97 protein-coding genes, 1 tRNA gene and 1 pseudogene are annotated in these 95,577 nt (G+C 73.4%); 55 read left to right on the forward strand and 44 right to left on the reverse strand.

The features are described 5' to 3' along the window. Positions 1 to 130 precede the first annotated feature (130 nt). From ABT095_RS24795 to ABT095_RS24835, 9 genes are all read right to left on the reverse strand, one after another. On the reverse strand, positions 131 to 859 hold the full coding sequence (locus tag ABT095_RS24795; RefSeq protein ID WP_350531683.1) for a class I SAM-dependent methyltransferase: 729 nt from the start codon (positions 857 to 859) through the stop codon (positions 131 to 133). Positions 860 to 1,005: 146 nt separating this feature from the next. After that, positions 1,006 to 1,467, reverse strand: a complete 462-nt coding sequence (locus ABT095_RS24800; protein WP_350531684.1) for a hypothetical protein — start codon at positions 1,465 to 1,467, stop codon at positions 1,006 to 1,008. A 195-nt stretch (positions 1,468 to 1,662) separates the two neighbouring features. Continuing rightward, positions 1,663 to 2,427: an SAM-dependent methyltransferase gene (locus ABT095_RS24805; protein ID WP_350531685.1), complete on the reverse strand. Its 765-nt coding sequence runs from the start codon at positions 2,425 to 2,427 to the stop codon at positions 1,663 to 1,665. Positions 2,428 to 2,487: 60 nt separating this feature from the next. Then, on the reverse strand, positions 2,488 to 3,006 hold the full coding sequence (locus tag ABT095_RS24810) for an NUDIX hydrolase (RefSeq protein ID WP_350531686.1): 519 nt from the start codon (positions 3,004 to 3,006) through the stop codon (positions 2,488 to 2,490). Between the two features lie 56 nt (positions 3,007 to 3,062). Then, positions 3,063 to 3,788, reverse strand: coding sequence for a WXG100 family type VII secretion target (locus ABT095_RS24815; RefSeq protein ID WP_350531687.1), 726 nt, complete (start codon positions 3,786 to 3,788; stop codon positions 3,063 to 3,065). Between the two features lie 344 nt (positions 3,789 to 4,132). After that, positions 4,133 to 5,428 (reverse strand): MFS transporter, encoded by a 1,296-nt coding sequence (locus ABT095_RS24820; protein WP_350531688.1) that lies wholly within the window; start codon positions 5,426 to 5,428, stop codon positions 4,133 to 4,135. 144 nt (positions 5,429 to 5,572) lie between these two features. Continuing rightward, complete coding sequence (locus ABT095_RS24825) at positions 5,573 to 6,040, reverse strand: cupin domain-containing protein (RefSeq protein ID WP_350531689.1); 468 nt, start codon at positions 6,038 to 6,040, stop codon at positions 5,573 to 5,575. A gap of 44 nt (positions 6,041 to 6,084) precedes the next feature. Then, positions 6,085 to 7,788: an AMP-binding protein gene (locus ABT095_RS24830; protein WP_350531690.1), complete on the reverse strand. Its 1,704-nt coding sequence runs from the start codon at positions 7,786 to 7,788 to the stop codon at positions 6,085 to 6,087. Positions 7,789 to 7,796: 8 nt separating this feature from the next. Beyond that, positions 7,797 to 9,740: an FAD/NAD(P)-binding protein gene (locus ABT095_RS24835; protein ID WP_350531691.1), complete on the reverse strand. Its 1,944-nt coding sequence runs from the start codon at positions 9,738 to 9,740 to the stop codon at positions 7,797 to 7,799. A gap of 335 nt (positions 9,741 to 10,075) precedes the next feature. On the opposite strand from ABT095_RS24835, the gene ABT095_RS24840 reads away from it, so the two are divergent. Beyond that, positions 10,076 to 10,711 (forward strand): TetR/AcrR family transcriptional regulator, encoded by a 636-nt coding sequence (locus ABT095_RS24840; RefSeq protein ID WP_350531692.1) that lies wholly within the window; start codon positions 10,076 to 10,078, stop codon positions 10,709 to 10,711. Between the two features lie 117 nt (positions 10,712 to 10,828). Beyond that, entirely contained in the window at positions 10,829 to 12,163 is a 1,335-nt protein-coding gene (locus ABT095_RS24845; protein WP_350531693.1) for an FAD-dependent oxidoreductase, read from the forward strand. 4 nt (positions 12,164 to 12,167) lie between these two features. On the opposite strand, the gene ABT095_RS24850 is transcribed toward ABT095_RS24845, so the two are convergent. The 3 genes from ABT095_RS24850 to ABT095_RS24860 form a co-directional block, all read right to left on the reverse strand. Beyond that, entirely contained in the window at positions 12,168 to 13,025 is an 858-nt protein-coding gene (locus tag ABT095_RS24850; RefSeq protein ID WP_350531694.1) for an alpha/beta fold hydrolase, read from the reverse strand. An 89-nt stretch (positions 13,026 to 13,114) separates the two neighbouring features. Beyond that, entirely contained in the window at positions 13,115 to 15,670 is a 2,556-nt protein-coding gene (locus tag ABT095_RS24855) for a pectate lyase-like domain-containing protein (RefSeq protein ID WP_350531695.1), read from the reverse strand. Between the two features lie 157 nt (positions 15,671 to 15,827). Then, entirely contained in the window at positions 15,828 to 17,039 is a 1,212-nt protein-coding gene (locus tag ABT095_RS24860) for an ROK family protein (protein WP_350531696.1), read from the reverse strand. Positions 17,040 to 17,164: 125 nt separating this feature from the next. On the opposite strand from ABT095_RS24860, the gene ABT095_RS24865 reads away from it, so the two are divergent. The 4 genes from ABT095_RS24865 to ABT095_RS24880 are packed head-to-tail and all read left to right on the forward strand — an operon-like array spanning position 17,165 to position 21,588. Continuing rightward, the gene (locus ABT095_RS24865; RefSeq protein ID WP_350531697.1) at positions 17,165 to 18,481 is read left to right on the forward strand and encodes an ABC transporter substrate-binding protein; all 1,317 of its coding nucleotides are present in this window, start codon (positions 17,165 to 17,167) and stop codon (positions 18,479 to 18,481) included. After that, entirely contained in the window at positions 18,481 to 19,389 is a 909-nt protein-coding gene (locus ABT095_RS24870; protein ID WP_350531698.1) for a carbohydrate ABC transporter permease, read from the forward strand. Before ABT095_RS24865 ends, ABT095_RS24870 begins: the two co-directional genes overlap by 1 nt. Continuing rightward, entirely contained in the window at positions 19,382 to 20,224 is an 843-nt protein-coding gene (locus tag ABT095_RS24875) for a carbohydrate ABC transporter permease (protein WP_350531699.1), read from the forward strand. Before ABT095_RS24870 ends, ABT095_RS24875 begins: the two co-directional genes overlap by 8 nt. A gap of 20 nt (positions 20,225 to 20,244) precedes the next feature. Continuing rightward, entirely contained in the window at positions 20,245 to 21,588 is a 1,344-nt protein-coding gene (locus tag ABT095_RS24880; RefSeq protein ID WP_350531778.1) for a GH1 family beta-glucosidase, read from the forward strand. On the opposite strand, the gene ABT095_RS24885 is transcribed toward ABT095_RS24880, so the two are convergent. After that, on the reverse strand, positions 21,576 to 22,418 hold the full coding sequence (locus ABT095_RS24885) for a hypothetical protein (RefSeq protein ID WP_350531700.1): 843 nt from the start codon (positions 22,416 to 22,418) through the stop codon (positions 21,576 to 21,578). The two genes, ABT095_RS24880 and ABT095_RS24885, sit on opposite strands and share 13 nt — an antisense overlap. 18 nt (positions 22,419 to 22,436) lie before the next feature. Between ABT095_RS24885 and ABT095_RS24890 the strand changes: the two genes are divergently transcribed. Continuing rightward, positions 22,437 to 22,667, forward strand: a complete 231-nt coding sequence (locus ABT095_RS24890) for a hypothetical protein (protein WP_350531701.1) — start codon at positions 22,437 to 22,439, stop codon at positions 22,665 to 22,667. Here the strand turns inward: ABT095_RS24890 and ABT095_RS24895 are convergent. Together ABT095_RS24895 and ABT095_RS24900 are read right to left on the reverse strand one after the other, a co-directional pair. Next, on the reverse strand, positions 22,664 to 23,185 hold the full coding sequence (locus ABT095_RS24895) for a class III lanthionine synthetase LanKC N-terminal domain-containing protein (protein WP_350531702.1): 522 nt from the start codon (positions 23,183 to 23,185) through the stop codon (positions 22,664 to 22,666). The genes ABT095_RS24890 and ABT095_RS24895 overlap by 4 nt on opposite strands. 499 nt (positions 23,186 to 23,684) lie before the next feature. After that, positions 23,685 to 24,356, reverse strand: coding sequence for a LuxR C-terminal-related transcriptional regulator (locus tag ABT095_RS24900; protein ID WP_350531703.1), 672 nt, complete (start codon positions 24,354 to 24,356; stop codon positions 23,685 to 23,687). Positions 24,357 to 24,488: 132 nt separating this feature from the next. On the opposite strand from ABT095_RS24900, the gene ABT095_RS24905 reads away from it, so the two are divergent. Further along, entirely contained in the window at positions 24,489 to 25,238 is a 750-nt protein-coding gene (locus ABT095_RS24905; RefSeq protein ID WP_350531704.1) for a LuxR C-terminal-related transcriptional regulator, read from the forward strand. Between the two features lie 28 nt (positions 25,239 to 25,266). Here ABT095_RS24905 and ABT095_RS24910 read toward each other — a convergent pair whose 3' ends face one another. From ABT095_RS24910 to ABT095_RS24930, 5 genes are all read right to left on the reverse strand, one after another. Further along, entirely contained in the window at positions 25,267 to 26,511 is a 1,245-nt protein-coding gene (locus ABT095_RS24910) for a DegT/DnrJ/EryC1/StrS family aminotransferase (protein WP_350531705.1), read from the reverse strand. A gap of 368 nt (positions 26,512 to 26,879) precedes the next feature. Continuing rightward, complete coding sequence (locus tag ABT095_RS24915) at positions 26,880 to 27,668, reverse strand: nucleotidyltransferase domain-containing protein (RefSeq protein ID WP_350531706.1); 789 nt, start codon at positions 27,666 to 27,668, stop codon at positions 26,880 to 26,882. 66 nt (positions 27,669 to 27,734) lie between these two features. Next, a complete protein-coding gene (locus ABT095_RS24920) occupies positions 27,735 to 28,352 on the reverse strand; it encodes a fasciclin domain-containing protein (protein ID WP_350531707.1) in 618 nt (205 codons plus the stop codon). A 67-nt stretch (positions 28,353 to 28,419) separates the two neighbouring features. Then, positions 28,420 to 29,985 (reverse strand): molybdopterin-dependent oxidoreductase, encoded by a 1,566-nt coding sequence (locus tag ABT095_RS24925; protein WP_350531708.1) that lies wholly within the window; start codon positions 29,983 to 29,985, stop codon positions 28,420 to 28,422. A gap of 42 nt (positions 29,986 to 30,027) precedes the next feature. Further along, on the reverse strand, positions 30,028 to 31,527 hold the full coding sequence (locus ABT095_RS24930) for an SDR family oxidoreductase (RefSeq protein ID WP_350531709.1): 1,500 nt from the start codon (positions 31,525 to 31,527) through the stop codon (positions 30,028 to 30,030). A gap of 183 nt (positions 31,528 to 31,710) precedes the next feature. Here ABT095_RS24930 and ABT095_RS24935 point away from each other — a divergent pair, with 183 nt between their 5' ends. The 8 genes from ABT095_RS24935 (at position 31,711) to ABT095_RS24970 (ending at position 39,008) form a co-directional block, all read left to right on the forward strand. Beyond that, positions 31,711 to 32,277, forward strand: coding sequence for a sigma-70 family RNA polymerase sigma factor (locus ABT095_RS24935; protein WP_502884996.1), 567 nt, complete (start codon positions 31,711 to 31,713; stop codon positions 32,275 to 32,277). Next, positions 32,274 to 33,038, forward strand: coding sequence for an anti-sigma factor (locus tag ABT095_RS24940; RefSeq protein ID WP_350531711.1), 765 nt, complete (start codon positions 32,274 to 32,276; stop codon positions 33,036 to 33,038). Before ABT095_RS24935 ends, ABT095_RS24940 begins: the two co-directional genes overlap by 4 nt. Positions 33,039 to 33,099: 61 nt before the next feature. After that, complete coding sequence (locus ABT095_RS24945; protein WP_502884994.1) at positions 33,100 to 34,455, forward strand: NAD(P)/FAD-dependent oxidoreductase; 1,356 nt, start codon at positions 33,100 to 33,102, stop codon at positions 34,453 to 34,455. Beyond that, entirely contained in the window at positions 34,452 to 35,198 is a 747-nt protein-coding gene (locus tag ABT095_RS24950) for a DUF1365 domain-containing protein (RefSeq protein WP_350531713.1), read from the forward strand. The genes ABT095_RS24945 and ABT095_RS24950 overlap by 4 nt, the downstream gene beginning before the upstream one ends. Next, positions 35,195 to 36,466 (forward strand): class I SAM-dependent methyltransferase, encoded by a 1,272-nt coding sequence (locus ABT095_RS24955; RefSeq protein WP_350531714.1) that lies wholly within the window; start codon positions 35,195 to 35,197, stop codon positions 36,464 to 36,466. Before ABT095_RS24950 ends, ABT095_RS24955 begins: the two co-directional genes overlap by 4 nt. Before the next feature lie 5 nt (positions 36,467 to 36,471). Then, positions 36,472 to 37,245 (forward strand): DUF1295 domain-containing protein, encoded by a 774-nt coding sequence (locus ABT095_RS24960; RefSeq protein WP_350531715.1) that lies wholly within the window; start codon positions 36,472 to 36,474, stop codon positions 37,243 to 37,245. Continuing rightward, positions 37,242 to 38,471, forward strand: coding sequence for a cryptochrome/photolyase family protein (locus tag ABT095_RS24965; protein ID WP_350531716.1), 1,230 nt, complete (start codon positions 37,242 to 37,244; stop codon positions 38,469 to 38,471). The genes ABT095_RS24960 and ABT095_RS24965 overlap by 4 nt, the downstream gene beginning before the upstream one ends. A 9-nt stretch (positions 38,472 to 38,480) precedes the next feature. Further along, positions 38,481 to 39,008: a GNAT family N-acetyltransferase gene (locus tag ABT095_RS24970; RefSeq protein WP_350531717.1), complete on the forward strand. Its 528-nt coding sequence runs from the start codon at positions 38,481 to 38,483 to the stop codon at positions 39,006 to 39,008. 35 nt (positions 39,009 to 39,043) lie between these two features. On the opposite strand, the gene ABT095_RS24975 is transcribed toward ABT095_RS24970, so the two are convergent. Together ABT095_RS24975 and ABT095_RS24980 are read right to left on the reverse strand one after the other, a co-directional pair. Next, on the reverse strand, positions 39,044 to 40,675 hold the full coding sequence (locus ABT095_RS24975; RefSeq protein WP_350531718.1) for an amidohydrolase: 1,632 nt from the start codon (positions 40,673 to 40,675) through the stop codon (positions 39,044 to 39,046). An 83-nt stretch (positions 40,676 to 40,758) separates the two neighbouring features. After that, positions 40,759 to 42,213 (reverse strand): APC family permease, encoded by a 1,455-nt coding sequence (locus ABT095_RS24980; protein ID WP_350531719.1) that lies wholly within the window; start codon positions 42,211 to 42,213, stop codon positions 40,759 to 40,761. Positions 42,214 to 42,419: 206 nt separating this feature from the next. On the opposite strand from ABT095_RS24980, the gene ABT095_RS24985 reads away from it, so the two are divergent. The 5 genes and pseudogenes from ABT095_RS24985 to ABT095_RS25005 all read left to right on the forward strand — a co-directional run bounded on the left by ABT095_RS24985 (position 42,420) and on the right by ABT095_RS25005 (position 47,943). Beyond that, a complete protein-coding gene (locus tag ABT095_RS24985) occupies positions 42,420 to 43,136 on the forward strand; it encodes a TetR/AcrR family transcriptional regulator (RefSeq protein ID WP_350531720.1) in 717 nt (238 codons plus the stop codon). Between the two features lie 81 nt (positions 43,137 to 43,217). After that, positions 43,218 to 45,239: an FAD-dependent oxidoreductase gene (locus tag ABT095_RS24990; protein WP_350531721.1), complete on the forward strand. Its 2,022-nt coding sequence runs from the start codon at positions 43,218 to 43,220 to the stop codon at positions 45,237 to 45,239. A gap of 43 nt (positions 45,240 to 45,282) precedes the next feature. Beyond that, positions 45,283 to 45,879, forward strand: coding sequence for a PadR family transcriptional regulator (locus ABT095_RS24995; protein ID WP_350531722.1), 597 nt, complete (start codon positions 45,283 to 45,285; stop codon positions 45,877 to 45,879). A gap of 151 nt (positions 45,880 to 46,030) precedes the next feature. Beyond that, the gene (locus tag ABT095_RS25000; protein WP_350531723.1) at positions 46,031 to 47,335 is read left to right on the forward strand and encodes a sensor histidine kinase; all 1,305 of its coding nucleotides are present in this window, start codon (positions 46,031 to 46,033) and stop codon (positions 47,333 to 47,335) included. Continuing rightward, positions 47,299 to 47,943, forward strand: a pseudogene (locus ABT095_RS25005) (LuxR C-terminal-related transcriptional regulator). Before ABT095_RS25000 ends, ABT095_RS25005 begins: the two are co-directional and overlap by 37 nt. Positions 47,944 to 47,947: 4 nt before the next feature. Here the strand turns inward: ABT095_RS25005 and ABT095_RS25010 are convergent. Then, the gene (locus ABT095_RS25010) at positions 47,948 to 48,544 is read right to left on the reverse strand and encodes a GrpB family protein (protein ID WP_350531724.1); all 597 of its coding nucleotides are present in this window, start codon (positions 48,542 to 48,544) and stop codon (positions 47,948 to 47,950) included. Between the two features lie 186 nt (positions 48,545 to 48,730). On the opposite strand from ABT095_RS25010, the gene ABT095_RS25015 reads away from it, so the two are divergent. Further along, positions 48,731 to 49,249 (forward strand): hypothetical protein, encoded by a 519-nt coding sequence (locus ABT095_RS25015; protein WP_350531725.1) that lies wholly within the window; start codon positions 48,731 to 48,733, stop codon positions 49,247 to 49,249. Here the strand turns inward: ABT095_RS25015 and ABT095_RS25020 are convergent. Both ABT095_RS25020 and ABT095_RS25025 read right to left on the reverse strand, forming a co-directional pair. After that, positions 49,219 to 49,908, reverse strand: coding sequence for an SDR family NAD(P)-dependent oxidoreductase (locus tag ABT095_RS25020; protein ID WP_350531726.1), 690 nt, complete (start codon positions 49,906 to 49,908; stop codon positions 49,219 to 49,221). The genes ABT095_RS25015 and ABT095_RS25020 overlap by 31 nt on opposite strands. Further along, the gene (locus tag ABT095_RS25025) at positions 49,862 to 50,920 is read right to left on the reverse strand and encodes a serine/threonine dehydratase (RefSeq protein ID WP_350531727.1); all 1,059 of its coding nucleotides are present in this window, start codon (positions 50,918 to 50,920) and stop codon (positions 49,862 to 49,864) included. The genes ABT095_RS25020 and ABT095_RS25025 overlap by 47 nt, the downstream gene beginning before the upstream one ends. A gap of 140 nt (positions 50,921 to 51,060) precedes the next feature. Between ABT095_RS25025 and ABT095_RS25030 the strand changes: the two genes are divergently transcribed. The 3 genes from ABT095_RS25030 to ABT095_RS25040 all read left to right on the forward strand — a co-directional run bounded on the left by ABT095_RS25030 (position 51,061) and on the right by ABT095_RS25040 (position 53,227). After that, positions 51,061 to 51,426 (forward strand): hypothetical protein, encoded by a 366-nt coding sequence (locus ABT095_RS25030; RefSeq protein ID WP_350531728.1) that lies wholly within the window; start codon positions 51,061 to 51,063, stop codon positions 51,424 to 51,426. Positions 51,427 to 51,603: 177 nt separating this feature from the next. Beyond that, positions 51,604 to 52,323 carry a tRNA-dependent cyclodipeptide synthase gene (locus ABT095_RS25035; RefSeq protein ID WP_350531729.1) on the forward strand — a complete coding sequence of 240 codons (720 nt, stop codon included), beginning with the start codon at positions 51,604 to 51,606 and terminating at the stop codon, positions 52,321 to 52,323. 151 nt (positions 52,324 to 52,474) lie between these two features. Beyond that, positions 52,475 to 53,227, forward strand: a complete 753-nt coding sequence (locus tag ABT095_RS25040) for a class I SAM-dependent methyltransferase (protein WP_350531730.1) — start codon at positions 52,475 to 52,477, stop codon at positions 53,225 to 53,227. A 113-nt stretch (positions 53,228 to 53,340) separates the two neighbouring features. Here the strand turns inward: ABT095_RS25040 and ABT095_RS25045 are convergent, their stop codons facing one another. Further along, complete coding sequence (locus ABT095_RS25045) at positions 53,341 to 55,569, reverse strand: bifunctional polysaccharide deacetylase/glycosyltransferase family 2 protein (RefSeq protein WP_350531731.1); 2,229 nt, start codon at positions 55,567 to 55,569, stop codon at positions 53,341 to 53,343. Positions 55,570 to 55,593: 24 nt separating this feature from the next. Continuing rightward, positions 55,594 to 56,169, reverse strand: a complete 576-nt coding sequence (locus tag ABT095_RS25050) for a hypothetical protein (protein WP_350531732.1) — start codon at positions 56,167 to 56,169, stop codon at positions 55,594 to 55,596. 139 nt (positions 56,170 to 56,308) lie between these two features. Here ABT095_RS25050 and purN point away from each other — a divergent pair, with 139 nt between their 5' ends. The 6 genes from purN to ABT095_RS25080 all read left to right on the forward strand — a co-directional run bounded on the left by purN (position 56,309) and on the right by ABT095_RS25080 (position 61,085). After that, positions 56,309 to 56,905, forward strand: coding sequence for a phosphoribosylglycinamide formyltransferase (gene purN, locus ABT095_RS25055; protein ID WP_350531733.1), 597 nt, complete (start codon positions 56,309 to 56,311; stop codon positions 56,903 to 56,905). Positions 56,906 to 57,093: 188 nt separating this feature from the next. Continuing rightward, positions 57,094 to 57,441, forward strand: a complete 348-nt coding sequence (locus tag ABT095_RS25060) for a hypothetical protein (RefSeq protein WP_350531734.1) — start codon at positions 57,094 to 57,096, stop codon at positions 57,439 to 57,441. Positions 57,442 to 57,513: 72 nt separating this feature from the next. Beyond that, on the forward strand, positions 57,514 to 57,972 hold the full coding sequence (locus tag ABT095_RS25065; protein ID WP_350531735.1) for a hypothetical protein: 459 nt from the start codon (positions 57,514 to 57,516) through the stop codon (positions 57,970 to 57,972). A gap of 76 nt (positions 57,973 to 58,048) precedes the next feature. Next, on the forward strand, positions 58,049 to 58,444 hold the full coding sequence (locus ABT095_RS25070; RefSeq protein WP_350531736.1) for a hypothetical protein: 396 nt from the start codon (positions 58,049 to 58,051) through the stop codon (positions 58,442 to 58,444). After that, positions 58,441 to 60,255 carry a GMC family oxidoreductase gene (locus ABT095_RS25075; RefSeq protein WP_350531737.1) on the forward strand — a complete coding sequence of 605 codons (1,815 nt, stop codon included), beginning with the start codon at positions 58,441 to 58,443 and terminating at the stop codon, positions 60,253 to 60,255. The genes ABT095_RS25070 and ABT095_RS25075 overlap by 4 nt, the downstream gene beginning before the upstream one ends. An 11-nt stretch (positions 60,256 to 60,266) precedes the next feature. After that, the gene (locus ABT095_RS25080) at positions 60,267 to 61,085 is read left to right on the forward strand and encodes a hypothetical protein (protein ID WP_350531738.1); all 819 of its coding nucleotides are present in this window, start codon (positions 60,267 to 60,269) and stop codon (positions 61,083 to 61,085) included. A 21-nt stretch (positions 61,086 to 61,106) separates the two neighbouring features. Here the strand turns inward: ABT095_RS25080 and ABT095_RS25085 are convergent, their stop codons facing one another. The 4 genes from ABT095_RS25085 to ABT095_RS25100 form a co-directional block, all read right to left on the reverse strand. Next, complete coding sequence (locus ABT095_RS25085) at positions 61,107 to 62,273, reverse strand: alpha-hydroxy-acid oxidizing protein (protein WP_350531739.1); 1,167 nt, start codon at positions 62,271 to 62,273, stop codon at positions 61,107 to 61,109. 44 nt (positions 62,274 to 62,317) lie between these two features. Continuing rightward, positions 62,318 to 63,244 (reverse strand): phosphatidylinositol-specific phospholipase C, encoded by a 927-nt coding sequence (locus ABT095_RS25090; RefSeq protein WP_350531740.1) that lies wholly within the window; start codon positions 63,242 to 63,244, stop codon positions 62,318 to 62,320. Between the two features lie 95 nt (positions 63,245 to 63,339). Further along, positions 63,340 to 64,005, reverse strand: coding sequence for a TNT domain-containing protein (locus ABT095_RS25095; RefSeq protein ID WP_350531741.1), 666 nt, complete (start codon positions 64,003 to 64,005; stop codon positions 63,340 to 63,342). A gap of 108 nt (positions 64,006 to 64,113) precedes the next feature. Then, entirely contained in the window at positions 64,114 to 65,007 is an 894-nt protein-coding gene (locus tag ABT095_RS25100; RefSeq protein ID WP_350531742.1) for a LysR family transcriptional regulator, read from the reverse strand. A gap of 136 nt (positions 65,008 to 65,143) precedes the next feature. Between ABT095_RS25100 and ABT095_RS25105 the strand changes: the two genes are divergently transcribed. Together ABT095_RS25105 and ABT095_RS25110 are read left to right on the forward strand one after the other, a co-directional pair. Further along, positions 65,144 to 65,704 carry a dihydrofolate reductase family protein gene (locus ABT095_RS25105; protein ID WP_350531743.1) on the forward strand — a complete coding sequence of 187 codons (561 nt, stop codon included), beginning with the start codon at positions 65,144 to 65,146 and terminating at the stop codon, positions 65,702 to 65,704. 206 nt (positions 65,705 to 65,910) lie between these two features. Further along, the gene (locus tag ABT095_RS25110) at positions 65,911 to 67,365 is read left to right on the forward strand and encodes an MFS transporter (protein WP_350531744.1); all 1,455 of its coding nucleotides are present in this window, start codon (positions 65,911 to 65,913) and stop codon (positions 67,363 to 67,365) included. Here the strand turns inward: ABT095_RS25110 and ABT095_RS25115 are convergent. Genes ABT095_RS25115 through ABT095_RS25125 form a run of 3 tightly spaced genes read right to left on the reverse strand, consistent with a single transcriptional unit; the run spans position 67,325 to position 68,859 of the window. Then, entirely contained in the window at positions 67,325 to 67,963 is a 639-nt protein-coding gene (locus tag ABT095_RS25115; protein ID WP_350531745.1) for a VOC family protein, read from the reverse strand. The two genes, ABT095_RS25110 and ABT095_RS25115, sit on opposite strands and share 41 nt — an antisense overlap. Next, positions 67,960 to 68,433 (reverse strand): helix-turn-helix transcriptional regulator, encoded by a 474-nt coding sequence (locus ABT095_RS25120; protein ID WP_350531746.1) that lies wholly within the window; start codon positions 68,431 to 68,433, stop codon positions 67,960 to 67,962. Before ABT095_RS25120 ends, ABT095_RS25115 begins: the two co-directional genes overlap by 4 nt. A 12-nt stretch (positions 68,434 to 68,445) precedes the next feature. Next, complete coding sequence (locus ABT095_RS25125) at positions 68,446 to 68,859, reverse strand: VOC family protein (protein WP_350531747.1); 414 nt, start codon at positions 68,857 to 68,859, stop codon at positions 68,446 to 68,448. 182 nt (positions 68,860 to 69,041) lie between these two features. Between ABT095_RS25125 and ABT095_RS25130 the strand changes: the two genes are divergently transcribed. From ABT095_RS25130 to ABT095_RS25160, 7 genes are all read left to right on the forward strand, one after another. Next, positions 69,042 to 69,617, forward strand: a complete 576-nt coding sequence (locus ABT095_RS25130) for a TetR/AcrR family transcriptional regulator (protein ID WP_350531748.1) — start codon at positions 69,042 to 69,044, stop codon at positions 69,615 to 69,617. A gap of 102 nt (positions 69,618 to 69,719) precedes the next feature. Continuing rightward, positions 69,720 to 71,528 (forward strand): cholesterol oxidase substrate-binding domain-containing protein, encoded by a 1,809-nt coding sequence (locus tag ABT095_RS25135; protein ID WP_350531749.1) that lies wholly within the window; start codon positions 69,720 to 69,722, stop codon positions 71,526 to 71,528. A gap of 76 nt (positions 71,529 to 71,604) precedes the next feature. Continuing rightward, complete coding sequence (locus ABT095_RS25140) at positions 71,605 to 71,985, forward strand: GntR family transcriptional regulator (protein ID WP_350531750.1); 381 nt, start codon at positions 71,605 to 71,607, stop codon at positions 71,983 to 71,985. Between the two features lie 16 nt (positions 71,986 to 72,001). Further along, complete coding sequence (locus ABT095_RS25145; protein WP_350531751.1) at positions 72,002 to 72,880, forward strand: ABC transporter ATP-binding protein; 879 nt, start codon at positions 72,002 to 72,004, stop codon at positions 72,878 to 72,880. Further along, a complete protein-coding gene (locus ABT095_RS25150) occupies positions 72,877 to 73,488 on the forward strand; it encodes an ABC-2 transporter permease (protein ID WP_350531752.1) in 612 nt (203 codons plus the stop codon). The genes ABT095_RS25145 and ABT095_RS25150 overlap by 4 nt, the downstream gene beginning before the upstream one ends. Before the next feature lie 73 nt (positions 73,489 to 73,561). Beyond that, positions 73,562 to 74,263 carry an RraA family protein gene (locus ABT095_RS25155; RefSeq protein WP_350531753.1) on the forward strand — a complete coding sequence of 234 codons (702 nt, stop codon included), beginning with the start codon at positions 73,562 to 73,564 and terminating at the stop codon, positions 74,261 to 74,263. Between the two features lie 39 nt (positions 74,264 to 74,302). Then, positions 74,303 to 74,572, forward strand: a complete 270-nt coding sequence (locus ABT095_RS25160; RefSeq protein WP_350531754.1) for a hypothetical protein — start codon at positions 74,303 to 74,305, stop codon at positions 74,570 to 74,572. 15 nt (positions 74,573 to 74,587) lie between these two features. Here the strand turns inward: ABT095_RS25160 and ABT095_RS25165 are convergent, their stop codons facing one another. Further along, on the reverse strand, positions 74,588 to 75,463 hold the full coding sequence (locus ABT095_RS25165) for a 4Fe-4S domain-containing protein (RefSeq protein WP_350531755.1): 876 nt from the start codon (positions 75,461 to 75,463) through the stop codon (positions 74,588 to 74,590). A 185-nt stretch (positions 75,464 to 75,648) separates the two neighbouring features. Between ABT095_RS25165 and ABT095_RS25170 the strand changes: the two genes are divergently transcribed. After that, positions 75,649 to 76,380, forward strand: a complete 732-nt coding sequence (locus ABT095_RS25170) for a DUF7873 family protein (protein WP_350531756.1) — start codon at positions 75,649 to 75,651, stop codon at positions 76,378 to 76,380. Between the two features lie 23 nt (positions 76,381 to 76,403). Next, positions 76,404 to 76,490 (forward strand) — tRNA-Phe (locus ABT095_RS25175). Positions 76,491 to 76,813: 323 nt separating this feature from the next. Here the strand turns inward: ABT095_RS25175 and pip are convergent. Next, positions 76,814 to 77,770 (reverse strand): prolyl aminopeptidase, encoded by a 957-nt coding sequence (pip, locus tag ABT095_RS25180; RefSeq protein ID WP_350531757.1) that lies wholly within the window; start codon positions 77,768 to 77,770, stop codon positions 76,814 to 76,816. 33 nt (positions 77,771 to 77,803) lie between these two features. Further along, complete coding sequence (locus ABT095_RS25185) at positions 77,804 to 78,292, reverse strand: hypothetical protein (protein ID WP_350531758.1); 489 nt, start codon at positions 78,290 to 78,292, stop codon at positions 77,804 to 77,806. 113 nt (positions 78,293 to 78,405) lie between these two features. Between ABT095_RS25185 and ABT095_RS25190 the strand changes: the two genes are divergently transcribed. Continuing rightward, complete coding sequence (locus tag ABT095_RS25190) at positions 78,406 to 79,083, forward strand: IMP cyclohydrolase (protein WP_350531759.1); 678 nt, start codon at positions 78,406 to 78,408, stop codon at positions 79,081 to 79,083. Next, complete coding sequence (locus ABT095_RS25195; RefSeq protein WP_350531760.1) at positions 79,076 to 80,047, forward strand: phosphotransferase; 972 nt, start codon at positions 79,076 to 79,078, stop codon at positions 80,045 to 80,047. Before ABT095_RS25190 ends, ABT095_RS25195 begins: the two co-directional genes overlap by 8 nt. Here ABT095_RS25195 and ABT095_RS25200 read toward each other — a convergent pair. The 7 genes from ABT095_RS25200 to ABT095_RS25230 form a co-directional block, all read right to left on the reverse strand. Further along, positions 80,038 to 80,670: a nucleotidyltransferase domain-containing protein gene (locus ABT095_RS25200; protein ID WP_350531761.1), complete on the reverse strand. Its 633-nt coding sequence runs from the start codon at positions 80,668 to 80,670 to the stop codon at positions 80,038 to 80,040. The genes ABT095_RS25195 and ABT095_RS25200 overlap by 10 nt on opposite strands. Before the next feature lie 186 nt (positions 80,671 to 80,856). After that, positions 80,857 to 81,072, reverse strand: coding sequence for a hypothetical protein (locus ABT095_RS25205; RefSeq protein ID WP_350531762.1), 216 nt, complete (start codon positions 81,070 to 81,072; stop codon positions 80,857 to 80,859). A gap of 109 nt (positions 81,073 to 81,181) precedes the next feature. Next, complete coding sequence (locus tag ABT095_RS25210) at positions 81,182 to 81,484, reverse strand: metal-sensitive transcriptional regulator (RefSeq protein WP_350531763.1); 303 nt, start codon at positions 81,482 to 81,484, stop codon at positions 81,182 to 81,184. Between the two features lie 46 nt (positions 81,485 to 81,530). After that, positions 81,531 to 82,748 (reverse strand): YbfB/YjiJ family MFS transporter, encoded by a 1,218-nt coding sequence (locus ABT095_RS25215; RefSeq protein ID WP_350531764.1) that lies wholly within the window; start codon positions 82,746 to 82,748, stop codon positions 81,531 to 81,533. A 102-nt stretch (positions 82,749 to 82,850) separates the two neighbouring features. After that, entirely contained in the window at positions 82,851 to 83,165 is a 315-nt protein-coding gene (locus ABT095_RS25220; protein ID WP_350531765.1) for a heavy-metal-associated domain-containing protein, read from the reverse strand. A 167-nt stretch (positions 83,166 to 83,332) separates the two neighbouring features. After that, the gene (locus tag ABT095_RS25225; protein ID WP_350531766.1) at positions 83,333 to 84,241 is read right to left on the reverse strand and encodes a M56 family metallopeptidase; all 909 of its coding nucleotides are present in this window, start codon (positions 84,239 to 84,241) and stop codon (positions 83,333 to 83,335) included. Beyond that, complete coding sequence (locus tag ABT095_RS25230) at positions 84,238 to 84,621, reverse strand: BlaI/MecI/CopY family transcriptional regulator (protein WP_350531767.1); 384 nt, start codon at positions 84,619 to 84,621, stop codon at positions 84,238 to 84,240. Before ABT095_RS25230 ends, ABT095_RS25225 begins: the two co-directional genes overlap by 4 nt. Before the next feature lie 234 nt (positions 84,622 to 84,855). On the opposite strand from ABT095_RS25230, the gene ABT095_RS25235 reads away from it, so the two are divergent. The 11 genes from ABT095_RS25235 to ABT095_RS25285 form a co-directional block, all read left to right on the forward strand. Then, positions 84,856 to 86,073: a trans-sulfuration enzyme family protein gene (locus ABT095_RS25235; protein ID WP_350531768.1), complete on the forward strand. Its 1,218-nt coding sequence runs from the start codon at positions 84,856 to 84,858 to the stop codon at positions 86,071 to 86,073. Positions 86,074 to 86,211: 138 nt separating this feature from the next. Further along, positions 86,212 to 86,691: a MaoC family dehydratase gene (locus ABT095_RS25240; RefSeq protein WP_350531769.1), complete on the forward strand. Its 480-nt coding sequence runs from the start codon at positions 86,212 to 86,214 to the stop codon at positions 86,689 to 86,691. A gap of 59 nt (positions 86,692 to 86,750) precedes the next feature. After that, on the forward strand, positions 86,751 to 87,575 hold the full coding sequence (locus tag ABT095_RS25245; RefSeq protein WP_350531770.1) for an SAM-dependent methyltransferase: 825 nt from the start codon (positions 86,751 to 86,753) through the stop codon (positions 87,573 to 87,575). 19 nt (positions 87,576 to 87,594) lie between these two features. Then, on the forward strand, positions 87,595 to 88,644 hold the full coding sequence (locus ABT095_RS25250; protein ID WP_350531771.1) for a class I SAM-dependent methyltransferase: 1,050 nt from the start codon (positions 87,595 to 87,597) through the stop codon (positions 88,642 to 88,644). Between the two features lie 40 nt (positions 88,645 to 88,684). After that, positions 88,685 to 89,581, forward strand: a complete 897-nt coding sequence (locus ABT095_RS25255; RefSeq protein ID WP_350531772.1) for a diiron oxygenase — start codon at positions 88,685 to 88,687, stop codon at positions 89,579 to 89,581. 21 nt (positions 89,582 to 89,602) lie between these two features. Continuing rightward, entirely contained in the window at positions 89,603 to 90,475 is an 873-nt protein-coding gene (locus tag ABT095_RS25260) for a class-II aminoacyl-tRNA synthetase family protein (protein WP_350531779.1), read from the forward strand. After that, positions 90,476 to 90,898 carry a holo-ACP synthase gene (gene acpS / locus ABT095_RS25265; RefSeq protein WP_350531773.1) on the forward strand — a complete coding sequence of 141 codons (423 nt, stop codon included), beginning with the start codon at positions 90,476 to 90,478 and terminating at the stop codon, positions 90,896 to 90,898. A 53-nt stretch (positions 90,899 to 90,951) separates the two neighbouring features. Then, a complete protein-coding gene (locus ABT095_RS25270) occupies positions 90,952 to 91,194 on the forward strand; it encodes an acyl carrier protein (protein ID WP_350531774.1) in 243 nt (80 codons plus the stop codon). 80 nt (positions 91,195 to 91,274) lie between these two features. Next, a complete protein-coding gene (gene metK / locus ABT095_RS25275; protein WP_350531775.1) occupies positions 91,275 to 92,471 on the forward strand; it encodes a methionine adenosyltransferase in 1,197 nt (398 codons plus the stop codon). 159 nt (positions 92,472 to 92,630) lie between these two features. Further along, positions 92,631 to 93,614, forward strand: a complete 984-nt coding sequence (locus ABT095_RS25280; RefSeq protein ID WP_350531776.1) for a carbohydrate kinase family protein — start codon at positions 92,631 to 92,633, stop codon at positions 93,612 to 93,614. After that, the coding region (locus ABT095_RS25285; RefSeq protein ID WP_350531777.1) for a homocysteine S-methyltransferase family protein at positions 93,611 to 95,577 on the forward strand (1,967 nt) is incomplete at its 3' end. The genes ABT095_RS25280 and ABT095_RS25285, both read left to right, overlap by 4 nt.

Below are 95,577 nucleotides of genomic sequence, written 5' to 3' on the forward strand. Positions count from 1 at the left end.
GGCTGCCGCTCGCGCTGGAGCAGTACCGCGCGCTGCTCACCGGTGGGAGAGTAGGACGCCGCCGAACAATTTTTCAGAGAAGCCCCGACCGGGATACCGGTCGGGGCTTCTCGCATTTCCGGGGCAGGAATCAGATCCGCCGCATCCGGTAGACACAGGTCCGGTAGGGCATCTCGACGGTGTCGCGGCCGGCCAGGGCCGGGTCGGTGGTGGCCAGTTCGCCGATCTCGCGGTCGAAGCGGGCCTGTTCCGTGGCGTGGGCGGTCAGGTAGGTGGAGCGGGACCGCACCAGGTCGACCAGCCGGCTCGTCGGGACGGTCACGGTGTGCTCGGTCAGGCCGAGTTCGGGCTCGGAGAACCACGGCGCCACCGGGCCGTACTGCCAGGTACTGTCCAGGCCGTACCCCTCCTTGCCGATGATGTCGGAGAGTGCGGCCACCCACGGGGTGCGGTCGTCACGGATGTTCCACATCGGGGCGAAGACGCCGTCCTTGCGCAGCACCCGGTGGATCTGCGGCAGCGCGGCCTCCGGAGTGAACCAGTGGTACGCCTGCCCGACCACGACGGCGTCGACGGACTCGTCCGGCAGCGGGATGTCCTCGGCGCTGCCGCCGAGTATCTGCGTGCCCGGGAGGCGTTCGGCGGCTACGGCGCGCATCTGCTCGTCGGGCTCGACTGCGATGACCTCATGGCCGGCGTCGCGCAGGACATCGGCCAGCAGTCCGGTGCCGGCCCCCAGATCCAGGACACACATCGGCTTGGCGCCGATGGCCCAAGTGACCGCTTGGAGCGGGTAGGTGGGCCGGATCGAGTCGTAGAGGCGGGCCGCGGAACCGAAGGACAGCGCAGAGGTAGACATGCTTGCGAGCATAAGCGGGGTCCGGCCGGCTCACTCCGAATTTCCGAAGCCCTGCCTTGGGCGGCCCTGGGCCCGAACACCCGGACACGTGCCCTGGTCGGGCGACGACATCGCAGGAGCCTGCGGGGGTGAGGCTCGGCCCGCCGTCAGCGGACGAAGATCCGGTGCGGATTGCGGGTGTCGGCGGGCTGGTTCCGGTCCAGAGCGGCCCCCGGGTACGCTCGGCCGGCGCTCCTCACACCGAAGCTGCCGATCACGGCGGCCAAGCCGGTGAGGCCCGCCAGGCCGGGGGCGGCGCCGCCGCCCCCGATGAGGCAGGCGGTCACGATCAGGGCCACCCCGGCCAGGAGCGTGATCCAGCCGAGCGTGCGGCGATTCTGCTTCTTCTGCACCGCGGTCGGCCCCGAGTCCAGCACGACCTTGACCGGCACGTGGCAGTGGCCGCAGACGGTTTCCAGGACGACGGACCCTGATTCCGGTCGACGGGCCGCACCGAGCGGGAACAGCCGCCACTGCGAGTGGTAGGTCGTGCTCCGCAACCCTTCGGTCCGGGTCAGGCTCGCCCGGTGGCCCAGGTACAGCTGTGACACGTTCACCGGCATGCTCATGGCTCTTGTCTCCCTCCCCGCGCCCAGCTCCCCCAGGCGCCCCCACGGATCGGTATGTTAGCGAACGGAGGTGTACACCATCCGCCGCCCGGCGATGACGGCCACCGACGGCTCCGCTGCACGCGGGCCGGGCACCTGCCTGTCCGGGCCGCCGATGAATGACGGCGCGTGAGAAGTGCGTCGCACGCCGGTGCGTCAGCTCACGGGCACCAGCGTCAGGTAGGCCATCCCCATGACGTCCCGGTAGCCCCGGAGCCACGCGCTGCGGTGCCGGTCGACCCGCTCGCGGGTCTGCTCGGCCAGCGGGTGGCCGGGGTGGGCGGCCAGCCACTCCTCGACGTCGGACTGGTAGCCGGACTCGAAGTCCTCCCACTCGGCCGGGCTCGCGGTCTCGATCCAGCTGGGGCGGAAGCCCGCGGCGATGGTGAGGTCGACCAGACCGGCTAGGTCGTGGAACTCGGTGCCGTCGGCGCCGGGCCACATGGCTGACAACTCGCGCGGTGTCGGCGGGCGCTGCCAGAAGGTCTCGCCGAGGAGGACGCGGCCGCCCGGGGGCACCAGCCGACGCAGGGCCCGCAGGGCTGCGGCGGTGTGCTCCGGGGGCTGGGCCTCGGTGAGAGCGTGGCTCGCGCCGAGGCAGAGGACCAGGTCGGCGGGCCCGACGGTGGGGGAGACGGCGGACTCCTGTCGGAAGCGGACGCGGTCGGCCAGCCCCCGGGCCTCGGCGGCGGCGCGGCCGCGGGCCAGGTCGTCGGCGTTGAGATCGATTCCGGTGCCGGTCGCGCCGGGGAGGGCCTCGAGCAGGCGGAGCATCAACTCGCCCCAGCCACAGCCGAGGTCGAGCACCGTGACGGGGGCGGGGGTGGTGAGCCTACGGATCATGCGATCCGACCGGTTCTCGGAGAGGGGGCCGTGGAAGGTGAGGTGGGTGAGCCTCGGTGGGCCGCTGATGTCGGTCATGGTCGGGACGGTACGCAGGCCCGGGCCGACATTGGCAAGCGGATTAAGCGAATTGCGTGGTCAGAGCGGCCGCGAGGCCAGAGCGGCGGCGTAGGCGCGGACCCGGGCGGAGTCCTCCGGGAAGGCGGTGGCCCAGTCCTCGGCGAGGCTGGTCCAGACGGTGGGCTGGCCGGGCTCGGGGTTGAGCGGGGTGGAGCGGGAGGTGACGGCGGTGTAGGCGAGGCCGAGCGTGGGGGCCCAGCCGGACCGGTAGGAGCGGACGGTCGCAGCGGCCACCCCGGGGAGGAGGGTGAGGCGCAGGCCGGTCTCCTCGAACAGCTCGCGGTGCGCTCCCTCGCGCGGGGTCTCCGAGGGCTCGACCGTGCCGCCCGGCGGCACCAGGCCGCGCCAGCGGTGCCGGATGAGCAGGAGGTGGGTCAGCTCCTCGTCGAAGACCCAGACCTCGGCCGCGAGCGGCGGCATCCGCCGGGGGTCGGCCCGGGCCAGCCAGGTCTGGGCGTGGTCGCTCTCGGTGGCGGCCTGCCGGATGTCGGCGGCGGCTGCCGTGAGCGAGCGTTCGGAGATCAACTCGGAGGTCATGGCCGCAGGGTACGGGCCGGGTCTGACAGCGGCAGGGCGTGTCTTCCGGGGCCGGCCTACTCGAAGCTGACGGTGGCCAGCTTGGACTGGAAGTCCTGGGCGTGGCCGGCGATGGTCTCGGCGTGCTGGTGCATGGTGTCGGCGTGGCCCTCCAGAGCGGTCGGGTCGATGTGGAAGCCGGTGCCTCCCGCGCCGCCGCCGGAGACGCCGAGGGCGGATTCGGCGCCCTTGAAGACGAGACCGCTGACGGCCTGGCCGACGGTCTCGACCAGCGGGTTGATGGCGGCCTCGATGACCTGGCCGATGATGTACTGCTCCAGCTGCTGCTCGAGGAAGTTGACCAGTTTCTTCGCGGCCTCCTCGATGGCGATCATGGCCGCCTCGGCCAGGCCGAAGGTGGCCACGGCGGCGGCCTGGTCGGCGACGAAGGAGGCGGCGAGCACGAGGAGTTCGGCGATCGCCTCGCCCTTCATAGCGACGATCACGTCCGCCGCGACGTCGAGGGCGGTGGCCACGGTGTGGCAGCCCTGGACGAGTTCGTTCATGTGGCTGCCGGAGAGCTGGCCCCACTTGGCCAGCAGCGCTTCGTAGGAGGCGCCCTGGTAGGCCTCGCCGAGGGCCTGGACGGTGGCGGTGGAGTCCTGGTGGGTGTTCTGGACGTTCTCCGCGAACTCCCGGACATGGGAGGCGAACTCGCGCACCTTGTCCTCGTTCACCTGGGGCCAGTTGATCCCGATGAAGTTCAGCAGGGTGACCACTTCGCCCGGCAGTTCGATCGCCACAGCTCCCCCTTGGCCTGTTCGACGGCATGCCGAGAGCCAGGCTAGCCGACCTGACCCCGGAGCGGACCGGGTTGGGACGAACGGTCCGCTCCGGGGCGGGGAGCTCAGGTCGCGGTGAAGTCAGGTCGCGGCGAGCTCGGCGGGCGCGGTCCACCAGCCGGTCGGTGTCGATGCCTGGCGGCCGGAGGACGGTGAGGGCGTCCACGGCGGCCCGGCCGGTGACCTCCAGCTGGTGGGCGGCACCGTCCAACTCCTCGGTGGGGGGCAGGTGGACGCGGTCGGGTCGGCGAGCGGTGAGAACGGCGTGGTGGACCTCCTCGGCCTGTTCCGGACGGGGGCGGGGCTCAGGCCTTGACCTCGCGCGGCATCAGCAGCGCGGAGACCACGGAGGGGGCGGCGCCGATCACCAGCATCACCACCGGCCAGGAGGAGACGGAGAGCAGCGCGGGGATGAGCAGCGGCGTGGCGAAGGCACCGGCGAAGACCATGGTGTTCTCCAAGCCGAGGGCGGTGCCGGAGCGTTCGGCGCCGGCCATGGTGGCGATCTCGGCGTAGTGCACGCCGTGCCAGCCGCAGGCCAGGAAGCCGGCGACCACCATCAGGGCGGCGACCAGCCAGGTGGGGCCGGTCTGGAAGGCGGCGATGCCGACGAAGGCCAGCGCGATGATCCAGCTGTAGACGGTGACCAGGGTGCGGCGGTAGCGGCCGCCGTGCCGGTCGGTCCAACGCCCGCCCCAGACGCGGGAGACGGCGCCGAGCACCTGGACCACGACCAGCAGCACCGCGATGGTGCCGATCGAGAGGTGCTTGACGGTGTGCAGGAAGACCGAGCCGAAGGTGAGCACGGTGAACTGCGGCAGGTCGAGCAGGAAGGCGGTGATCGCCACCCGCCAGATGTCCCAGCGCCCCAGCGGGCTGGGGGTGGTGGCGGCCTGGCTGTCACCGGACTTGGTCCGGGCCAGCGGCGGCTCGTCCAGCCAGATCGCCACGGCGACGGTGGCCAGCAGGCAGATCACGGTGAGGAAGGCGAACACCCAGCGGAAGCCGGCGCCGAGCGCGAGCGGCGGCAGCACGGCGGCGCCGATCGCCCCGCCGGCCGGGACGGCGGCGACCCGCAGGCTGATCGCGAACCCCCGCTTGGCGGGCGGGAACCAGCCCATCACGGCCCGGCCGGAGGCGCCGTTGACGCAGCCGCCGAGCGCGCCCGCGAGGAAGAGCACCACGGCCAGCGCGGTGTAGGAGGGGACCACACCGCCGTGCGGGACGAGGAAGACGGTGACCGCGGCCAGCGCGATCGTGGTGCCGCTGAGGCCGGTGATCAGCACCTTCCGCTCGCCGATGCGGTCGGAGAGGATGCCCCAGAACACGTCGGTGATGAAGATGCCGGCGGTCACGGCGGCCAGGATCAGGCCGAGCTGGCCTGTCGTCAGCCGGTAGGCCTGCTGCAGGATCGAGCCGGAGGTGGGGATGCCCTGGAAGGTGGCGCTGAAGGCCGCCTGGGCACCGATGCCGATGCCGAGGATGCCCCACTTGTAGCGGGCGGAGTGCACCTTGCCGGAGCGGCCCACGGACGGGCCGAAGTCGGCCGCCGGGGCCCCGGCGCTCGGCGGCGCGGGGGGAGACTGGAGTTGCTGGGCCATTGCGGGGATCTCCTCTGGAGGTGGAGCACGGCGGCCGTCCGGGCCTGTGCGGCCCGGACGGCGGTGTGGCGGAACGGAGTTGACTCAGACAGTGTCGACTCGAACGGTGCCGGCCACGGCAGTAGCGCCCAGGACGATGTCGACTCAGACGCCGAGCAGGGCGCCGTCCAGGGCGAGGCCGGAGTCCGGGAGCTCACCGGGCTTCAGCGGGATGGTGCGCTTCTCGCGGATGACGAGCATCTTGCAGCCGTTCGGGCTGGAGACGCGGTGGATGCTGTCCGGCTTCTCGACCACGAGGGTGCCGGGCAGGTAGCGGTCGCCGTTGTCGTTGACGAGCTCGCCGGCCAGGATGAAGAGCAGCTCGAAGCCCAGGTGGCGGTGGAGGTCGCCGTGGGCGCCGGGCAGGAAGTTGGCGATGTAGGCCTCGGCGCCGTCGGGGCCGGTCTCGTCGCCGGTGTACAGCCAGCGCACGTCCACGGCCTCGCGGCCGGGCTGGACGTAGGGCCGCCAGTCGACGGTGCCGTTGGTGAGGCCCTCGCCGAGCAGGTCGGGGAACACCTCGACCTCGCGCTGCTGCGGGGCGTACGTGGTCACGGCGGGTGCGGTGGTCATGACTGTCTCCTCTGGCAGTTGGGGATGTGCGGGCGTTCGGGCGTTCAGAGACCGGGCGCGGCGTGCGCGACGGTCTGCTCCAGCAGGTCCTCGGCGCGGTACTCGAACTGGGCGGCGGTGGCCCGGAGTTCGGCGCGGCGGATCTTGCCGGAGGTGGTCTTGGGCAGGTCGGCGAATTCGAGCAGCGCGATCTGCTGGTGCGGGGCCAGGGTGCGGGCGGCGTAGGAGAGCACGTCCCGGGCCGTCTCGGGGCCGCGCCGGTAGCCGGCGGCCAGTGCCACGTAGGCCTTGGGTACCTGGTAGCCGATCGGGTCGGGCACGGGGACGACGGCGGCCTCGGCGACGGCCTCGTGGCGCAGCAGGACGCTCTCCAGCTCGAACGGGGAGATCCGGTGGTCGTAGGACTTGAAGACGTCGTCGTCGCGGCCGACGTAGGTGAGGTAGCCGTCGGCGTCCCGGGTGGCGATGTCGCCGGTGTGGTACAGGCCGCCGGCCAGCGTCTTGGCGGTCTTGGCGGGGTCGCCGAGGTAGCCGGTCATGATGCCGACCGGGGCCTGCGAGAGGTCGACGCAGATCTCGCCCTCCTCGCCGGCCGCGCCGGTGCGCGGGTCGATCAGCACGATCGGGTAGCCGGGCAGGGGCTTGCCCATCTTGCCGGGGCGCACGGCCAGGCCGGCGGTGTTGCCGATCTGGGCGGTGGTCTCGGTCTGGCCGAAGCCGTCGCGGACGGTGAGGCCCCAGGCGGTGCGGATCTGCTCGATGACGGCCGGGTTGAGCGGCTCGCCGACGGAGGAGGCCTCGCGCAGCGCGGTGGGCCTGGCGCCCAGGTCGTGCTGGATCAGGGTGCGCCAGGCGGTCGGCGGGGCGCACAGGCTGGTGGCCCGCTCCCGCTCGGCGATCTCGAGCAGCAGGCTGGGGGAGGCGCCGGCCGGGAGGTTGACCGACAGCACGGTGGCCTCGGCGTTGAAGGGGCCGAAGAAGCTCGACCAGGCGTGCTTGGCCCAGCCGGGGGCGGAGACGTTGCAGTGCACGTCGCCGGGGAGCAGCCCGTTCCAGTACATACCGGTCAGGTGGCCGACGGGGTAGCTGACGTGGGTGTGGCCGACCATCTTGGGGCGGGAGGTGGTGCCGGAGGTGAAGTAGATGAAGAGCAGGTCGTCGGCGAGGGTGTCCTTGACCGGGGTGTAGTCGGTGGGGGCGGCGTCGGCCTCGGCGTAGTCGTGCCAGCCGGCTACGGGAGCGCCGACGGCGATCCTGGTCAGGTGGGCGGGGGCGGTGTCGAAGGCGCCGGTGAGGTGGTCGGCGGTGATCACGTGGGTGACCTGGCCGCGCAGCATCCGGTCGGCGAGGTCGTCGGCGGAGATCGTGGTGTAGGTCGGGATGACCACGATGCCGAGCTTCATGGCCGCCAGCAGGGCTTCCCAGACGGCGAGTTGGTTGTCGAGCATGAGCAGGAGCCGGTCGCCGGGGGTGACGCCCAGGGAGCGCAGCCAGTTGGCCACCTGGTTGGAGCGGGCGGCGAGGGCGGCGTAGCTCAGCTCGGTGGCGCTGCTGCCGTCGGTGATCCGTACGGCGGTGCGGGAGTTGCCCTCGGCGATGGCGTCGAACCAGTCGAGGGCCCAGTTGAAGCGCTCCAGCCTCGGCCAGCGGAAGCGGGCGACGGCGGCGTCGTGGTCCTCGCGCAGCTCCAGGAGCAGGTCGCGCGCGGCGCGGAACTCCGCCGTGGCGGAGGGGTGGTAGCCGGTCACGGGCGGTCTCACTTCTCGGTGGGGGCAGCGGTGGGGGTGTCCTGCGCGTTGAGGATGTCGACGGCGATGGCGTCGGCGTCGGCGTGGAAGCCGACCATCGGGCCGGGGCGGCCGTTGCCGATCTGGGTGAACCAGCGCAGCTCCTCGGTGGGGATGCCGAGCGCGTACAGGCCCTTGGTGGGGCGGCCGGCGGCGTCGATGACCCGGAAGGGCTTGTCGGTGACGGCGAGCGCGCCGGTGGTGAAGCGGGCACCGTCCTGGGCACTGATGTTGGTGTGGGTGGTGGCGCAGCCGTCGCCGATCAGCTGGCGCATCAGCGGCGAGGCGTCGACCCGGACGTCGGCGCGCGGGATGCGGGCGTCGATCAGGGTGGTGGCGGTGATCTCGGCGCCGTCCACCTGGCTGGAGTTCAGCGAGAACACCCCGGTGTCCTCGCACTGCCCGACCTCGAGGCCGGGGCCGACCACGGTGAGGATGCCGGCCTCGATCAGCGCGATGGCCTGCTGGATGCGGATCGCGGGCGGCCCGGCGGAGACCATGGTGTTGATCGGGTTGAACCAGTGCAGGAACTCGTCGCGCTGGGAGTCCGGGTGCAGGCTGGCGAACTCGACCGCCTCGCGGACCACCCCGCGGATGTCCCGCAGGATGTCCAGGGCGGCCTTCAACGGGCCGTCGACGTTGCCGAGTTCGGCCTCGGCGGCGTCGTGGGCGAGCACCCCGAGCAGCCGGGTGTGGAACTCCTCGGGGGAGGCGAAGTGCTCACCGGCGAACGGGCGTGCCATGCCCTCGAGGTCGATCGGCGGCACCGAGCCGAGGCCGGACTCGGCCAGCAGCTTGCTGAGCGCCTCGGCGCCCTCGGCGACGGCCTCGGTGTAGGCGGCGGAGAAGGCCGTGGCGGCCTCCGCGCCGTCCCGGCGACGGACGTGGGTGGCGTAGTAGGCGTGGTCCACCTCGCGCAGCATCAGCGGCAGAACGTGCTCGCGGAAGCGCAGTTTGACGCTGCCGGTCTCGTCGAGCACCTGGGCGCGGATGTCGGCCAGCGCCTCGTGGGTGAAGAACTTGGGGGTGTACCGGTAGTCGGCACCCTTCTGGTTGCGGCCGCGGGCGAGCAGCGGCAGGCCGCTGCGGGAGCCCGCGTAGATCTGCGGCTCGTGGCCCGAAGGGAGGTACGTCAGACGGCCGTTGACGCGTTCGACGAACCGCCCGCCGCGGCCGGTGGTGAGCACGGCGGTGATGTCGTAGAAGGTCAGGCCGAGGCCGATGACGGCCACCGGCTTGCGGGCGGGCAGGTCGTCCAGGCCCATGTCGGCCGCGGAGTCGCCGCGCAGGTAGGTGGTGCCGCGGTGGCGGGAGGCGAAGTCGAGCAGGTCGCGGTCGGCGCCGCCGGCGAAGTTGTGCGGGTGGCCGGTGGTGAGGATGACCCGGTCCGCCTCGAGGTGCTCGCCGGTGCTGGTGGTGAGCTGGTAGGCGCGCTCGTCGCCGCGCTTGGCCCAGCGGGCCCGGGCGCGGACCGGCACGACGGTGACGGACTCCGGCAGGTGGGCGGTGATCCGCCGGTACACGTCGTGCAGGTAGGTGCCGTAAACCCGGCGCGGGGCATAGATGTTGGGCGAGTCGAGCCCTGGGTGCTCGTCCGGGCGGCTGCACAGCCACTGGTGCAGGGAGGGGCCGGCCCCGGCCCGCCAGGGGCCGCCGTCGGCCTCGCCGGAGTAGAGGCTGACCTCGCCCGCGGCGGTGTTCATCAGCAGCCATTCGGACTGGTCCGTGCGCCAGACCCGGCCTGCGCCGTGTTCGCCCGGATCTATGGTGAATATCCTGACCGGGCGCGGCTGTTGGGCCTTGGCGGCGGCCTCGGCCGCCTCCTGGCCGAGTCGCACGACCAGGCGCTCCAGGACCGAGAGGCCCCGTGGGCCCATGCCGACGATGGCGATGTTCAGGGTGTTGTCGTGCATCTGTGCCGTCCCTTCCTAGGGGGGTGTAGCGATCACCGGACTGTGTTTGCAGGTGTCTTGCTACTCCGGGCCGCCGGGCGGGAGAGGGGGGGGCCTGTGCCGCCGCCGTCGTACCGCGGGCTCGGATTCGTGCACTGATGTCCAAAGTTTGACCCGGATCGCGACAGCTGGGGTGAAAGCGAGGACAGCTGACGTCAGTCGTCCGCAGATCCGTCAGGTTGGTTTAACTCCCGTCCGAAGGATAGAAGTTGATCATCAGAGGGGGTCTGCTGGTGGGCGGGCCGTCGTACGGTGGTCGCTGACAGGTTCGGGAGACAGTGGCGGAGGGGGTTCCCATGCAGTCAGTGGCACCGGTGATCGGGCGAAGAGCGCGCAACCGGCAGCGGGTCCAGGAGCGGCTGTACGAGGCGGGGTTGAGCCTGATCACCGCGCAGGGTTACGACCGCACCTCGATCGAGGAGATCGCCGAGCGGGCCGATGTGGCGCGCGGGACGTTCTTCAACTACTTCCAGCGGAAGGAAGATCTGGTCACCGAGTGGGGCGAGCGGCGGCGGGTCAGGCTCGCGGACGCCCTGCTGGCGGGCGGATCGCCGCGCGGTGACGGATTAGGCGCCCGGCTGGAGCACTTCATGACGGTGCTCGGGCGGGTGAGCGAGGAGGAGCGGGAGGTCACCGTCGCGATGCTGACGGCCTGGGTCAAGGCCGGGCGGCCGCTGCTCGAGGAGCCGTACGTGGCCGAGACCTTCGGCCGGATCCTGGCGGAGGGGGCCGTCCGGGGCGAACTGCGCGACGGGGTCGGCCCGCAGCAGGTGGGCGAGGTGCTGCGCGACCTGTACGTCGGCACGCTCTACCGGTGGTCCCGGGAGGTGCCGGTGGCGGAGCGGGGTGCGCTGGAGGCCGAACTCCTGGCGGTGCTGAGGCTCCTGGTCGAGGGAGTCGTCGCCCGGCGTGATCCGGAGGTCACGCCTTAGCCGGGGTGGCTCGTGGGGCGCACCCGGCGCGCGTGTGCGGGCCCGTGCTTCCGCCGGGTGCAGCGGGGGCGGACCGTCCGTGTACCACTGAGCCACCGGATGACTACCATGCGTGGCATGACTGGTCAGGGAGCGGCGCCCGGCACGGGCAAAGCAGTGGTGGTCGGTGGCGGGCACGCCGGGCTGTTGGCGGCGTGGGCGCTGCGGGGGCAGGCCGAGGAGATCGTGGTGGTCGAGCGGGACCACTACCCGGCGGCGGCCGCCTTCCGGGCCGGTGTGCCCCAGGGGCGCCACGCCCACCTGCTGCTGGAAGCCGGTCACCGGGCACTGGAGGAGCAAGTTCCCGGGATCCGCGAGGAGTTGGTGGCGGCCGGCGCGGTCTGGGTCAACATGGCCCAGGGGCTGCGCTGGCTGAGCCCGGCGGGCTGGATGGCCGAGCACGTCAGCGACCTGCGGATGCTCTCCTGCACCCGCCCGGTGCTCGAGCACGTGCTGCGTGCCAGGGTGCGGGCCGAGCCCTCGATCCGCTTCCTCGAGGGCACCGAGGCGGTCGGCCTGCTCGGCACGCCCGCCGAGGTCGCCGGCGTGCTGGTGCGCGAGCGCGGCGAGGGCGGCGAAACCCGGCGGCTGGACGCGCGGTTGGTGGTGGACGCCAGTGGCCGGGCGGCCGGAGCGGCCGGCTGGCTGGCGGCGCTCGGCGCCCCGCCGGTGCCCGAGGAGCGGGTGGACGCCGGCGTCCGGTACGCCAGCCGGCTCTACCACCGGCCGGTGGGGCTCGAATTGGACTTCGAGGCGCTCTACCTGCAGACCAAGGCCCCGGACATCCGCCAGCTCGGCGTGCTGCTGCCGGTGGAGGACGGGCGTTGGATCGTCAGTGTCGGCGGGATGCGCGGTGGCGAGCCGGAGCCGGGGGAGGCGGGGTTCCTGCGCCAGTTGGAGCTGCTGCGCGACTCCAGCATGCGCGAGGCCGTCGCCGCGGCCGCCCCGGCGGGCGAGGTGCGCGGCTTCCTGCCCGGCCCGGCGGTCTGCCGCCACTACGAGCGCCAGGCCCCCGAGGGCCTGGTGGTGATCGGCGACGCCTCCTGCACCTTCAACCCCGTGTACGGCCAGGGGCTGACGGTGGCCGCGTTCGGCGCCGGGGCGCTGCGGGCCGCGGTGGAGCGGCACGGCGGCATCGGCCACCCGGCGGCCGCGGCGGCCCGCAGGGCCGTCGCGGCTCTCACCAAGGACCCGTGGGTGATGTCCTCCAGCGAGGACGCCCGCTTCGCGGCCACCGAGGGCGCGCGCAGCGGGCCGGCACTGCGCGTCCAACACCTCTTCCTGGACCGGGTGCTGGCCCGGGCGACCAAGGACCCGAAGGTCGCGGCCGCGTTCTACCAGGTGATGACGCTGGTGGCACCGCCGACCCTGCTGTTCCGCCCGGCCACCCTGGGCGCCGTGCTGCTGGGCTGAGCACTCAGCGGGCCAGGTGGGCGAGGACGGCCGGCAGGTACCGTTCGGCGTCCGCCTCGGGCAGCCAGTGGGTGGCCCCGTCGAGCGGGAGGAAGTGGTAGGCGGCCTCGACGTACTTGGCGGTCAGCGCGGCCGCGTCCGGCCCGAGCGCCATGTCCTCGGTGCCCCAGACGTAGAGGGTGGGCACGGTGACGGGCGCCACCTCGGTCTCGAAGGTGCCGGGGACGGCGCGGTACCAGTTGAGCCCGCCGGTGAGCGCGCCCGCGGCCAGACGCCGGAGGTTGTCCTCGACCAACTCCTGCGCCACCGCGCCCTGGTAGACCCCACGCAGTGGCTCCCCGCCCTCGGCCAGCAGCACCTGCTCGGCCTTGTGGCCGGGCGCCTGGAACAGCTGGACGTACTTCGAGCGCTCCGCCTGGTCGGTGGCGCCGCGCAGGGCCTCCTGCAGCGCGCCGGGGTGCGGGGTGGCGAGCACGGAGAGGGTGCGTATCCGCTCGGGGTGTCGGGCGGCCGCCGCCCAGGCGACCAGCCCGCCCCAGTCGTGTGCCAGCAGGTGGAATCGGCGGGCGCCGAGCGCGTCGGCGAAGCCGAGGACGTCCTCGACCAGCGCGTCCACGTGGTAGGCGGAGACCTCGGCGGGCCTGGCCCGGGGCGAGTAGCCGCGCTGGTCCACCGCGACCGCCCGGTACCCGGCCGCCGCGAGCTCGGTCAGCGCCGCGCCCCAGCAGTCGGCGAACTCGGGGAACCCGTGCAGCAGCAGGACCAGTTCGCCCTCCTGCGGCCCCGCGGCGTACGCGTCGAAGGTGTACGCACCGAGGGTGATCTCCAGCTGCTCGACGCTCTCGTCCCAACTCGCCGTCATGGCCAGGCCCTTCCGATCCGTCCGGTGTCCGTTCTCCGTACCCTTACCACCCGCCCGGCGGATCATGCGCCGGGCGGGTGGCCGGCGGGTCAGGGGTAGGAGAGGACGGTGGAGGGGGTGGTGCCGGTGCCGGAGGTGGCCGCGCCGGTGGAGTCGACCACGTGGTCGTACTGGCCGTTGCCGCCGAGCGAGACCACCAGCAGGTCGTGGAACTTCACACCCGGGGTGTTCGGCACCTCGAAGCCGTGGTCCATCCGGATGGTCGGGTCCACGTTGAAGTAGCAGTAGCTGCCCAGGCCCCAGCCTTCGTGGACCTTGACGGTGTCGTCCACCTTGTACGCGGCCCAGCCCTTGACCGAGCCGTTCTGCACCGCGGCCTGGTTGGGCGCGTCGTAGGCGATCTCGTTCTGGAAGAAGATCGTCCGCCCGCGCTCGCCGGACCACTCGACGTCGTACTTCTCGAAGTGCTCCACGAACAGCCCGGTGGTCAGCACGTCGTTGCCGTGCACGACCAGGCCGTAGTCGGCCGGGTTGACGGTCCAGCCCACGCCGGTGCCGTGGTCGGCCCGCCAGAGCCAGGTGTGGTCCACGATCACGTTGTTGCTGTTGACCGCCATCGCCGTGCCGGCCTGGCCGGCCCCGGCGCCGCCGACCCGGACGAACACGTCCTGCACGGTGGTCGGGTCGGCGGTGTGGTCGGCGGCCGAGCCGTCCGGGCCGAGCTGGATCAGCACGGGCGACTTGACGGGCCCGGCGTCGATCAGCAGACCGGCGAGGCGGATGCCGTCCACGTCGGCCGTGCGCAGCGCGGTGACGCCGTTGTCCGGCACCAGGGTGGCCAGGCCGAGGCCCAGCACCACGGTGTCGGGCCGGGTCACGTCGATGGGCCGGTCCACGTGGTAGACCCCGGGGGTGAAGAGCAGGTTGAGGCCCTGGGCGAGCGCGGCGTTGATGGTCGCGGCGGTGGCGCCGGCCTTGACCACGTAGAACTGGCTCAGCGGCAGCGAGGTGCCGGGGGTGGCGCCGTTCGCCCAGGAGACGCCAACGGCGTCGGTGCGCTTGGCGGGCACGAACACCCGGTAGCCGGACGCGTCCTGGTAGAGGTAGGGCTTCTCCCGGGAGACGGGCGTGCTGGGAAGGGTGCTGTAGGGCGGGTTGGGGAAGCTCTGGGCGGGCGCGCCCTGGACGCCGGAGAAGGTCTGGTTCCATACGCCGTTGCTGAATCCGCCGATGGAGCTGTCCCGGGTGTACCACTGCTGCTGCGAGTAGTTGCCGACCTGGCCGTCCACCTTGGAGTCGGCGAGGTAGCCGCCGCTGGCCCAACCGTAGCCGTTGGGGGCCAGGTTGAGGCCGCCCTTGATGTGCATCCGGCGCAGCGGGGCGGCCTGGGCGACGGCCCAGCGGTCGGTGCCGCTGACGGGGTTGAGCGCGAGGTTCTCCGCCGAGCGCCAGAAGTTCTGGGTGGCGTTGCCGTTGAACCAGCCCGCGTCCACGGTGACATCGCCGTTGACGGTGGTGTCGTCGGGGTTCAGGCCCAGGCCCGCGATCGAGGTGTAGAAGCCGATCTGCGCGTTGAGGCCGCTGTAGGTGCCGGGCTTGAAGAGCAGCGCGTAGCGGTCGATGCCGAACTGGTTGGTCTCCTGCTTGGCGAAGACGGCGTCCAGCTTGGACTGGATGTCGGTCATCGAGGGGTCGAAGACCAGGACGTTCGGGCCGAGGTCGCCGCCGCCCTGGATCGGCCCGGAGGTGGTGTGGACGGCCATCGACCAGAGGGAGTAGCCGTAGGCGGTGCCCCTGGCCTGGCCGTTGAGGCGCAGGTAGCGGCCGGTGCCGGTGACGCCCAGGGTCTCGGTGCCGCCGGTGCCGGTGGTGGTGGAGTAGATGGTGGTCCAGGTGGTGCCGTCGGGGGAGGTCTGCAGCTGGTAGGCCTTGCCGTACGCCGCCTCCCAACTGAGCACCACCTGGCAGATCTGCTGGCTGCTGCCGAGGTCGACCTGGAGCCACTGGGCGTCGGTGAAGGCGGAGGACCAGCGGGTGGCCGGGTCGCCGTCGAAGGCGGCGGAGGCCGCGGTGCCCGCGTTCTCGGTGGAGGAGGTGGTGGCCGGATGCCCCTGGGCGGCGTCGGTGCTGCCGCAGGCGGCGGCCGCCGGGGTGCCGTAGACCTGGAGCTCCCAGAGGGAGTAGCCGTAGGCGGTGCCCCTGGCCTGGCCGTTGAGGCGCAGGTAGCGGCCGGTGCCGGTGACGCCCAGGGTCTCGGTGCCGCCGGTGCCGGTGGTGGTGGAGTAGATCGTGGTCCAGGTGGCGCCGTCGGAGGAGGTCTGCAGCTGGTAGGCCTTGCCGTAGGCCGCCTCCCAGGTGAGCACCACGCGGTCGATGGCGGCCGGGGCGCCGAGGTCGACCTGCAGCCACTGGGCGTCGGTGAAGGCGGAGGACCAGCGGGTGGCGGTGTCGCCGTCGAAGGCGGCGGAGGCGGGGGTGCCCGCGTTCTCCGTGGAGGAGGCGGTGGCCGAATGCCCTTGCGAGAGCAGGGTGTCGGTGGCCGCGTGGGCGGGGGTGGGGGGTGTGGTGAGCGGGGCGGCCAGGAACAGGGCCAGGCCGAGCAGCGCGGCCAGCGCCGGGCGGGAGCGTGCTGAAGCGAGCCTCACGGGCTTCTCCTGCGATGGGTGGGGGTGGGGGAAGGGGCGCGGGCCGTGCGGCGGGCGGAGGGTTCCCCGTCCGGGAGTCTCCGGGGCCGCGGCGGCGTGCGTCAACCCCTCGGCGGTCCTTTCTTCACGCCGTGAACTCGACTGCGGTGGTGGAAGGTCAGCGCTGTGTCAGGTCGCCGCCGGAGTCGAGGAAGTGGGAGAGCGGCAGGGCGGCGGCCCCGACCGTGACGGCGTCGGGGCCGAGGGTGCCGAGCTCGATCGAGGTCTGGGCGTGGGGGAAGCGCAGCGCGTGGCGGGCGGCGGAGCGGCGGATGCCCGGGAGCAGCCGGGGGCCGAGCAGCAGGCCGGCCCAGCCGCCGATCACGATGCGTTCGGGGTTGAAGAGGTTGACCAGATCGGCGATGGCGGCGCCGAAGTACTCGGCGGCCTCGTCGAGCAGCTCGACGGCGGCCTGCTGGCCGTCGGTGGCGGCGCCGAGCAGTGCGGCGAGCCCGGCCTTGTCGTCGGCCCCGGCGGGTGCACGGCCCCAGCACTTCACCAGGGCCGCCGCTCCGACGTAGGCCTCCAGGCAGCCGCGGGCGCCGCAGCGGCAGCGCCGCCCGCCGACGTGCAGGCGGGTGTGCCCCCACTCGCCCGCGCTGCTGGTCGCGCCCCGGAACCGGGCGCCGTCCACGATCACGCAGGCGCCGACGCCCGAGCCGACCAGCGCGATCACGGCGTGCCGGGCGCCGCGCCCGGCCCCGAACCACATCTCGGCCTGCCCGAGCGTCTTGGCGCCGTTGTCCACGTACAGCGGCAGTGACGTCCCGGCGCGGAGCAGGCGGCCGAGCGGCACGGCGTCCCAGCCGATGGTCTGGCTGTGCACCACGATGCCGTGCCCGTCGGCGGCCGGATCGCCCTGCTCCACGATGCCGGGCACGCCGATGCCGACGCCGAGCACGGTGGCCGGGTCGGTGCCGGCCAGCACCTCGTCCAGCCCGCCGAGGACGGCGGCCACCACCTGGCCGACGTCGTGCCCGCCGTCGGTCAACGGATGGTCGCTGGCGGCGAGTTCGGTCAGTGCGAGGTCGAAGAGGGCGACCCGGACCTGGGTCTCGCCCACGTCCACCCCGACCAGCCGGGCCCGGCCCGGCGGCACCCGGAGCAGGATGCGCGGGCGGCCGCCGTCGGACTCCACCGAGCCGCACTCCTCCAGGAGCCCGTCGGCGAGCAGCTCGGCGGTGACGTTGCTGATCGAGCCCGCGCTCAGGCCGGTGCTCTGCCCGAGCTCCTGGCGGCTGATCGGCCCGTCGAAGTACACCCGGCGCAGCAGGATCGACCTGCTGCCCCGCCGCAGGTCACGCACGGTCCGCTTGCCTCGCGCTGTCATCACAGCTCCTCTCCGAGCGCAATCTACCGCTGCGCGAAGTCTTGACGCCACCATTTCCGGCCAGTTAGATCACGCCGTGAAGTAAGGCTCTGAGCTTGACAGTAACCCACTGAGAGGCCCCAGCCATGCCCCCGAGCCCCGCCCGCGCCGTCCCCGTCGCCGCGCTCGCCGCCGCCCTCGCCCTGACCGCCACCGGCTGCGGCGGCGGCAGTGCCACCGGCTCCTCCGCCGGCAGCCCGACCACACTCACCTACTGGGCCTCCAACCAGGGCACCAGCCTGGAGAACGACAAGCAGGTCCTGGAGCCCGAGCTGAAGAAGTTCGAGCAGCAGACCGGCATCAAGGTCACCCTGGAGGTGGTGCCGTGGTCCGACCTGCTGAACCGGATCCTCGCCGCCACCGCCTCCGGCCAGGGCCCCGACGTGCTCAACATCGGCAACAGCTGGTCCGCCTCGCTGCAGGCCACCGGCGCGCTGCTGCCCTTCGACGACGCCACCTTCGCCAAGGTCGGTGGCAGGGACCGCTTCCTGCCCGCCACCCTCGCCTCCGCCGGCGCCCCCGGCAAGGACCCGGCGGCGGTGCCGCTCTACTCGATGGCCTACGGGCTCTACTACAACAAGAAGCTCTTCCAGGCCGCCGGGATCGACCACCCGCCGGCCAGCTGGGAGGAGCTGGTCGCCGACGGCAGGAAGCTGACCACCGGCGGCCGGTACGGCATCGCGATCGAGGGCGGCAATGTCTCGGAGAACGTGCACCACGCCTTCACCCTCGGCAAGCAGCACGGCGCCGACTTCTTCGATGCCGGCGGCCACCCGCAGTTCGACAGCCCCGCCGCCGTCGCCGCCGTGCAGTCCTACGTCGACCTGATCGGCGCCGACCACATCGCCGCGCCCGGCAACGCCGAGTACGCCAACAACCAGTCCGTCACCGACTTCGCCACCGGCAAGGCCGCCATGCTGATGTGGCAGGCGGCGGGCGCGAGCCTGAAGTCCCACGGCATGGACCAGGCGGACTACGGCGTCGCCCCGGTGCCCGCCCCGGCGGCCGCCACCGGCACGCAGCAGACGAGCTCGATGGTGGCCGGGATCAACCTCGCCGTCTTCAGGAACAGCCACAACCTGGACGGCGCGTGCAAGTTCACCGCCTTCATGACCGGCGCCGAGGAGCAGAAGACGCTCAACAAGGCCTACGGCTCCATCCCGCCGGTCAAGGACGCCGGAGCCGACCCCGCCTTCGCCACCCCGGAGCTGCAGACCCTCTCCGACGTGCTCGCGCACCGGGCCCAGCCGCTGCCGCAGGTCGCGGCGGAGAGCCAGTTCGAGACCCTGGTCGGCACCGCCGTGAAGAACCTGCTCGCCGCGGCCGCCGCCGGCAAGCCCGTCACCGCCGACACCGTCAAGGCCGAACTCGCCAAGGCGCAGCAGCAGATGCCGGCGAACTGATGGGCGGCCTGCGCCGCCGCGCGACCCCGTACCTGCTGCTCCTGCCCGCCCTGCTGCTCGAACTCCTGGTCCACCTGCTGCCGATGGTCACCGGCCTGCTGATGAGCCTGCGCCGGCTGACCCAGTTCTTCATCCGCGACTGGACCGCCGCCCCCTGGGCCGGACTGGCCAACTTCCGTACGGCGGTGGACTTCCACGCCCCCGTCGGCCGGGCCCTGCTGCACTCGTTCTGGGTGACCTGCGGCTTCACCGCGCTCTCGGTCGGCCTCTCCTGGCTGATCGGGCTGGCCGCGGCCGTGCTCACCCAGGACGCCTTCCGGGGCCGGGGCCTGCTGCGGGCGCTCTTCCTGGTGCCGTACGCACTGCCGGTCTACGCGGCCGTCATCACCTGGTCGTTCATGTTCCAGCGCGACACCGGCCTGGTGAACCACCTGCTCCACGACCAGCTGCACCTCACCTCGGGGCGGCCGTTCTGGCTGATCGGGGACAACAGCTTCACCGCGCTGGTCACCGTCTCGGTCTGGCGGTCCTGGCCGTTCGCCTTCCTCACCCTGACCGCCGGGCTCTCGAGCATCCCGCGCGAGCTGTACGAGGCGGCGGCGCTGGACGGCGCCGGGGTGTGGCGGCAGCTGCGGGCGGTCACCCTGCCGGCGCTGCGGCCGGTCAACCAGGTGCTCGTGCTGGTGCTGTTCCTGTGGACCTTCAACGACTTCAACACCCCGTACGTGCTCTTCGGCCGCTCGGCGCCGGAGGCCGCCGACCTGGTCTCGGTGCACATCTACCAGGCCTCCTTCGTCACCTGGAACTTCGGCGCGGGCTCGGCGATGTCCGTCCTGCTGCTGCTCTTCCTGCTGCTGGTGACGGCGCTCTACCTGCTGGCAACCCACCGGAGGCGCTCCGATGACTGACCGCCCGGCCTCCTTCCGCTGGACCAGGCGGATCTTCCTCACCCTGCTGACCGCCTTCGCGCTCACCCCGGTGCTGGTGATGCTCAGCTCCTCGCTCAAGCCGCTGCAGGACGTGCAGGGCCCGTTCCGCTGGATCCCCAGCACGGTGACGCTGCGGCCCTACCTGGACATCTGGCACACCGTGCCGCTCGGCCGCTACCTGGTCAACTCAGCCGTCGTGAGTGCCGGTTCGACCGTGTGCTCGGTGCTGGTGGCGGTGCTCGCGGCCTACGCGGTGAGCCGCTACCGGTTCCGCGGCCGGCGGGCGTTCACCGTCACCGTACTCTCCACCCAGATGTTCCCCGGCATCCTCTTCCTGCTGCCGCTCTTCCTGCTCCTGGTCGGCATCGGCAACTCCACCGGCCTGCCGCTCTACGGCAGCCGGGGCGGGCTGATCCTGACCTACCTGACCTTCTCGCTGCCGTTCTCGATCTGGCTGCTCGCGGGCTACTTCGACGCCATCCCGAGGGACTTGGACGAGGCGGCGGCCGTGGACGGCTGCGGGCCGGTGCGCACCCTGGTGCGGGTGGTGGTGCCCGCCGCCGTGCCGGGGATCGTGGCGGTGGCGGTGTACGCCTTCATGACCGCCTGGGGCGAGGTGCTCTTCGCCTCGGTGCTCACCAACGACACCACCCGCACCCTCGCGGTCGGACTGCAGGGCTACGCGACCCAGACCGACGTCTACTGGAACCAGGTGATGGCCGCCTCGCTGGTGGTGAGCGTGCCGGTGGTCGCCGGGTTCCTGCTGCTGCAGCGCTACCTGGTCGCCGGGCTGACCGCCGGGGCCGTCAAGTGACCACCGTGGAAAGGCAGATCATGGACTTCGAGCTCCCGGCAGGCTTCCGCTGGGGCGCGGCCACCGCCGCCTACCAGATCGAGGGCGCGGCGGCCGAGGACGGCCGGGCCCCCTCGATCTGGGACACCTTCTCGCACACGCCCGGCAAGGTGGCCGGCGGCGACACCGGGGACGTGGCCTGCGACCACTACCGCCGCTGGCCCGAGGACATCGCGCTGATGGGCGAACTCGGCCTGGACTCCTACCGGTTCTCCATCGCCTGGCCCCGGGTGGTGCCGCTGGCCGACGGCCGGGTCAACCCCGCCGGGCTCGACTTCTACGACCGCCTGGTGGACGGACTGCTGGCCGCCGGGATCACCCCCTTCCCCACGCTCTACCACTGGGACCTCCCGCAGGCCCAGCAGAGCCGGGGCGGCTGGCCCGAGCGGTCGACCGCCGAGCGCTTCGGCGAGTACGCGGCGGCCGTCGGCGAGCGCCTGGGAGACCGGGTCACCCACTGGGCCACCCTCAACGAGCCGCTCTGCTCGGCCTGGATCGGCCACCTGGACGGCGCGATGGCTCCCGGCCTGACCGACCTGACCGCCGCCGTGCGGGCCTCCTGCCACCTGCACCTCGCGCACGGCCTGGCCGTCCAGGCGCTGCGGGCCACCGTGCCCGGCGCGCAGGTCGGCATCGTCAACAACCTCAGCACGGTCGAGCCGGCGAGCGACGACCCGGCGGACCTCGCGGCGGCCGTCCGCGCCGACGGGCACATCAACCGCTGGTGGCTCGACCCGGTGCTCGGCCGGGGCCACCCGGCGGACATGGTGGAGGTGTACGGCGTCGAACTGCCGCTGGGGGACGCCGACCTGAAGACCGTCGCCGCCCCGCTGGACTGGCTCGGCCTGAACTACTACTTCCGCCAGATCGTGGCCGCCGACGAGACCGGACCGGCACCGTACTTCCGCCAGGTGAGCGGCCCCGGGCCCGAGTTCACCGCGATGCCCTGGGAGGTGCACGCCCCGGGCCTGGAGCAGCTGCTGCTGCGGCTCACCCACGAATACGGCGCGCGGCGGATCTACGTCACCGAGAACGGCTCCGCGTACCAGGACACCCCGGCGGCCGACGGCAGCGTGCACGACCCCGAACGCACCGCCTACCTCGAGCAGCACCTGGCTGCCTGCGCCCGGGCGGTGGCCCAAGGGGCGCCGCTGGCCGGGTACTTCGCCTGGTCGCTCCTCGACAACTTCGAGTGGGCGTACGGCTACGAGAAGCGGTTCGGCCTGGTCCGGGTGGACTACCCGACCCAGCGTCGGACGGTCAAGACCAGCGGCCGGCGGTACGCGGAGCTGATCCGGGCGCAGCGGAGCCGTCACCCGCACTGACCAGCCGGGCGTACTCGGGGGAGCGGCACAGGAGTTCGGCATGGCTGCCGAGTGCCGCGCCCTCGCCGCCGAGCAGCAGCACCCGGTCGGCCCGGCGGGCCGAGGCGCAGCCGCAGGAGTTCGGTCAGCACCGGCCCGATACCGGTGCCGTCCTGCTGCAGGTACGGCAGCACCCGGGGGCCGTCGGGGAGGAGGACGCAGCGCGCCAGTTCCGCCTCCAGGGTCTGCTCGGCGCGGTCGAGCAGCTCGGTGTGGCCGGTGCGTTCGTGCAGCCGCAGCAGGGCGAGGGCCTGTCCGGCGCCGCCGAGCAGTAGCCCGATCGGGGCCTCGGCGGGGGCGGGCAGTTTGTCCTGCCGTTCGGCCAGCAGCTCGGCGGCGGCCAGTGCGTGGCCGAGCAGCTCGGGTGCGGTCCGGGCGAAGTGCAGCAGGGTGAGCACGGTGCCGGGCAGGCCGGCGGCCAGGTCGTTGCCCTGTGCCTCCAGTGGCAGCGGGAGGAGCTGGTCGAGGAGTTCACGCGCCTCGGCGGTGCGGCCGAGCAGATCGAGGGTGTAGGCCACGCCGTGGCTGCCGGTGTAGAGGCCGGGCCGGGGCGGGCGCCGCCGCTCGGCCGCCACCAGCCAGTCCAGGTGGGCCTGGTCGACCCCGGCGCCGGTGCTGTGGAGGGCGTACAGCACCCCGGCAGCGCCGTGTGCCAGCGAGAGCGCGTCCACCTCGAACTGGGCGATGTCCCCCGGGAAGAGGCGGTCGGTGCGCTCGGGCGTGGCGGCGGCCCGGATGCCGGTGGCCAGCGCCTCGCGCAGTGCGGGCCAGTCGGCCTCGAAGCTGCTCAACAGGCCGGTCAGCCGCTGGTGTTCACTCTCCTGCGGGGCGGCGTCGAGACCGTCGAGGATGCGCTCGGCGTAGCCGGGCGGGAGCGGGAAGCGCTCGGCGGCGGCCCGGGCCAGCTGTCCGGCCTTCCCCGGGTCGAGGGCCAGCAGCTGGGGGACGGGCAGGAACAGCCACAGCCGCAGGGCCGCCAGGGCCCGCAGGTCGACCGCCGCTCCGCTCAGGCCCGGTACGGCGAACCCGGCGGCGCCTAGCGCCGACTGGACGAACTCGTCGGCCGGGCTGGCCAGAACCGGTGCTCCCAGGAGGTGAGTTCGGCCAGCAGCCGGGGTACCTCGAGCACGCCGTCCAGGCGCCGGAGCATCTCGGCCTCGTGAGTCAGCCGGGCCACGGCGTCGGTGCCGCGCTGGTCGAGCCCCGCGTACGGGCGGGCCTCCTTGAGCACTAGCTGCTGCCCGGTCTCCGGGTCGCGGGCCAGGTAGATGCCGCCCGCGTTGGAGAAGTGCAGGGCCTGCTCCACCCGGTAGGGCAGGCTGTCGCCGCGCCGGGTGCGGCGCTCCTCCAGGGTGGCGGAGACGTGGATCTTCCAGCCCTGGTCCGGGAGTTGGACGCCCTCGGGCTGCAGACCGGCCCAGATGCCGCGGTCCCGCCGGACCCACCCCTGGGGGGCGGGCTCCTGCGTCAGGGCGAACTCCTCCGGGGCTCCCCAGCGGACCGGGGAGTCGTAGTAGTGCGGATCGGCGAAGGAGTACGCCTCGTACCGTGCGTCCACCTGGGACTCCTGGTCGTGAGAGCGGCGATGATTTGGCAACTATCAAGCAGTAAGCAGGAATTGACTGATCGTCAGCTCCCGACAGCTGGGGTGGCGCTGTTCCTCGCCGAGCATGGTGCAGTCTCGCCAAGGTCGCCAGAGGGGCCCTGGGGCATTGGCTGAATATGCCACCGGTACCGCCGCGGTCGGCGCGGCCGGGGGTGCCGGGAACTACGGGAATGCGCTGTGTGTCCACCCGCCTGCGCAGGGTCACCGCGGCCGACCCGGTCGGTGTGGCGAACGGCGGGGTGGTGACGGGGTGGTGCGCCGGATCGCGCCCCGGGGACGGTCGTGTCCGTACCACCGTGCGGTTCACGCGCCGGACGCCACACGGCCCCCCGGAGGCGGCCGGTGCGACCGGTCGGCAACATGACTGAAACCCGGCGGTTACCGGACGCAACCGGGCGGCCACGGAACGGCGGCGGTACGGCAGCGGTACGGCGGAGGGGGCGGCGTGGGCTCAGGCCGGAGGCGGCGGGCCGACCCGGTTGGCGAGGGCGACGGCGGCCACGGCGGAGTGCACGTCGAGCTTGAGCATCAGGTTCTGCACATGGGTGCGGACGGTGTTGGTGGAGAGGAAGAGCCGGCGGCCGATCTCCGGCCGGCTCAGGCCCGCGCAGAGGCAGCCGAGCACCTCGCGCTCACGGGCGGTCAGGGTGGCCAGCCGCTCGGCGCCTTCGTCCTGGGCCGAGCGCTGCGCGATCAGCTCGTCCACCACCCGGGTGAGCAGCGGCGGCGGCAGCCAGGTCTCGCCCCGCAGCACGCCCCGGATCACCACCAGCAGGTGCTGCAGCGTGCTGTCCTTGGGCACCCACCCGCGCACCCCTGCCCGTACGGCGGTGGTGACGAACCCGTCCCCGCGGGCACCGTCGCTCAGCACCACCAGCGGTACGCCGAGCCCGGTGCCCCAGTCGCCGTCGTGGGTGCCCCCGTGGTCCGTGCGGTGCGCGGCGGTCAGCAGGCCGATGTCCGCCACCACCAGATCGGCCCGGCCCGCGTCGGCGAGCCTGCGCGCCTCGGCCAGTTCGGTGACGGCGTGGGTGGTCAGGCCGACCTGGTGGAGGCCGGTGGCCAGTACCTCGGCCACCGTGCGGCGCCGGTCGGCGACCACGACCCGGACTGCGCCCGTCATGTCTTCGAGGCTGCCACGCCCGCGGGGGGCCCGCCACGGGTGGCCGGGGCGGGGGCGGTCTGTTTCCCTGAAGGGAGGACCAGACACCGCGGACAGCCGCGAGCGGCCCGGTGAGTGAAGGGAGGGCCCCTGGTGGTCACCGCCGAGCCCGCCCCGGGCAGACCACCCGCCCGGCGTCCGGCCGAGGCCGGGGGTGGTGCCACGGCCGGTGCCGGGCACGGCGAGGTCCGGGGGCCGGGCGGCTGGCCGGTGGCACTCGTGGTCGCCGACGCGGAGCGGCTGCTCGCCGACGCGCTGGCGCTCGCGCTGACCGGCCGGGGCTACCGAGTCCGGGCCACCGCCACCACCCGCGGCGGGCTGCTGCGGGCGGTGCTCGACCACCGGCCCGACGCCTGCCTGCTCGACCTGCACCTCAGCGACGGCCGGGCGCTGGACGTGGTGGACCAGATCCACCGCTCCGCCCCCGAGACCCGCATCCTGGCGCTCTCCCGGGAGGCCGACCCGGGGGTGGTGGAGATCGCCATCGAGGCGGGGGCCGCGGGCTACCTCAGCAAGGACCGGGGGGTCGACGCGCTGGACCGGGCGCTGCGGCGGATCCTGGCCGGCGAGCTGTTCGTGGAGGCCAACCTGGCCCTGGAGGCCCGGCAGGGAAGCCCCGCCACCGGCAGCCGGTCGCTTCGCTGGCTGACCCACCGGGAGCTGGAGGTGCTGCGGCGGCTCACCGAGGGCGACGGCACGGTCGAGATCGCCCGCGCCCTCGACATGACCACCAACACCGCCCGCACCCACGTGCAGAACGTCCTCGACAAGCTCGGTGTCCACTCCCGCCTGGAGGCCGTGGCCCTCGCCAACCGGCTCAAGACCGACCTGCGCAGCGGCTGAGCGCCACGCCGCCGGGGCGGCCGAAGTCTCAGGCCCTCCCCGGCGGGCGGCCCGGGCCGTCGGCGAGCTGCGCGAGCGTCTCGCAGACCCGGTCGACCTGGGCCTCGGTGAGGGAGGGGTGCAGGGGGAGCGAGAGCAGTTCCGGAAAGAGCGCGTCGGCGCCGGGCAGGCCCTGAGGGGGGCGCAGCGCCGCGCGGCGCAGGTAGCCGAGGCGGTGCAGGGGGATGAAGTGGACGGCGCTGCCGATGCCCTGCTCGGCGAGGCGGGCGACCAGCTGGTTGCGCCGCAGGGGGTAGCCGGGGCCGACCCGGACCACGTACAGCTGCCAGGAGTGCAGGCCCGGGAGCGGCGAGTCGGGCAGCACCAGGCCGGGCACGGTGCGCAGCCGGGCGGTGTAGCGGGCGGCCAGGCCCGCGCGGCGGCGTTGCCAGCCGGGCAGGTGGCGCAGCTGGGCGCGGCCGATCGCGGCGTGCAGGTCGGTGAGGTTGGCCTTCAGGCCGGGCTCCTCGACGGCGTACTGCCAGGCCCCGCCGGGCTGGTGGCGCCGCCAGTCGTCGGTGGACATGCCGTGCAGGCGGGCCCGGCGGCAGGCGGCGGCGAGGTCGTCGTCCTCGGTGGTGATCATGCCGCCCTCGCCGATCGGCAGGTTCGCGGCGGCCGCGAAGCTGAAGCAGGCGGCCCTGGTCAGCGCGCCGACCGGCCGCCCGCCGAGGAAGGTGCCGACGGCGTGCGCCGCGTCCTCCACGACCCGGTGCGGCGGCAGCCCGGCGGCCTCGCCCAGCTCGCGCAGGGGGGCCGGGGCGCCCGCATAGTGCAGGGCCATCAGCGCCTCGGGGCGCCCGAAGGCCCGGACGGCCCGGGTGACGGTCGAGGCCGAGGGCATCCCGGTGGCCGGCTCCACGTCCACCAGGAGTGGCCGCAGGCCCGCGTGCAGCACGGCCTGTGCCGCGCCGCAGAAGGTCAGGTCCGGCACCAGCACGAGCCCGCCCGGGGGCAGCCGCATCGCCCGCAGCGCGAGCTCGATCGCGGCGGTGCCGGAGCTGACCGCGACGGCGTGCCGCGCGCCCACCAGCTCGGCGAACTCGCCCTCGAAGGCCTGCGTCTGCGGGCCGGAGGTGACCCAGCCCGACTCCAGCACCACCCGGGCGGCCTCCCGGGCCTCCGGGCAGATCTCGGTGCGGACATACGGCACGGACAGGTCGTCGGCCGGCGGCAGCCGGACCGTGGTGACGCTGCGCGGTGCCCCGTTGCGACGGGTGGTGGTGATGCTCATCGGCGCCGTCCTCGCTCGGTCCTGGCCGGGCCCGGGCCCGGGCCCGCCCCTGCACCGAAGGTAGGCGGAGGCACGCGCGGGGAGATCCGGTGCGAGGACGAGTTCCGGTACGTCATCTGCGGATCGGCCCGTCACGGGGGCTTGCGGGTGGGTTAGGTTGCGCTGGGAGGTGGGGCGGGCGAGCAGCGAAGCCCACCGCGGGCTGTCCCAAGGCGTCGGCCGGACCGCGAGGTGCGTAGGCCGGGCCACTGGCGGTGGATGTCGCGCCCCTGCCGCTCCCTCGGCGCCCAGCTACGGATCTTGTCGGTGTCCGTCGGGCGCGCGGCGATCGGGCTGGTGCGGGCCGGCCCGGTCGCCGCTCGGCGCTGCTACGGGCGCGGGGTGCGGGTGCCGTGCACGGCGGTGTACTCGGCGGCCAGCCACGGGCCGAGGTCGTCGAGGAGCATCGGCAGGTCGACCGGGGTCGCGGCGGCGGCGCGGCGCAGCTGGTCGGCGCGCTCGGGGTAGTAGTGGCCGGACACCTCGGCGGAGTGGGCGAGATCGCTGGTCCAGCCGCCCCAGCGGGGCATCACCAGGGTCAGCGCGCTGCGCACCAGTTTGCGGCTGACGTAGCGGGTCATCTTCTCCGGTGCGACGGTGGCGAGTTGGGACTGCCAGCGGGGGAGGGCGAGAGCCAGGTCGCCGTTGGTCTCGCGGGCCAGCTCGGTGCTGGGGCGGTAGCGGGGCAGCTGCTCGGCGAGGTCGGGGCCGAGCAGCGGGGTGCAGAGGCAGGCGGTGAACCAGCCGAGGTCGTACCGCTCCGCCTCGCTGAGCAGGGTCTCGGCGCTGTGGAGCAGTACGCCGACGCCGTCGATCTGCGCGAACTCCCCGTCCAGGGCGGCCTGCAGGGCGTCGGCGGCGGCTCGGTCGGCCGGGGTGGGGGTGTGGCGGAGGGCGAGCAGGAGGTCGAGGTCCGAGACGCCGGGCCGGGCGGTGCCGCGCGGGATGCTGCCGTAGAGGTAGCCACTGTGCAGCCGCTCGCCGAAGGCCTCGGCGACCGCCGCGCGGGCGGTCTCGACGACCGGGGCGAAGACGGGCGTGACCTTGGCGAGCGAGCCCTCACGGGCGAAGCAGCCGTCGGGGTCGGTCCCGGTGACGGCGGGCTGGCGGATCTTCATGAGGACCAATCTGCCAGGCCCCGGGAAACGGCGGGTGTGCGGGGCCCGGCAGACCGGTCGTCCAGGTCAGGACGTGGGCATCAGGACGGTGTCGACGATGTACACCGTCGCGTTGGCAGTCTGGACGTTGCCGCAGAGCACCTTGGCGTTGGAGTTGACGGTGAAGTCCTCGCCGGAGCCGGTCACGTTGACTTCACCGCCCTCGAGCGTCTTGTGGGCGCCGGGCAGGGCGGTGGGCGCCAGCCGGGAGGGGCTGACGTGGTAGGTGAGGATCTTGGTGAGCTTGGCCTTGTCGGCCAGTACGGCGGCCAGGGTGTCCTTCGGGATCTTGTTGAAGGCGTCGTTGGTCGGGGCGAACACGGTGATGTTCTGCGCCGAGTTGAGGGTGTCCACCAGCCCGGCCTGCTTCACCGCGGTGACCAGGGTGGAGAGCAGCGGGTTGTTGGAGGCGGCGGTGGCGACCGGGTCCTGGGCCATGCCCGAGAAGCTGCCCGCGCCGTCCTTCGGCACCGCCGCGCAGGCCGCGCCGAAGGGCTGGTCGCTCATCGGCGAGGCGCTCGCGGCGGCGGAGGAGGTGGCCGAGTTGCTACTGCTGCCGCCGCCGGACGAGCACGCCGTCAGGCCGGTGGCGAGGACGCCTGCCGCGAACAGCGTGGCGAGGGTCTTGGTGCGGGTGCTGGACATCGAATTGCTCCTGTTTCGAGGGTGGTTGATGGCAAGGGGGTGCCGTCAGGACGGCGTCGGAGAGGTCTCAGGTGACGGTGACGACGGTGCTGTGCCAGCCGGTCGCCCCGGCGGGGAAGGGAGTCGTGCGGGCCTCGGGCTGGACGGCGCCGGTGCCGTCGGTGGCGCGGACCTCGATCCGGTGGGTGCCAGGGCGGGCGTTCGCCCACTCGTAGCTCCACTGCCGCCAGAGGTCAGGGCCTGCGTCGGCCGCGAGCCGCGCCTCGGCCCAGGGCCCCCCGTCGAGGCGCACCTCGACGGCGGCGATGCCCCGGTGGGTGGCCCAGGCCGTCCCGGCCACGGTGACGGCGCCGGCGGGCACCCGGGCGAACGGCGCCGGGACGTCGATCCGGGAGGCCGTCCGGACCGTCCCGGTCCGGTCCCAGCCTCGCTTGACCCAGTACGGGTCGTACGCGGCGAAGGTGGTCACCTCCAGGTCCACCAGCCACTTGGTGGCCGAGGTGTAGCCGTAGAGGCCGGGCACGACGGTACGGCAGGGGAAGCCGTGCGCGACGGGCAGCGGTTCGCCGTCCATGCCGACCGCGAGCAGCGCCGTCCGGCCGTCCAGGACGGACTCCAACGGGGTGCCGATCGACATGCCGTCCTTGGAACGCCCCACCAACTGGTCGGCCCCGGACCGCACTTGGGCCTGTCGGAGCAGCTCCGGCAGCGAGGCGCCGAGCCAGCGGGTGGTGGAGACGTACGGGCCGCCGACCTCGTTGGAGACGCAGCTGAGGGTGTGGTCCAGCTCGGTGAGGGGGCGGCGCAGCAGCTCGTCGAAGGTCAGCATCAGCGGGTGGTCGACCAGGCCGCGCACGCGCAGGGCCCAGTCGCGGGGGTCGATCCTCGGCAGGGTGAGGTCGGTGTCGACCCGGTAGAAGTCGGCGTCGGGCGTACGGAAGGGCGGCAGTCCCGGGACGGCCGGGTGGGCGGCCGGGATCGGCCGGGCGGGCACGGCCGGGGCCGGGAGACGGACGGCCGCGCGGGCGGCGGAGACGTCGTACCGGCTGTCGGCGAGGCGGCGGCCGCCGTAGCCCGCGAGCGCGGCGGCGGCGAAGGTGCCGCCGGTGGCGAGGAGCACCGTGCGCCGACCGGGCCCGGCGGGCGAGGCCGCGACGCTGGGCGCCGCCCGGCGGCGCAGCCGGGTGAGCAGGAGCAGGGTCGCGGCGCCGACGGCTCCGGCGACCAGGGAGGGGAGGGCGTCCGACCGCGTCGCGGTGGGGCGGGAGAGTGCGGCCCAGGTGCCGAGCACGGCGAAGAGCAGGAAGAGGGCGGCGCCGAGCCGGGGGCGGCGGGCGGCGATGATCCCGGCCACGGCGGCGAGCAGGATCATGGTCAGGTAGATGCCGCCGAGCAGCACCGTCTTGTCGTGGGTGCCGAAGGTGCGGACGGCGTACTCCTTGAGCGGAGTCGGCGTCAGGTCGATGGCGGCGGAACCGACCGCGACCACGGGGGCGCTGTCCGGCCCGATGAGCGCCGCCGCCAGCTCCCCGGCGCCGACCGCCGCTGCGGCGGCCGCCAGCCCGGCCGTCGCGTACCCCGCCGCACGCGTCACGGCGTCACGGCGGCGGGGGGTTCGGGTCTCGGTGCTCACACCCCGTCTTCGGAGCGGCCGGGCGGCCGGATTGGTCGGTGTTCAGGCGGTGCGGCCGGTGATCCGGTCGGCCATCGCGTTGAACACCACGGAGTGGAAGGGCGCGACGGACCACCAGTAGGCGTGCCCGGCCAGGCCGTGCGGGTGGAAGAGGGCACGCTGGCGGTAGTGGGTGCGGCCCTCGGGGGTGGGAGTGACGGTCAGTTCGAGCCAGGCCAGGCCGGGCAGCCGCATCTCGGCGCGCAGCCGCAGCAGCCGCCCGGGCTCGATCTCCTCGACCCGCCAGAAGTCCAGCGCGTCGCCGACCCGCAGCCGGTGCGGGTCGCGGCGGCCCCGCCGCAGGCCGACCCCGCCGACCAGCCGGTCGAGCAGGCCCCGGACGGCCCAGGCGAGCGGCAGCGAGTACCAGCCGTTGTCCCCGCCGATGCCCTCGACCGTCCGCCAGACGGTCTCCGGCGGGGTGTCCACGGTGCGCTCGCGCACGTCCTGGTACAGGCTGCCGCCCGCCCAGTCCGGGTCGGTGGGCAGCGGGTCGCTCGGCGCGCCCGGGACGGAGGCGGAGGACCAGCGGGTGGTGACCTCGGCGTCCCGGATGCGGCGCAGGGCCAGGTGCAGCGCCTGGTCGAAGCCGATCGGCGCGGGGCCGGGCAGCAGACCGTCGATGTCCTGTTCGCCCCGGACCACCTCGTGCCGCAGCGACTCGACCAGCGGACGGGCCAGCGCGTTCGGCACCGGGGTGACCAGGCCGACCCAGTGGCTGGAGAGCCGGGGCGTGAGCACCGGCACCGGGACGATCACCCGGCGGTGCAGGCCGGTGAGGCGGGCGTAACGCTGCATCATCTCCCGGTACGTCAGCACCTCGGGCCCGCCGAGGTCGAAGGACCGGTCGGTCTCCGGCGGCAAGCCGGGCCCGCCCGGGTGCTCGGGGAGCGCGGCGGCCTCGGTGAGGTAGCGCAGCACGTCGCGGACGGCGATCGGCTGGATCCGGGTGTCCACCCAGCTGGGGGTGACCATCACCGGCAGGCGCTCGGTGAGGTAGCGCAGCATCTCGAAGGAGACCGAGCCGGAGCCGAGCACCACGGCCGCGCGCAGCTCCACCACCGGCACACCGCCCGCGCGCAGGGCCCGGCCGGTCTCGGCGCGCGAGCGCAGGTGCGGGGAGAGCCGCTCCTCGGGCACCCCGCGCGGGGTGAGCCCGCCCAGGTAGACGATCCGGCGGCAGCCCGCCCTGGCCGCCGCCTCGCCGAAGGCGCGGGCCGCGGCGCGGTCGGTCTCCTCGAAGCCGGGGCCGGTGGCGAGCGAGTGCACCAGGTAGTAGGCCACCTCGACGCCGTCGAACGCGCCCTCGAGGGTCGCCGGCCTGGTCACGTCGGCGGCCACCGCCTCGACCTCGGCCCGCCAGGGGAGGTCCCGCAGCCGGGACGGGTCGCGGACCAGGCAGCGTACGGAGTGCCCCGCTGCCAGCAGCTCCGGCACCAGCCGGCCGCCGAGGTAGCCGGTCGCGCCGGTGACCAGGCAGCGGCGCGGGGCGGTGGAGGCCATGGTTGCTCCTGGGACGCGGGAGAATGATCGGGATTCCAGCGTGCACCAATCCGGCCCGTGAGCGGCTCCGAATGGCGGGTGTCGGCGGGCTGGCCGCCGGGTGGTCCACTCGTGGAGGTTTGCCATGCCTGCCGTCCGTCCGAACGGCGTGGGGGAGGTGGCGGGGTGAGTACCGTCGTGCCGCTGCCCACGCCGCGCTGGCGTGGGCCGGAGCTCAAGGAGCTGGTCGCCAAGGTCGCCTTCGGGGACCACGACGCCTTCGGGCGGCTGTACGACGCGGTGGCCGGGCCGGTGTTCGGGCTGGTCCGGCGGGTGCTGCGGGATTCGGCGCAGTCGGAGGAGGTGACCCAGGAGGTCATGCTCGAGCTCTGGCGCACCGCCGCGCGCTACCGGCCGGACCGGGGCGAGGTGCTCCCCTGGGTGCTGACCATGGCGCACCGGCGGGCCGTCGACCGGGTCCGCTCCGCGCAGGCCGCCGCCGACCGGGACCAACTGGCCGCCGCGCGGTCGCACACGCCCGTCTTCGACGAGACCGCCGAGCAGGCGGAGGGGCGGCTGGAGCGGGAGCAGGTCCGCCGCTGTCTGCGCACCCTCACCGAGCTGCAGCGCGAGTCGGTGACCCTGGCCTACTACCGGGGGTACTCCTACCGGGAGGTCGCCGACATGCTCGGCGCGCCGCTCGGCACGGTCAAGACCCGGATGCGGGACGGACTGATCCGCCTCCGCGACTGCCTGGGGGTGGGGTCATGAGCACGACGCCCGATCTGCACACGCTCAGCGGTGCTTACGCCGCCCATGCGCTGGACGCGGCCGAGCGGGAGGGCTTCGAGCGGCACCTGGCCCGGTGCTCGGCCTGCGCGGGGGAGGTCGCGGAGTTCGCCGAGACGCTCGCGCGGCTCGGGGCGGCGGAGGCGGCCGCGCCGCCGGCCGGTCTGAAGGAGCAGGTGCTGGCGGCGCTGCCGGAGGTGCGGCAGCTGGCGCCGGTCGCCGCGGTCTCCCCGGCCGGGGCGCGGCGGCGGTGGCCCGCCCGGCGATGGGGCCGGTTCGCGCTGGCGGCCTCGGTGGCCGGGGCGGTGGGGCTCGGCGGCCTCGCCGTGCAGCAGCACCGCGAGGCCGACCAGGCCCGCGACCGGGCGGCCGCCGCCCAGGCCGCCGCCTCGGCGTCGGCAGCCTCCGCCGCCCGCTTCGCCGCCCTGCTCGCGGCGCCGGACGCCCGGACGGTCAGCGCCCGGGACGGCGCCGGCAGCGGCACCGTGGTCTGGTCGCCCGCCCGCGGCCAGGCAGCCTTCCTGGCCGCCGGACTCCCACAGCCGAAGGCCGGCACCACCTACCAGCTCTGGTACGACGACGCCGGCACCATGCGGCCCGCCGGCCTGCTACCCGGCGCAGGCGGATCGGTCCTCCTGACCGGCGCCATCGACGGCGCATCGGGCGTCGGCGTCACCCTGGAGCCGGCCGGCGGTTCCCTCCACCCGACCGGCCGACCGGTCATGCTCCTCGCCTTCGGCTGACGGCCGCACTGGGTCGTGGTCCTCCCGGCAGCTGACCAATCCGTCCGGCGAGCGGCTCCGAATGACCGGTGTGACGCGATACGAGAGCAGTGGCAGGGTCGCCGTGGTCGGCTCCGGGGTGGCGGGGCTGACGGCGGCGTACGAGTTGCGGCGGGCCGGGGCCGAGGTGGTGCTGTTCGAGGCGCAGGGGCGGCTCGGAGGGCATGCCCACACGCAGCGGGTGACGGGCGCGGACGGGCGGGCGGTGGCGTTGGACACCGGGTTCCTGGTGCACAACCAGCGGACGTACCCCCGGCTGACGGCGCTGTTCCGGGAGCTGGGGGTGCGGACCAGGCCGAGCGAGATGAGCATGTCGGTGCGGTGCGAGGGCTGCGGCCTCGAGTATGCGGGGGCCCGGGGGCCGGCCGGGCTGCTGGCGCGGCCGGACGTGCTGCTGCGGGGGCGGTACCTGCGGATGCTGGCGCAGGTACCGGTGTTCCACCACCGGGCCCGGCGGCTGCTCGCGGATCCGGGGAGCGGGGAGCCGACCCTGCGGGAGTTCCTCGCCGAGTGCGGCTTCGGGCGGTACTTCGACGCGCACTTCGTGACCCCGCTGGTGGCCGCCGTCTGGTCCTGCGCCCCGGACCTCGCGGGCGACTACCCGGCCCGGTACCTGTTCGCCTTCCTGGACAACCACGGCCTGCTCGGCGTCACCGGCTCACCGACCTGGCGCACCGTGGTCGGCGGCTCCGCCACCTACGTGGAGCGGATCGCCGAACGGCTGAGCGCGGTGCACCGGGGCGCCCCCGTCCGGGCGGTGGTGCGGCACGCCGACGGGGTGACGGTGACCACCAAGGACGGCGCCACCCACGAGGCGGCCGCCGTGGTGATCGCCACCCATGCCGACCAGGCGCTCCGGCTGCTCGCCGACCCGACCGCCGCCGAACGCGAGGTGCTCGGCGCGTTCCGGTACTCCCGCAACCCCACCGTGCTGCACCGGGACGCCTCCCGCCTGCCCCGGGCGGTCTGGGCCCGCGCCTCCTGGAACTACCTGATGCCGAGCTGCACCAACAACTCCCGCAACGTCCAAGTCAGTTACCACCTCAACCGGCTGCTCGGCCTGGACACCCCGGAGCAGTACCTGGTCACCCTCAACGAGCCGCGCACCCACCCCGTGCCGCCCGAGGCGGTGCTCTCCCGGACGGTCTACGAGCACCCCGTCTACACCGCCGAGACCCTCGCCGCCCAGCGCCGGCTGCCCGAACTCGCCACCGGCAGAACGGCGTTCGCCGGGGCCTACCACGGCTGGGGCTTCCACGAGGACGGCTGCCGCTCGGGGGCGGAGGCCGCCGCCGCGCTGCTGGGGCCTGGCCGGACCGTGCTGCCGGCCAGGCAGGCCCCAGGCTCCGCCGCCCGCACCACGGAGGTGGTGCCATGAACACCGCCCTGCCCGGCCCCTGGGGCGCGGCGCTGTACGAGACGACGATCGGCCACGCCCGCCGCACCCCGCTGAGCCACGCCTTCACCCACCGCACCTACCTGTGGCTGGTCGACCTCGACCACCTGCCGCCGGTGCCCGCCGTGCTGCGCCCGCTGGCCCGGTTCCGCGCGAAGGACCATCCGGGGTCCCACGAGATGACGCTCCGTCAGAATCTGGACACCTACCTGGCCCTGGCGGGAGTGGAGCTCGAGGGCGGCCGGGTGCTGATGCTCACCCAGGCCCGCTCGCTCGGCCACGTGTTCAACCCGCTCACGGTCTACTGGTGCCACGACCCGGCCGGGCGGCCGGTCTGCGTGGTCGCCGAAGTGCACAACACCTATGGCGGACAGCACCGTTACCTGCTGCGCCCGACGGCCGACGGCTGGGCCGACGCCGACAAGGAGTTCTACGTCTCGCCGTTCTTCCCGGTGGACGGCCGGTACCGGATGCGGCTGCCCGAGCCCGGCGCGCGGCTCGACCTGACCATCCGGCTCGAACGCACCGACGGCCCGGCCTTCACCGCCACCGTGCGCGGGGTCCGACGTCCGGCCGGGGCAAGGGCGTTGCTGGCCGCCGCACTGCGGCACCCCGGCGCCACCTTCGCCGTCAGCATGCACATCCGATACCAGGGTATCCGACTGCTGCTGCGCGGCCTGCCCGTCCAGCCACGCCCCGACCGGGAGAAGGTGGACCAGCCATGAGCACCCGTACCCTGACCGAACTCCCCACCACGGTGGACCCGTTGCGCTGGCCCGACGTCGCCCGGGTGCCCCGGGTGCCGCTGCGCGCGGCGGTGGCGCGCAGACTCCTGCACCGGATCGCCCGCCGGCGCGGCATCGACGTGCGGCTTCCCGACGGCCGCAGCCTGGTGCCCGTCCCGCCGGGGAGCCCGGTGCTGCGGCTGTACCGGCCGGAGACCTTCTGCCACCGGGTCGGCGCCGGCGGGCTGATCGGCTTCGGCGAGTCCTACCAGGCCGGGGACTGGGACGCGCCCGACCTGGTGGGCCTGTTGACCGTGCTCGCCGCCGCCCCGGAGCACCTGGTGCCGGGGTGGGCGCAGCCGCTGCGCCGGGTGTACGTCCAGCGGCCCCCGGCGGCCGAGCGGGGCAGCCGGGAGCAGGCCAAGGGCAACATCGCCCGGCACTACGACCTGTCGAACGAGCTCTTCGCGCTCTTCCTCGACCCGACCCTGACCTACTCCTCGGCCGTGTTCCCGACCGGTGCCGACGGCTGCCCGCTGGCGGACCGGACGGGTCTGGCCGCCGCCCAACGCCGGAAGATCGACCGCCTGCTCGACCTGGCCCGGGTCGGCCCCGGCACCCGCCTGCTGGAAATCGGCACCGGCTGGGGCGAGTTGGCCCTGCGGGCGGCCGCCCGGGGTGCCGAGGTGGTCAGCCTGACGCTCTCCGAGCAGCAGCTCGCGCTGGCCCGCCGCCGGATCGCCGCCGCCGGGCAGTCCGGCCGGGCCGAGGTGCGGCTGTGCGACTACCGGGCGGTGACCGGCCAGTACGACGCGGTGGTCAGCGTGGAGATGATCGAGGCGGTCGGCAAGGAGTACTGGCCGAGCTACTTCGCCACCCTGGACCGGGTGCTGGCCCCCGGCGGCCGGGTCGCGCTGCAGGCGATCACCATGCCGCACGAGCGGATGGTCGCCTCGGGGGAGACGTACACCTGGATCCTCAAGTACGTCTTCCCCGGCGGGCTGATCCCCTCCGTCCGGGCGATCGCGGAGACCGCCGAGCGGGCCACCACCCTGCGGCTGACCGCCGCCGCCAGTTTCGGGCCGCACTACGCCGAGACACTGCGGCTGTGGCGCGAGCGTTTCACGGCGCGCGGCGAGGAGGTCGCGGCGCTCGGCTTCGACGAGGTGTTCCGGCGGATGTGGCGGCTCTACCTGGCGTACTCCGAGGCGGGGTTCCGCACCGGTTACCTGGACGTGCGGCAGCTGCTGCTGACCAGGGAGGCCTGAGGCCGGTGCCGTTCGCCGCGCAACTCGCCGTCACGGCCGCCGTGGTGCTCGCCGTGCTGCTCGCGGCCTTCGTGGTCGGCGTGCGCACCGGGCGGCACCGGGGTGTGGACGTGGCCTGGGGGCTCGCCTTCGCCGCGGTCGGCCTGACCGGGTGCGGGCTGACCGGCGGGCGGGGCCTGCTCGCCACCGTGCTGGTGACGGTGTGGGGCGTGCGGCTCGCGGCGCACCTGTGGTGGCGCGCCCGGGGCGCGGGGGAGGACCCGCGCTACGCTGCCATGCTCTCGCGCGCCCCGGGCAGCAGGAGCTACGCGCTGCGGAAGGTCTACCTGCTGCAGGCGCTGATCGTCTGGTTCGTCTCGCTGCCCGTCCAGGCCGCCACCCGCCTGCCCTCCCCCACACCGGCCCTGGCCGCGGCGGGCACCGCGCTCTGGGCCGTCGGCCTGGCCTTCGAGGCGGTGGCCGACGCCCAGCTGGCCCGGTTCCAGGCCGACCCGGCGCACCACGGGCAGCTGCTCACCACCGGACTGCGATCCTGGACCCGCCACCCCAACTACTTCGGCGACGCCTGCGTCTGGTGGGGCCTCACCCTGCCGGTGCTCGGCACGCCGGCCGGCTGGGCGCTGCTGCCCTGCCCCCTGCTGATGACCTGGCTGCTGGCCTTCGGCAGCGGAAAGCCGATGCTGGAGCGCCGCCTGGGCGCGACCCGCCCCGGCTGGGCCGAGTACGCCGCCCGGACCAGCCCCTTCCTGCCCCTGCCACCTCGAGGACCGCGCAAGTGACCGTCTCCATCGTCCTGTTCACCCAGGACCTGCGTCTGCACGACAACCCTGCGCTGCACGCCGCCCGGCGGGCCGCCGATCAGGTGGTGCCGCTGTTCGTGCTGGACACCGACATCGCGGCCGGGGGCTTCCCCTGCCCGAACCGGATGGCCTTCCTGGCGGACTGCCTGACCGATCTGGACACCTCGCTGCGCAGGGCCGGCAGCCGGCTGATCCTGCGGGAGGGGCGGACGGTGGCCCGGACGGTACGGCTGGCCGAGCAGCTCGGAGCGTCGAGTGTGCACGTCGCGGCCGGGGTGAGCGGCTTCGCCCAGCGCCGGGAGCGGGAGCTGCACAGCGCCCTGGGCGGCCGGTTGCGGGTGCACGAGGGGTCGCTGACGGTGGTCGCCCCGGGCGCCGTGACCCCTGCGGGCAAGTCGCACTACGCCGTCTTCACCCCGTACCACCGGGCCTGGCAGCAGGCCGAGCGCCGCACCCCGCTGCCGGCCCCGCGCAGCCTGGCCACTCCGGAGGGCATGGAGAGCCTGCCGGTGCCCACCGCCGAGCCCGACTCGCCCGCGCTGGCGCCCGGGGGCGAGAGCGCGGCACGCCGGCACTGGCGGCGCTGGTCGGCCGAGCACTACGACGCGCTGCACGACGACCTGGCCGCCGACGCCACCTCCCACCTCTCCCCGTACCTGCACTTCGGCTGCCTCTCCGCCGCCGAACTGGTCGCCCGGGCCGCCTCGGAGGAGGGCCCGGGCCCGGCGGCCTTCGTCCGGCAGCTGGCCTGGCGGGACTTCCACCACCAGGTGCTGGCCGCCACCCCGCAGGCCGCCTGGCAGGACTACCGGGACAGGGGCAAGGTCTGGCGGGTGGACGAGGCGGAGGCCCAGGCCTGGCGGGAGGGGCGCACCGGCGTGCCGATCGTGGACGCGGGCATGCGGCAGCTCGCCCACGAAGGCTGGATGCACAACCGGGCCAGGATGCTGACGGCCAGTTACCTCACCAAGACGCTCGGGCACGACTGGCGGGTCGGCGCCCGGCACTTCCTCAGCCTGCTGGTGGACGGCGATCTGGCCAACAACCAGCTCAACTGGCAGTGGGTGGCCGGAACCGGTACCGACACCCGCCCCAACCGGGTGCTCAACCCCTACCGCCAGGCGGCGCGGTACGACCCGGACGGCGCGTACGTGCTCCGCTGGTGCCCCGAACTGGCTTCGACCTACCGGGCGGGCCACGAGTAGGCTCGAGGCATGACTGGCGCCCCGGACCTCCTGCTGACCGAACGGCTCGACCTGCGGCCGGTGGCGGTCGAGGACGTGGCCGAGCTGTACCGCATCAAGTCGGCTCCGGAGACCAGCCGTTACCTGGACAGCCACCGCTTCGAGCGGCCCGAGGCCGTCCGGGAGTGGGTCGAGCGCTCACGACTGGGCTGGGAGCAGCGGGGCCTGGGCTACTGGACGGTGCGGCTGCGGGAGAGCGGCGAGGTGATCGGGGTCGGCGGGGCGGAGCGGCGCAAGGCGTTCTGGAACGTCTACTACCGCTTCGCGCCCGCGCACTGGGGCCACGGCTACGCCACCGAGCTGGCGCTGGCGGCCCGTCGGCGGGCGCGGGAGATCGACCCCCAGGCGCTGTTCGTGGCCTGGGTGCACGCGGAGAACGCCGCCTCGTCCGTGGTCGCCACCCGGCTCGGGCTGACCGACTTCGGCCTGCGTGAGAAGGACCACTGGGACGGCGTGCCGATGCACTGCTTCGCCGACCGGGAGCCGGAGTTCGACTGAGCGGCGCTCCCGGCCGGCGAGGTCTGCACCGCTGGTCAGCCGAAGACGCGGGCCCCGCCCACGAAGGTCTGCTCGACCTTGGCGTCGGCGACGGTCAGCGGATCGGCGGTGAGGATGTCGCGGTCCAGCACCACCAGGTCGGCGAGGTGGCCCACCTGGAGGCTGCCGGCGTCGTCGAAGCCGTTCACGTGGGCGGACCCGGCCGTGTAGGCGGTGAGGGCGCTGGTGAGGTCGATCCGCTGCTCGGGGTAGAAGACCCGGCCGTGGTCGGTGCCCGGCTCCAGGCGGTTGACGGCCACGTGCAGGCCCGCCAGCGGGTCCGGGCTGCTGACCGGCCAGTCGCTGCCCGCGCACAGGGTGGCCCCGGCGCGCAGCAGGTCGCCGAACGGGTACTGCCAGGCGGCTCGCTCGGGCCCGAGGAAGGGGATGGTGAGCTCGTCCATCTGCGCCTCGTGGCAGGCCCAGAGCGGCTGGATGTTGGCGATCGCGCCGAGCTGCGCGAAGCGCGCGATGTCGTCCGGGTGCACCACCTGCAGGTGGGCCAGGTGGTGGCGGGTGGCCCGGTGGCCGTTGGTGGCGCGGGCGGCGGCCACGGCGTCCAGGGCTTCGCGTACGGCCCGGTCGCCCAGGGCGTGGAAGTGCACCTGGAAGTCGAGCCAGTCCAGCTCGGTGACGTACTCGCGCAGCGCCGCCGGGTCGACGAAGCTCAGCCCGCTGTTGGCGGTGGCGCAGCCGCAGCCGTCCAGGTACGGGCTGCCGAGCGCCGCGGTGAAGTTCTCGGCGATGCCGTCCTGCATGATCTTGATCGAGTCGGCGCGGAACCGGCCGTGCCGCAACTCGGCGCGGCGGGCGACCAGTTCGGGGATCTGGTCGGCGCCGCGGTCGCGATCCCACCAGAGCGCGCCGCGGACCCGGGCGGTCAGGGTGCCCGCTCGGGCGGCGGTGAGGTAGGCGTCGGACGGGTCAGGCTGGCCGTTGAAGACGCCGAGCAGGGCATCCTGCCAGCCGGTGATGCCGAGCGAGTGCAGCAGCTGCTGGGCGCGGTGCAGGCCCGCCAGGCGGTCCTCGGCGCTGGTGGGCGGCACCAGGCGGGCGACCAGGCCGGTCGCGCCCTCCTGGAGGGTGCCGCCGGGGGTGCCGTCCGGCTCGCGCTCGATCCGGCCGTCCGCCGGGTCCGGGGTGTCCTTGGTGAGGCCGGCCAGCTCCAGGGCACGGGAGTTGGCCCAGGCTCCGTGGTGGTCGCGGTTGAGCAGGTAGACCGGCCGGTCGGCCACCACGCTGTCGAGCAGCTGCCGGGTCGGCAGACCGCCCTCGAAGCTCTCCAGCGACCAGCCGCTGCCGGTGATCCACTCCCGCTCGGGGTGCGCCTCGGCGAAGGCACGGACCCGCCGCAGGTACTCGTCCACCCCGACGGTGTCGCTCAGGTCGCACTCGCCGAGCTCCACGCCCCCGTACACCGCGTGGATGTGCGAGTCCTGGAAGCCGGGGATCAGCAGCTTTCCGGCGAGGTCGACCACCTCGGTCCTCGGGCCGATCAGCTCGCGGACCTCGTCGTGGCCGACGGCCGTGATCCGCTCGCCGGTGACGGCGAGGCTGGTGGCGCGGGTGCGGGCGGCGTCGGCCGTGAAGACGGGGCCGTTGGTGAAGACGAGATCGGCGTGGTTCAAGGGAGTTGCTCCAGAAGTGGGGGGCGCGGGCCAGGGGTTGCCCCCGACAGCCTGCCGGGGGAGGCCCGCACCCGGGGGGTGTTTCAGGCGGAGGCGATCAGGTCGGCGGCCTCGGCGTCGGTGCCGCGCCCGGTCAGGAAGTACTCGGACTTGCGGCGGTACTTGGCCCAGGCGGCCACACAGAGCCCGCTGATGATCATCAGGGCGGGGCAGAGCAGCTGGAACCAGCCGTTGTCGGCGCTCAGCTCGAAGTGGTCGGCCGAGTCGTAGAAGGTCCAGGCGAGGTACCCGCCGACGGCCAGCAGCACAGTGGCGCCGAGCAGCGGGGCGACCACGGCGCGCAGCGCCTCCGATGGGGCGGTGCGCAGCAGGCCGCGGAAGCGGACGGCGGCGGCGACGGCGGTGAGCGCGTAGTAGAGGGAGACCACGATGCCAATGCCGTTGACGGCGGCGTTGATCAGCTGGGTGACGGTCGGGATGACCAGCATGACCAGCGAGATGACGGCGGCCAGCGCGGTGAGCAGCATGGTGCCGGCCACCGGGGTCGCGTACTTGGGGTGGATCCGGGTCCAGATCCTGCCGACGGTGCGGTCGCGGCCCATCGCGTACATCCCCCGGGCGGAGGGGATGACGTTGGCCTGCAGCGAGGCGACGGCGGAGAGGGTGAGGGCGACCAGCGGCAGCGCGGCGAGCGGCTGGTGGGCGAGCCGCTCGCCGAAGTAGGTCAGCCCGTTGGCGCCGTTGCCGGCCAGCTCGTCCAGCGGGAGGACGCGCTGGAAGGCGGTGGAGGCGAGCATGAAGAGCGCGAGCACGGTGACCAGGGCGATCTGGCCCCCGCGGGAGGCGTCCTTGGGGTCGCGGACCTCCTCGCCGACGGTGAAGACGGCCTCGAAGCCCCAGTAGCAGAAGACGGCCTGGATCATGCCCTGGGCCAGCGCGCTCAGCGAGGGGATCGCGAAGGGGTCGAACCAGGAGAGCGAGAAGGGCTGGGTGCCGGCGAACAGGCCGTAGCCGCAGAAGCCGAGCAGTACCGCGTACTCGAAGACCAACAGGTACTTCTGCAGCCGGGTGGCCAGTGCCACGCCCCGGACGGCGACCACGGTGGCGCCGATGAGCACGGTCATGCCGAGCAGGGTGGCCTGCCAGGTGGTGTCCGGGTCGAGGGCGAGCGAGCCGATGCTGTGCAGCCCGGCCTGGCCGGCCAGCTGGAGCAGTGCGGAGCCGGTGACGGCGACGGTGTAGGCGAGGAAGACGATGGTGCCGACCACGTTGACCCAGCCGGTCAGGAAGCCGAGCCACGGGTTCAGCGTGCGGCCGACCCAGGTGTAGGAGTTGCCGGCGTTGGGCTCGACCCGGTTGAGGCGGCCGTAGGCCCCGGCGATCGCCACCACCGGGAGGAAGGAGACCAGCATGACGGCCGGCAGGTGCAGCCCGACGATCCCGGCGATCAGGCCGAGCCCGATGCCGATACTGGAGGTGGCCGCCGTACTGGACGCGGCGAGCACCACGCCGTCCACCACACCGAGCGACTTGCGCATCGTCGTGTGTGACCCCGCCACCTGGGTGGCTCTCGCCGAGTCCTTGGTGACTGCTCCCAATGTACCCACCGCCTTGCGCGAAGGGGCCTGGTCACGGCCCCGGTGGCTGCACATGAAACTCTGCGCGGCCTTCACGCGTCAACGCCGTTGACATAAGGTGCGGGTACCGGAGCGAGGTCCGGTCTGCCGGAAGGGTGGTCCAGCCGATGAACGACCGGGTCGTACCCGAAGCACAGCGTAGGCGACGCAAGCCCACCAAGAGCGGCACGGTGCTCTCCGAGGAGGTGATCGTCGAGACGGCGCTGCGGCTGCTGGCCCAGCACGGCAGCGAGGCGCTCACCGTACGACGCCTCGGGCTCGCGCTCGGCGCCGACCCCACCGCGCTCTACCGCTACTTCCGCACGGCCGACGACCTGCTGCTGGCCGTCGCGGACGAGCTGATCGGGCGGGCCCAGTGCGGCTGGGAGCCGACCGGGGACTGGCAGGCCGATCTGCGCGCGATCGGCCTGCGGATCCACTCCTGCTACCGCTCCCACCCGCAGGCGGCCCGGCTGGCGGGCTACCGCACCACCGGGCGGCGGCACGAGGCGGCGGCGGTGGAGAACATCCTCGGCGTGCTGCGGAGGGCCGGCTTCCCCGACCCGGAGGCGGTGCGGATCTACCACGCCTTCGTCGACCAGGGGCTCGGCTTCGCGATCCTCGACGCGGCAGCCGACGCCCTGCCGGGGCCGGCCCGGCAGGCCGACGAAGGGGTCTGGCAGGAGCGCTACGCCCGGCTGTCGACGCACACCCACCCCAACATCGCGGCCACGGCGGGGCTGCTCACCCGGGAGATGGCGGGCAGCGGGTACCCGCTCGCACTGGACCTGCTGCTCGCGGCGGCGGCCGCGCGGCTGGCTCTGCTGCGCGGGGAGGGGGTGTGACGAACCTGCTTGTGCAACTAGTTGCATAAGGGTTGGCGCGGCCTCTACGGTGGGGCGACCACACCGCCGAGGAGGCGCCGCATGACCGCGTACCCGCACCTGCTGAGCCCGCTCGACCTGGGCTTCACCACCCTGCCGAACCGGGTGATCATGGGCTCGATGCACGTCGGCCTGGAGGAGGCCGCGAACGGCTTCGAGCGGATGGCCGAGTTCTACGCGACCCGGGCTCGCGGCGGTGTCGGCCTGATCGTCACCGGCGGGATCGCCCCCAACGAGGCCGGGCGGCCCTGGGGCGGCGGCGCCAAGCTGACCACCGAGCAGGAGGCGGCCGAGCACCGCGTCGTCACCGAGGCCGTGCACGCCGCCGGCGGCAGGATCGCGATGCAGATCCTGCACTTCGGCCGCTACGCCTACCACGAGGACCTGGTCGCCCCGAGCGCCCTGCAGGCCCCGATCAGCCCCTTCGTGCCGAACGAGCTGACCGACGAGCAGGTCGAGCAGACCGTCGAGGACTTCGTCCGCTGCGCCTCGCTCGCGCGGGACGCGGGCTACGACGGCGTCGAGATCATGGGCTCCGAGGGTTACCTGATCAACGAGTTCGTCGCCGCGCCCACCAACCGGCGCACCGACCGCTGGGGCGGCAGCTACGAGAACCGGATGCGCTTCCCGGTCGAGATCGTCCGGCGGGTGCGCGAGCGCCTCGGCAGCGACTTCATCGTCATCTACCGGCTCTCCATGCTCGACCTCATCCCGGGCGGCTCGACGCTGGCCGAGGTGGTCCAGCTCGCCCAGGCGATCGAGGCGGCGGGCGCGACCATCATCAACACCGGCATCGGCTGGCACGAGGCGCGCATCCCCACCATCGCCACCTCGGTGCCGCGCGGTGCGTACACCTGGGTCACCAAGAAGCTGATGGGCTCGGTCGGCATCCCGCTGGTGACCAGCAACCGGATCAACACCCCTGAGCTGGCCGAGCAGTTGCTCGCCGAGGGCCGGGCCGACCTGGTCTCGCTGGCCCGTCCGCTGCTGGCCGACCCGGAGTTCGTGGCGAAGGCCGCCGCCGGTTCGTCCGAGGCGATCAACACCTGCATCGGCTGCAACCAGGCCTGCCTGGACCACACCTTCAGCGGGAAGATCACCTCCTGCCTGGTCAACCCGCGGGCCTGCCACGAGACCGAGCTGGTGCTCGCACCGACCAGGCTGCGCAAGCGGGTTGCCGTGATCGGGGCCGGCCCGGCCGGGCTCGCCTGCGCCGTCACCGCGGCCGAGCGCGGGCACTCGGTCACGCTCTTCGATGCCGCCGAAGAGGTCGGCGGGCAGCTCAACATCGCCCGAAAGGTGCCCGGCAAGCAGGAGTTCGACGAGACGCTGCGCTACTACCGGTACCAACTGGAGGCGCTGAAGGTTGAGTTGCGGCTCGGCGCCACCGTCACCGCCGCGGTGCTGGCCGGTGAGGGCTTCGACGAGATCGTGGTCGCCACCGGCGTGACGCCGCGGGTGCCGTCGATCGAGGGGGCAGAACACCCCAGCGTGGTCGGGTACTTGGAGGTGCTGCGGGGCGAGGTCGAGGTCGGCGCGCGGGTGGCGATCCTCGGCGCGGGCGGGATCGGCTTCGACGTGGCCGAGTACCTGACCGACCCGGGCCGCTCGGCCGCGCTGGACCCGGCGGCCTTCTTCGAGCAGTGGGGCGTGGACACCGAGCACACCACCCCCGGCGGCCTGGCCGCGCCCGTCCGGCCGGTCTCGCCGCGCACCGTGACCCTGCTCCAGCGCAAGACCAGCAAGGTCGGCGCGGGCCTGGGCAAGACCACCGGCTGGATCCACCGCACCGAGCTCAAGCACCGCGGCGTCACCACCGTCGCCGGCGCGAGCTACGACCGGATCGACGACGAGGGCCTGCACATCACGGTGGACGGCCAGGCCCAGGTCGTGCCCGTCGACCACGTCGTGCTCTGCACCGGCCAGGAACCGCGCCGCACCCTGCACGAGGAGCTCGCGGCCCTCGGCGTGGCCGCGCACCTGATCGGCGGCGCCGACCTGGCCGCCGAGCTGGACGCCAAGCGCGCCATCGACCAGGGCACCCGCCTGGCGGCCACGCTGTAGCACTCCGCGAGGGCGCTTCGGCGGTACCCGTAGGATCGGCCGCATGTCGCTGCCGCACGCCATCCTCACCGCCCTGCTGGAGCGCCCCTCCTCGGGGCTGGAGCTGACGCGCCGCTTCGACCGGTCGATCGGGTTCTTCTGGTCCGCCACCCACCAGCAGATCTACCGTGAGCTGGGCAGGCTGGAGCAGTCCGGCCTGATCCAGGCCGTGCCCGGACCGCCCGCGCGGGGGCAGCGCAAGGAGTACGAGGTGCTCCCGGCCGGGCGGGCGGCGCTCACCGAGTGGGTGGCCGAACCGCAGGACCCCAAGCCGATCCGCGACCCGCTGCTGCTGCGCCTGCGCGCGGCGGCGGTGGTCGGCCTGCAGGGCCTGGACGCCGAGCTGCGGCGGCACCTGGCGCTCCACCAGCGGCAGCTGGCGGAGTACCGGGAGATCGAGCAGCGCGACTTCCCGGCGGCTGCGGCTGCGGCTGGGGCTTCGGCTGCAGCTGGGGCTGGGGCCGGCGCTGGGGCTGGGGCCGGCGCCGGCACGTCGGCCGAGAGCCGCCTGCAGCACCTGGTCCTGCAGGCCGGCATCCAGCTGGAGACCTTCTGGGTCGAGTGGCTCGGCCAGGCCATCGCGGGGGTCGTTCCGGAGTAGAGCGTGTCGGGTGGTGCTGGCACCACCCTCGCCGCTGCAGCGGAGTACCGGGAAAGAGGGGAGTTAACTCTACCGACTTCGCCTGTCGCTACCGTCCAGAATGAGGGCGCGGCCGCAGCGGCCGCGCGTTCGGTACGGGGAGGCGGTTGTCGTGGATGCCGAGATGGTGCGGGGGAGCGGGGTCGAGGAGTACTCGGTCCGGGCCGGGCTGGTCGGCCTGCGGCGGTCGCTGACGCTGTTCCGGCTGTCGTTCTCGGCCCTGCGCGGGGCGCTCCAGCTCAGCCTGGCGCTGAGTCTGGTCGGCCCGGGGCTCGGGCTGGTGCCGCGGGTGATGGCGCGGGTACGGCGGCTGACCGATCATCAGCGCGAGCTTGCCGTGCGCTGGTCCGGGGTGGAGATCCCGGCCCCGACCGGGCCGGTGGCCCCACCGCCCGAAGGTGCCTCCGGTCTGCTCGCGCGGTACCGGTGGCTGCTCGGCGATCCGCAGCGCAAGCGGGAGTCCGTCTGGGTGCTGGTCGATCCGTTCGCCGGGGCGTTCCTGGCCTTCGTGCCGGCCGCGCTGGTGCTCAGCGGCCTGTGGGGCATCTTCCTCGGCTGCTACGGCGTGCAGCTCAACCACCAGTGGGGCGGGCTCTGGTTCGAGTTCATACCGGTCCGGGGCCCGGTGACGTCGCGGCTGGCTGGGCTGCTGGGCCTGGCCCAGCTGCCGCTGGCCCTGTGGGCGGCGCCCTGGGTGGTCCGCGGCCACGCCCGGTACACCCGCGCGATGCTCGCGCCCGGCGAGGCGGAGCTGATGGCCGGCCGGATCGAGCACCTGGCCGCCACCCGCTCCGAGGCGGTGGACGCCCAGATGGCCGAGATCCGCCGGATCGAGCGGGACTTGCACGATGGCGCCCAGGCCCGCCTGGTCGCGATGGGCATGACGCTGGACGCTGCCGAGCATCTGCTGGGGGCCGACCAGGAGGTGGTCCGCAGCCTGCTGGTGGAGGCCCGGCAGTCCTCCAGCAAGGCGCTGGAGGAGCTGCGCGACCTGGTCCGGGGCATCCACCCGCCGGTCCTCGCGGACCGGGGCCTGGCCGACGCCGTCCGGGCCCTGGCCATGGTCTGCCCCGTCCCCACCAAGGTCGAGGTCGAGCTGCCGGGCCGCCCCGAGCTGCCGGTCGAGTCCGCCGCGTACTTCGCGGTCTCCGAGCTGCTGACCAACGTCGCCAAGCACTCGGGGGCCGAGTGGGCCGAGATCGAGCTCCGGCACGAGCGGGGGGTGCTGCAGGTCAGCGTGACCGACGGCGGCACCGGTGGCGCCGACCCCACCCGGGGTACGGGCCTGCGCGGCATCCAGCGCCGGCTCGCCACCTTCGACGGCATACTCTCCGTCACCAGTCCGCCCGCCGGCCCGACGACAGTGAGGATCGAGCTTCCGTGCGTCTTGTCATCGCCGAGGACCACTTCCTTCTGAGGGACGGTCTGATCCGGCTGCTGACCGCCTTCGGCCACGACGTGGTGGCCGCTGTCGACAACGGCGCCGACCTGCTCGCCGCCCTCACCGAGCACCGGCCCGACGTCGCGGTGGTCGACGTCCGCCTGCCGCCCGACTTCACCGACGAGGGTCTGCGGGCCGCGCTGGCCGCCCGCCGCGAGCTGCCCGGCCTGCCGGTCCTGCTGCTCTCGCAGTACGTCGAGCCGCTCTACGCCCGCGAGCTGCTGGCCGGCGGCGGCCAGGGCGTCGGATACCTGCTCAAGGACAGGGTGACCGACGGGCGGCAGTTCCTGGCGGCCGTCTAGCAGGTGGCGGCAGGCGGCACCGCGATGGACCAGGAGGTGGTCTCCCGGCTGATGGTCGCCCGCGAGCGGGACGAGCGGGTGGGCGCCCTGACGGGCCGAGAGCGCGAGGTGCTGGAGCTGGTCGCCCAGGGCCGGTCCAACGCGGGCATCGCGCAGGCCCTGGTGGTCACCGAGAAGGCGGTGGCCAAGCACATCAGCAGCATCTTCACCAAGCTCGGCCTGCTGCAGGCCGACAGCGACAACCGCCGGGTGCTGGCCGTGCTCGCCTACCTGGACCAGTGAGCGCCTACGGCTTCCAGCCGGTCGTCGCCGCCCACTGCTCGGCGACGACCACCACCAGGTCCACCACCGGATCCTTGACATCCGCATAGACGCCGACTTCGTCGACCGTCCCCGCCAGCACGGTCTTGAACCGGGCGTACGCGGGCACGGCCTCCGGATGCGCCCGGAACCAGTCCCGGAACAGCAGCGCCAGCCGCTCGTTGGGCGAGCCCACCAGCCGGACGTGCAGGTTCACCTCCGGCGCGGCCGCGCCGCGCCGCCGCCACATCCGCTTGGTCCAGCGCTCCGGATCGTCGTCCAGTCCGGCGGGCACATGGTCGTGCCGGTAGGGCATCAGCTCGTACCCCTGCTCGGCGAGCGGCCCGGCGAAGGCCCGCTCCGCCTCGGCCAGGTCGGCGACGCCGAGCTGGAGGTCGAACACCTCCTTGGCCGCCATGCCGGGGATCGCGGTGCTGCCGATGTGCTCGGCCCGCAGCACGAGCGGCCCGAGGGCCGCCCGCAGCCCCTCGGCCAGGGCCCGGCCGCGCCCGGCCCAGGCGGGATCGGCGGCGGCGACGACGGGGGCGATGACGGGGGCGACGACGGGGGCGTGATCGGTCATCACGCCAGTCTAGGGACCGAGCGGAGCGGCCCGGCAGCTGGTGGCCGCCGGGCCGCTCCCGGGGTGGGTCAGCGCGAGACCGTCCGCCCGTCCTGGGCGCCGCCGTCGGTCGGGAACATTTGGCGGTGGGAGGGCGGTCTCGGGCAGGCTCGGGGGGACAGGTACGGAGCGGACGGCGAGGGTCGGATGAGTGAGATCGAGGCGGGCCGGGCGGTGCTGCGGATGACGGCGGTCGAGCGGGCGGTGTACCACGTCCCGTCCGCCCGGCTCATCGAGGTCGCGGGGGAGGCCTTGGTGGCCGGTGTCGATTCCCCGTCACTCGTGGAGCTGGCCGGGCTCGGGCGCGCCGAGGGCGGTGCGCCCGAGCTGTTCGACCGGGCTGTGGCCGAGCTCGAGCTGAATCCGCCGGTCGAGGACGGCGAGCAGCGTTGGGCGTTGGCCCGGTGGTGGGCGGGCCGGATCGCCGACGGTTCGCTCGACCCGCTCGACGGTGCCAACCGGATCTGGACCTGGGCGGCGTCCGAGCTCGGCCACCCCGAGGAGCTGCACCCCTTCGTCCGGGCGCCAGCGAGGCCGACGACTGGTACGAAGGCTGGCCGGGGCCCTCCCTGGACCAGCTCCGCCGCGACGTCCGCGCAGCCGCCGAGGCCCTCACCAGCCGGGCGGCCTGACGATCACCAGGGCAGCCGGCCGGCCGCGTCGTAGTAGCCGCCGGTCGGGCCGTCCGGCCCCAGCTGGGCCATCCGGACAATGACCTCGGCGCCCTGCTCGACCGTCTGCACGCCTTCGTACCGGTTCAGGTCCGTCGCGGTGTAACCGGGCTCCACCGCGTTGATCCGCATCTGCGGGAACGCCTTGGCGTACTGCACGGTGAGCATGTTGACGGTGGTCTTGGAAGCCGGGTAGGCGGCCCCCGGGTACCCCTTGCCGGCCTCGGTCAGCGAGGCCAGGCCGCTGCTGACGTTGACCACGACCGGGGCGGCGGAGCGCTGCAGCAACGGCAGGAAGGCCTGAGTCACCCGGACCAGGCCGAAGACATTGGTCTCGAACACCTCCCGCAGCACGTCGGCGGTCAGCTCGGCCGCGCCGATGATGGCGCCCTCGGGCGACCGCACCTCTATCCCGGCGTTGTTGACCAGGACGTCCAGCCCGCCCGCCGCCTCGACGGCGGCCACGGCGGCGGTCACCGACGCGTCGTCGGTGACGTCGAGCTGCACGAACCGCGCGCCGAGCTCGGCGGCGGCCGCCGAGCCCCGCTCGGTGCTGCGCGCGCCCAGGTAGACGGTGTGGCCCGCGGCGATCAGGCGGCGGGCGGTCTCACGGCCGAGGCCCTTGTTGGCCCCGGTGATCAGAATTGTCGTCATGGGCCCAGCCTCCCCCCGCCGGGCCGCGGTCCACCAGCGGTTTACGGCCCTGGCTCTGACCTGCCGTCAGATCGGCCGGGTCGGTGTTGGAGCCGCAGAGGACGACGGCGATCCGTTCGCCCTCGGCCGGGCGGTAGGTGGCCGAGCCGAGGGCCGCGAGGGCGGTGGCGGCGGCGTGTTCGACGGCCAGCCTGCGGTCGTCCCAGAGGGCCCGGCGGGCCCGGGTGATCTCGGCGTCCGGCACCAGGAGGCTGGTCACCCCGTCGTGGCGGGCCGCCGCGAGGGCGGCGGCGGAGGCACGGCGGGCGCCGAGGGCGTCGGCGGCGACGGAGTCCACCGGGACGTCCACCACCCCGCCGGCCTCAAGAGCGGCGTGCAGCGCGCGGCTGCCCTCGGGCTCGACGGCGACGACGTGGACGCCGTGCTCACGGGCGGCCGTCGCGACCCCGGCGAAGAGACCGCCCCCGCCGACCGACAGCACGACCGTGTCCAGCGCGGGCAGGCGCTCCAGCAGCTCGGTCAGCAGGGTGCCGGCCCCCGCCGCGATCAGCGGGTGGTCGTAGGCGTGGCTCGCCAGCGCCCCGCTCGCCGCCGCGTACTCCTCGCAGGCGGCCAGCGCCTCGGCGTACTCCACGCCCACCAGCCGCACCTCGGCCCCGTACGAGCGCAGCCTGGCGACCTTCACCGCGGGCGCGGTGGCCGGCAGGAAGACCGTCGCCCGCACGCCCTGCTGCTGCGCCGCCCAGGCGCAGGCCAGCCCCGCGTTGCCGCCGGAGGCGATCGTCACCCCGGCCTCCGGCAGGCTGCCCGCCTCCCGGTGCGCCTGGAGGAAGTTCTGCGCGCCGCGCGCCTTGAAGCTCCCGGTGTGCTGCATGAACTCCAGCGCCAGCCAGACCTCCGCCGCACCGGTGCCGTACCACCCCGGCTCGACCGGGGCCACGGCGAGCGGGCGGGTCCGCCCGGCGATCCGTCCGGCGGCGGCCTTGACGTCGGGGTAGCTCAGCTCGGGCACGGGGGCCTCCGGGTGGGGTCGGATCGGCGGTCCCCGTCATTCTGCCCGGTGGTGCCGGGCCGACGCCGACACGGGCTTTTCACCTGATCGTGTGACAAAGAGTCAGGTGTCGACGGCGCGAACCTAGCGTTGGTCCTGACATGGGACTTCTGAGCAGGCGTTGGGGCGCGGCCGCCGTGGTGGCCGCGCTCCTCGGGCTGCTCCTGCTGCTCGGGGCCGGTCCTGGGCTCTGTCTCGGCCACGACGGGCACGGTGAGGTTCCGGTCGCGTCCGTCCACTGCGCCCCCGGGGAGGGCACTCCGGCCGGCTGCTGTGCCGGCCCGGCGGCCGGGGACGCCGTCGTGGTGGTGAGCCACGCCCGGCCCGAGCAGCCCGGTGCCCAGCCCCTCGCGGCCGCCGAGGCCGTGGCGTCGGCCGCGCCCGAGGTACGGGCCGCCGATCTGCCGCCGCCGCGCCCCGGCGGGGGGCGGGGCATGCTCGCGAGTATCTGCGTGAGCCGGACCTGAGAGGTCGTCGGCGGGCCCGTCGCCGTTTCGCGGCGGCACGCCGCTGTCCCGCGCGCCCGTGAGCCGGGGCCCTACGGGGCCGCCGGGCCGGTGCCGCGCGCCTCCTCCGCTCCCCTCCGCCCGCCCGGCGAGCTGCGCGCCGCCGGTGCGGCCGGCCTTCGTCCGTCTGGAGTCTCCTTGAGCACGTCCCTCAGCTCCGCCCTGCCGTCCGCCGACCTCGAGTCGGCGGCCCCCTTCACGCTCAGCCCGCTGACGCCCGGCTGTGCGCAGATCGCCGCCCGCCGGGTCCACGCCTGTGTGGGCATCAGCCCGTTCAACGGGTACTTCCACGCGCAGCGGATCGCCGGGCTCGCCCGCTGGGCGGTCACCGAGTTCGAGCAGGCGCACTTCTTCCTGCCGGACTCGCTCGCCGTGCACACCCTCGAAGCCGTCGGCTACCCCCGGGACCGAGCCCTGTTCAAGGCCCGCCGACAGGGGCAGCACATGCACAACAAGATCACCACGGCCCTGCGCGAGCTGGGCGTTCCCGATCCCGACAGCCGGGTGCTGACCTCCGCCGCCCTCACCGCCCACCCCCGCTACACCGAACTGCACCAGCAGGCCCGGCAGCTGTTCGACACCGATCCCGCCTTCCGGACGGCCTGCCTGGCGGCGGGCGGCTGGGTACTCGAACGGCGACTGCCGCCCGGTACGGCACCCACCACGGCCCAGCTGCTGATCGCCAGCGACTACCTGCTGGGCGAGCTACCCCTCTTCCTCGACACCCCCGCCATCGCGGCCGTGGCGGAGTCGGTGTTCTGCTACCACCAGACCCCCGACTTCCTCCGCCAACTCTTCGAACGCACCCTCGCCTGCACCCCCGAGCCGAACCAGGGCTACCTCACAGTGGAGGCCTGACCGAGGCCCACCCCCGCACGTAGCGCCTGCCCGGCGGACCACGCCGGGCAGGCGCCGTGGGTCCCCGTCATGAAACGGCTGGGTGCGCGGGTGCCGACGTGATCCGCCGGGCCGGGTCCGGTGGGCGGGGTGGATGGCCAATGATGGGGGCATGTTGAACTACGACGACGAAGCTGTCGGTTACGACGCCGGCCGGGGTGGGGAGGCCAGGGCGGCGGCGGCCGCTGCGGCGGTGCGGGAGCTGGTGCCGGAGGGGGCGGTGTGGTTGGCCGACCTGGCGTGCGGGACGGGGATCGTGACGGCTCGGCTGGCGGCGCCCGGTCGGGAGGTGGTCGGGGTGGACATCTCGGCCGGGATGTTGCGGTTCGCGGCGGGGCGGCTGCCAGGGCGGGTGCTGCAGGGTGACGCGACGCGGCTGCCGCTGGGCGAGAACACGCTGGACGCCGTGGTGATGGTCTGGCTGCTGCACCTGATGGACGAGGCGACGGCGCTGGCGGCTTTCGGCGAGGCCGCCAGGGTGGTGCGGCCCGGCGGGGTGCTGGTGACGACCGTGGACAAGGCCGACGCGGCGTACCTGGAGCCGAGCGACGTGGCCGGGCTGATCGCCCCCGTCCGGGCGCGCTGCTCCCGGCCGAACGCGGACGGGCTGGCGCGGCTGACCGCCCGAGCGGCCGAGCTGGGGCTGCGGCCCACCGGGCAGGCCGGCTTCACCGGCCTCGGCCAGGGCCGCTCGCCGCAGGAGTGGCGGAGCTCGCTGCTCGCCGGCCGGTTCGACTGGACGGCGAGCCCGGCCGGAGCGGCCGAGCTGCCCGGGCTGTGCGAACGGCTCGCCGCGCTGCCCGGACAGGACGTGCCCCGGCCGGACCCGGTCTACCGGGTGGTCTCCTTCACCAAGGAGGGTTGATCGGCCGAAGGCGGGACTTCACCGGGGCGGCCGGTGGTCGAGGGTCGCCAGGCGGCGGACCAGGACGGCGCGTCCGCGCAGGAAGCCGGTCCGCAGCAGGGTGGTGAAGCGGGTCACGGCGCGACCTTCGTCCCGTCCGGGGCGGCGACCGGCACCTGGAGGGAGCCGTAGCGCTCCATCCGCTGCCAGCGCAGCCGGGAGCCGGCCACGGCGGTGACCACCGACTGGATCACCACCAGGTACATCAGCTGCCGGTAGACGAACTGCTGCAAGGGCAGGCTCCAGAGCGGCCCGAGCCGCTCCCTGTCCAGCCGGAACGCGTAGACGCCCATGGCCAGTTGGATCGCCATGAAGGCGGCGAACAGGCCGAGCACCCGGCCCGGGCCGAGGAAGACCAGGCCGTAGACCGTGGTGACGTCCACCGCGGGGGCGAGCAGCGGCAGCAGCACCTGGAACATCAGCAGGTACAGCAGCCCCCGGCGGCCCAACTTGCCCGCCTGGCCGCCCTGGACGAGCGAGCCGCGGTGCTTCCACATCGCCTGCAGGGTGCCGTAGCACCACCGGTAGCGCTGGCGCCAGAGCGCGCCGAGCGAGGCGGGTGCCTCCGTCCAGGCGCGGGCCCGCTCCTCGTACACCACGCGCCAACCGGCCCGGCAGAGCGCCATGGTGAGGTCGGTGTCCTCGGCGAGGGTGTGGTCGCTGACCCCGCCGATGCGCAGCAGGGCCGAGCGGCGGAAGGCGCCGACCGCGCCCGGCACGGTCGGCATGCACTGGGCCAGGTCGAAGAGCCGGCGGTCCAGGTTGAAGCCGATCACGTACTCGATGTGCTGCCAACGGCCGAGCAGGCCGCCGCGGTTGACCACCTTGGCGTTGCCGGAGACGGCGCCCACCTGGGGGTCGCCGAAGGGTTGGACGAGCATCCGGACGGCGTCCGGTTCGAAGACGGTGTCGCCGTCCACCATCACCACCAGCTCGCAACGGGCGGCGCGGATGCCGGTGTTGAGGGCGGCCGGCTTGCCGGCGTTCTGCTGCCGGATCACCCGGACACCGGGCAGGGCGAGCGATTCGACCAGGTCGGCGGTGCCGTCGGTGGAGCCGTCGTCCACCACGATCACCTCGACCGGGTGGTCCGAGGCGAGCAGGGAGCGGACGGCGGCCTCGATGCCGGCCCGTTCGTTGTAGGCGGGCACGATGACGCTGACCGGCCCGGTGATCGGCGGGCCCCAGGGCACCCCGCGCAGCTTCCGGTGGCGCCGGGCCGCGACCAGTACGGCGACGGCGCGCAGCACGCTGATCGCCCCGGCGGCGTAGAGCAGCCAGCCGAGGACGCGCAGGGCCCAGCCGCTGGCCCACAGGACGTTGATCAGGGCGAGCCCTTGCCAGTGGTCGGCGGCGGAGGCCGGGTGGTCGGCGCTCGGCAGGGCGACCGCCTCGGACACGGTGCTGAAGCGGAAGCCCTGCACCTTGAGCTGGGGGAGCAGCGTGGTGAGCGCGTCCACGGTCTGGGAGCGGTCGCCGCCCGCGTCGTGCATGAGCAGGATCTGGCCGGTGCCCGCGCGCGGGGTGGCGTTGGCGAGGATGCGGCTGACGCCGGGGCGCTGCCAGTCCTCGCTGTCCTGGGTGGTGAGGACGGTCAGGTAGCCCTCCCGGCCCGCCTGCTGCAGGACGGACCAGTCGGCGTCGCGCAGCGAGTCGTTGCCGGAGGAGTACGGCGGGCGCAGCAGCGAGCTGGTCACGCCGGTGGCGCCGGCCACGGCGAGCTGGGTCTCGCGCAGCTCCAGCGAGCGCTGCCAGGCCGGCAGCCGGCTCAGGTCCGGGTGGCTGAAGGTGTGGATGCCGATCTGGTGGCCCTCGGCGACGATCCGCCGGGCCAGCTCGGGGTTGGCGGCGACCTGGGTGCCGACCACGAAGAAGGTCGCGTGGACTCCGTTGCGGCGCAGCACGTCGAGGATCTGCGGGGTCCAGCGCGGGTCGGGACCGTCGTCGAAGGTGAGCGCGATGGTGCCGGGCTTCGGCCCGGCCGTGCGGGCCGGGGCCGCGGCGCTGTCGATCACCGGGCCGCCGTGCTGGACCTGGGCGGGTACGGCCGTGACCGGGCCGGGGTGGTCGGCGGCGCCGTCCGGCGAGGAGCCGAACATGTGCTGGGTGTAGCCCTGGATGAGCAGCGCGGCGGACAGCGTCAGCACCAGGGTGGTGAGCAGCAGCCAGTGGGTGCGCAGCGGGACCTGGCGGACTCGGCCGCGGTGGCCGGTGCGTCTGGCCCGGTCACTGGCGCGGTCACTGGCGCGGTCACTGGCGCGGTCACTGGCACGGGAGCGCTTGGCACGGCGGGAACGGGACATCGTGGTGCTCTTCTCCGCCGGGGCTCAGGGGTGGGGCCGGTGGCTGGGGCCGGAGTGGCCGTGGCTCGGGGTGGGGGACGGGTGCGCGCTGGTCGGCTGGCCGGTGGGTGTGCCGGGCGCGGGCGGCGGGCTGCTCGGGGCGGCAGCGGTGGCGCCGGTCGTCGGGTGGCCGTCCGGCCGTGGCGCCGGCACTCCGGCCGGCCGGGTCGGCAGCGGCGGGTGGGTGACCCCGGGGCTCGGCTCGTCGGGGGTGCCGACAGCGGCCGGGCCGGGGGCGGCGGCGCTCGGGGTGCTTGCCGGCGGGGCGGGCAGCGGGAGGAAGGGGGAGTGGACCGTCGGGCCGCCGAGCAGCGTGCTGGAGAGCAGGCCGACGTACCCGACCGCGGGAACCACCAGTAGCCGGCCGAGCCGTCGCACCCGCCGCTGACGGCGGCCGGAGGAGTCCACGAAGACCGGTGCGGGCTGCGGACCGGTCACCCGGGGGAGGGCGAGCGTCGGCCGCCCGGTGGCCGGCTGTGGCGGCCGGGCGGCCGGTGCCGGGACGGTTGGCATGCCGACCATGGTGGTGGCGGCGCTGTGGGGGCTCGGGTCGGTGCTCATCTCACCTTCCCCAGCGCCCCGCTGTTCGATTCCGTCACTCCTGTGACAGGGAGGTTCGGTGAAGGTGCGGCGGGGATCGGGTGTCGACGCCTCGAGAGGCTGCCCGGCTCGAGCGGGCCGGTCGTGCGATCATCGGGCCATGTCGTTCAAGGTCGCCGTACTCGCCTCGCACACCGGCTCCAACCTCCGCGCCCTGACGGCCGCCGCCGCGCTGCCGCAGGCGGCCTTCACCGTCGAGCTGGTGGTCAGCAACAACAGCGCCTCGGGTGCCCTCGCCCACGCCCGCGAACTGGGGATCCCCTGGCTGCACCTGTCGGGCCGGACCCACCCGGACCAGGAGCAGCTCGACCTCGCCATGCTCGCCGCGCTGACCGAGCACCGGATCGACCTGGTCGTCACGGCGGGCTTCCTGCGCAAGATCGGCCCGATCACGCTCTCCGGCTACGCGGGGCGGATCGTCAACATCCACCCCTCCCTGCTACCCCGCCACGGCGGCCCCGGCATGCACGGCCTGCACGTGCACGAGAGCGTGCTCGCCTCGGGTGACACGGTGTCCGGCGCCTCGGTGCACCACGTCACGGCCAACTACGACGAAGGGCCGGTGATCGCCTCCCGCGAAGTCCCGGTGCTGTCGGGCGACTCCGTCGAGAGCCTGGCCGCCCGGGTGCTGACCGCCGAGCACGGCCTGCTGGCCGAGACCGTCCAGGCGCTGGCCGTCGCGCACGCCGACCGCTGAGAGCGCTCCGGCGGGGTCGAAATAGTCATATTCATTCGCATGCATTCTATCTTTCGCCACTCGATCGGATGGCTGATTCTCACGATCGAGTGATGCGGATTCCATTTGCACACGGAGTACTGGTAGAACTCGACCCGTCCCAGCATGCTGCCGCCCGTCCCACGGCGGCCGGACGGACGGGTGAGGCCATGGTCGGAAATCTGGAATCCATTTCGGTCGCACTCGCGCGCAGAGCGGAGCCCGAAGCGGCGGCGGAGCCGGGCGCGGCAGCGGCGCCATCGCCCGCCGCCGCCGCTGCTGCCACTGCCGCCGCCGCTCCCGCCGCCGCGCCGAGCAGTCCGGCGGGCCTCGCGCTGCAGCTCACCGCCGAGCAGTGGGCGTCTCTGTCGGCCCAGTGGGAGCAGCTCGGCGGCGCCGCCACCGAACTGACCCTCGCGGTCGGCCCGCAGTCGGTCGGCTCGCTGCGGATCGCCTGCGGCTGGGTGTCCGAGCACCCCTGGCCCTTCCGGGCCCCGGGGGCCGTCCCCGCGAGCTGACGGTGGGCGGCCCGCCGCAGGGGCCGCCCGCACACCGGATTCACCCTCCCTCCGCCATCGTCTAGAGAAATCGTGAGTGTGCTCTCCGTTCCGCGTGTCCTCTTCCGCGGAAAAGCGTCCTGGAATCCCGCCGCCGGCAACAACAACGACCAGTGGCCGGTCTACGACTTTCCCAATGCCGTGCTCAACCGGAGCTGTCTCCAGTCGCCGGACATCGGGATCACCCCGGAGAACGTCCGGGAGGAATTCCCCCGCTGGGCCCGCATCCGGCACTGGTACAACTCCGATCCGAGCGATCCCACCATCGGCCGGTGGCAGCCGCCGGGGGAGTGGAACTACTACGGCGGCATGGAGAGTCGGTCCCGGGGCTCGCTGGAGCTGCACTACGCCTCCGGCCTCGGCAAGTCCGTGGCGCTGCTCACCGAGCGCACCGTCTCGATGAACACCGACGATCGCAGCATCTTCCTCGACCAGGGCCGGTCCGGCACCGTCGCCCTCCAAGTCCGCGAGCGCGGTGCCGGCCTCGGCTGAAGGTCGCAGGCATGGAACCGCCGCCCGCGAGGAAGGATCAATGCGGCATGGACATGATCTTCAAGGGGGGCGGCCGGTGACCATCGAGGAGCGGGAGTTCCTGGAACTCTCCCAGGCCCTGACCGGATTCGACCGGGACGAACTCGCCGCCACCGGGCAGGTGTCGGCGCACCGGGCCACCGCCGTGCAGCGGCTCGGGCCGGAGCCGTACCGGCGCCTGCTGGCCGCCCTCGCGGCGGCCGCCGGGGAGCCGGACGCGCTGCCGGAGGGCCCCGAGCGAGAGCACGCCCGCGCGGTCTGCGGCCTCTGGTACCTGGGGCACTGGCCCGGTACGGGCGACGAGCCACCGGCCGCCGGGGCGGCCGAGGCCTACGCGGCGGGGCTGGTCTGGCGGACCTTCGGCGGCCGGGCACCGGGCACCGCCGCACCGGGCTTCGGCAGCTGGGCCCACGATCCGGAGGGGGAGCGGTGAGCGAGCCGGGCCAGGAGCGGTACGACGTCATCGTGGTCGGCGCCGGGATCGCCGGCTCGCTGCTGGCCGGGCGGTTGGGCGGGCACGGCTGGCGGGTGCTGGTGCTCGAAGCGGGTACCGGCGGCGCCGATGCCGAGCGCGAGCACGCCGAGGCGCTCGACCGGTACCGCGCCGCCACGGCCAAGCTGCCCGGCGCCGCGCTGGCGCCGAACGCGCTGGTGCCCTCACCCGACATGGCCGACCTCCGCGGCCTGCCCGGCGGCGGCTACACGGCCACCGGCCACCTGCGCCAGGACGGCCCGCAGCCCTACGCCAGCGGGTACCTGCGGGTCAACGGTGGTACCGGCACCGCCTGGACCGGCCTCACCCCGCGGATGCACCCCGAGGACTTCTACACCTCCGCCTTCGGCTACGGACGGGACTGGCCCATCGGTTACCGGGAGTTGGAGCCCTACTACCGCGCCGCCGAGCAGGAGCTCGGCGTGGCCGCCGACGCCGCCGAGCAGCGCGCCGACGTCGGCCTGCCGCTGCCCGAGGGCTACGCCTTCCCGCAGCCGCCGGTGCCCGCCAGCCACCTGGACCGCCTGCTCGCGGCCCGCCTGGACGGCGCCACCGCCCAGGACCCGTACGGCAGCCGGCCCACCGCGCTGAAGGTGGTCGGCACCCCCCACGGCCGCAACACCACCGACTCGGAGCAGCACGGCCCCGTCTGCCAGGGCAGCGCCAGCTGCATCCCGGTCTGCCCGAGCCGGGCCAAGTACACCCCCGCCCGCACCCAGGCCCGCTGGGCGCCCGAAGTGCGGCTGCGCACCCGGGCGGTGGCCGTCCGGGTGCAGACCGATGCCAACGGCCGGGCCACCGGAGTCAGTTACCGCCGCTACGACGAGCGAGGGCGCCCGGACCACGGTGCCCGGACGGCGGAGGCCGGCATCGTGGTGCTCGCCGCGCACGCGGTCGAGAACGCCCGGCTGCTGCTCGCCTCCGGGCTGGCGAGCTCCAGTGGCCAGCTCGGGCGGAACCTGATGGACCATCCGGTCCTGCTCACCTGGGGCTTGATGGACCGCCAGGTCGGCCCGTACCGAGGGCCTGGCTCGACCTCGGGCCTGGAGGGCTTCCGCTTCGGCCGCCTCCGGTCCGCCCGGGCGCCGTTCCGGATCGAGATCGGCAACTGGGGCTGGGGCTGGGCCGCCGGCCCGCCCGGGGCCGAGCTGGACGCGGTGCTGCGCACCGGGGACCCGGCCGCGCCGAACGGGCGCGGGCTGTTCGGCAAGCGGCTGCGCGAGGTGGTCGGCGACCGGGTCGGGCGGCAGTTCGCCCTGCAGTTCGAGCTGGAGCAGGGTGCCGACCCGGCGAACCGGGTCGGACTGGACCACCGGCACCGGGACGCCTTCGGCCAGCCCCGGCCGCTGCTGACCTACCGGCTCTCCGAGCACGTCAGACGCGGGATGGCCGCCGCCAAGGCCGTCTCCGACCAACTCTTCACCCTGCTGGGGGCGGAGGACCACACCGCCTACCACCCGGGCCCGGCCAACCCCGGCTACTTCGAGCACGAGGGCCGCCCGTACGTCTACCGGGGTGCCGGCCACGCCGGGGGCACCCACCTGATGGGCCACCGGGCGGCCGACTCGGTGGTGGACTCCTGGCAGCGCTGCTGGGACCACCCCAACCTGTACGCCGTCGGCTGCGGTTCGATGCCCTCGCTCGGCACCTCCAACCCCACCCTCACCATGGCCGCGCTGACCCTGCGCAGTGCCGACCGGATCCACCGCGACCTCACCGAGGCGCGCCGCGCCACGACCACCACCAGCTGAGGAGCCACCCCATGACCTCCGACCTCGGTCTGCCGCCCGTCGCCGCGCCGTACCAACTCCCGTTCCACTACGGTGCGCTGCACAACATCGGGCTGGACTACCTGACCGACCCGGCCCCGGCCCGCAAACTGCTCGCCGAGCGCCACCCCGCGCTCACCCTGGCCGAGTTCGACGGCCGGGCCTGCGTCACGCTCAACTACCAGCTGTACTTCGCCCAGTACGCGGGCGGCGCCGGGATCACCCAGGAGATCGAGGTGAGCCTGGTCGCCCACCCGACCGCCGAGGCCGACCGGCTGGCGCGGCTCTCCTACGGGCAGTACGCGCGCGGGCTCGACCAGACCAAGCTGCTCGGGATCGCCCGGCTGCACGTGCTCTGTGACAACCCGATCGCGATCGAGGCGGGCACCCTGCTCTACGGCGAGCCCAAGTACCCGGCCGCCTTCGAGGCCGCCATGCCCTCGCTCAACGGCCCTGCGGGGGAGGCCTGGTCGGTGCGCTGCACCACCCCGGCGGGGGAGCCGCTGCTCTCCTTCGAGGCCGATCTGGCCGGGCTGGCCCGGGAGTCGGTCAACAACACCCCGATCACCGGGTACGGCACCGACGCGGCGGGGCGGCCGTTGGCCGGGCCGATGAACGTCTACCACCCCTACCAGTACGTCGAGTTGGGCGAGGCTGCGGCCGGGCGGGTGCGGCTGCGGGTGGACGACCCGGCGAGCGAGGTCGGCCGTCACCTGAACGAACTCCTCGGCGACGCCGAGGCCGTGGCCGCCTGGAGCTACCAGTCGGCCCCGGTCGCCGCACACAACCACCCGTACTACCTGAGCCGGTAGCGCCCGCCCGGCCCAGCCGGCTCAGCGCAGCCGGCGCAGCGCCGCCGGGGTGAGATCGGCGACGGTGGGGTAGCCGTCCACCGCCATCAGCAGGTCGGTCTCCGCCAGGAGCGAGCGCAGCACGTGCACCACCCCGTCCTCGCCGCCCACGGCCAGCCCGTACGCGTACGGGCGGCCCACGCCGACGGCCGTGGCGCCGAGGGCGAGTGCCTTGACCACCTCGGCGCCGCTGCGAATCCCGGAGTCGAACAGCACCGGCAGGCCCTCGGCGGCCGCCACCACGCCAGGCAGTGCCTCGATCGCGGGCAGACCGCCGTTGGCCTGGCGGCCGCCGTGGTTGGAGCAGTAGATGCCGTCCACCCCGCCGTCGCGGGCGCGGCGGACGTCCTCCGGGTGCTGGATCCCCTTGAGCAGCAGGGGCAGTGAGGTGAGCGAGCGCAGCCAGGGCAGGTCGGCCCAGCTGAGCGCGTTGGGGAAGACGGTGGCCCACTCGCGGACCACGCCCGCCTGGTCCTGCTCCGGCGGGGCGGCCAGGCGGGCCCGGAAGGCCGGGTCGCAGGTGTAGTTGGCCAGGCACTTCCCGCGCAGCATCGGGAAGTTGGCGGTGGCGAGGTCGCGCGGGCGCCACCCGGTGACCCAGGTGTCGAGGGTGACCACCAGGGCCTGAAAGCCGGCCGCCTCGGCCCGGTGCACCAGGCTCTCGGCCAGTGCCCGGTCGTTCGGGGTGTAGAGCTGGAAGAAGCCGGGCGTCCCGCCGAGCTCCTTGGCCACCTCCTCCAGCGGGTCGGCCGACAGCGTCGAGGCGACCATCGGCACCCCGGTGCGGGCCGCCGCCCGCGCGGTGGCCAAGTCCCCGTGCCCGTCCTGCGCACAGATCCCCAGGACTCCGACGGGCGCCAGGAACAGCGGCGAGGCCAGCCGCCGGCCGAACAGCTCCGCCGACAGGTCCCGCTCGGCCGCCCCCGCCATCATCCGGGGCAGCAGCCCCCACTGCTCGAACGCCGTGACATTGGCCCGCTGCGTGTGCTCGTCCCCCGCACCCCCGGCCACGTACGACCACACCCCCGGCGCCATCGCGGCCTCGGCCCGCCGCTCCAGCTCCGCGAAGCTCATCGGCATCGCCGGGGTGACCCCGGCCAGCCCGCCCAGGTAGATCTCCAGCTGGTAGTCGCCGAACTGCTGTGCCATGCGGACTCCTCGGTCCAGGGGTGTACTCCGTGCCTGATCTTCGCTCAGCCGCCGAAGTTGAGGGCGTAGAGGGGGCGAACGGAGGCGGCGGTGACGTAGTCCATCGGGACGGTGCCGAGCGCCGGGCGGGCGCTGTGGTCGAGGGCGGCGAGGTAGCCGGTCAGGCGGGGGGCCGCCGTGTCGGCGGCCTGGCGGGGCCAGAGGCCCCAGCCGGAGGAGGAGGTGAAGGTGAGGAAGAGGCGCTGGGGGTCGCCGGCGGCGCGGGCGGCGTCGAGGTGGGCGGAGATCTCGGGCCACTTGCGGGAGTTGAAGTCGAAGATCGTCCCGATGTCGTAGTCGTCCTCGATGTCGGTGCGGCCGCCGCCCCACCGCAGGCCCGGCACCCCGCCGTTGTCGGCCAGCACCACGACCCGGCCGCGTACTTCGCCGAGCGCGGGCACCCGGTCCTCCGTCCACAGCAGCCCCGGCCAGCGGCTCGCGTACCCCGCGAAGAGTGCGCCGAAGTCCTGGTCGGAGACGCTGGAGTACTCCTGCTTGACCCGCATCAGCACCGTCTCGCCGGGGTGCGCCGCGAGGAAGGACCGGCACTGGTTGAGCACGTCGCCGAAGAAGATGTTCTGGAAGAACTGGCTGTGGTGGATCGCGAAGACCCCGTTGTACGCCCGGCAGCGGATGTCCAGGAACCGTACCCCGGCGGTGAGTTGGTCCGGCACCGAGAGCGTCTGGGTCTGCACCAGCGCCCCGCCGTAGAGCGAGCAGGTGTCGTGGGTGCCGGGCACGGTCAGCCGGGCCAGCGAGGCGCCGTCACCGAGCGCCGCCATCCAGTCCGCGCCACCGGGCACGGCGGCCGCCCGCGCCGAGACCGGCACCGAGCCGAGCAGGGCCGCCCCGCCGGCCGCGAGGGCCGACCGCAGCAGCGTCCGGCGCCCGACCGGGCTTCCAACCGAGCGAGTCGAGCCTGTCGCACCCATGCCGCACTCCCGTCCTCCGCAACTCCGGCATGGGCATTATCGGGAGCGCCGGGCGGGCGCGGATAGACCCGTGCCCGCCCGAAAGTGAGCCGGCCTCAGGAGATTCGGGCCAGGTACCCGTTGTCGACCAGCCAGAGCACGTTCAGCCGGTCCGGCCCGCCGGGCAGCAGTGTGGCGTCCAGCTGGTACTGCCAGCCGTAGCCGGGCTGGCCGAACCAGGGGGCGATCGGGCCGGCGTCCACGGTGAAGGGCTTGAGCACCTGGTAGTCGTGGTAGTTGCAGCCTTCGGCGGGCGTGCCGTCCAGGCTCTGCGGCGGGATCGAGCGGTTGGCGTAGGGCAGGCCCTCGGGAGCCAGGAAGGCGCCGTACTCGCTGCCGAAGCGGTCGATCCGCTGGCCGGGGAGCAGGGTCTGCTCGAGCTCGATCGGCGTCCCGTTCGGGGTGAGCAGGTAGCCGTTCTGCGGCGGGTACTTCCAGGAGCCGGCCGTGGCGTCGTAGTAGGTGGCCAGGAACTGCTGCTGGTCGAGCGAGCCGGTGCGCCGGTAACCCCACAGCTCGCGGCCGACCGGGCCGGTGCTGGGCAGCTGCTCGGGCCCCAGGCGCTTGTCGCCCTGGTAGAAGGCGGCCGAGCACTGGTCCGTCACGGTGGCGGTGATCCGTACCTGGCCGAGTGCCGAGGCGGGGGCGGCGCCGGTCGCGACCGTGCCCGCCAGGACCGCCACCGCCGCGCCGACCGCCGCGATCGCCCGTCGTATGCCCATCGAAATCCCCTCCCGTGCGCCACGGCTGTGGTCGCGCCGATACCGACGGTGATCATCAAAGCCGTCCGGCCGTCAAAGCGTCAACCGGTTCGGGGAAATGACGAGAAGTCAGGCCACGGTGGGGGCGAGTGCCGCGACCGTGCGGCTGAAGTCGCGCAGCAGGGGCGTCTCGGTGCCGGTGCGCCAGACCAGACCCCAGGTGAGCGGGGGAGTGTCGTGGATGGGCACGTAGGCGATGTCGGGGCGCAGGTAGAAGCGGTTCATCTGGGCGCCCACCGGGAAGGCGCCCTTGCCGGCGGCGACCAGGGCGAGCAGCTCCTGCATCGAGGTGGCGGGCGGCCCCTGGGCGATCGGGCGGCCGCTCGGGGTGGTGCGCGGGGCGCGGGCCTTGGACCAGCGTTCGGAGAGGGTCGGGGTGGTGAGCATGGTGATGTCGCCGAAGTCCTCCGGCGTGACGTTCGCGCGGGCGGCGAAGGGGTGGGTGGCCGCGACGGCCAGCACGCGGCCCTCGCTGACCAGCGGTTCGCCGGTGGACATGTCGGCCGCGTCGAACGGGAAGCTCACGTTGCTCAGTTGGATCTCGCCGGTGCGCAGCGGCTCCTGCCCGACCCCGAACGGCACCTCGCGCAGCTCGATCGTGCACTCCGGCCGGGCGGCCTGGAAGGCGTCCGCCGCCGCGCCGAACAGCTGCCCCCACAGGGCGCCGACGAAGCCGACCCGCAGCGTGCCGCTGATGCCGCGCGCGGTGGCGACGGCGCGCTCCACGGCGTCCGCCATCGCCCGGTGGTGCGGCGCGAGGTCGTCGGCGAGCTGCCGGCCGAGGGAGGTGAGGCCGACGCTGCGGCTGGTGCGGAGGAAGAGCGGGGCGCCGATCCGGCGTTCGAGCTTCTGCAGGGTCTGGCTGACGTGGGCCCGGGAGACCAGCAGCCGCTCCGCCGTCCGCCCGAAGTGCAGCTCCTCGGCGAGGGTCAGGAAGACCTCGACCTCGTGCCGCTCCACCATGTCACCCTCCGCGCCGTCACCTTGTCAGGTCATCGTTCAGTCGGAGTGACCGATTGTTCCAGAGAACCGCGTTGTTCCAGCTGACGGGGGTGGCCGAAGCTGGTCCCGGCCGACCGGGGAGGACGGGGGAAGATCCGTGAAGAAGCTCACCGCCGGGTTGTTCGTCTCGCTCGACGGGGTGGTGGAGTCTCCGGAGCGCTGGCACTTCCCGTACCTGAATGACGAGCTGGGCAGGGCGCTCGGCGCGCAGATCTGCGCGGCGGACACCATGCTGCTCGGCCGCTCCACCTACGAGGAGTTCGCGGCGCACTGGGCCCACCAGGGCAGCGAGGTGCCGTTCGCGGACCGGATCAACGGCACGCCCAAGTACGTGGTGTCCAACACCCTGCCCGCCGCCGACTGGCAGAACTCCACCCTGCTCGGCGGCGAGGGCCTGGCCGGGCGGATCGCGGAGCTGAAGGGGCAGCCGGGCGGGGACATCTCGGTGACCGGCAGCGTCACGCTGGTGCGCTGGCTGCTCGCGCAGGGCCTGCTGGACGAGCTGTCGCTGATGGTGCACCCGGTCGTGGTCGGGAAGGGCCGGCGGCTCTTCGACGAGGCCGACGCCTCCCGCTACGAGCTGGACCTGGTGGACTTCACCACCTTCCGCACCGGAGTGGTGCACCTGACCTACCGCACCACCGCCTGCCTGCAGTAGCGCCACTCCAGTACCGCCCCAGCACCACCCGGACCAGGGCCGGGCCCACGCCGACGGACAGACACGCACGAGGGGACGCGTCTGCCCGCCCGCGCGGGTCCGGCCCTTTCGTCTGCCCGCTGTTCCCTGCCGCGGGTGGGCGCGGTTAGTCTTGTCATCAAGTGAAGACATCACACGATGACAAGACTCTGCGCAAGGAGTGGACGATGGACGGTCGGGCAGGCCCGCGGGAGCGGGCCCTGGTGCCGGTACTGGTGTTCCTGGGGCTGGTGGTCGCCGTGATCAGCAGTCTCGGCGCGCCGCTGGTGCCGACCATCGCCGCCCGCGACCATGTCTCGCCCGCGAGCGCGCAGTGGTCGCTCACCATCACCCTGCTGATCGGCGCCGTGGCCACCCCCACCATGGGGCGGCTCGGCGACGGCCCCCGGCGCCGCGCGGTGGTGCTGACCGGCTCGGCCGTGGTGCTGGCCGGCAGCGTGCTCGCCGCGCTCCCGCTAGGCTTCAGCTGGTTCGTGGCCGGCCGCGGCATGCAGGGCTTCGGTCTCGGGCTGACCCCGCTGGCCATCGCCACCGCCCGCGACAGCCTGCCCGCCGACCGCTCCCGCTCCGCCGTCGCGCTGCTCTCCATCACCACCGTCGCCGGGGTCGGCCTCGGCTACCCGCTCACCGGGGTGATCACCGAGACCTTCGGGGTCTCGGCCGGTTTCTGGTTCGCCGCGCTGATCGCGGCGGTCGCCTTCGTCGCCGCCGCCCTGGTGCTGCCGTCCACCAGGGACCGCGCGCCGCAGCCGCTCGACGCCCTGGGCGCACTGCTGCTCGGCGCCGCCCTGGCCGGGCTGCTGCTGGTGCTCACCGAGGGCGAGAGCTGGGGCTGGGGTTCGGCGAAGCTGCTCGCCCTGGCCGCCGGCTCGCTGGTGCTGCTGGCCTGGTGGACCTGGCACGAGCTGCGCACCGAGCACCCGCTGGTGGACCTGCGCCTGGTGCGGCACCGCACCGTGCTCACCGCCAATGTGACCGGCCTGGTCGCCGGGGTGGGGATGTACCTGCTGATCGCGCTGGTCACCCGCTTCGTCCAGACGCCGGCCGGCGCGGGGTACGGCTTCGGCACCTCGGTGGTGGTCACCGGCCTGGTGCTGCTGCCGTTCTCGGCCGCAAGCGTGCTGGCCAGCAAGGTGCTGCCGCTGCTGGCCCGGCGGATGCCGGCCTCGGCCGTGCTGCCGCTGGGCTGTCTGGTCTGCCTGGCCTCGCTGCTGGCCTTCGCCACCGCGCGCGGCGCGCTGTGGGAGCTGTTCGTGGTCATGGCCGTCGCCGGGCTGGGGGTCGGCTGCACCTTCGCGGTGATGCCCGGCCTGATCGTCGGGGCGGTGCCGGCCGCCGAGACCGGCAGTGCGATCAGTTTCAACCAGGTGCTGCGGTACATCGGCTACTCCACCGGCAGCGCGCTGAGCGCCGCCGTGCTGCAGGCGCACACCCCGGCCGGGGCGGTGCTGCCGAGCGGGTCGGGCTATCCGGCGGCGGCCTGGATCGGCTGCGCGGTGTCGGCGCTGGCCGCCGTGATCGCGGTGGTGCTGCCGGGGCGGTCCGCCGCCGCCCCGGCTCCCGCCGTGCCGGCCCCGGTGGTCACAGCGCCGGTGCCCACGCGAAGCCGTCCGGGTCGGTGAAGGCGGCGGGGGCGCCGCCGATCACCAGTCGGTGCGAGCCGCCGCCCTCGGCCGGGACGCCCGCGTCCTTGGCCAGCGCCTTGCGCCGGTAGAGCCCGAGCTTGACCCGGCCGCCCTCGGCGGCGAACTCGACGTACATCTTGCCGAAGCTCTTCGCCACGGTGAGGCCGCGCTCGACGTAGAACTTCTTGGTCGCGGTCACGTCGGCGACCCCGATCAGCAGGACGAACTCCTCGAACTCCCGGACGGCCGGGCCGGAGTCCTTCTTCGCCGAGGTGGCGATCTTCCAGATCGTGCCGTCCGGAGCCTGGAGGCTGCCGCCGTAGCCCCAGAGGGACTTGCCGGCCGGCTTGAGCACGGTGGCCCCCGCGGCGACCGCGGCGGCGAAGTAGGCGTCCACGTTGCCCGGCCGGGCGACGGTGAGCGAGAGGGTGAAGCCGCGGAAGCCGGTGCTCGGCGTGTCCGTGGCGCGCAGCCGCAGCCGGTCGTCGAGGCCGAAGGCGGCGCTGTAGAAGCGGTGGGCCGCCTCGACGTCCGCCACCTCCAGGGTGACGGAGTCGAGGGCGGTCAGAGCGGCGATCGCAGTGGTGTTCGTCATGACAATGACGGTAGGTGCGGCCCGGTGGGCGGGGCTTCTTGATTCCTGACCGGTCTGGTCACCTGCTTCTCGACGCAGGACGGCAGCCCCGCCTCGGCCCCGGCCGTCCGGCGCTGGTACTCGCTCGGCGGCATGCCGATCAGCTCGGTGAAGCGGGTGCTGAAGGTGCCCAGCGAGGAGCAGCCGACGGCGAAGCAGACCTCGGTGACACTGAGGTCGCCTCGCCGCAGCAGGGCCGTGGCCCGCTCGATCCGACGGGTCATCAGGTACGAGTACGGTGCCTCGCCGTAGGCCAGCTTGAACTGACGGCTGAGGTGCCCGGCCGACATGTGCACGCCGCGCGCGAGCTCCTCGACGTTCAGCGGCTCGGTGTACTCACGGTCGATCCGGTCGCGGACCCGGCGCAGCCGGGCGAGGTCGCCGAGGTGCTGCGCCTCGGCGCGGGCCTGGTCCCAGGCGGGGTGGCACATCCGGGGTCCGCCCTAGCCGCGCAGCTGCTGGATGCGGACCAGGTTGCCCGCCGGGTCGCGGAAGGCGCAGTCGCGGACGCCGTACGGCTGCTCGGTCGGCTCCTGGACCACCTCGGCGTCGGTGGCCTGCACCTTGTCGAAGACGCCGTCGAGGTCCGGGGTGGCCAGCAGGATCCAGCCGTAGGTGCCCTTGGCCATCATCTCTGCGATGGTGCGGCGCTCGTTCTCGGTGATACCGGGGTCGGCGGCCGGGGGCGCGAGCAGGATGGACGTGCCGGGCTGGCCGGCCGGGCCGACGGTGATCCAGCGCATCCGGCCCTGGCCGACGTCGGTGCGGACTTCGAAGCCGAGCACGTCGCGGTAGAAGGCGAGCGAGGCGTCCGGGTCGTCGTGGGGGAGCACGGTGGTGTGAATGGTGAGGTCCATGCCGTCCAGCCTAGGGCGGGCCCCGGGCCGGGACTTCTCGATTCCTGATCCGCTTCTCGATTCCTGACCGCTTGCCGCGCCCGGGACGGTCCGCTTGCCGCGCCCGGGACGGTCCAGGCCGGGGGCCGGGGCGCTCCGGGCGCGGTTCCGGGCGGGGGCCCGGCGGGGCGTACGGTGGGGCGGTGACCGACCAGCCCGATGCCAAGCCGGCCCGCCGCCGGGACGCCGCCCGCAGCCGTGAACTGCTCTTCCAGGCCGCCCGGGAGCTCTTCACCCACCGCGGCTACGACCGCGCCACCACCCGTGAGATCGGCGAACTCGCCGGGGTCGACCCGACCCTGATCGCCCGCTACTTCGGCGGCAAGACCCAGCTGTACATCGCCGTCCTCAACGCCGAGTTCGGCGACTCGCGCCCGGCGGGCCTGCTGGATGAGGAGCGCGTGCGCCTCCTGATCGACCGCGTCGACGAGCGCGGCCCCGGCCCGGCCTTCCGGGTCGCGGCCACCCCCTACCAGGACCCGGCCGTCCAGTCCGCCGCCACCGAGCAGCTCCACTCGCGCCTGGTCGCCCCCCTGCGCGACCAGTACGACGAGGAGGGCCGGCCCGATGCCCAACTGCGCGCCGAGCTCGTGGTGGCGGCCTTCGCCGGCGTCCTGATGGGCCGCAGCAGCGGTGCCTTCCCCGCCCTGGCCGAGGCGGATTCGGACCAGGTGGTGCGGCTGGTCAGGGAGTTGCTCGCCCAGACCGGACAGTCCTGACCACTCGTTCGAGTGATCTCGATCAATTCGACTTCCGCTCGATCAGTTCGTTGTCCTAGCGTCTGCCCTGGAACTGACGGTGCGGCAGATCAGGGGTGGGGCATGACCGGGCAGGGGTTGAGCAGGCGGCGGCTGTTGGCGGCTTCGGCGGCGGCCGGTGGAGCGGCCTGGCTGCTGCGCGGCACCGTCGGGGCCGACAGCGCGCAGGCGGTCGGGGTGGCGCCCGCCCTGCCGGGCGGGCTGGCGCCCTACCAGCAGGTGTACGAGAACTGGGCGGGCGAGGTGCGGACGGATCCGCTCTGGGTCTGCGCCCCGAGCAGCCCGCAGCAGGTGGCCGACCTCGCCGACTGGGCGGCCGCGAGCGGCTGGCGGCTGCGCGCGCAGGGCCAGCGGCACGGCTGGGCCCCGCTCACGGTGGCGGCGGGCACCACCGGCGACACCAAGGTGCTCCTGGTCGACACCACCCGCTCGCTCACTGCCATGAGCATGGCCGGTGCCACCGCCGTCCGGGTCCAGACCGGCGCCTCGATGGAGAGCCTGCTCGCCTACCTGGCGGGGCAGGGCCTCGGCGTGGTCGCCTGCCCGGCCCCGGGCGACCTCACGGTCGGCGGCGCGCTGGCCATCGGCGGGCACGGCACGGCCGTCCCGGCCCAGGGCGAGGCGCCGCCGCCCGGCCAGGGCTACGGCAGCCTGAGCAACCAGGTGCTCTCCCTCACCGCCGTGGTGCACGACGCCGCCGCCGGGCGGTACGTGCTGCGCACCTTCGACCGCACCGAGGCCGACAGCGCCGCCTTCCTGGTGCACCTCGGCCGCGCCTTCCTGACCGAGGTGGTGCTGCAGACCGGCCCGGACCGGAGCCTGCGCTGCCTCAGCCGGGTGGACGTCCCGGCGAGCGAGCTGTTCGCCGCGCCCGGCAGCGCCGCCGCCTCCGGCGGGCGGACCTTCGCCGACTTCGTCGCCCGCACCGGCCGGGCGGAGGCGATCTGGTACGCCTTCACCGACTACCCCTGGCTCAAGACCTGGGAGCTCTCGCCCAGCAAGCCGCTGTTCTCGCACGAGGTCACGGCGCCCTACAACTACCCTTTCTCCGACAACATCCCGCAGCCCGTCGCCGAGCTGGCCGGCCAACTGGTCGGCGGCTCCTGGGGGCTGGCCCCGCTCTTCGGCCAGCTCCAGTTCCTGGTCACCAAGATCGGCCTCACCGGGGACTTGACCGATCTGCTGCTCGCCCCCGGCCTGCTGCGCAGCCTGCTCAGCGGGGACGCGCTCACCCACCTGCTGGCCGGCGGCCTGCGTTCCGACCTCTGGGGCGAGGCCTCACGGCACCTGCTCCAGTACGTCCGACCGACCACCCTGCGGGTCACCGCCAACGGGTACGCGATCCACTGCCGCCGGGCCGATGTGCAGTGGGCCGTCTCCCAGTTCACCGCCTTCTACCAGCAGTTGCTCGCCGGCTACCAGGCCCGCGGGCAGTACCCGATGAACGGAGCGGTGGAGATCCGCGTCACCGGGCTGGACGATCCGGCGGTGGTCGGGGTCCCGGGCGCCCAGCCTGCCCTGCTCTCCGCGCTGCGCCCACGCGCCGACCGGCCGGAGTGGGACACCGCGGTCTGGCTCGACATCCTCACCCTCCCCTCCACCCCCGGACTGCAGGGTTTCTGTCGGGAGATCGAGCAGTACCTGTTCGCCACCTTCGACGGCACCCGGGCGGGCCTGCGGGTCGAGTGGTCCAAGGGCTGGGCCTACACCCAGACCGCCGCCTGGGCCGACCCCGACGTGCTCGGCCGCGCGATCCCGGCCAGCCTCACGGCGGGCGGCGGCCCCGGCTGGGCCGAGGCGGTGGCCACCCTCGACCGTTACGACCCGGCCCGCGTCTTCGGCAACCCGTTCCTGGACAACCTGCTGCGGTAACCGACCTGAGGAGGTGTCATCTCCGTCCTGACTGTCTATAGTGGATATGCACAGTCGAGAGAGACGGGGATTCGTCGTGCGCGTGGTGTTGTCGAACAGCTCCGGGGTGCCGCTCTACCAGCAGATCAAGGACCAGGTCGCCCTGGCCGTCCTGTCGGGAGAGCTCGCGGAGGGCAGCGCGCTGCCCTCCGTCCGTGCCCTGGCGCGCGATCTGCGGATCAGCATCATCACCACCACCCGCGCCTACACCGAGCTGGCGGCCGGTGGCTTCATCGCCACCGTCCCCGGCAAGGGCGCGTACGTCCTCCCGCTGGACTCGGCGCTGGTGCGTGAGCAGCTGCTCCGCCAGGTCGAGGACGGTCTGCAGACGGCGCTGGACGCCGCCCGGCGGGCCGGTCTCGGCCGTGAGGAGCTGATCGAGCTCCTCGACGGGCTGCTGCAGACCGAGCACTGTTGATCAGGGGGAGCCGTCCATGCTTGCGTTTGCCCTCCGGGGCGTCAACTCGACCGTCAGTCAGGGATTCGCCCTGCGCGAGGTGAGCTTCGAGCTCCCCGCCGGGTACGTGATGGGTCTGATCGGCGCCAACGGCGCGGGGAAGACCACGACCATCCGCAGCCTGCTCGGCATGCGCGGTGTCGACAGCGGCGAGATCGAACTGCTCGGCCACCCGGTGCCGGGCCCGGTCGCGCTGCGCCAGGACGTCGGCGTGGTGCTCGACCGGGGGTACCTGGTCGGCGACTGGCGCCTCGCCGAGGTCGAGCGGACGCTGCGCCCGTTCTACGACCGTTGGGACGCCGCCCGGTACCGGGAGCTGCTCGACGGCTTCGGGCTCGACCCGCGGGCCAAGGTCAAGGACCTCTCCCGGGGCATGGCGATGAAGCTGATGATCGCCGTCGCCCTCTCGCACGGCGCCCGGCTGCTCGTCCTGGACGAGCCGACCAGCGGGCTCGACCCGGTCGCCCGGGACGAACTCGTCGGCATCCTGGGGGACTTCCTGCTCGACGAGGGCCACAGTGTGCTGTTCTCCACCCACATCACCGCCGACCTCGACCGGATCGGCGACTACCTGACGCTGATGCACGGCGGCCGGGTCGTGCACACCGGCCCCAAGGACGAGGTCCTCGCCTCCTACCGCATCGTGCGCGCCGGGCCCGAGGAGCTGACGGACCTGGTCGGCATCGAGCTGATCGGCCCCCGGCGCACCCCGGCGGGGGTGGCGGCGCTGGTCCGCACCGAGGAGGCCGAGCTGCTCGGCCGGGCAGTCCTGGTCGAGCCGCCCACCCTCGAGGAGATCGCCGTGCACATCGGAGCGTCCCCGGCCCGGCCCGGCCGCCGGGAGGTGGCCGTATGAGCGCCGTCGCCCGCGTCGCCGTGCTGCACCTGCGCACCGTCGCGCCGTACCGGGCTCAGGGCCTGATGGTGTTCGGCCTGATCGTCCTGGTGCTCGCCCGCACCCCCGCCGGGCTGGTCCCGGCGCTCGCCCTGCTGCTCGCGCCGATGCTGGCGGTGCACCCCTTCGTGATCGCCGACAAGGCGGGCCTGGACGTGCTCCACGCCGTGCTGCCGGTGCCCCGCCGCGCCGTGGTCCTCGCCTACTACGCCTGGGCCCTGGCGAGCTTCCTCGCCCTGGTCACGGCGGGCGCGGCGGTGGCGGTGCTGCTCGCGCAGCTCCAGGGACAGGCCCTCGACCCGGCCTCGCTGGCGACCCCGCTCACGCTGTCCTGGGCGCTGTTCGGCGTCAACATCGCGATCCAGCTCCCGCTGCTCGTGCGGTTCGGCTACGCGCGCGCCAGCGTCCTCGGCACCACCGTCCCGTTCGCGCTGGTCATGATCGCCGTCGTGCGGCTGCACCTGACCCTGGGCTCGGTCCAGTCCTGGCTGCCGCTGTTCTGGGTGCTGGGGGCGGTGGCCGTGGCGGGCTCGGCCGCGGTCGCGGTGCGGCTGCGCGGCCTGAGGTAACTCTCCCCGCGGGCGGGCCCGTTCTCGATACGCTCCGGTGCGTATCCGTACCCACCGAAGAGAGCGGACTCCCTTGGACTCGCAGGCACTGCGGCGGCGGTTCGCCGCGCTGACCACCGCGCACCTGGCCGATGCGTGCGTGCGGGCGAAGGTGCCCGTGCGGTGCGTGGAGCTGAGCGCCGTGCTGCCGGGCAGCCGGCTGGCCGGGCGGGTCCTGCCCGCGCGGCACGCCGGCAGCGTGGACGTCTTCCTGGAGGCGTTCACGCTCGGCGAGCCGGGGGACGTGCTGGTGGTGGACAACGGCGGCCGGGTGGACGAGTCCTGCGTCGGGGACTTGGTGGTGCTCGAGGCGAAGGCGGCCGGCCTGGCCGGTCTGGTGGTCTGGGGCCTGCACCGCGACACGGCCGACTGCCGGGCGATCGGCCTGCCGCTGTTCAGCCTCGGCGCCATCCCCAACGGCCCGCTGCGGCTCGACCCGCGCCCGGCCGAGGCGCTCGGCTCCGCCCGGGTCGGCGACTGGACGGTGAGCCGGGCGGACGTGGTGCTGGCCGACGAGGACGGCGTGATCTTCCTCCCGGCCGGCGAGGCCGAGGCACTGTTCGGCCTCGCCGAGACGATCCGGGACACCGAGCGCCGCCAGGCCGCCCAGATCCGGGCCGGGTACGCGCTGCGCTCCCAGCTCCACTTCGACGCCTACCTCGCCGAGCGCGACCGCAACCCCGGGCACAGCTTCCGGGACCATCTCCGGGCGATCGGCGGTGCCGTGGAGGAGTGACGTGCGATGCTGGTGGCAGCGGGAAGAAAGGGCAGGCCCATGAGCAAGATGCCACCACCAGGAGCGAAGGGGCCGAGCTGGCCGGGCGGTCGCCGCGGCTCCCGGGGCCCCAGCCGGGGGAGCCACCCGAGCGCCCCGCCGTTCGTCACCGGCCCGGTCGACCTCGACCCGCACCTCGTCCTCCCGCAGCGCGAGCCCAGCGGCACCGATTCGGGCATCGGCGGCGCCCCGCCCCCGCCCCCGGGCCCCCGCAACCCACCCCCGCCCACCGGCAACCCCGCCCCGCCCCCGGAGCCGCCCAAGCGGTGACCGGCCGCCCGGCGCTCACCAGCGCAGGCCGGTGAAGTCGACCGGGCGGGGCTGCAGTTCGGCGGTGCGGGCGGCCAGGGCGCGCAGGCGGCGGGTGAACTCGGCGGCGGGCAGCCGGCGGCGGTCGCCGTGGCCGGGGAGCAGCCAGCTGAACCGCAGCCGCGGTGCGGTGCGGGCCAGGGAGGCGGCCAGCTCGGTGACGGAGTACCAGGTGACCGACTCGGCGACCGCCAAGTCCCCGGCGGCGCGGGACCAGTAGAAGCTGTCGCCGCTGAAGCAGTAGGTGTCGTCGGCGAGGTAGAGGACGCTGCCCTCGGTGTGGCCGGGCAGCGGGTAGGCGGTGACACCCTCGGCGACCGGGGCCGGGTCGGTGCCGCGGAGCACCTGGTCGGCGTCCGGGGCGGCGGCCAGGTCGCGCTCGTGGATCCACAGCCGGGCGCCGAACCGGTCGGCGTAGGCGCGGCCGTGCGCGGCGTGGTCCCGGTGGGTGAGCAGTACGTCGGTGACCGGCCCGAGCGCGGCGTACCGTGCTGCGAGGGCGGCGCTGAAGCGCGGGGTGTCGACCATCATCAGAGTCCCGCCCGGGCGGCGCAGCAGGTAGGAGTTGGCCCCGGCGGTGTGCGGCGAGTTGTGGCCGCACAGGTGCACGTGCTCGGTCAGGCGCAGCGGGAATGGGTCGAGCGCGGCACCGGGCCCGCGCCCGCCGTACCGGACCGAGCGGGTGGGGCAGCTGAACGCGGCTGCCCGCAGGGCGTCCTGCTCCGCTTCGGTGCGCGGCTGGCGGACGACGGCCGAGCGGCCGTCCACCTCGGCGATCAGGCCCGGCGCGAGCTGCCTGGCGGCGTCGCAGTTGGTGCAGCGGTGGTCGACGTGCCAGACGGGATCGTTCACGGCGTGGCTCCTGCGCGGGGATCGACTACGAACGGATGTCCTTCCGGGGTATCACGCGCGCGGTGGCGAGAACCAGGCGGAAGCCGCGTTGACTTGCCCGTACCGTGCTGCTCTCCCAGGGCCGTTGCGCGGTGCCGCGGATAATTCGGTTCCGCCGCGGCGGCGGTGCTGTTAGCGTCCTCGACGTGGCAAAGCTGAACCAGATCATCGCCGTTGAAAAGGGCGTCAAGTCCAAGTCCTTCCAGGAGCTCACGCAGGCTCACCAGGACGTGCAGAAGCCCGCGTTGCTGGCCGGCATCTCCCGGACGTACCAGCCCAAGGACGAGGAGGGCGAGCAACTGCCGCCCGAGTCGACCAGGGTGCAGCTGAAGGCCGAGGACGTGCTGCGGTCCACCGCGGGCACCCTCACCCGGCTGTTCGACGTGACCGCCACCAAGGACTGGGCCAACATCGGCGCCCGGGCGGACGTGGTGGTGGACGGCCAGGTGCTGCTCGCCCAGGTGCCGGTGCCCTACCTGCTCTTCCTCGAGAAGCAGCTCACCGACCTGTTCACCTTCGTGAAGAAGCTCCCCGTCCTGGACGCCTCCGAGTCCTGGCAGCTCGACCCGTCGACCGACTCCTGGAAGACCGAGCCGGTACGTACCATCCGGACCAAGAAGGTGCCCCGCAACCACGTCAAGGCCGAGGCGACCGAGAAGCACCCGGCCCAGGTCGAGGTCTACTACGAGGACGTCCCGGTCGGGTACTGGACCACTGTGAAGTTCTCCGGCGCGCTGCCGGCCCGCCGGGTCAACGAGCTGGCCGAACGGGTGGAGAGGCTCCAGCAGGCGGTCAAGTACGCCCGCGAGGAGGCCAACGCGGTGGAGGTCACCGACCAGCGGGTGGGTGACGCCGTCTTCGGCTACCTGTTCCGGTAGCCCCCTGAACGCCCACCCGGGGAGCCGGGTGGGAGCACGGAAAAGCTGACACTGACGTTGAAGCTGACCAGGGGTCACAGTGGAGGTTCGAATCCTCCCCTCCGGCACCACTCGCCGGGGTAGCCCAAGTCCGGCAGAGGCAGACCCCTTCAAACTCAGACTCTCGCTCAAGTCTCAGCATTCGCCGCCGAACACCGGATCGACCGGGCGCGGACGATTGTCGACGAATGCGGGTTCAAGTCCTGCCTGTGCCGCTCCGTGGCACGGTAGTTCAAAGGTAGAACGCGTCGACTTCAGAATGATCCGCGGCCCTTAAACGTGCCGGTGTGTGCAAGTGGGCGGCAAAGTGGGGCCCGGGAGCTGGCTACGCTCCCGGGCTCTCCGTCCTTTCCGGGGCCGGTTCGCCACACCGTTTCCGCGCCCGCTCCGGCGGTCAGCGGGTCTTGAACTCCTCGATGGCGTCGTGGACGAACTGGACCATGGTCGGGCTGCCGATGTGGCCGGAGTCCTCCGAGATGTGCAGCCGGGCGCCCGGCCAGTTCTTCGCCAGCTCCCAGGCCGTCTGCGGCGGGCAGCCCATGTCGTGGCGGCCGGTCGCGATGACGCCCGGGATGCCGGCCAGTTTCGGGGCGTCGCGGACGAGCTGGTCCTCGGCGAGCCAGGCGCCGTGGCTGAAGATGTGGGAGCAGATCCGGACGAAGGCGATCTGCTCATCGACCTCCCGATTGCTGTACATCCCGGGCGAGTTGTTGGGCTCGCCGGTGATCACCGCGTCCTCCCAGGCCAGCCAGTCGGCGGCGGCCTTCGCCCGGACGGCGCGGTCCGGGTGCTCCATCAGCCGCGCGTACGCGGCGAGCAGGTCGCCGTCCCGGTCCTCCTCGGGTACGCCGTCGCGGAACCGGTCCCAGGCCTCGGGGTGGAAGCGCCCCGCACCCCGGTAGAGCCAGTCGAGTTCGCCACGGCCGGTCGTCATCACGGCCTGCACGATGATCTCGCTGACCCGCTCGGGGTGCTGCTGCGCATAGGCCAGCGCCAGCGTCACACCCCAGGAGGCGCCGTTGACCAGCCACTTGTCGATGCCGAGGTGCTCGCGCAGCCGCTCCATGTCGTCGATCAGGTGCTGCGTGGTGTTCAGGCTCATGTCCGCCGCCGGGTCACTGGCGTGCGGGGTGCTGCGGCCGCAGTTGCGCTGGTCGAAGCGGACCAGCCGGTAGTACGCCGGGTCCCACGCCTTGGTGGGCCGGAAGTTGGTGCCCCCGCCCGGGCCGCCGTGCAGGTACACGGCCGCCTTGCCCTCGGGGTTGCCCTGCTGCTCGTAGTAGATGCGGTTGCCGTCGCCGGTCTCGAGGTACCCGGTGTCGAACGCTTCGGTCGGAGGGTAGAGAGCCATGCCGCCGATCCTAGGACGGCGGTAGCGGCCAGGTCATTCGAGATGGGCGAACAGGTAGACGGTGTACGTCGCGTGGTCGCGTCTGTCGAGCGTGAGTTGGAACGAGCGACCGCCGATCGGCAGGATCCCTGACGCCCCCTCGATGCCGTCGGTGAAGTACGGAGGATTGGCGATGGCCCAGTCCTGGCTCTCCGCCACGTCTCGCTGCAGGCCGATCGTGCTGGCCGAGGTCACGATCTCGTTCGTCCGGAGGAACTCCTGGACGGTCTCTGGGGAGGCGGAGAACGAGATGAACGATCCGTCCGGTTCGTTGTCGTCGCCGTTCCTGCAGTAGGCGATGGGCAGCCCGGGAGGGAGGGTGATCTCCTCCCGTTGGGTGATCTGTCGCAGCGCGTCCTCCGCGCAGCCGCGCGGTGGCGGCGAGCTGCCGGTCCAGAGTCCGCAGGAGGTCAGGAGCGCGCAGAGGGCGCCTGCTGCCAGTGTGGCGTGCCAGGTCGTGCCGACCCGCGCTGTCTCCTTCATGGCTGCCCCCGACCGTCGCCCTATTTGAACGCGTTCAACCTAGCATCCCGTGAGGCGGCTCCGGCATGCGGTTGAATGGGGGGCGGCAGTGATCACGACGGGGAGGCGGTTCGGTGGAGTCGGTACGCGAGGTGTTGGCGGGGAACCGGTATCCGGGGCGTGGGGTGCTCTGGGGGCGGGGGCTGGACGGCGGGGTGTACGGGGTGTACTTCCTGACCGGGCGCAGTGCGGCCTCGCGGGCCCGGGGGCTGCGGCTGGGGGGCGGCGAGCTGGTGGTCTCGCCGACGGACACGACGGCGCACGACCCGCTGCGGCACTATGCGGCCGCGCGGCAGGAGGGGCGGTGGCTGACCTACGGGAACGGGGAGCAGGTCGCCGTGGTGGCGGAGCGGCTGCGGGGCGGGGCGGAGCCCGGGCCTGCGCTGCAGGGGCTGGAGTACGAGCCGGACCCGCCGATCTTCACGCCGCGGATCACCGTGGTGGCCGATCGAGAGAGCGGGGAGGCGTGGTTCGGGGCGGCCCGCCGCAGCCGGGGCGGGCGGGAGAGCACGGACGTGCTGACGCTGCGGGTGGGGGAGCTGGCGCCGGGGGATGCGGTGCTGATGACGACCTACCGGTCGGACGGGGAGACGGTCGCCACCGCCGAGCCGTACCACGAGGTGGCGGTCACGGTGCGCGGCAAGGAGGAGCTGCTGGCGGAGGTCTGGGGTGCGCTCACCCCCGAACTCCGGGTGGCGATCGCGGTGTTCGAGTCGGGCAAGCTGGCGGACGCGGTGCTCCGGCATGCCTGAGGCCGAGTACCGCGAGGCGCTGCGGGCGGGGCTCGCGGCGGCGGTGGAAGCGGCCTGCGGTGGCGCAGAGCTGACGGAGATCGACCGGCTGCGGGGCGGGAGCAAGAAGGGGGTGTACCGGCTCGGGCTGGGTGACGGGCGTGCGGTGGTCGCGTACGTCTGGAACCGGGAGGAGGACTTCTGGCCCGAGGCGCCGGTGGAGGACGCCGGCCCGCTGGGGCACGCGAGCGGTCTCGGCCTGTTCGCGGCGGCCAACCGGAGGCTGACCGGACTCGGCGTCCGGACACCGGAGTTGCTGCTGGCCGACGACGCCGGGCGGTTCCTGCCCCAGGCCGAACTGGCGATCGTCGAGGACGTGCCCGGCGAGAGCCTGGAGGCACTGCTCGGGCGCGACCCGGCGGCCGCCCGCCCGGTGCTGGAGCAACTGCGCGGCGCGCTGCGGCTGATGGCGGCCGACACCGCGCCCAGGCCCGGCCGGATCGGGCATGGGACAGCGGAGAGCTGCGAGCGGCTGGTGCTGCGCCGGGCGCTGGCCGACCTCGCCGAGGCGGCCGGCCGGGACGGGCGGATCGCCGAGGCCGAGGGGGAGCTGGCAGACCGGCTGCACCGGCTGGCGCGGGCCGTCCGGCCCCGTTCGGAGTTCGGTCTGGTGCACGGTGAACTCGGGCCCGACCATGTGCTGGTGGACGCCGCCGGGCGGCCGGTGCTGATCGACATCGAGGGGCTGATGCACTTCGACGTCGAGTGGGAGCACGTCTTCCTGCGGATCCGCTTCGACGAGCACTACGGGGACTTGGCGGCCGAGGGGCTGGACCCGGACCGCCTGGCGTTCTACGAGCTCGCGATGCGGCTCTCGCTGGTGGCCGGCCCACTGCGACTGCTCGACGGCGGCTTCCCGGACCGGGAGTTCATGCTGGGGATCGTGGAGTACAACCTGCGGGCGGCGCTGGCCGGTCAGAGCTGAGCCAGCCAGGCGTGGCCGGGGTGGACCTGCTCGAGGAGCTCGGCCAGGGCGCCGCGCTGGGCCGCGTCGAGCAGCGGGAGGGCGGCCTCGAAGTCCCGCTGGTCCTTGGGGCGGACGTACTTGGCCTTGAAGAGCAGGGCCAACTCCGGTGCCAGATAGGGGATTCCGTCGCCCGTGCGGCGGATCACCGACTCGTACGGGCGGCGGATCGACGGGTCACGGCGGCAGATCCAGACCGGGCCGTCGTGCGGTTCGCGGAAGACGTCGAGCAGGAAGTGGTCCGTGGCAGGGTCGCGCAGCCAGGTCTGGTGGGTCTGCTCGTAGAGCTCGGGCCCGGCGGCGGGCCAGAGGTGGCCGGAGGCGATGACGTCGAAGGGGAACTCGGGGAAGCGCGCCCGTAGTTCGGGGAAGTCGGCGGCGGGCACGGCGAGTTCGAGATCGCCGTGCGGGCGGACGGGCCCGCCGGTGAAGAGGTCGATGGCCCAGCCACCCGCGACGTACCAGGGCGCGGTGAGGCCCGCCAGCCGCTCGGCGGCCTGGGCCGGGCTCCAGGCGTGCGCCCAGCGGGCGTCGGCCTCGGCTTCGGTGATCGGGATGCCGCCGGGCGGGAGTTCCGAAGTCATCCCGCCAGCCTAGGGCCTGTCCGGCCGATCACGCCGGGCGGTCGCCGCCGGGGCACGCACCTCGACGGCTTCTCCTCAGTCGCCGATGCTCCGCATGGACTCCTTCGTCGGCGCCGCCGATGCACGCACCCCAACGACGCCCGCTATCCGACGTGATCGGCCGGACAGGCCCTAGCGAAGGCGAGGTCAGCGGTAGTCGTCCTCGTCGAGTTCGATCACCCGGGCCTGCTCGGCGCGGTCGGCTTCGTTGGCCGAAGCCGGGTCGATGTCGGTGAGGGGTTCGTCCCGGTGGGGTGCGAGGTCGGCGTGCTGCTCGGCGGCGTCGGCCTCGGGGGCCTCCATGTCGGCCGTGGTGAGGTCGTCGTCTTCGAACGTCTCGGGGTCGGTCGGGTCGACGGGCACGGGGGCCTCCTCGGTGCGGCGGTGGACACGGACCTACCGGAAGCTATCGGTCCCGCCGCCCGGTGTGTCGCAGGCGCGCGGGGAAGCCGTCAAGGCACGGCGGAGGCAGTCAGGAGCGGACGAGTCGGGCGATCGCGTCGTTGGCTTCCTTGAGCTTCAGGTTGGCCTCGTCGCCGCCCTCGGCGACGGCCCGGCTGACGCAGTGCGCGAGGTGCTCCTCGAGGAGCTGGAGCGCGAAGGACTGCAGGGCGCGGGTGCTGGCGGAGACCTGGGTGAGGATGTCGATGCAGTAGGTGTCGCTCTCGACCATCCGCTGGAGGCCGCGGATCTGACCCTCGATCCGGCGCAGGCGCTTGAGGACGTCGTCCTTGTTGCTGGTGTAGCTGACGCTGTTGGCGTTGCTGGCGGCCATGGCCCTCTCCACTCCTTCGTCTCGCCTCGCAGGTGTGTCCCGAGCCTCAGCCTACTGTACCCGGGGGTGGTATCCGAGGAGCGCGGCCCGGCTGGGCCAGCGCGGTGAGCGCGCCCAGTGCGAGCAGGGCGGCGCCGATGCCGAGCCCGGCGGCCGTGCCGCCCGGCCCGTCGGAGAGCGCCCCGGCCAGCACCGGCCCGAGGCTCTGGCCGAGCGCGAAGGCCGTGGTGAGCCCGGCGATGGCGGCCGTCCAGTGCCGGGAGGGCAGGTGATCGCGGGCGCTCGCGGTGACGGCGGTGACCACGGACAGGAAGGCCGTGCCGAACAGCAGGGCCGAGAGCGCGGTGACCGGCCACCCCCGCCCGGCCAGCGGCAGCGCGGCCCCGAGCGCGGTGACGCCGATCAGCAGCGCGGCCCCGCGCCCGCCGCCGAGGCGGGCAAGGACCGGGCTCCAGCCGAGCGCGCCGACCACGGCCGCCGCCCCGAGCAGCACCCAGAAGGCCGTCACCCCCGCCTGGGCCACCCCGCCCTGGCGCAGGTAGGCCACGATGAAGGTCATGTACGCGATGTACCCGGCGCCGTACAGGGCGTAACCGCCGAGCAGGGCGGCCAGCTCGCGGGCCGGCCAGCGCAGCGAGCCGACCGGCGGGGTGCGGCCGCGGCAGGCGGACGCGCCGGGCAGGCAGGCGGGGGCGGCGAGCAGGGCGAGAGCGGCCAGCACCAGCCAGGCGGTGCGCCAGTGCGTGCCGTGCAGCACCAGGGGGACGGCCAGGCCGGAGACCAGGATGCCGAGGCCGCCGCCCGCGAAGTAGACGCTCAGCAGCAGGGTGGCCCGGCCCGGGGGTGCGCCGGTGCCCAGCCGGGCGGTGAGGGAGCCGCCGGCCACCAGGGCGACCGCGCCGCCGAGGCCGGCGGCCAGCCGCACGGCGAGCAGGTACGGCACCGCCCCGCCGGCCGCGGTGGCGGCGAGCGAGGCGATGGTGAGACCGAGGCCGAGCAGCAGGGCGGTGCGCTCGCCCAGGCGGCCGGTGAGCAGCGGCGCGGTGAGCGCGCCGAGCAGGTAGCCGACGGCGTTGGCGGTGCTCAGGGCGCCTGCGGTGGCCAGCGACCAGTGCAGTTCGGCGCGCATCGCGGGCAGCAGCAGCGCGTAGGCGAAGCGGCCCAGACCCAGGGCGATGGCCGGGACGGTGGCCAGACCGAGGGCCTGGGCCAGGGCCCGCCGCCGGGCGGCCGGGGCGTCGGCCACCTGCTCAGTGATGGCCATCGCTCCTCCTCCGCGATCCGTTCGGTGGGCCGCTGGGGTGTCGGCCGGGACGGGGGAGTAACGGGGGGACTCTCCCGTCCCGGCCGAGTTCATTGACCCGCCTCAGGCGGAGGCGGGACCGGTGAGCTCGTAGCCCGCCTCGTCGACCGCGGCGGCGACCTCGGCCTTGACCAGCGGCTGCTCGCTGTCGACGGTGACCCGGCCGGTGGCGAGGTCGACGGCGACCTTGGTGACGCCGCTGATCTTGCTCACCTCGGCGGTCACCGAGCTCACGCAGTGGCCGCAGGTCATGCCGGTGACGAGGTAGACCTCGCGCACCGCGCCGCCCGCGACCTCCTCGGCGGCCGGGGTGGTGCCGCAGGAGCCGCAGCAGGACCCGGTCGACCCGGAGCTCTCGATCAGAAGGTTCTCGGACATCTGCTGCTCCCTCGAAGCCAGAATTACCCAGCCCCACAAGGGCTGTTCGCGGCCGACCCGCTGTCGCGACAGTACCATACCCCCCTAGGGTAAGTGTGAACCTCGACGGGAACGCGGAGAGGCCGCCCGCGCTCACTCGCGCGGACGGCCTCCGGGGCAGGGCGGGTTCAGCCGACGACGGGGCCGCAGGTCATGAAGTAGGGGAGGGCGGCGGCGGCCAGGCCGAGCAGGAGGATGCCGCAGCGCAGGGCGGGGTGGAGCGGGGCCGAGGGGTGCAGCAGGCGGCGCAGGCGGGTCAGGACGGCCGCGCTGCCCGCGGCGAAGGCGGCGCGGGGGACGCCGCCCGCGGCCACCTCGCACATGGCGTCGGCCAGCGCCCGCGGCGAACTGCTGCGCAGGGCCCGGTCGTCGCAGATCATCTCGAGCAGCTCCGCCGTGCTCTCCCGGGCCGCCCGGGAGAGCGGCAGGCGGGGGAAGGCCCGGGCGAAGCCCTCGGCGGCGGCGGTGGCCAGGTGGTGGTGGCCGGTCAGGTGGGCGCGCTCGTGGGCCAGGACGGCCTGCAGCTGCGCGCTGGTGAGGCCCTGGACGGCGCCGCTGGTGAGCACGACCCGCGGCCGCCGGCCGGGCAGGCAGTACGCGGCGGGCACCTCGTGGTCGAGCACCACAGCCCGCAGTTCGGGCGCGGGCCGCCCGACCAGGTCGAGCAGTTCGGCGTGCCGCCGCCGGCGCCGGTGCGCCTGCAGGCTCACACCGGCGAACCAGGCGGCCGGCCAGAGCGCGGTGAGCGCGATCGGCACCAGCACGCCGGGCCCCTCGGCGCCGTGCGGGGCAGGGCCGTCGTCCGCGTGGTCGAACCACTCGGCGGCGCCGCCGAGCAGCCCGTGCAGGTGCCGGCCGGAGGCCGGCAGGTGGTACCAGGCGAGGGCGAGCGAGACCACGAAGGAGACCATCAGCGCCTGCCAGAGCACCACGGCCGTCCGGGGCGCGCGCTGCACCCAGCGGGCGCGGGCCAGCCGGCCGGGCACCGCGCACCCGATCAGCGCCGCGTAGCCGGCGAGGGCGAGGGAACCGATCACCCCTGCTCGCCGGGGGTGAGCTCGCCGGGGGTGAGCGAGCGCAGGGCCTGGCGCAGCGCCTCCTGCTCGTCGGGCGAGATCCGCTCGACGAAGTGGGCCAGCGCGCTGGAGCGGTCCACGCTGACGCCGAGCGCGTCGGCCATCAGGGCGGCGGTGTAGGACTCTCGGCTGCGGGTGGGCTCGTAGACCCAGGCGCGGCGCTCCTTCTCCCGGCGCAGCAGGCCCTTGTGGAAGAGGATGTCGGCCACCGTCATGACGGTGGTGTACGCGAGCGGGCGCTTGCGGTTGAGGTCGTCGACCACCTCGCGGACGGTGGCCGGCCGGCCCCAGCTCCACAGGCGGTCCATGATCTCGGCTTCGAGCTCTCCCAGTCGCCGCACCTTCGCTCCCCCCACCGTGCCTCCCTCGCTCGGGACCTCATCGTAGACGGTGCGTCGGGCGGCGGGGAAGGCGCGGGGCCGGTCCGAGCCGACCCCGTCAGATACCTCAGGGGGGTACGGTATCTGACGAGATCGGCGGATCATGGCTGGTCAGCACCGCCCAGAGCGCATGGACCTGACGAAGCTTGCTGTCATGGGCCGACCACCCCGGCCGCCCGGAGCATCCTGGCGAGCATGACCACCGACTCCGCTCCGCCCGCCGCCAGGGTCGAACTCCACCCGCAGACCCGGGCCGTGCACCCCGCCGTACCGCCGCTCGCGGGCGGCCGCCCGCTCAGCCCGCCGCTCTACCAGACCTCCGGCTTCGCCTTCGACAGTGCCGAGGCGATCGCCGAGGCGATGGCCGGGCCGGAGGGCGCCTTCGTCTACACCCGCCGGGGCAATCCGACCACCAGGGCGCTGGAGACGGCGCTGGCCGACCTGGAGGGCGGCGCCGCCGCGATGGCCACCTCCTCCGGGATGGGCGCGATCAGCGCCGTGCTGCTCTCGCTGCTGCGCCCGGGTGACCACGTGATCGCCCAACGCTGCCTGTACGGCGGCACCTTCTCGATCCTGGGCGACCTCGCGGCCCGGTTCGGCATCGAGGTGAGCTACATCGACGGCGAGCGCGCGGCCGAGGTCGCCGAGGCGCTGCGGCCCAGCTCGCGCCTGCTCTACCTGGAGACCATCGCCAACCCGATGACCCAGGTGAGCGACCTGCCCGCGCTGCTGGCCGCCGGCCGGGCGGCCGGGCTGACCGGGGTGGTGGACAACTCGCTGGCCTCGCCGCTGCTCTGCCGCCCGCTGGAGCACGGCGCGGACATCGTGGTGCACTCCACCACCAAGTACCTGGGCGGCCACTCGGACGTGATCGGCGGCGCGGTGGTCTTCGCCGACGCCGCGCTGCACCGGTCGGTCTGGGGACGCGCGGTCGAACTCGGCTCCACCGCCGACCCGTTCGCCGCCTGGCTGACCCTGCGCGGGATGCAGACCCTGCCGCTGCGGATGCGCCAGCACTGCGCCGGGGCGGCCCACCTGGCCGCGAACCTGGCGGCGCACCCGGCGGTTTCGGCCGTCCACTGGCCGGGGCTGCCCACCCACCCGAGCCACCAGGTGGCCGCCAAGCTGCTCGACGGCTACGGCGGGGTGCTCGCCTTCGACCTGGCCGGCGGCCGGGAGGCGGGCCGCCGCTTCGTCGAGGGGGTGCGCCTCGCCTCGCTGGCGCTCTCGCTCGGCGGGGTGGAGACCTTGGTGACGCACCCGGCCAGTACCTCCCACCGCGAGCTCGGGGAGGCCGAGTTGGCGGCGGCCGGGATCGGCGCGGGCACCGTCCGGGTGGCGGTCGGGGTGGAGCACCCGGACGACCTCTGGGCCGATTTCGACCAGGCGCTGAAGGGGTCGGAGTGCTCCTGAGGTGCAGCTCTGACACAGTATCGGCCCGCACTAGTTTTGGCTTGACCAAATAAACGAGCCAACCATATGTTGAATGAGGCCTTCAGGCCCCACCCCACTCGACTCCGCGTGCGTCCACCGCAGACAAGGGGCAAGCACATGCTGTACTTCGAGGACTTCAAGGCGGGAGACGTCCACGACCTGGGCACGGTCTCGCTCACCGAGCAGGAGATCATCGACTTCGGCACCCGCTGGGACCCGCAGCCCTTCCACGTGGACCCCGAGCTGGCCGCGGCCTCCGCCTACGGCTCGCTGATCGCCAGCGGCTGGCAGACCTCGGCGATGTTCATGCGCAAGTACGTGGACGAGCTGCTGGCCGACAGCGCCTGCGCCGGATCCCCCGGGGTGGACGAGATCCGCTACCACCAGCCTGTCCGGGCCGGGGAGGTGCTGCGCGCCAAGGTGCACGTCCTGGGCGCCACCCGCTCCTTCGGCAGCCCGGACACCGGCATCGTCAAGCCGCGCTGCCAGCTGGAGCGCGAGGACGGCACCGTCGTCTTCAGCATGATCCTGCACAGCATCTTCGTCCGGCGCGAGAGCCGCAGCTTCGGCCGGTCGCTCGACCCGTGTCACCCGTAACCCCCGTACCACCACCGCCAACACCTGACGCCAAGTCACCCGAGACGAAGGGGCCTCCCGTGGAAGCCGTATCCCGTACCGCCCAGTGGACCGCCGCCGCGCGAGCCCTGGAATCCGAGCGGGAGAGCCCGCTGTTCGTCGACCCGTACGCCCGCACCGTGGCCGCCGGGATCGGCTTCGAGCTGCTGGAGCGCTACGCCGGGGCCGGCACGGTCGAGTTCCTGGCGGTGCGCACCACGTACCTGGACCGTGCGATCGCCGAGGCCGTCACCGGGCAGGGCCTGCGGCAGGTGGTCTTCGTGGCCGCCGGGATGGACACCCGCCCGTTCCGGCTGACCTGGCCGGAGGGCGTCAGCGTCTTCGAGCTGGACCGCCCGGCCCTGCTGGCCGCCAAGGCCGAGCTGCTGGAGGGCGCCGAGCTGCCCGCCGGGGTCACCCGCACCCCGGTCGCGGTGGACCTGGCCGGGGAGTGGATCGGCTCGCTGGTCGAGGCCGGCTGGCAGGCCGAGGTGCCCACCCTCTGGGTGGTCGAGGGCCTGTTCTTCTTCCTCCCCGAGGACGCCGTGCGCCGCCTGCTCGCCACCGTGTGCGAGCGCACCGCCCGGGGCAGCGTGCTGCTCGGCGACGTGGCCAGCCGGGCCTCGCTGCAGAACCCGCTGGCGCGGCCGTTCCTCAACGCGCTCAAGGAGGACGACTCGGCCTGGCTGTTCGGCACCGACGAGCCCGAGCAGTTCCTCGCCGAGTGCGGCTGGGACGTGCGCGAGGTGAAGCAGCCCGGCGAGGAGGGCGCCGAGTTCGGCCGCTGGCCGTTCCAGGTGGTGCCGCGCGAGGTGCCGCGGGTGCCGCGCTCCTTCCTCTTCACCCTCGACGTCCCCCAGTCCTGAGCCTCCCGGAGAGACCACCATGAGCGAGACCGTCACCGACTTCCACCAGCGCGTCATCACCGACGCCGGTGCGGCCGTGCGCGGCCTGACCGTCGCGATCGGCGAGCGCCTGGGCCTGTACAAGGCGCTCACGGGCGCGGGCCGGGTCACCGTCGCGCAGTTCGCCGAGCTCGCCGACATCCAGCCGATGTACGCCCGCGAGTGGCTGCACGCCCAGGTCAGCGCCGACTACGTCAAGCACGACCCGGCCACCGGCACCTACTGGCTGACCGACACTCAGGCCGCCGTGCTCGGCGACGAGGACAGCCAGACCTACGCCCCCGCCTTCTTCACCGCCCTCAAGGCGCTCTACGCCACCGAGGACCTGCTGGTCGGGGCCTACCGCAAGGGCGGCGGCGTCGGCTGGGCCGACCACCACGCCAGCCTGGACGCGGGCATGGGCGCCTACTTCGTGCCCGGCTACCGCGCCAACCTGGTCTCCAAGTGGATCCCCGCCCTGGAGGGCATGGCCGAGCTGCTCGCCGAGGGCGGCAAGGTCGCCGACATCGGCTGCGGCCCCGGCTACGCGACCCTCATGATCGCCGAGGCCTTCCCGAACGCCACCGTCCACGGGTACGACTACTCCGAGGAGGCGATCTCGCAGGCCCGCAGGAACGCCGAGGAGGCCGGGATGGCCGACCGGGTGACCTTCGAGGTCGCCCCCGCCGAGGGCTACCCGGGCGAGAACTACGACCTGATCACCTTCTTCAACGTGGTGCACGACCTCGGTGACCCCGAGACCGCCGCCCGCGAGGTGCTCCGGGCGCTCGCGCCCAACGGCACCTGGATGATCGTCGAGCCGAACGCCCACGAGGCGGTCGAGGACAACACCACCCCGGCCGGGCGGCTCTTCATGGGCCTGTCCGCCGTGATGTGCCTGCCGGTCGCCGCGGCCCAGGAGGGCCCGTACGCGCTCGGCAACCACTCCGGCGAGCCGGCGCTGCGCGCGATCGCCGAGAAGGCCGGCTTCACCCGCTGGCGCCGCGCCACCGACTCGGCCGTCAGCGCCGTGTTCGAGGCCCGCCCCTGACCGGCCCCATCCCTCGACCGCTTATCCTCCGGAGGATCCGATGGCCACGGCCACACTCGAAGTGAACGACCGCTTCCGCGAGTTGCTCGACCGCCTCACCCAGAAGTCGATCGACGACTACTACAACCCCTACCAGCGCTTCGTCTGGGCCGACTCGCTCGAGGACGACCAGTGGTGGATGAGCCCCGAGCTGCTCTCGGTGCACGGCACCCCGCTGTTCGACGCCTACGACGAGAAGACGCTGAAGGCGCTGTCCAAGTGGGAGAGCATCAACTTCTACAGCCTCAACGTGCACGGCATCCGAGAGCTGCTGATCGAGGTGGTCGGCCGCGTCCAGACCCCCGCCTTCGACGTGCCCTCGGACTTCTTCCACCACTTCATCGGTGAGGAGAACGAGCACATGTGGTTCTTCGCCGAGTTCTGCAAGCGCTACGGGCAGAAGCTCTACGCCGGCCCGCCCGCGCTGAAGATCCCGGGCTCGGACCAGCACGAGATCGAGGTGGAGAACTTCCTGGTGTTCGCCCGGATCCTCTTCTTCGAGGAGATGGTGGACTACTACAACACCAAGATGGCCCAGGACACTTCGCTCTGCGAGACGATCCGCCAGGTCAACCGGATCCACCACGAGGACGAGTCCCGGCACATCGCCTTCGGCCGCGAACTGGTCTCCCACCTGCACACCCGGATGAAGGCCGCCGTCAGCGCCGAGCGGGTGCGCGAGGTGGAGCAGTACCTCAAGCGGTACGTGGTCTTCAGCCTGTACTCCTTCTACAACCCGCACGTCTACCGCGACGCCGGCCTGTCCGACCCGCTGAAGGTGCGCGAGACGCTGATCGCCGCGGAGGGCCGCCGCGCCGCCGAGCGCAAGGTGATCCGAAAGCCGCTGGCTTTCTTCCTCAAGTCGGGCATCTTCACCGACGACGTCCTCCCGGTCTGACGTACTGTCCACGAGGTGACCATGAGCTCCACCCAGAGCAAGATCCAGAACAGCACGATAGAGACCACCATCGAGCGCAACGGCCTGTCCGCGCTGGGCCCCGAGGCGACCAGCCTGCTGCGGCTGCTGGACGACACCTTCGCCGGCTGGGGCACCCGGGCCGGCGCGCTGTCGATGACCATGCCGCCGGTGCTGCCCGCCGCCGACCTGAAGAAGCTCGACTACTACGACAACTTCCCGCACCAGGCGATCCTCGCCGCGCCGCTCGACCTCGCCGCCCGCGAGAGCGCGCCGTTCGACGAGGAGCGGGCGGCCTTCCCGCAGGCCGCCCTGGAGCCCGCCGCCCTCGGGCTGCCCTCCGCCGCCTGCTACGGCATCTATCTGCACCACGCGGGCAGCCGGTTGGCCGGGGACACCCTGGTGACGGTGGTCGGCCGGTGCTTCCGCAAGGAGACGCACTACGAGAACCTGCGCCGTCTGCTCGGGTTCCACATGCGCGAGATCGTCGCCCTCGGCTCGCGCGAGCACGTCGAGGAGCACCTGCGCGGCTCCACCGAGCGGATCGCCGCCTTCGCCGAGGCAGTGGACCTGCCGCTGCGCAAGGAGGCTGCCACCGACCCGTTCTACGACCGGGGCGGAGCGCGTCTCCTGCTGCAGCAACTCTCGCCGGTCAAGCACGAGTTCCTGTACGAGGACCTGGCGATCGCCTCCGTCAACGTGCACCGGAACTTCTTCGGCGAGCGCTGCGACATCACCCTGGCCGAGACCGGCGAGCCGGTCTTCACCAGCTGCGTGGCCTTCGGACTCGAGCGCTGGCTCTCCGCGCTCACCCGTCGGCACGGCAGCTGGGAGGCCGCCACCGAGGCCGTGCTGCGGGCCGGGGCGGCGGTCTGAATGGAGACCGGAACCGTCCCTGACCGCGCCCCGGCCCCCAGCTGGGCGAACCTCGGCATGGACATCGTCTCCGCACAGCGCGTACGACGGATCATCGAGGAGCACGGCGAACCCTTCCTCGGCCGGATGCTCACCCCGCGTGAGCTCTCCGACTGCCGGATCGACACCGGGCTCCACCTGCTCACCGTGTGCGGCCGGATCGCCGCCAAGGAAGCCGCGTTCAAGACCCTGCGCGTCACCGGCCGTCCGATGCCCTGGCTGGACATCGAGATCCGCCGCGGGCCGGGCGGCTGGCCCACCGTCGAACTGTCGGGTGCCGCGGCCGTGTTCGCCGACATGGCCGGCATCGAGAGCGTCAGCGTCAGCATCAGCCACGACGTCGACTACGCCGTCGCGGTCGCTGCCCCGGTGCTCTTCGACTGAACCGCCAGAGCACTTCACTTAACCGTGTCCCACCCCACCCTAGGAGAAATCTCATGAGTGACCAGCTGGAGCAGGTCAAGGCCTGGCTGCTGAGCCGCCACCCCGAGCGTGACGACATCGCGCCGGACCTCGACCTGATCGAGAACCGCCTGATCGACTCGCTCTCGTTCGTCGAGTTCGTCTTCATGCTGGAGCAGGTCAGCGGCAGCCCGATCGACATGGACACCCTCGAGGTCGACGACCTGCGCAGCCTGTCCAGCATCGAGGCGCGCTACCTGGTCGCCGTCGCGAGCTGACCACCCGCACGCGGCTGCCGCCCGCCCCGGGCGGGCGGCAGCCCCCTCCCACCGACCCCCATCGAAGGGCCCGCACACACATGTCTCGCCGCCTGTTCACCTCGGAGTCGGTCACCGAGGGCCACCCCGACAAGATCGCCGACCAGATCAGTGACGCGATCCTCGACGCGCTGCTCCGCGAGGACCCGACCTCCCGGGTCGCCGTGGAGACCCTGATCACCACCGGCCAGGTGCACATCGCCGGTGAGGTCACCACCTCCGCCTACGCCCCGATCGCGCAGCTCGTCCGCGACACGATCCTGGAGATCGGCTACGACGCCTCGCAGAAGGGCTTCGACGGCGCCTCCTGCGGCGTCTCGGTCTCCATCGGCGCGCAGTCGCCCGACATCGCCCAGGGCGTGGACACCGCGATCGAGACCAGGGTGGACGGCACCGAGGACGACCTGGACAAGCAGGGCGCCGGCGACCAGGGCCTGATGTTCGGCTACGCCTGCGACGACACCCCCGAGCTGATGCCGCTGCCGATCACCCTGGCGCACCGCCTCTCCCAGCGCCTGACCCAGGTCCGCAAGGACGGCACCATGCCGTACCTGCGCCCGGACGGCAAGACCCAGGTCACCATCGAGTACGACGGCGACCGGGCCGTCCGCCTCGACACCGTGGTGGTCTCCACCCAGCACGCCGCCGACATCGACCTGGACACCCTGCTCGCGCCCGACGTCGAGCAGTTCGTGGTCCGGCCGATCGTCGACGCGCTGGAGATCGACACCGAGGGCTACCGGCTGCTGGTCAACCCGACCGGCCGCTTCGAGGTCGGCGGCCCGATGGGCGACGCCGGTCTGACCGGCCGCAAGATCATCGTCGACACCTACGGCGGCATGGCCCGCCACGGCGGCGGCGCCTTCTCGGGCAAGGACCCGTCCAAGGTGGACCGTTCGGCCGCGTACGCGATGCGCTGGGTCGCCAAGAACATCGTGGCCGCCGGGCTCGCGCGCCGTGCCGAGGTGCAGGTCGCGTACGCGATCGGCAAGGCCGCCCCGGTCGGCCTGTTCGTGGAGACCTTCGGCACGGAGACCGTGCCGGTCCTGGACATCCAGAAGGCCGTCCTCGAGGTCTTCGACCTCCGCCCGGCCGCCATCGTCCGCGACCTCGACCTGCTGCGGCCGATCTACTCGCAGACCTCGGCGTACGGCCACTTCGGCCGCGAGCTCCCGGACTTCACCTGGGAGCGCACCGACCGCGCGGACAAGCTCCGCCAGGCGGCCGTCGCGGGCTGACGGCCCGGTCGGTCGGTTCGGTCATTCCGGGGGCGTGGGGCACCCGGGCGGCCAGTGGGCAGCGTGCTGCCCGGCCGCGTGCCTCGCGCCCCCTGGCGTGCCCCCGTCGCCACCATCGAGTTGTCCGCCCTCTTCACCCGTGATCCGAGACGAGGACTCATGCGCATAGCCATCACCGGGTCGATCGCCACCGACCATCTCATGGCGTTCCCCGGCCGGTTCGCCGAGCAGTTGATGCCCGACCAACTGGCTGCGGTCTCGCTCTCCTTCCTGGTCGACGACCTGGAGGTACGGCGCGGCGGGGTGGCCGCCAACATCGCGCTCGGGCTGGCCCGCCTCGGCCTCGCCCCGGTGCTCGTCGGCGCGGTGGGCCCGGACTTCGGCGAGTACGGCAGCTGGCTGCGCGGCGAGGGTGTGGACACCGCCTCCGTGCGGGTCTCCAGCACCCGGCAGACCGCCCGCTTCATGTGCACCACCGACCTCGACCGCAACCAGATCGCCTCCTTCTACGCGGGCGCCATGGCGGAGGCCCGGGAGATCGAACTCTCCCCGACGGCAGCCCGGTTGGGTGGTCTCGACCTTGTCCTGGTCTCGCCCAACGACCCCACCGCGATGGTCCGCCACACCGAGGAGTGCCGCGCGCTCGGCCGCCCCTTCGCCGCCGACCCCGGCCAGCAGATCGCCCGGATCGACGGTGCCGACCTGCTGCGCCTGGTGGACGGCGCCTGGGTGCTCTTCACCAACGAGTACGAAGCCGCACTGCTCTGCAAGCACACCGACCGTACGCATGACGAACTGCTCGAGAGCGTCGGCACCTGGATCACCACCCTCGGCGCCGAGGGCATCCGGATCGAGCGGGCCGGCGAGGAGCCGGTCACCGTCCCGGCCGTCCCGGTCACCGACCCGGTCGAGCCGACCGGCCTCGGCGACTCGTTCCGGGCCGGCTTCCTGGCGGGCACCTCCTGGGGCCTCGACATGACCCGGTCGTCGCAACTTGGCTGCGCGATGGCGGCCCTGACGCTGCGTCATGTCGGTCCGCAGGGTGACAAGCTGGACACGGACGCGCTGCTGGACTCGATCCGGGAGACCTACGGCGAGCAGGCCGCTGACGAGCTGGCCGCGCACCTGGGCGGTGCCCGATGAGCCGTGGTGATTCGCTGCGCGAGGCGCTTGCCACCCGGGTGGTGGTGGCCGACGGTGCGATGGGCACCATGCTGCAGGCGCAGGACCCAACGCTTGAGGACTTCCAGCAGCTCGAGGGCTGTAACGAGATTCTGAACGTGACCCGGCCGGACATCGTGCGGTCGGTGCATGACGCGTACTTCTCGGTGGGTGTGGACTGCGTCGAGACCAATACGTTCGGGGCGAACTGGGCGGCGCTGGGCGAGTACGACATCCCGGAGCGGGTGTTCGAGCTGTCGGAGGCGGGTGCGCGGATCGCCCGTGAGGCGGCCGACGCTTTTGCGATGCCGGAGCGGCCGCGGTGGGTGCTGGGGTCGATCGGGCCGGGGACGAAGCTGCCGACGCTGGGGCATGTGGACTACGCGACGGTGCGGGAGGGGTTCCGGCAGAACGCGGCGGGTCTGATCGCCGGTGGTGCGGACGGTCTGCTGGTGGAGACCAGCCAGGACCTGCTGCAGACCAAGGCGGCCGTTCTCGGCGCCAAGGCCGCCGTCGAGGAGGCCGGGCTGGACCTGCCGGTGTTCGTGCAGGTGACGGTGGAGACCACCGGGACGATGCTGCTGGGCTCCGAGATCGGCGCCGCGCTGACGGCGCTGGAGCCGCTGGGTGTCGACTTCATCGGGCTGAACTGTGCGACCGGCCCGGCGGAGATGAGCGAGCACCTGCGCTATCTGGCGAAGAACGCGCGGGTGGGTCTGTCGTGCATGCCGAACGCGGGTCTGCCGGTGCTGGGCAAGGACGGCGCCCACTACCCGCTCTCGCCTTCGGAGTTGGCCGATGCGCACGAGACTTTCGTGCGGGAGTACGGCCTGAACCTGGTGGGTGGCTGTTGCGGCACCACCCCCGAGCACCTGAAGGCCGTGGTCGAGCGCGTGCGTGGTATTCCGGTGACGGCGCGCGCGCCGAGGCCGGAGCCGTCGGCGGCCTCGCTCTACCAGTCGGTGCCCTTCCGGCAGGACACGTCGTACCTGGCGATCGGTGAGCGGACGAACGCCAACGGGTCGAAGAAGTTCCGTGAGTCGATGCTGGCGGGGGACTGGCAGGCCTGTGTGGAGATCGCCCGGGACCAGATCCGTGAGGGCGCCCACCTGCTGGACCTGTGTGTGGACTACGTCGGCCGGGACGGTGTGGCCGACATGAAGGAGATCGCGGGGCGGCTCGCCACGGCCTCCACCCTGCCGATCGTGCTCGACTCCACCGAGCCGCCGGTGCTCCGGGCCGGCCTGGAGGCGCTGGGCGGGCGCGCGGTGCTCAACTCCGTGAACTACGAGGACGGCAACGCGGCGGGCTCCCGCTTCGCGGTGATCGCCTCGCTCGCGCGGGAGCACGGTGCGGGTCTGATAGCGCTGACCATCGACGAGGAGGGCCAGGCGCGCACCGCCGCGAAGAAGGTGGAGATCGCCGAGCGCCTGATCGCCGAACTCACCCAGGACTACGGCGTGGACGAGGGCTCGATCCTGGTCGACTGTCTGGCCTTCACCCTGGCCACCGGCCAGGAGGAGTCCCGCCGGGACGGCATCGAGACCATCGAGGCGATCCGCGAGCTGAAGCGCCGTCACCCCGACGTGCAGACCACGCTGGGTCTGTCGAACATCTCCTTCGGTCTCAACCCGGCCGCCCGTCAGGTGCTCAACTCGGTGTTCCTGAACGAGTGCGTCGAGGCCGGGCTCGATTCGGCGATCGTGCACGCCGCGAAGATCCTGCCGGTGGCGCGTATTCCGGAGGAGCAGCGCACTGCCGCCCTGGACCTGGTCTACGACCGCCGTAGTGAGGGTTACGACCCGCTGCAGAAGCTGTTGCAGTTGTTCGAGGGTGTCTCGATGGCCTCTTCGCGGGAGTCGAAGGCGCAGGAGCTGGCGGCGCTGCCGCTGGAGGAGCGTCTGCAGCGGCGGATCATCGACGGCGAGCGGAACGGGCTGGAGGC

This window comes from Kitasatospora sp. NPDC002227 (genome assembly GCF_040296285.1).
Lineage (GTDB): Bacteria > Actinomycetota > Actinomycetes > Streptomycetales > Streptomycetaceae > Kitasatospora.

Coding starts and splice junctions, on each gene's coding strand:
- ABT095_RS24910 (WP_350531705.1), bottom strand. CDS start 26,511: ATGAGCATCACCACCACCCGTCGCAACGGGGCACCGCGCAGCGTCACC.
- ABT095_RS24920 (WP_350531707.1), bottom strand. CDS start 28,352: ATGTCCAGCACCCGCACCAAGACCCTCGCCACGCTGTTCGCGGCAGGC.
- ABT095_RS24810 (WP_350531686.1), bottom strand. CDS start 3,006: ATGACCTCCGAGTTGATCTCCGAACGCTCGCTCACGGCAGCCGCCGCC.
- ABT095_RS24945 (WP_502884994.1), top strand. CDS start 33,100: ATGACCGGTGTGACGCGATACGAGAGCAGTGGCAGGGTCGCCGTGGTC.
- ABT095_RS25160 (WP_350531754.1), top strand. CDS start 74,303: ATGAGCAAGATGCCACCACCAGGAGCGAAGGGGCCGAGCTGGCCGGGC.
- ABT095_RS24795 (WP_350531683.1), bottom strand. CDS start 859: ATGTCTACCTCTGCGCTGTCCTTCGGTTCCGCGGCCCGCCTCTACGAC.
- ABT095_RS25125 (WP_350531747.1), bottom strand. CDS start 68,859: ATGGACCTCACCATTCACACCACCGTGCTCCCCCACGACGACCCGGAC.
- ABT095_RS24835 (WP_350531691.1), bottom strand. CDS start 9,740: ATGCACGACAACACCCTGAACATCGCCATCGTCGGCATGGGCCCACGG.
- ABT095_RS25095 (WP_350531741.1), bottom strand. CDS start 64,005: ATGGGCATACGACGGGCGATCGCGGCGGTCGGCGCGGCGGTGGCGGTC.
- ABT095_RS24820 (WP_350531688.1), bottom strand. CDS start 5,428: ATGGCCCAGCAACTCCAGTCTCCCCCCGCGCCGCCGAGCGCCGGGGCC.
- ABT095_RS24875 (WP_350531699.1), top strand. CDS start 19,382: ATGACTGACCGCCCGGCCTCCTTCCGCTGGACCAGGCGGATCTTCCTC.
- ABT095_RS24880 (WP_350531778.1), top strand. CDS start 20,245: ATGGACTTCGAGCTCCCGGCAGGCTTCCGCTGGGGCGCGGCCACCGCC.
- ABT095_RS25215 (WP_350531764.1), bottom strand. CDS start 82,748: ATGGCCATCACTGAGCAGGTGGCCGACGCCCCGGCCGCCCGGCGGCGG.
- acpS (WP_350531773.1), top strand. CDS start 90,476: ATGGAGACCGGAACCGTCCCTGACCGCGCCCCGGCCCCCAGCTGGGCG.
- ABT095_RS25200 (WP_350531761.1), bottom strand. CDS start 80,670: ATGACTTCGGAACTCCCGCCCGGCGGCATCCCGATCACCGAAGCCGAG.
- ABT095_RS25185 (WP_350531758.1), bottom strand. CDS start 78,292: ATGAAGGAGACAGCGCGGGTCGGCACGACCTGGCACGCCACACTGGCA.
- ABT095_RS24940 (WP_350531711.1), top strand. CDS start 32,274: ATGAGCACGACGCCCGATCTGCACACGCTCAGCGGTGCTTACGCCGCC.
- ABT095_RS24915 (WP_350531706.1), bottom strand. CDS start 27,668: ATGAAGATCCGCCAGCCCGCCGTCACCGGGACCGACCCCGACGGCTGC.
- ABT095_RS24990 (WP_350531721.1), top strand. CDS start 43,218: ATGACCGCGTACCCGCACCTGCTGAGCCCGCTCGACCTGGGCTTCACC.
- ABT095_RS25080 (WP_350531738.1), top strand. CDS start 60,267: ATGACCTCCGACCTCGGTCTGCCGCCCGTCGCCGCGCCGTACCAACTC.
- ABT095_RS25250 (WP_350531771.1), top strand. CDS start 87,595: ATGAGCGAGACCGTCACCGACTTCCACCAGCGCGTCATCACCGACGCC.
- ABT095_RS24985 (WP_350531720.1), top strand. CDS start 42,420: ATGAACGACCGGGTCGTACCCGAAGCACAGCGTAGGCGACGCAAGCCC.
- ABT095_RS25115 (WP_350531745.1), bottom strand. CDS start 67,963: ATGACGAACACCACTGCGATCGCCGCTCTGACCGCCCTCGACTCCGTC.
- ABT095_RS25100 (WP_350531742.1), bottom strand. CDS start 65,007: ATGGTGGAGCGGCACGAGGTCGAGGTCTTCCTGACCCTCGCCGAGGAG.
- ABT095_RS25110 (WP_350531744.1), top strand. CDS start 65,911: ATGGACGGTCGGGCAGGCCCGCGGGAGCGGGCCCTGGTGCCGGTACTG.
- ABT095_RS25040 (WP_350531730.1), top strand. CDS start 52,475: ATGTTGAACTACGACGACGAAGCTGTCGGTTACGACGCCGGCCGGGGT.
- ABT095_RS25260 (WP_350531779.1), top strand. CDS start 89,603: ATGAGCTCCACCCAGAGCAAGATCCAGAACAGCACGATAGAGACCACC.
- ABT095_RS24800 (WP_350531684.1), bottom strand. CDS start 1,467: ATGAGCATGCCGGTGAACGTGTCACAGCTGTACCTGGGCCACCGGGCG.
- ABT095_RS24825 (WP_350531689.1), bottom strand. CDS start 6,040: ATGACCACCGCACCCGCCGTGACCACGTACGCCCCGCAGCAGCGCGAG.
- ABT095_RS24950 (WP_350531713.1), top strand. CDS start 34,452: ATGAACACCGCCCTGCCCGGCCCCTGGGGCGCGGCGCTGTACGAGACG.
- ABT095_RS24900 (WP_350531703.1), bottom strand. CDS start 24,356: ATGACGGGCGCAGTCCGGGTCGTGGTCGCCGACCGGCGCCGCACGGTG.
- ABT095_RS25255 (WP_350531772.1), top strand. CDS start 88,685: ATGGCCACGGCCACACTCGAAGTGAACGACCGCTTCCGCGAGTTGCTC.
- ABT095_RS25135 (WP_350531749.1), top strand. CDS start 69,720: ATGACCGGGCAGGGGTTGAGCAGGCGGCGGCTGTTGGCGGCTTCGGCG.
- ABT095_RS25210 (WP_350531763.1), bottom strand. CDS start 81,484: ATGGCCGCCAGCAACGCCAACAGCGTCAGCTACACCAGCAACAAGGAC.
- pip (WP_350531757.1), bottom strand. CDS start 77,770: ATGGCTCTCTACCCTCCGACCGAAGCGTTCGACACCGGGTACCTCGAG.
- ABT095_RS25220 (WP_350531765.1), bottom strand. CDS start 83,165: ATGTCCGAGAACCTTCTGATCGAGAGCTCCGGGTCGACCGGGTCCTGC.
- ABT095_RS25050 (WP_350531732.1), bottom strand. CDS start 56,169: ATGAGCACCGACCCGAGCCCCCACAGCGCCGCCACCACCATGGTCGGC.
- ABT095_RS24850 (WP_350531694.1), bottom strand. CDS start 13,025: ATGACGGCGAGTTGGGACGAGAGCGTCGAGCAGCTGGAGATCACCCTC.
- purN (WP_350531733.1), top strand. CDS start 56,309: ATGTCGTTCAAGGTCGCCGTACTCGCCTCGCACACCGGCTCCAACCTC.
- ABT095_RS24805 (WP_350531685.1), bottom strand. CDS start 2,427: ATGACCGACATCAGCGGCCCACCGAGGCTCACCCACCTCACCTTCCAC.
- ABT095_RS25150 (WP_350531752.1), top strand. CDS start 72,877: ATGAGCGCCGTCGCCCGCGTCGCCGTGCTGCACCTGCGCACCGTCGCG.
- ABT095_RS24865 (WP_350531697.1), top strand. CDS start 17,165: ATGCCCCCGAGCCCCGCCCGCGCCGTCCCCGTCGCCGCGCTCGCCGCC.
- ABT095_RS25145 (WP_350531751.1), top strand. CDS start 72,002: ATGCTTGCGTTTGCCCTCCGGGGCGTCAACTCGACCGTCAGTCAGGGA.
- ABT095_RS24840 (WP_350531692.1), top strand. CDS start 10,076: ATGCAGTCAGTGGCACCGGTGATCGGGCGAAGAGCGCGCAACCGGCAG.
- metK (WP_350531775.1), top strand. CDS start 91,275: ATGTCTCGCCGCCTGTTCACCTCGGAGTCGGTCACCGAGGGCCACCCC.
- ABT095_RS24870 (WP_350531698.1), top strand. CDS start 18,481: ATGGGCGGCCTGCGCCGCCGCGCGACCCCGTACCTGCTGCTCCTGCCC.
- ABT095_RS25045 (WP_350531731.1), bottom strand. CDS start 55,569: ATGTCCCGTTCCCGCCGTGCCAAGCGCTCCCGTGCCAGTGACCGCGCC.
- ABT095_RS25010 (WP_350531724.1), bottom strand. CDS start 48,544: ATGACCGATCACGCCCCCGTCGTCGCCCCCGTCATCGCCCCCGTCGTC.
- ABT095_RS25195 (WP_350531760.1), top strand. CDS start 79,076: ATGCCTGAGGCCGAGTACCGCGAGGCGCTGCGGGCGGGGCTCGCGGCG.
- ABT095_RS25090 (WP_350531740.1), bottom strand. CDS start 63,244: ATGGGTGCGACAGGCTCGACTCGCTCGGTTGGAAGCCCGGTCGGGCGC.
- ABT095_RS24930 (WP_350531709.1), bottom strand. CDS start 31,527: ATGGCCTCCACCGCCCCGCGCCGCTGCCTGGTCACCGGCGCGACCGGC.
- ABT095_RS25015 (WP_350531725.1), top strand. CDS start 48,731: ATGAGTGAGATCGAGGCGGGCCGGGCGGTGCTGCGGATGACGGCGGTC.
- ABT095_RS24995 (WP_350531722.1), top strand. CDS start 45,283: ATGTCGCTGCCGCACGCCATCCTCACCGCCCTGCTGGAGCGCCCCTCC.
- ABT095_RS25020 (WP_350531726.1), bottom strand. CDS start 49,908: ATGACGACAATTCTGATCACCGGGGCCAACAAGGGCCTCGGCCGTGAG.
- ABT095_RS25030 (WP_350531728.1), top strand. CDS start 51,061: ATGGGACTTCTGAGCAGGCGTTGGGGCGCGGCCGCCGTGGTGGCCGCG.
- ABT095_RS25235 (WP_350531768.1), top strand. CDS start 84,856: ATGACCACCGACTCCGCTCCGCCCGCCGCCAGGGTCGAACTCCACCCG.
- ABT095_RS24970 (WP_350531717.1), top strand. CDS start 38,481: ATGACTGGCGCCCCGGACCTCCTGCTGACCGAACGGCTCGACCTGCGG.
- ABT095_RS24845 (WP_350531693.1), top strand. CDS start 10,829: ATGACTGGTCAGGGAGCGGCGCCCGGCACGGGCAAAGCAGTGGTGGTC.
- ABT095_RS25270 (WP_350531774.1), top strand. CDS start 90,952: ATGAGTGACCAGCTGGAGCAGGTCAAGGCCTGGCTGCTGAGCCGCCAC.
- ABT095_RS25085 (WP_350531739.1), bottom strand. CDS start 62,273: ATGGCACAGCAGTTCGGCGACTACCAGCTGGAGATCTACCTGGGCGGG.
- ABT095_RS25240 (WP_350531769.1), top strand. CDS start 86,212: ATGCTGTACTTCGAGGACTTCAAGGCGGGAGACGTCCACGACCTGGGC.
- ABT095_RS25060 (WP_350531734.1), top strand. CDS start 57,094: ATGGTCGGAAATCTGGAATCCATTTCGGTCGCACTCGCGCGCAGAGCG.
- ABT095_RS24980 (WP_350531719.1), bottom strand. CDS start 42,213: ATGCGCAAGTCGCTCGGTGTGGTGGACGGCGTGGTGCTCGCCGCGTCC.
- ABT095_RS25120 (WP_350531746.1), bottom strand. CDS start 68,433: ATGTGCCACCCCGCCTGGGACCAGGCCCGCGCCGAGGCGCAGCACCTC.
- ABT095_RS25280 (WP_350531776.1), top strand. CDS start 92,631: ATGCGCATAGCCATCACCGGGTCGATCGCCACCGACCATCTCATGGCG.
- ABT095_RS24955 (WP_350531714.1), top strand. CDS start 35,195: ATGAGCACCCGTACCCTGACCGAACTCCCCACCACGGTGGACCCGTTG.
- ABT095_RS24860 (WP_350531696.1), bottom strand. CDS start 17,039: ATGACAGCGCGAGGCAAGCGGACCGTGCGTGACCTGCGGCGGGGCAGC.